This is a genomic window from Kribbella sp. NPDC023972 (assembly GCF_040639075.1).
Lineage (GTDB): Bacteria > Actinomycetota > Actinomycetes > Propionibacteriales > Kribbellaceae > Kribbella.
The window spans coordinates 391148-506490 of the sequence record NZ_JBEZZH010000005.1; the positions used below are offsets into that span (position 1 = coordinate 391148).

The 115343-nt window shown below is 68.7% G+C and carries 101 protein-coding genes (2 of these 101 running past the window's edge); 37 read left to right on the forward strand and 64 right to left on the reverse strand.

From position 1 onward, the window contains the following. Positions 1–313 carry the beginning of a type II CAAX endopeptidase family protein gene (locus tag AB0F43_RS22505; protein WP_360479947.1) on the reverse strand. It extends 485 nt beyond the left edge of the window, so the window shows 313 of its 798 coding nt (coding positions 1–313); its start codon is at positions 311–313; its stop codon lies beyond the left edge, outside the window. Then, positions 310–1314, reverse strand: a complete 1005-nt coding sequence (locus tag AB0F43_RS22510) for a LacI family DNA-binding transcriptional regulator (RefSeq protein WP_360479950.1) — start codon at positions 1312–1314, stop codon at positions 310–312. The genes AB0F43_RS22505 and AB0F43_RS22510 overlap by 4 nt, the downstream gene beginning before the upstream one ends. 239 nt (positions 1315–1553) lie before the next feature. Between AB0F43_RS22510 and AB0F43_RS22515 the strand changes: the two genes are divergently transcribed. The 3 genes from AB0F43_RS22515 to AB0F43_RS22525 all read left to right on the forward strand — a co-directional run bounded on the left by AB0F43_RS22515 (position 1554) and on the right by AB0F43_RS22525 (position 7573). Beyond that, positions 1554–4733 (forward strand): alginate lyase family protein, encoded by a 3180-nt coding sequence (locus AB0F43_RS22515; RefSeq protein ID WP_360479953.1) that lies wholly within the window; start codon positions 1554–1556, stop codon positions 4731–4733. A 16-nt stretch (positions 4734–4749) separates the two neighbouring features. After that, entirely contained in the window at positions 4750–6276 is a 1527-nt protein-coding gene (locus tag AB0F43_RS22520; protein WP_360479956.1) for a glycosyl hydrolase family 28 protein, read from the forward strand. 82 nt (positions 6277–6358) lie between these two features. After that, positions 6359–7573, forward strand: a complete 1215-nt coding sequence (locus AB0F43_RS22525; protein ID WP_360479959.1) for an alginate lyase family protein — start codon at positions 6359–6361, stop codon at positions 7571–7573. Here the strand turns inward: AB0F43_RS22525 and AB0F43_RS22530 are convergent. Further along, positions 7557–8144: a TetR/AcrR family transcriptional regulator gene (locus tag AB0F43_RS22530; RefSeq protein ID WP_360479962.1), complete on the reverse strand. Its 588-nt coding sequence runs from the start codon at positions 8142–8144 to the stop codon at positions 7557–7559. The two genes, AB0F43_RS22525 and AB0F43_RS22530, sit on opposite strands and share 17 nt — an antisense overlap. Before the next feature lie 47 nt (positions 8145–8191). Between AB0F43_RS22530 and AB0F43_RS22535 the strand changes: the two genes are divergently transcribed. Next, positions 8192–10612 (forward strand): glycoside hydrolase family 3 C-terminal domain-containing protein, encoded by a 2421-nt coding sequence (locus AB0F43_RS22535; RefSeq protein ID WP_360479965.1) that lies wholly within the window; start codon positions 8192–8194, stop codon positions 10610–10612. A 91-nt stretch (positions 10613–10703) separates the two neighbouring features. Here the strand turns inward: AB0F43_RS22535 and AB0F43_RS22540 are convergent, their stop codons facing one another. Next, entirely contained in the window at positions 10704–11672 is a 969-nt protein-coding gene (locus tag AB0F43_RS22540) for a helix-turn-helix domain-containing protein (RefSeq protein WP_360479968.1), read from the reverse strand. Between the two features lie 140 nt (positions 11673–11812). Between AB0F43_RS22540 and AB0F43_RS22545 the strand changes: the two genes are divergently transcribed. The 3 genes from AB0F43_RS22545 to AB0F43_RS22555 are packed head-to-tail and all read left to right on the forward strand — an operon-like array spanning position 11813 to position 14467. Continuing rightward, the gene (locus AB0F43_RS22545; protein WP_360479971.1) at positions 11813–13045 is read left to right on the forward strand and encodes a hypothetical protein; all 1233 of its coding nucleotides are present in this window, start codon (positions 11813–11815) and stop codon (positions 13043–13045) included. Next, on the forward strand, positions 12999–13814 hold the full coding sequence (locus AB0F43_RS22550) for an ABC transporter ATP-binding protein (RefSeq protein WP_360479974.1): 816 nt from the start codon (positions 12999–13001) through the stop codon (positions 13812–13814). Before AB0F43_RS22545 ends, AB0F43_RS22550 begins: the two co-directional genes overlap by 47 nt. Then, positions 13811–14467, forward strand: a complete 657-nt coding sequence (locus AB0F43_RS22555) for a hypothetical protein (protein WP_360479977.1) — start codon at positions 13811–13813, stop codon at positions 14465–14467. Before AB0F43_RS22550 ends, AB0F43_RS22555 begins: the two co-directional genes overlap by 4 nt. Here the strand turns inward: AB0F43_RS22555 and AB0F43_RS22560 are convergent, their stop codons facing one another. Genes AB0F43_RS22560 through AB0F43_RS22570 form a run of 3 tightly spaced genes read right to left on the reverse strand, consistent with a single transcriptional unit; the run spans position 14468 to position 17685 of the window. Continuing rightward, the gene (locus AB0F43_RS22560) at positions 14468–15358 is read right to left on the reverse strand and encodes a carbohydrate ABC transporter permease (protein WP_360479980.1); all 891 of its coding nucleotides are present in this window, start codon (positions 15356–15358) and stop codon (positions 14468–14470) included. A 1-nt stretch (position 15359) separates the two neighbouring features. Then, entirely contained in the window at positions 15360–16328 is a 969-nt protein-coding gene (locus tag AB0F43_RS22565) for a sugar ABC transporter permease (protein ID WP_360479983.1), read from the reverse strand. A gap of 1 nt (position 16329) precedes the next feature. Continuing rightward, entirely contained in the window at positions 16330–17685 is a 1356-nt protein-coding gene (locus AB0F43_RS22570) for an extracellular solute-binding protein (RefSeq protein ID WP_360479986.1), read from the reverse strand. A 298-nt stretch (positions 17686–17983) separates the two neighbouring features. On the opposite strand from AB0F43_RS22570, the gene AB0F43_RS22575 reads away from it, so the two are divergent. The 4 genes from AB0F43_RS22575 to AB0F43_RS22590 all read left to right on the forward strand — a co-directional run bounded on the left by AB0F43_RS22575 (position 17984) and on the right by AB0F43_RS22590 (position 25268). Then, positions 17984–20377 carry a glycoside hydrolase family 3 N-terminal domain-containing protein gene (locus AB0F43_RS22575; RefSeq protein WP_360479989.1) on the forward strand — a complete coding sequence of 798 codons (2394 nt, stop codon included), beginning with the start codon at positions 17984–17986 and terminating at the stop codon, positions 20375–20377. Positions 20378–20381: 4 nt separating this feature from the next. Next, the gene (locus AB0F43_RS22580) at positions 20382–21428 is read left to right on the forward strand and encodes a LacI family DNA-binding transcriptional regulator (protein WP_360479992.1); all 1047 of its coding nucleotides are present in this window, start codon (positions 20382–20384) and stop codon (positions 21426–21428) included. Positions 21429–21539: 111 nt separating this feature from the next. Continuing rightward, entirely contained in the window at positions 21540–23936 is a 2397-nt protein-coding gene (locus AB0F43_RS22585) for a transglycosylase domain-containing protein (protein WP_360479995.1), read from the forward strand. 87 nt (positions 23937–24023) lie between these two features. Beyond that, complete coding sequence (locus AB0F43_RS22590) at positions 24024–25268, forward strand: aminotransferase class I/II-fold pyridoxal phosphate-dependent enzyme (protein WP_360479998.1); 1245 nt, start codon at positions 24024–24026, stop codon at positions 25266–25268. Between the two features lie 114 nt (positions 25269–25382). Here the strand turns inward: AB0F43_RS22590 and AB0F43_RS22595 are convergent, their stop codons facing one another. Continuing rightward, positions 25383–25895, reverse strand: a complete 513-nt coding sequence (locus AB0F43_RS22595) for a PaaI family thioesterase (RefSeq protein ID WP_360480001.1) — start codon at positions 25893–25895, stop codon at positions 25383–25385. Between the two features lie 64 nt (positions 25896–25959). Between AB0F43_RS22595 and AB0F43_RS22600 the strand changes: the two genes are divergently transcribed. Then, positions 25960–26454 (forward strand): helix-turn-helix domain-containing protein, encoded by a 495-nt coding sequence (locus AB0F43_RS22600; RefSeq protein WP_360480004.1) that lies wholly within the window; start codon positions 25960–25962, stop codon positions 26452–26454. Positions 26455–26547: 93 nt separating this feature from the next. Continuing rightward, on the forward strand, positions 26548–27189 hold the full coding sequence (locus AB0F43_RS22605) for an excalibur calcium-binding domain-containing protein (protein ID WP_360480007.1): 642 nt from the start codon (positions 26548–26550) through the stop codon (positions 27187–27189). 58 nt (positions 27190–27247) lie between these two features. Here AB0F43_RS22605 and AB0F43_RS22610 read toward each other — a convergent pair whose 3' ends face one another. Both AB0F43_RS22610 and AB0F43_RS22615 read right to left on the reverse strand, forming a co-directional pair. Further along, on the reverse strand, positions 27248–28192 hold the full coding sequence (locus AB0F43_RS22610) for a hypothetical protein (RefSeq protein ID WP_360480010.1): 945 nt from the start codon (positions 28190–28192) through the stop codon (positions 27248–27250). Between the two features lie 245 nt (positions 28193–28437). Beyond that, a complete protein-coding gene (locus AB0F43_RS22615; protein ID WP_360480013.1) occupies positions 28438–29796 on the reverse strand; it encodes an NAD-dependent succinate-semialdehyde dehydrogenase in 1359 nt (452 codons plus the stop codon). Between the two features lie 149 nt (positions 29797–29945). Here AB0F43_RS22615 and AB0F43_RS22620 point away from each other — a divergent pair, with 149 nt between their 5' ends. Then, positions 29946–32048 carry a M6 family metalloprotease domain-containing protein gene (locus AB0F43_RS22620; protein ID WP_360480016.1) on the forward strand — a complete coding sequence of 701 codons (2103 nt, stop codon included), beginning with the start codon at positions 29946–29948 and terminating at the stop codon, positions 32046–32048. Here AB0F43_RS22620 and AB0F43_RS22625 read toward each other — a convergent pair. From AB0F43_RS22625 to AB0F43_RS22645, 5 genes are all read right to left on the reverse strand, one after another. Further along, complete coding sequence (locus tag AB0F43_RS22625) at positions 32038–32658, reverse strand: histone deacetylase (RefSeq protein WP_360480019.1); 621 nt, start codon at positions 32656–32658, stop codon at positions 32038–32040. The genes AB0F43_RS22620 and AB0F43_RS22625 overlap by 11 nt on opposite strands. 8 nt (positions 32659–32666) lie before the next feature. Beyond that, positions 32667–34259: a peptide ligase PGM1-related protein gene (locus AB0F43_RS22630; protein ID WP_360480022.1), complete on the reverse strand. Its 1593-nt coding sequence runs from the start codon at positions 34257–34259 to the stop codon at positions 32667–32669. Positions 34260–34359: 100 nt separating this feature from the next. After that, positions 34360–35478 carry a response regulator gene (locus AB0F43_RS22635; protein WP_360480025.1) on the reverse strand — a complete coding sequence of 373 codons (1119 nt, stop codon included), beginning with the start codon at positions 35476–35478 and terminating at the stop codon, positions 34360–34362. 115 nt (positions 35479–35593) lie between these two features. Continuing rightward, on the reverse strand, positions 35594–35977 hold the full coding sequence (locus tag AB0F43_RS22640) for a response regulator (RefSeq protein ID WP_360480028.1): 384 nt from the start codon (positions 35975–35977) through the stop codon (positions 35594–35596). After that, entirely contained in the window at positions 35974–38211 is a 2238-nt protein-coding gene (locus AB0F43_RS22645; protein ID WP_360480031.1) for a GAF domain-containing protein, read from the reverse strand. Before AB0F43_RS22645 ends, AB0F43_RS22640 begins: the two co-directional genes overlap by 4 nt. A gap of 238 nt (positions 38212–38449) precedes the next feature. On the opposite strand from AB0F43_RS22645, the gene AB0F43_RS22650 reads away from it, so the two are divergent. Next, positions 38450–40486: a phosphocholine-specific phospholipase C gene (locus AB0F43_RS22650; RefSeq protein WP_360480034.1), complete on the forward strand. Its 2037-nt coding sequence runs from the start codon at positions 38450–38452 to the stop codon at positions 40484–40486. 13 nt (positions 40487–40499) lie between these two features. Here AB0F43_RS22650 and AB0F43_RS22655 read toward each other — a convergent pair whose 3' ends face one another. From AB0F43_RS22655 to AB0F43_RS22665, 3 genes are read right to left on the reverse strand one after another with little or no spacing between them, the layout of a single operon-like run. Next, positions 40500–41387: an ABC transporter ATP-binding protein gene (locus AB0F43_RS22655; protein ID WP_360480037.1), complete on the reverse strand. Its 888-nt coding sequence runs from the start codon at positions 41385–41387 to the stop codon at positions 40500–40502. Further along, entirely contained in the window at positions 41384–42196 is an 813-nt protein-coding gene (locus AB0F43_RS22660) for an ABC transporter ATP-binding protein (RefSeq protein ID WP_360480040.1), read from the reverse strand. Before AB0F43_RS22660 ends, AB0F43_RS22655 begins: the two co-directional genes overlap by 4 nt. Then, positions 42189–43067: an ABC transporter permease gene (locus AB0F43_RS22665; RefSeq protein WP_360480043.1), complete on the reverse strand. Its 879-nt coding sequence runs from the start codon at positions 43065–43067 to the stop codon at positions 42189–42191. The genes AB0F43_RS22660 and AB0F43_RS22665 overlap by 8 nt, the downstream gene beginning before the upstream one ends. Before the next feature lie 102 nt (positions 43068–43169). Here AB0F43_RS22665 and AB0F43_RS22670 point away from each other — a divergent pair, with 102 nt between their 5' ends. Continuing rightward, a complete protein-coding gene (locus AB0F43_RS22670; RefSeq protein WP_360480046.1) occupies positions 43170–44366 on the forward strand; it encodes a transposase in 1197 nt (398 codons plus the stop codon). A gap of 37 nt (positions 44367–44403) precedes the next feature. Here AB0F43_RS22670 and AB0F43_RS22675 read toward each other — a convergent pair whose 3' ends face one another. Next, complete coding sequence (locus AB0F43_RS22675) at positions 44404–45498, reverse strand: ABC transporter permease (RefSeq protein ID WP_360480049.1); 1095 nt, start codon at positions 45496–45498, stop codon at positions 44404–44406. After that, complete coding sequence (locus tag AB0F43_RS22680) at positions 45495–47351, reverse strand: ABC transporter substrate-binding protein (protein WP_360480052.1); 1857 nt, start codon at positions 47349–47351, stop codon at positions 45495–45497. The genes AB0F43_RS22675 and AB0F43_RS22680 overlap by 4 nt, the downstream gene beginning before the upstream one ends. 291 nt (positions 47352–47642) lie before the next feature. On the opposite strand from AB0F43_RS22680, the gene AB0F43_RS22685 reads away from it, so the two are divergent. Further along, the gene (locus tag AB0F43_RS22685; protein ID WP_360480055.1) at positions 47643–48458 is read left to right on the forward strand and encodes a methyltransferase domain-containing protein; all 816 of its coding nucleotides are present in this window, start codon (positions 47643–47645) and stop codon (positions 48456–48458) included. Positions 48459–48587: 129 nt separating this feature from the next. After that, positions 48588–50384 (forward strand): BTAD domain-containing putative transcriptional regulator, encoded by a 1797-nt coding sequence (locus AB0F43_RS22690; RefSeq protein WP_360480058.1) that lies wholly within the window; start codon positions 48588–48590, stop codon positions 50382–50384. On the opposite strand, the gene AB0F43_RS22695 is transcribed toward AB0F43_RS22690, so the two are convergent. After that, entirely contained in the window at positions 50375–53335 is a 2961-nt protein-coding gene (locus AB0F43_RS22695; protein WP_360480061.1) for a hypothetical protein, read from the reverse strand. The two genes, AB0F43_RS22690 and AB0F43_RS22695, sit on opposite strands and share 10 nt — an antisense overlap. Positions 53336–53412: 77 nt before the next feature. Continuing rightward, positions 53413–53874: a DUF4383 domain-containing protein gene (locus tag AB0F43_RS22700; RefSeq protein WP_360480064.1), complete on the reverse strand. Its 462-nt coding sequence runs from the start codon at positions 53872–53874 to the stop codon at positions 53413–53415. A 248-nt stretch (positions 53875–54122) separates the two neighbouring features. Between AB0F43_RS22700 and AB0F43_RS22705 the strand changes: the two genes are divergently transcribed. Continuing rightward, positions 54123–54917, forward strand: a complete 795-nt coding sequence (locus tag AB0F43_RS22705; protein WP_360480067.1) for an SGNH/GDSL hydrolase family protein — start codon at positions 54123–54125, stop codon at positions 54915–54917. 9 nt (positions 54918–54926) lie between these two features. After that, on the forward strand, positions 54927–55505 hold the full coding sequence (locus AB0F43_RS22710) for a GNAT family N-acetyltransferase (RefSeq protein ID WP_360480070.1): 579 nt from the start codon (positions 54927–54929) through the stop codon (positions 55503–55505). Between the two features lie 45 nt (positions 55506–55550). Here AB0F43_RS22710 and AB0F43_RS22715 read toward each other — a convergent pair whose 3' ends face one another. The 4 genes from AB0F43_RS22715 to AB0F43_RS22730 form a co-directional block, all read right to left on the reverse strand. Beyond that, on the reverse strand, positions 55551–57455 hold the full coding sequence (locus tag AB0F43_RS22715) for a rhamnogalacturonan lyase (RefSeq protein ID WP_360480073.1): 1905 nt from the start codon (positions 57453–57455) through the stop codon (positions 55551–55553). Between the two features lie 196 nt (positions 57456–57651). Beyond that, a complete protein-coding gene (locus tag AB0F43_RS22720) occupies positions 57652–58452 on the reverse strand; it encodes a GNAT family N-acetyltransferase (protein ID WP_360480076.1) in 801 nt (266 codons plus the stop codon). 42 nt (positions 58453–58494) lie between these two features. Further along, on the reverse strand, positions 58495–58704 hold the full coding sequence (locus AB0F43_RS22725; protein WP_360480079.1) for a hypothetical protein: 210 nt from the start codon (positions 58702–58704) through the stop codon (positions 58495–58497). Between the two features lie 188 nt (positions 58705–58892). After that, positions 58893–59387 carry a MarR family transcriptional regulator gene (locus tag AB0F43_RS22730; protein ID WP_360480082.1) on the reverse strand — a complete coding sequence of 165 codons (495 nt, stop codon included), beginning with the start codon at positions 59385–59387 and terminating at the stop codon, positions 58893–58895. A 94-nt stretch (positions 59388–59481) separates the two neighbouring features. Between AB0F43_RS22730 and AB0F43_RS22735 the strand changes: the two genes are divergently transcribed. Continuing rightward, on the forward strand, positions 59482–60282 hold the full coding sequence (locus AB0F43_RS22735; protein ID WP_360480085.1) for a hypothetical protein: 801 nt from the start codon (positions 59482–59484) through the stop codon (positions 60280–60282). Between the two features lie 6 nt (positions 60283–60288). On the opposite strand, the gene AB0F43_RS22740 is transcribed toward AB0F43_RS22735, so the two are convergent. The 8 genes from AB0F43_RS22740 to AB0F43_RS22775 all read right to left on the reverse strand — a co-directional run bounded on the left by AB0F43_RS22740 (position 60289) and on the right by AB0F43_RS22775 (position 69402). After that, complete coding sequence (locus AB0F43_RS22740; RefSeq protein WP_360480088.1) at positions 60289–61011, reverse strand: DUF2071 domain-containing protein; 723 nt, start codon at positions 61009–61011, stop codon at positions 60289–60291. Positions 61012–61104: 93 nt separating this feature from the next. Next, positions 61105–62106 (reverse strand): sugar phosphate isomerase/epimerase family protein, encoded by a 1002-nt coding sequence (locus tag AB0F43_RS22745; RefSeq protein ID WP_360480091.1) that lies wholly within the window; start codon positions 62104–62106, stop codon positions 61105–61107. Between the two features lie 73 nt (positions 62107–62179). Beyond that, a complete protein-coding gene (xylA, locus tag AB0F43_RS22750) occupies positions 62180–63340 on the reverse strand; it encodes a xylose isomerase (protein ID WP_360480094.1) in 1161 nt (386 codons plus the stop codon). Beyond that, entirely contained in the window at positions 63337–64500 is a 1164-nt protein-coding gene (locus tag AB0F43_RS22755) for a Gfo/Idh/MocA family oxidoreductase (protein WP_360480096.1), read from the reverse strand. The genes xylA and AB0F43_RS22755 overlap by 4 nt, the downstream gene beginning before the upstream one ends. Positions 64501–64510: 10 nt before the next feature. Beyond that, complete coding sequence (locus tag AB0F43_RS22760; protein WP_360480099.1) at positions 64511–65554, reverse strand: substrate-binding domain-containing protein; 1044 nt, start codon at positions 65552–65554, stop codon at positions 64511–64513. Positions 65555–65567: 13 nt separating this feature from the next. Beyond that, a complete protein-coding gene (locus AB0F43_RS22765; protein ID WP_360480102.1) occupies positions 65568–66632 on the reverse strand; it encodes an ABC transporter permease in 1065 nt (354 codons plus the stop codon). Continuing rightward, positions 66629–68134 carry a sugar ABC transporter ATP-binding protein gene (locus AB0F43_RS22770; protein WP_360480105.1) on the reverse strand — a complete coding sequence of 502 codons (1506 nt, stop codon included), beginning with the start codon at positions 68132–68134 and terminating at the stop codon, positions 66629–66631. The genes AB0F43_RS22765 and AB0F43_RS22770 overlap by 4 nt, the downstream gene beginning before the upstream one ends. After that, positions 68131–69402 carry an ROK family transcriptional regulator gene (locus tag AB0F43_RS22775; RefSeq protein WP_360480108.1) on the reverse strand — a complete coding sequence of 424 codons (1272 nt, stop codon included), beginning with the start codon at positions 69400–69402 and terminating at the stop codon, positions 68131–68133. The genes AB0F43_RS22770 and AB0F43_RS22775 overlap by 4 nt, the downstream gene beginning before the upstream one ends. 290 nt (positions 69403–69692) lie before the next feature. Here AB0F43_RS22775 and AB0F43_RS22780 point away from each other — a divergent pair, with 290 nt between their 5' ends. Next, positions 69693–69896 carry a hypothetical protein gene (locus AB0F43_RS22780; RefSeq protein WP_360480111.1) on the forward strand — a complete coding sequence of 68 codons (204 nt, stop codon included), beginning with the start codon at positions 69693–69695 and terminating at the stop codon, positions 69894–69896. Here the strand turns inward: AB0F43_RS22780 and AB0F43_RS22785 are convergent. Both AB0F43_RS22785 and AB0F43_RS22790 read right to left on the reverse strand, forming a co-directional pair. Continuing rightward, on the reverse strand, positions 69893–70573 hold the full coding sequence (locus AB0F43_RS22785; protein WP_360480114.1) for a hypothetical protein: 681 nt from the start codon (positions 70571–70573) through the stop codon (positions 69893–69895). The genes AB0F43_RS22780 and AB0F43_RS22785 overlap by 4 nt on opposite strands. Positions 70574–70816: 243 nt before the next feature. Then, a complete protein-coding gene (locus AB0F43_RS22790) occupies positions 70817–71626 on the reverse strand; it encodes a dienelactone hydrolase family protein (protein ID WP_360480116.1) in 810 nt (269 codons plus the stop codon). Positions 71627–71775: 149 nt separating this feature from the next. Between AB0F43_RS22790 and AB0F43_RS22795 the strand changes: the two genes are divergently transcribed. After that, positions 71776–74625 (forward strand): S8 family serine peptidase, encoded by a 2850-nt coding sequence (locus tag AB0F43_RS22795; RefSeq protein WP_360480119.1) that lies wholly within the window; start codon positions 71776–71778, stop codon positions 74623–74625. A gap of 51 nt (positions 74626–74676) precedes the next feature. Here AB0F43_RS22795 and AB0F43_RS22800 read toward each other — a convergent pair whose 3' ends face one another. Further along, positions 74677–76041 carry an amidohydrolase gene (locus AB0F43_RS22800; protein ID WP_360480122.1) on the reverse strand — a complete coding sequence of 455 codons (1365 nt, stop codon included), beginning with the start codon at positions 76039–76041 and terminating at the stop codon, positions 74677–74679. A gap of 113 nt (positions 76042–76154) precedes the next feature. Between AB0F43_RS22800 and AB0F43_RS22805 the strand changes: the two genes are divergently transcribed. Then, positions 76155–76799, forward strand: a complete 645-nt coding sequence (locus AB0F43_RS22805) for an alpha-ketoglutarate-dependent dioxygenase AlkB (RefSeq protein WP_360480125.1) — start codon at positions 76155–76157, stop codon at positions 76797–76799. A 112-nt stretch (positions 76800–76911) separates the two neighbouring features. Here AB0F43_RS22805 and AB0F43_RS22810 read toward each other — a convergent pair whose 3' ends face one another. Next, the gene (locus AB0F43_RS22810) at positions 76912–77364 is read right to left on the reverse strand and encodes a hypothetical protein (protein ID WP_360480128.1); all 453 of its coding nucleotides are present in this window, start codon (positions 77362–77364) and stop codon (positions 76912–76914) included. A gap of 155 nt (positions 77365–77519) precedes the next feature. Between AB0F43_RS22810 and AB0F43_RS22815 the strand changes: the two genes are divergently transcribed. The 3 genes from AB0F43_RS22815 (at position 77520) to AB0F43_RS22825 (ending at position 80677) form a co-directional block, all read left to right on the forward strand. Then, positions 77520–78821 carry an MFS transporter gene (locus tag AB0F43_RS22815; RefSeq protein WP_360480131.1) on the forward strand — a complete coding sequence of 434 codons (1302 nt, stop codon included), beginning with the start codon at positions 77520–77522 and terminating at the stop codon, positions 78819–78821. Continuing rightward, entirely contained in the window at positions 78821–79459 is a 639-nt protein-coding gene (locus tag AB0F43_RS22820; protein ID WP_360480134.1) for a pyridoxamine 5'-phosphate oxidase family protein, read from the forward strand. The genes AB0F43_RS22815 and AB0F43_RS22820 overlap by 1 nt, the downstream gene beginning before the upstream one ends. Before the next feature lie 78 nt (positions 79460–79537). Beyond that, positions 79538–80677, forward strand: coding sequence for a sensor histidine kinase (locus tag AB0F43_RS22825; protein ID WP_360480137.1), 1140 nt, complete (start codon positions 79538–79540; stop codon positions 80675–80677). A 14-nt stretch (positions 80678–80691) separates the two neighbouring features. Here the strand turns inward: AB0F43_RS22825 and AB0F43_RS22830 are convergent, their stop codons facing one another. Next, positions 80692–81906 (reverse strand): alpha-hydroxy acid oxidase, encoded by a 1215-nt coding sequence (locus AB0F43_RS22830; RefSeq protein WP_360480140.1) that lies wholly within the window; start codon positions 81904–81906, stop codon positions 80692–80694. Positions 81907–82126: 220 nt separating this feature from the next. Between AB0F43_RS22830 and AB0F43_RS22835 the strand changes: the two genes are divergently transcribed. Then, entirely contained in the window at positions 82127–82888 is a 762-nt protein-coding gene (locus AB0F43_RS22835) for an FCD domain-containing protein (protein ID WP_360480143.1), read from the forward strand. Here AB0F43_RS22835 and AB0F43_RS22840 read toward each other — a convergent pair. Then, positions 82811–83131 carry a DUF6069 family protein gene (locus AB0F43_RS22840; protein ID WP_360480146.1) on the reverse strand — a complete coding sequence of 107 codons (321 nt, stop codon included), beginning with the start codon at positions 83129–83131 and terminating at the stop codon, positions 82811–82813. The two genes, AB0F43_RS22835 and AB0F43_RS22840, sit on opposite strands and share 78 nt — an antisense overlap. On the opposite strand from AB0F43_RS22840, the gene AB0F43_RS22845 reads away from it, so the two are divergent. The 4 genes from AB0F43_RS22845 to AB0F43_RS22860 all read left to right on the forward strand — a co-directional run bounded on the left by AB0F43_RS22845 (position 83013) and on the right by AB0F43_RS22860 (position 86003). Continuing rightward, entirely contained in the window at positions 83013–83270 is a 258-nt protein-coding gene (locus tag AB0F43_RS22845; RefSeq protein WP_360480149.1) for a LuxR C-terminal-related transcriptional regulator, read from the forward strand. The genes AB0F43_RS22840 and AB0F43_RS22845 overlap by 119 nt on opposite strands. A 21-nt stretch (positions 83271–83291) precedes the next feature. Further along, positions 83292–83957: a response regulator transcription factor gene (locus AB0F43_RS22850; RefSeq protein WP_360480152.1), complete on the forward strand. Its 666-nt coding sequence runs from the start codon at positions 83292–83294 to the stop codon at positions 83955–83957. Between the two features lie 293 nt (positions 83958–84250). Continuing rightward, positions 84251–85168, forward strand: coding sequence for an ABC transporter ATP-binding protein (locus tag AB0F43_RS22855; RefSeq protein ID WP_360480155.1), 918 nt, complete (start codon positions 84251–84253; stop codon positions 85166–85168). Next, entirely contained in the window at positions 85158–86003 is an 846-nt protein-coding gene (locus tag AB0F43_RS22860) for an ABC transporter permease subunit (protein WP_360480158.1), read from the forward strand. The genes AB0F43_RS22855 and AB0F43_RS22860 overlap by 11 nt, the downstream gene beginning before the upstream one ends. Here AB0F43_RS22860 and AB0F43_RS22865 read toward each other — a convergent pair. The 4 genes from AB0F43_RS22865 to AB0F43_RS22880 are packed head-to-tail and all read right to left on the reverse strand — an operon-like array spanning position 85996 to position 91320. After that, positions 85996–87264, reverse strand: coding sequence for a glycoside hydrolase family 125 protein (locus AB0F43_RS22865; RefSeq protein WP_360480161.1), 1269 nt, complete (start codon positions 87262–87264; stop codon positions 85996–85998). The two genes, AB0F43_RS22860 and AB0F43_RS22865, sit on opposite strands and share 8 nt — an antisense overlap. A gap of 7 nt (positions 87265–87271) precedes the next feature. Further along, positions 87272–88528 carry an ROK family transcriptional regulator gene (locus AB0F43_RS22870; protein ID WP_360480164.1) on the reverse strand — a complete coding sequence of 419 codons (1257 nt, stop codon included), beginning with the start codon at positions 88526–88528 and terminating at the stop codon, positions 87272–87274. A 14-nt stretch (positions 88529–88542) separates the two neighbouring features. Further along, positions 88543–90078: a hypothetical protein gene (locus tag AB0F43_RS22875; RefSeq protein WP_360480167.1), complete on the reverse strand. Its 1536-nt coding sequence runs from the start codon at positions 90076–90078 to the stop codon at positions 88543–88545. A gap of 39 nt (positions 90079–90117) precedes the next feature. Further along, positions 90118–91320: a cysteine desulfurase-like protein gene (locus AB0F43_RS22880; RefSeq protein ID WP_360480170.1), complete on the reverse strand. Its 1203-nt coding sequence runs from the start codon at positions 91318–91320 to the stop codon at positions 90118–90120. 128 nt (positions 91321–91448) lie between these two features. Between AB0F43_RS22880 and AB0F43_RS22885 the strand changes: the two genes are divergently transcribed. After that, the gene (locus AB0F43_RS22885) at positions 91449–92399 is read left to right on the forward strand and encodes a DMT family transporter (RefSeq protein WP_360480173.1); all 951 of its coding nucleotides are present in this window, start codon (positions 91449–91451) and stop codon (positions 92397–92399) included. 56 nt (positions 92400–92455) lie between these two features. On the opposite strand, the gene AB0F43_RS22890 is transcribed toward AB0F43_RS22885, so the two are convergent. From AB0F43_RS22890 to def, 4 genes are read right to left on the reverse strand one after another with little or no spacing between them, the layout of a single operon-like run. After that, positions 92456–93445, reverse strand: coding sequence for a DMT family transporter (locus tag AB0F43_RS22890; protein WP_360480176.1), 990 nt, complete (start codon positions 93443–93445; stop codon positions 92456–92458). A 48-nt stretch (positions 93446–93493) separates the two neighbouring features. Then, the gene (locus AB0F43_RS22895) at positions 93494–94897 is read right to left on the reverse strand and encodes a transcription antitermination factor NusB (RefSeq protein ID WP_360480179.1); all 1404 of its coding nucleotides are present in this window, start codon (positions 94895–94897) and stop codon (positions 93494–93496) included. Beyond that, positions 94894–95823 (reverse strand): methionyl-tRNA formyltransferase, encoded by a 930-nt coding sequence (gene fmt, locus AB0F43_RS22900; RefSeq protein ID WP_360480182.1) that lies wholly within the window; start codon positions 95821–95823, stop codon positions 94894–94896. Before fmt ends, AB0F43_RS22895 begins: the two co-directional genes overlap by 4 nt. Then, positions 95820–96368 (reverse strand): peptide deformylase, encoded by a 549-nt coding sequence (def, locus tag AB0F43_RS22905; protein WP_360480184.1) that lies wholly within the window; start codon positions 96366–96368, stop codon positions 95820–95822. Before def ends, fmt begins: the two co-directional genes overlap by 4 nt. 159 nt (positions 96369–96527) lie before the next feature. Between def and AB0F43_RS22910 the strand changes: the two genes are divergently transcribed. Together AB0F43_RS22910 and AB0F43_RS22915 are read left to right on the forward strand one after the other, a co-directional pair. Further along, entirely contained in the window at positions 96528–97694 is a 1167-nt protein-coding gene (locus AB0F43_RS22910) for a C39 family peptidase (protein WP_360480187.1), read from the forward strand. A gap of 4 nt (positions 97695–97698) precedes the next feature. Continuing rightward, on the forward strand, positions 97699–98835 hold the full coding sequence (locus tag AB0F43_RS22915; protein ID WP_360480190.1) for a hypothetical protein: 1137 nt from the start codon (positions 97699–97701) through the stop codon (positions 98833–98835). Here AB0F43_RS22915 and AB0F43_RS22920 read toward each other — a convergent pair. Beyond that, the gene (locus tag AB0F43_RS22920) at positions 98828–99448 is read right to left on the reverse strand and encodes an HAD family phosphatase (RefSeq protein ID WP_360480192.1); all 621 of its coding nucleotides are present in this window, start codon (positions 99446–99448) and stop codon (positions 98828–98830) included. The genes AB0F43_RS22915 and AB0F43_RS22920 overlap by 8 nt on opposite strands. Before the next feature lie 58 nt (positions 99449–99506). After that, the gene (locus tag AB0F43_RS22925; protein ID WP_360480195.1) at positions 99507–100718 is read right to left on the reverse strand and encodes an MFS transporter; all 1212 of its coding nucleotides are present in this window, start codon (positions 100716–100718) and stop codon (positions 99507–99509) included. A 73-nt stretch (positions 100719–100791) separates the two neighbouring features. Between AB0F43_RS22925 and AB0F43_RS22930 the strand changes: the two genes are divergently transcribed. Next, a complete protein-coding gene (locus AB0F43_RS22930; RefSeq protein WP_360480197.1) occupies positions 100792–101784 on the forward strand; it encodes a DUF5937 family protein in 993 nt (330 codons plus the stop codon). A gap of 56 nt (positions 101785–101840) precedes the next feature. On the opposite strand, the gene AB0F43_RS22935 is transcribed toward AB0F43_RS22930, so the two are convergent. The 10 genes from AB0F43_RS22935 to AB0F43_RS22980 form a co-directional block, all read right to left on the reverse strand. Further along, complete coding sequence (locus AB0F43_RS22935) at positions 101841–103865, reverse strand: primosomal protein N' (protein WP_360480200.1); 2025 nt, start codon at positions 103863–103865, stop codon at positions 101841–101843. A gap of 83 nt (positions 103866–103948) precedes the next feature. Continuing rightward, positions 103949–105142: a methionine adenosyltransferase gene (gene metK, locus AB0F43_RS22940; protein ID WP_360480203.1), complete on the reverse strand. Its 1194-nt coding sequence runs from the start codon at positions 105140–105142 to the stop codon at positions 103949–103951. Between the two features lie 197 nt (positions 105143–105339). After that, positions 105340–106455, reverse strand: a complete 1116-nt coding sequence (locus AB0F43_RS22945; protein WP_360480206.1) for a winged helix DNA-binding domain-containing protein — start codon at positions 106453–106455, stop codon at positions 105340–105342. Between the two features lie 155 nt (positions 106456–106610). After that, the gene (gene coaBC / locus AB0F43_RS22950; RefSeq protein WP_360480209.1) at positions 106611–107945 is read right to left on the reverse strand and encodes a bifunctional phosphopantothenoylcysteine decarboxylase/phosphopantothenate--cysteine ligase CoaBC; all 1335 of its coding nucleotides are present in this window, start codon (positions 107943–107945) and stop codon (positions 106611–106613) included. 36 nt (positions 107946–107981) lie between these two features. Then, positions 107982–108284: a DNA-directed RNA polymerase subunit omega gene (gene rpoZ / locus AB0F43_RS22955; protein WP_132320044.1), complete on the reverse strand. Its 303-nt coding sequence runs from the start codon at positions 108282–108284 to the stop codon at positions 107982–107984. Between the two features lie 28 nt (positions 108285–108312). After that, on the reverse strand, positions 108313–108885 hold the full coding sequence (gene gmk, locus AB0F43_RS22960) for a guanylate kinase (protein ID WP_360480499.1): 573 nt from the start codon (positions 108883–108885) through the stop codon (positions 108313–108315). Between the two features lie 74 nt (positions 108886–108959). Continuing rightward, positions 108960–109274, reverse strand: a complete 315-nt coding sequence (gene mihF, locus AB0F43_RS22965) for an integration host factor, actinobacterial type (RefSeq protein ID WP_132320042.1) — start codon at positions 109272–109274, stop codon at positions 108960–108962. 114 nt (positions 109275–109388) lie between these two features. Continuing rightward, positions 109389–109763: a hypothetical protein gene (locus AB0F43_RS22970; protein ID WP_360480212.1), complete on the reverse strand. Its 375-nt coding sequence runs from the start codon at positions 109761–109763 to the stop codon at positions 109389–109391. Between the two features lie 197 nt (positions 109764–109960). After that, the gene (locus AB0F43_RS22975; RefSeq protein ID WP_360480215.1) at positions 109961–110329 is read right to left on the reverse strand and encodes a hypothetical protein; all 369 of its coding nucleotides are present in this window, start codon (positions 110327–110329) and stop codon (positions 109961–109963) included. A gap of 8 nt (positions 110330–110337) precedes the next feature. After that, complete coding sequence (locus tag AB0F43_RS22980; RefSeq protein ID WP_360480217.1) at positions 110338–111270, reverse strand: EamA family transporter; 933 nt, start codon at positions 111268–111270, stop codon at positions 110338–110340. A 284-nt stretch (positions 111271–111554) separates the two neighbouring features. Here AB0F43_RS22980 and AB0F43_RS22985 point away from each other — a divergent pair, with 284 nt between their 5' ends. Next, a complete protein-coding gene (locus AB0F43_RS22985; protein ID WP_360480220.1) occupies positions 111555–112409 on the forward strand; it encodes a LysR family transcriptional regulator in 855 nt (284 codons plus the stop codon). A gap of 32 nt (positions 112410–112441) precedes the next feature. On the opposite strand, the gene AB0F43_RS22990 is transcribed toward AB0F43_RS22985, so the two are convergent. Beyond that, positions 112442–113464, reverse strand: coding sequence for a DUF4037 domain-containing protein (locus AB0F43_RS22990; protein WP_360480223.1), 1023 nt, complete (start codon positions 113462–113464; stop codon positions 112442–112444). A 20-nt stretch (positions 113465–113484) separates the two neighbouring features. Continuing rightward, entirely contained in the window at positions 113485–114321 is an 837-nt protein-coding gene (gene pyrF / locus AB0F43_RS22995; RefSeq protein ID WP_360480226.1) for an orotidine-5'-phosphate decarboxylase, read from the reverse strand. Next, positions 114318–115343, reverse strand: a complete 1026-nt coding sequence (locus AB0F43_RS23000) for a quinone-dependent dihydroorotate dehydrogenase (RefSeq protein WP_360480229.1) — start codon at positions 115341–115343, stop codon at positions 114318–114320. The genes pyrF and AB0F43_RS23000 overlap by 4 nt, the downstream gene beginning before the upstream one ends. Further along, positions 115340–115343: the end of a carbamoyl-phosphate synthase large subunit gene (gene carB, locus AB0F43_RS23005; RefSeq protein WP_360480231.1), read on the reverse strand. The gene runs 3302 nt beyond the window's last position; only the last 4 of its 3306 coding nucleotides appear in the window; its start codon lies off the right edge, out of view; it ends in the stop codon at positions 115340–115342. The genes AB0F43_RS23000 and carB overlap by 4 nt, the downstream gene beginning before the upstream one ends.

Genomic DNA, 115343 nt, shown 5'->3' on the forward strand with positions numbered 1-115343 from the left:
TGCGCATGGTCTCGCCACCGCGGGCCAGGAAGTGTGCGACCAGCGCCACCGGCACGAGCGCGGTCACCACCGCGAAGATCTGCCAAGTCAAGTCCAGCCACGGGCGGCCGGGTGCACGGGACCCGACGATGACCGCGGTCTGGCTGCTGATCGGCTTCGCCGAGGTGAGCACGCCGGTGAACGAGATGATCGCCGACACCGCGGACGCCCCGAGCGACAACGCCAGAACCAGCCAGACTTCCTTCGTCAGCACCCGCCGGTCGGCCACCGGAGCCGCCATCGGTTCGGCGGCCTCATCCGCGGATCTCGTCATGCCCCTACTATCCCGCGCCCGCCAACCCGGTACGACGTACTGGCCCGGACCACCAGGTGCGGCGACAGGGAGACCGTCTCCCGCGACGGCCCGAGCAGGGTGCCGATCGCCTCCTCGGCCAGCCGGTCGATCGGGAAGGCGACCGTGGTGAGTGCGGGCTGAGCCTCGGCGGCCGGGATGATGTCGTCGATCCCGATCACCGAGAGGTCGTCGGGAACCCGCCGGCCCAGCGCGGCCGCCGCCTGCAGGACGCCGAGCGCCAGCAGGTCGTGGGTCGCGATGACCGCTGTCACCTCGGGGTGATCCGTCAGGACCCGCGCCGCCGCCTCGAAACCGCCGTGCTGGGACTTCGCCTGGGTCGGTCCGATCCGGGCCGGGCGGATGGCGATCGAGCCTTCGGCCAGCGCGCGCTGAGCACCGCCGAGCCGCACCTCGTGCGCGGGGAACTCACCGATCACCGCGATCTCCCGATGACCGAGGTCCCGCAGGTGTGCACCGGCCAGGTAGCCGGCGTGGCCGTGGTCGAAGGTCACCACCGGGCTGGCGTCCGGGATCGCGGTCTCGGATCCGCACAGCACGAACGGAAGACCCAACTGCCGGACCAGGTCCAGGTGGCGGCTGACGTTACCGTCGTCGAACAGGATGAGCCCGTCGATGTAGCGCCGTTTGAGGGTGACGAGCTGCCGGGCCGCCCGATCGGGATCGCCATCCGTGGTGCACAGGGCGATGCCGTAGCCGTCGGTCTCCAGGCCACGCTCCAGGCGGGTGATCAGCTCGGTGTAGAACGGGTTCGCCAGCGTCGGCACGACCAGGCCGATCATCATCGTCCGCCCGGTGGCCAGGCCGCGGGCGAGCAGGCTCGGGGTGTACCCGAGCTCGGCGATCGCCTGCTCGACCCGGGCCCGGGTGTCCGCCTTGACCACCGGGCGCTGGTTGATGACGTTCGAGACCGTCTGCTTGGTGACTCCGGCCCGGAGCGCGACGTCCTTGATCGTGACCACTGGCAGCAGCGCCCCTCGTCCGATAGGGAATGACCGGTCCAATGATCGGCCCAGGGACCGTCGAAGACCAGCATTCGATCGATCCAATCAGTCCGAAATTTTCGATCGGAGACGGTCCGTTGACCGGTCCAACTCCGCCCGGCAAGGTGATTGCCGCCAGCCCACCGCTTGCCGCCCCACCGCCCGCCGCCCCCACCGCCTGCCGCTACCCCGCCGCCTGCCGCCCCAGGGAGACATCCATGGTGAACCCGGTCCTGAACCGTCGTACCCTGCTCATCGCCACCGGCGGTTCGATCGTCGCGGCGCACCTCTCCCCCACCGCCTCCGCGGCCACCGCGTACTCAGCCGCCACCTTCGCTCACCCCGGTCTCCTCCACTCGGCAGCCGACCTGGAGCGCATGCGCACCGCGGTCGCCGCGCAACAGGCCCCGGTGTACAACGGCTTTCTCGCGCTCGCCGCACACGCCAGGTCGTCGTACAACTATGTGGTCCGCAACACCGGGCACATCACCTCGTGGGGCCGGGGTCCGGCGAACTTCATGGCCGAGGCGGTCAGCGACTCCTGCGCGGCGTACCAGAACGCGTTGATGTGGTGCGTCACCGGCGACGTCCGGCACGCCGACAAGGCGCGCGACATCCTGAACGCCTGGTCCGGGAGCCTGGAAGTGATCACCGGCGCCGACGGACAGCTCGGGTCCGGCCTGCAGGGCTTCAAGTTCGCCAACGCGGCCGAACTGCTCCTCCACAGCGGGTACGACGGCTGGACAGCGGCTGACGTGGAACGCTGCCGGGAGTCGTTCCGCACGGTCTGGTACCGCTCGTTCGCCGGCACCGCGTTGTTTGCCAACGGCAACTGGGACGTCGCCGCCCTGCAGGCGATCATCGCGATCGCGGTGTTCTGCGACGACCGGGTGATGTTCGAGGACGCCGTCCGGTACGCCGTCGCCGGCGCGGGCAACGGCCGGATCGAGCACATCGTGGTCGAGGCGAGCGGTCAAGGTCAGGAGAGCGGACGCAGCCAGGCCTATGCGCAACTCGCTCTCGGACTACTCGCCAACACCGCGGCGGTCGCGTGGAACCAGGGCGTCGACCTGTTCGGCCACAGCGACAACCGGATCCTGAAGGGCTTCGAGTACACCGCCCGCTACAACCTCGGCGACGACACCGTGCCCTTCGTCCAGGATCTCGACCGCACCGGAAAGTATCTCAAGACGTCCATTGCCGTCGGCAACCGCGGCCAGTTCCAGCCGATCTACGAGCTTGCCTACGCCCACTACGTCGGCCGCCGCGGCCTGCAGGCGCCGTACCTGGAACAGGTCGTTCGCAGTCGCGTCGAAGGCACCAACGACGACCACCCAGGATTCGGGACCCTGACGCACTCCGGTGCGACGCCGTCCGCCCCGGTCACACCAGGCGTCCCGTCCGGCCTGACCGTCCACGGCGACGTACTGAACTGGGCGCGATCCGTCGACGCGACGACCTACACCGTCCGGCGAGACTCGGCAGTGATCGCGACCGGCATCACGACGACAACCTACACAGACAGTACGCCGAAGCAGTCGGGCCGCACGTACCAGTACACGGTCCAGGCCACCAACGCCGTCGGCACCAGCGCGGAGTCCTTGCCGATCGCGACCCAGAGATTGCCCTGGGCAAGTAAAGACATCGGGGCGATCCGGGAAGGACGGACCGACTTCGACGGCCAGACGCTGGTCGTCGAGGCCGCCGGCAGCGATATCAGCGACAGTTTCCGTTTCGTCTACGTGCCGCTGTTCGGCGACGGCACGGTCACCGCCCGCGTGGTCCACCCGGTGAGTTCGCAGTACGCGACCCTCGGCGTGATGATGCGCCAGACCCTGAACCCAGACTCCGCCCACGCGTCCATGCTGATCAAGGGCCTCCCCCTGCACACTTGGAGCGGAGTGTGGACGGTCCGACCGACTACCGGCGGACCGACGACCGGAACGGGCAGCACGCTCGTACCGCCGACGCAGCAACAAGCGATCACCGTCAACGCCGGCTTCCCGATCTCCAACCTCGGCACGCTCCCCACGTCCGCGACCCCACTCCCCGCGCCGTACGTCGAAGCCGCCAGCGACGGCTACCGGCTACGTCGCCCGTACTGGGTCCGCATCGTCCGCAACGGCAACAGGTTCACCGGCTCGATCTCCCCTGACGGCAAGACCTGGACCGAGGTCGGCTCGTCCAAGCTCGAGTTCGGCCGGCAACTGTACGTCGGTATCGCCGTCTGCGGCTGCCTCGGCGACAGCGAGACGACCACAGCCGCCTTCGACAACTTCACCGCCTCGAGACCAGCCGCACCTGTTGGACCCTTGACGGCGAAGAGTACGACGAGCGCGATCGAGCTCGCCTGGACCGACCTCGACGTGTCCGCCAACTACACGGTCCGGCGCAGTTCAGGTGGACCGTTCCAAACCATCGCCACGAATGTCTCCGGCTTCGGTGTCGAGACCCGCTACCGCGACGCGACCGGCACACCGGGTACGACGTACCGCTATGTGGTGGCCAAGACGAACGGCCCCGGCTCGAACGTGGCCGAGGCGACGATGCCTACCCCGCCGGCTCCGGAGATCACCAGCGCCTCCGCTGCCTACGCGAACGTCGGCACCAGCTTCCAGTACCGCATCGCCGCCACCAACGACCCCGCGACGTACCACGCCACCGGCCTTCCCCGCGGCCTCGCCGTCGACCCACGCACCGGCGTCATCTCCGGAAAGCCTTCAGAGCAAGGGCTTTTCACCATCGAGATCAAAGCCCGCAACGCCACCGCGTCAGCCACCGCACCGGTCGCGTTGACGGTCACCGCGCCGCCACCCGAGCCGTGGGCCTACCGAGACATCGGCGACTACGTGCTCGACGAGCGTCAGCTCGCCACCTACAGCGCGGTCGCCATCCGCACTCCCGGTATCACCAGCTTCGACGGCGGACGTTTCACCGTCCGCGGCGCCGGCGTCGACCTGAACGTGATCAACCAGGGCATGACAGCGCAGTACGCGTCCCAGTTGGTCACCGGCGACCGAACGATCACCGCTCGCGTCGTGAGCGGTGACCCCGGCGGCCGGATCGGCCTGCTCATGACCAAGTCCCTGTCACCGTTCGACCAGTCGGCCGGCGTCATCCAGACCGGCGACAAGATGCAGTTCGTACGACGACTTCGCGTGGCGACCGGCCTGGTCACCACCGAGACGACAGGCACCGCCGTCTGGCTCCGCCTGCACCGCACCGGCGACACGTTCCTCGCCGAGACCTCCACGGACGGCACGACCTGGGTCCCCCTCGGCCAGCCCGTCGCGATCCCGGCCTTCGGCGATGCGCCGTACCACGCCGGACTCGCGGTCGTGTCCCGCAACCCGTTCGTCCTCAACACCACCGTCTTCGACCGCGTGTCGATCACCTGACCAAGGAGCCGCCCTTATGAGCATGTCAGTCACCCGCCGCACGACCCTGAAGGCGGCCGGCGCCGCCCTCGTGGGAGCCGCCTCCGGCGTCCTCGGCGCCGGTCGGGCCGCTGCCGGGGAGCAGACCGCCGTCGGGAACACCGTCATCACCTACCCGATCCCGTCCGGTGTGCCGACCAACGCCGCCTTCACCGTGAAGGTCCGCCCGGTCGGCGGCACATGGGAAACGCTTGGCGTCTACCTGGCCAAACTGGCGCTGATCGACCCCCTGACCGGCCGCAACACGGCCCAGAACTCCTCGATGGCCGCCTTCGACTTCTCCGGCACCGTCGAGGTCGAGGTCACCTACACCAAGGGGGGCTTCGACAAGGCCCGCATCCGCCCCGACTCCTACGGCATCACGCCCGAGGTGCTGGGCAGCACCCTGCGCTTCACCCTCGACCGCCCCCGCGGCCTCGTCATCCAGCTCGACGACAAGATCTTCGACTGCCTGCACCTGTTCGCCAACCCCATCGAGACCGAGCGGCCCGACGAGAACGACCCGAAGGTCATCTACTTCGGCCCCGGCGTCCACACCCACGCCGACCGCACGCTGAAGGTCGCCAGCGGCCAGACCGTCTACCTCGCCGGCGGCGCCGTCCTCACCTCGAACGTCGTCTTCGAGGGGGTGGAGAACGCCCGGCTGATCGGCCGCGGCATGATCTACAACGCCACGGGCGGCGCGATCTACGTCCACGACTCCCAGAACGTCCAGGTCGAGGGCATCACGGTGCTCAACCCCCGGTACAACACCATCACGGTCGCCGAGTCGGAGAACGTCAAGATCAAGAGCCTGCGCTCCTTCAGCCACCTGGGCTGGGGCGACGGCATCGACATCTTCTGCTCCGAGAACGTCACCATCGACGGCGTCTTCATGCGCAACTCCGACGACTGCATCGCCATCTACACCCACCGCTGGGACTACTACGGCGACACCCGGAACATCACCGTCAAGAACTCCACCCTCTGGGCCGATGTCGCCCACCCGATCAATATCGGCACGCACGGCAACCCCGACCCGAACGCCCCCGAGGTACTGGAGAACCTTCGCTTCGAGAACATCGACATCCTCGACCACCGTGAGCCGCAGCTCCTCTACCACGGCTGCATCGCCATCAATCCCGGCGACGGCAACCTCGTGCGGGACGTGAAGGTCGACGGCATGCGCGTGGAGGACATCCGTTGGGGCCAGCTCATCCACATGCGGGTCACCTTCAACCCCAAGTGGAACACCGCGCCCGGCCGGGGCATCGAGTCCGTCTACATCAAGGACCTCTCCTACACCGGTACCCACGCCGACATGTCGATGATGCTCGGTCTCGACGCTGAACACCTCATCAAGGACGTCACCTTCGAGAACCTCGTCGTCAACGGCCGCGTCATCCGCGACAGCGGCGGCAAGCCCGCCTGGTATCTGGCCTCCGACGGCGTGCCGATGTTCGTCAACGACCACGTCCGCAACCTGCGCTTCCTCACCACGGCGGAGGCAGCAGCAGCCCGATAACCGCGCCCACGCGCACCACGACGGCGAGTCTCATCCTGACTGTTTCCTAGCCCACCGCTCCACCGCCCCGAAGGAGAAGGACATGAAGGAGATCGATCGACGAACGCTGCTCAAAGCCGCCGGAGGTGTGGCCGCCGCCGGAGTCGCGGCCACCGCCGGCGTCACCGCCCTCGGTCCATCCGCGGACGCCGCGCCGGCCACCTTCACCCACCCCGGTGCACTGCACAGCTGGGGTGACCTGAACCGGGCCAAGGCCCGGGTTGCCGAAGGCACCAATCCCTGGCTGGCCGGGTACAACAAGCTGATCGCCAACGGTCACGCCCAGTCGACCTGGCGACCCAACCCGCAGGCCACGATCATCCGCGGCGGCGACGGCCAGAACTACGGCATCCTGTACAACGACATCCACGCTGCCTATCAGAACGCCCTGCGCTGGTGGATCTCCGGCTCCGCCGCGCACGGCGACTGCGCCCGCAACATCCTCAACGCCTGGTCCGCCACGCTGACCACGGTGACCGGTAACGCAGACCGGTTCCTGGCGGCCGGCATCTACGGTTACCAGTTCGCCAACGTCGCCGAGCTGATGCGGGGCTACCCGGGCTTCGACCTGGCGCGGTTCAAGACGATGATGCTCAATGTCTTCTACCCGCTGAACAACGACTTCCTCCGCAACCACAACGGCGCCTGCATCACGAACTACTGGGCCAACTGGGATCTGTGCAACATGAACTCGATCCTTGCCATCGGCATCCTGTGCGACGACGCCGCGAAGTACGACCAGGCCGTGAACTACTTCAAGAACGGCGCGGGCAACGGCTCGATCCGGCACGCCATCCCCTTCGTGTACGACGACCAGGGCCTGGCGCAGTGGCAGGAGTCCGGGCGCGACCAGGGCCATACCGTCATGGGCATCGGGCAGATGGGCGCCTTCTGCGAGATGGCCTGGAACCAGGGCGAGGATCTCTACGGTTACGACAACAACCGCTTCCTGAAGGCAGCGCAGTACGTCGCGAAGTACAACCTCGGTCAGGACGTACCGTTCACCAAGTACACGTGGGGCACAAGCACAAACTGTGCGTACCGCGAGCACACGGTGATCTCCAGCGCGGGCCGCGGGCACATCAGGCCGGTGTGGGACATCCTGCACTTCCACTACACGCGGCGTAAGTACTTGTCCGTGCCCTACATCTCCCAGATGGCCGCGCAGGTCCGGCCGGAGGGAGGAGGCGGCGACTACGGCTCGACCAGCGGCGGCTTCGACCAGACCGGCTTCGGCACCGTCATGTACGCGAAGTAGGTCGCAGCAACGCCAGCAGGTGATCCATCACCTCGGCCGGCTCGGTGTCGAGGCGGAACTGCGACTGGACCTGTAGCCCGTCGGACAAGGCGATCAGCAGGGTGGCGATCTTCTCCGGATCCGCTGCCGTGCTGATCGTCCCGTCCGCCTGCCGCGCCCGGACGGCGTCAGCCAGGGACTCTCGCAGGCGCTGGTAACGATCCACGAAGAAGTCGTGGGCGCCGTGCTGCGGATCACCGGCTTCTGCGGAGAAGGTCGAGTACAGCTGGACCAGGCCTGGTACGTCACTGTTGTGCCGGACGATCGCGACCAGCTTGCCGACCACATCGTCCTCGCGCTCGTCCAGACGGGCGGTGTCGGCCTCGTCGCGAGCCCGCAGGACCGCTTCGAAGAGCTTTTCCTTCGAGCCGAAGTAGTGCAGCAGACCTGCCTCGCTCAGACCGACGGCGGCGGCGAGCTCACGCGTCGATGTCTTGCGGTAGCCGTGCCGCGCGATCACCTCCAGCGCGGCGCGCAGGATCTCCTCGCGCTTGGCGACCCCTTTGGCGTACGGGCCTCTGGTCGTTGCCATACTTCAAAACCTAGCACCACTCGGTTTTCGCGCGTACAGTGACACGCATGAGCCCGACACCTGTTGACTTCACCGACCTGCTCGGCCGGCTCACGCTCGAGGAGAAGGTCCTGATCCTCACCGGCCAGGACTTCTGGTCCACCCACCCGCTCCCCACGGTCGGGCTGCGGTCGATGGTGCTGTCCGACGGCCCGAGCGGTGTCCGCGGCCCGGTCTGGGACGAGCGTGACCCGTCGCTCAACCTCCCGTCGGCGACCGCGCTCTCGTCGTCCTGGGATCTCGAGATCGCCCATCGGTACGGCGTGGTGTCCGCACTCGAGGCGCGTCGCAAGGGGGTGGACGTCGTACTCGGGCCGACCATCAACCTGCACCGGTCGCCGCTCGGTGGGCGGCACTTCGAGGCGTTCAGCGAAGATCCCGTACTGACCGCCGAGCTCGCCGCCGCCTACGTGGCCGGCGTGCAGGAGCTCGGTGTCGGTGCGACCCCGAAGCACTACGTCGCCAACGACTTCGAGTCCGAGCGCTTCACCGCCGATGTCGTGGTGAGTGATCGCGCGTTGCGCGAGGTGTACCTGCTGGCGTTCGAGAAGGCGGTCACCGAGTCGAAGGCCTGGCTGGTGATGAGTGCGTACAACTCGATCAACGGTGCGACCGCGTCGGAGAACGAACTGCTCGAGACCCCGCTGAACAGTGAGTGGGGTTTCGACGGCGTCGCGGTCAGCGACTGGACCGCCGTACGCAGCCTGGAGAGTGCCAAGCACTCGCAGGATCTGGCCATGCCGGGACCCGGCGGCGCGTGGGGTGAGGCACTGGTCGAGGCGGTGCGCGCCGGGGAGATCAAGGAGGACGCGATCGACCGCAAGGTGCTGCGGCTGCTCAGGCTCGGCGCTCGGGTCGGCGCGCTCGAAGGGTTCGAGAAGCCGGCCGAGGTTCCGCAGGTCGACGGCGTCGCGTTCGCCCGGACCGCGGCGGCCGAGGGCTCGGTCCTGCTGCGCAACGAGGGCGAGCTCCCGTGGCAGGCTTCGGCCTTGTCGAGGGTCGCGGTGATCGGGCACAACGCCCGGGACGCGCGGACACAGGGCGGCGGCAGTGCGACCGTCATCCCGACGTCCGTGGTCTCGCCGCTCGACGGACTGCGCGCGGCGCTCCCCGATGCCGAGGTGACGTACTCGATCGGTGCGGTCGTGCAGGACGGCATCGCGGAGCTGCCGCTGGCCACGATGACGAATCCGCAGACCGGGGAGCCGGGCGCCCGGGTGCGCTTCCTCGGCGCCGACGGCGCCGAGCTGTTCGCCGAGGACCGGTTCTCCAGTGCGCTGGTGTATCTCGGCGGGAACGCGCCGATCGAGAACACCGCGGTCTTCGAGTTCCGGACGACGTACACGCCGGCGGAGCCGGGCTCGATCCTGCTCGGGTTCGCGTCGGTCGGCCGCGGCCGGATCTTTGCCGACGGCAAGCTTCTGCGCGAGGAGGTCGCGGTCCCGGTCGGCACCGATCTGGGTGCCGCGTTACTGTCACCGCCGTCCGTCTCCGCCCCGCTCGACGTGATCGCGGGCCAGCCGATCGACGTACGCGTGGAGCTCGAGCTGCCGACGCGGGAAGGCGGTCTCGGCAACGCCTTCAGCATCACCGTCGGTGTCGAGCCGGACCCTTCGGACCCGCAGGCGCTGATCGACGAGGCCGTCGCGGCGGCGCGCGCGGCGGAGGTCGCGGTCGTCGTGGTCGGCACGAACGCCAAGGTCGAGTCCGAAGGCCACGACCGCAGCACGCTGGCACTCCCCGGCCGGCAGGACGACCTGGTCCGTGCCGTCGTCGCGGCGAACCCGCGCACGGTCGTGGTCGTCAACGCAGGCTCGCCCGTCCTGCTGCCCTGGCGCGGCGAGGTTGCCGCACTCCTGGTCACCTACTTCGGTGGCCAGGAGTACGGCAACGCTTTGGCCGACGTACTGCTCGGCGTCGTCGAGCCCGGTGGCCGCCTCCCCACCACGTGGCCGCACGAGGAGTCCGACGTACCGGTCATCGATGTGACCCCACGCGACGGTGTGCTCCGGTACGACGAAGGCATCCACATCGGCTACCGCGCCTGGCTCCGGGCCGGCACCGAGCCCGCCTACGCCCTTGGCCACGGCCTCGGCTACACGACCTGGTCCCTGTCCGACCTCCGCGCCATCGACCCGTCGTCCGTCGCCCTCACCGTGCACAACTCAGGCGACCGAGCCGGCAAGCACGTCATCCAGGTGTACGCCGAACGCCCCGAAACCACCGTGGACCGCCCGGCCCGCTGGCTGGCCGGTTTCGCCGTCGTCCGCCTGGAAGCAGGCCAGCGCCGCGAGATCACCGTCCAGCTCCACAACCACACCTTCGACCACTGGGCCAACGGCTGGACCACCGAACCCGGCACCTTCAACCTCCACGCCGGCTCCTCAGTCACCGACCTCCCCCTCGCAACCGAAATCCAGTTGCCCTAGTCAACGATCAAGATGACGTGGCGATCGTCGGGTACGCCCACCGGGATACCTCGCGCCGCGCCGCCTCTGCCGGGCCGGCTGCGGCTCTGGCTTAAGGTCTCCGGCGGTTCGGTAGCGGGCGTCGTATGACGCGGCGGCCGGTGTCGGATTGCCAGTAGAGGACCGAGCGGCCGGAGCGGCGGCGTTCGAGCAGGCCGGCGTCGGTCAGGACGCGGAGGTGGTCCGACACCGTGGCCAGGGACAGGCCGGTCGCGGCGACCAGCACCGTGGTGCTGACCGGTTCGGCGGCCTCGACCAGGATCCGGGCTCGGTTGCGACCGAGCAGCTGGACCAAGGGCTCGGCCGGAGTTTCGGTGCCGGCGAAGATCCCGGTGACGGGATAGGTGAGCGCGAACCGATCCGGCTTGCGCCAGGACACGTTGACCTTGTTCGTGTGGGCTGCGATGAACATCAGATCGCGTCCGCGGACATCCGTCGCCGGGTAGTCCCAGCGGTTGACCTGCAGACGTCCCTCGCCCAGCCACCGGACATCGGGACCGAGCCCCCGCAGTACGCCGGACCAGCCGTGCTCACTGAGCCGGGATGTCCGGGACACGATGTCGGCCTGGAGCAATCGCAGCCGCCGCGGCCAGTCGGGTTCGATCGTCTCCGTCCAGATCCAGGTGAGCAGCTCGGCCGCCTGCCCAGCCAGCCCGGTCGACTCGGTCAGGATGTCCGGCAGCGGTGTCCGTACGACGCTCAGGTCCGCGCGGATCTGGTCGTCGTCCAGGCTGGTCAGCAGCTCGAGTTCGTCGGACAACTCCTGGTCCGGCTCGAGCGGCGGGACAGTGAGGAAGTCGGCCACCCAGCTACGCCCGAACGCGTTGTCGACGATCGCCGCCCAGATCGGATTCTGCTGCAGCTGGTCCTGGAAGGCGGCGACGTGGGCGTCCTTCCAGGCGCGGTGCCAGGGCTCGGTGGGCGCCCGCAGGAGCTTCAGCGCGGACACCGTCTCGGTGAGCTGCGACGTGCCGAACCGGGCGTTCGCCAGGGTGTCGGCGTCGACGAGGAACTCGGACAACGTTTCGCCTCCACCCGAAACTGTAGGCGCTGAGGGGTTCTGCGTCGATGCTCGCTTGGCATGAAGGAGCGAAGCGAGTTCATCCTCAAGCACAGTGCATCTCGTGTCCCATCCGCGCCCGGAGCGAAGCGAGGACGTGGATGAGCACCTATCGGCAGATCTTCGCGAAGCGGGAGTTCCGCAGCCTGTGGATCGGCAGCGCGCTGGGTAACGCGTCGTCGACCATGACCAGCCTGACGCTGGCCCTGATGGTCGACGCCGCGACCGGGTCGGCGCTGCTGGCCGCCCTGGTGATGTTCGGGCCGTCGCTGGCACAGGTACTGGGTGCGTCGACGCTGATGTCGGCGGCCGACACCGCGCGGCCGCGTCGCGTCCTGACCATGCTCGCCGGATTGTCGGCAATCGCCGTCGGTGCTCAGGCCGCGCTGGATCTCAATGCGGGAACCCGTCTGCTGCTCGCCCTGCTCGTGGCCTACGGCCTGTCGATCGGCTCCGGCGTACGTTGGGGTCTGCTGAACGAGGTGGTCGACCAGGACCAGTTCGTGCTCGGCCGCTCGGCGATGAACCTGTCCGTCGGCGCCATGCAGATCGCCGGCTTCGGCACCGCCGGATTGTTGCTCCAGGCCCTCAGTCCGTCGACCGTTCTCTGGCTGGCGACCGGCTGCTCGGCGCTGGCCGTTCCGATCCTCCGCTTCGGACTGCGGGACCGCGACGCACGACGGGTCGCCCGGACGAGCTTCACCGAGACCTGGCGTGGCAACCGGCGCTTGCTCGGCCGGGCCAGCACCCGACCGTTGCTGCTGGCACTGACTCTTCCGAACGGCCTGATCGTCGGTTGCGAGGCGCTGTTCGTCCCGTACGCCGGTCCGGACGCCGGCTGGCTGCTGGCCGCGGGAGCCGCCGGCATGATGACCGGTGACCTCGTCGTCGGCCGCTTCCTCAGCCGCTCGGGGCGCCGCGTGGCCGGGCGCTGGCTGCGCATCCTGCTCGCCGTACCGTTCCTCGGCTTCGCCTTAGATCTCCCCATCGCCGTCCTGTCCGTTCTCGTGGCCGTCGGCAGCAGCGGTTACGCGGCATCCCTGTCCCAGCAGGAGGTTCTCGTCGACCTGACGCCTGCCGATCTGCGCGGTCAGGTCCTGGGCCTCGAGTCGGCGTTGCGGATGACGACGTTCGGGATCGTCGCGATCCTGGCCGGCGCACTCGCCGACCTGACCTCGCCTGCCCCGGCGATCACCGTGTTCGCCGCCGCGTCACTGCTCGTCTCCGTCGTCCTCACCCGACCGCTGTCCCGCGTGATGAACCCCCAGGCCCGGATAGGCTCAACGCATGGAGGTCGTGCGGCTGCGGAGAGTCTCGAAGAGGTACGGCCGTAGGCGTGAGATCTTGGCGGACGTCGACCTTCAGGTCGCAGCCGGTGAACTTCTTGCCCTGGTCGGCGCCAACGGCTCGGGGAAGTCGACCGTACTGAAACTCATGGTCGGGCTGTCGCGCCCGTCCTCGGGGACAGTACGACGGAATGCCCGGATCACGAGCTACGTGCCGGACGTCTTCACGTCGCACGATCGGCTGTCGGCGTCGGCGTACCTGCGGCACATGGGCCGGATCCGCGGGTTGAGCGACCGCGCGGCCAGGGACCGCTCCGACGAACTGCTGGACAGGCTGGCGTTGGCAGGTGGTGCGGACACGCCGATGCGCAAGCTGTCGAAGGGCAACGCGCAGAAGGTCGCGCTCGCCCAGGCCTTGCTCGAACCGCCAGAGTTGCTGGTGCTCGACGAACCGTGGTCCGGCCTGGACGCGGCCGCGCACGGGACCTTGCGCGAACTCCTCGCCGAAGCCGCCGCGGACGGTGCCGCAGTCGCCTTCACCGAGCACTCCGACCAGGTCGTCCGCTCGACAGCAACGCGGGTCTGCGAACTTCGTGACGGCAGACTGGTCACCTCGACCGGCAGTTCCCTCACCGAGATCTCTTTGACCGCGGGCCAACAGCTCGACTGGTCCGCATACCCAGACGTCCTTGAGGTACGACGACATGCCGACGGCGTCACGCTGACCCTGCCGACCGGTCGCCACGACGCCGCACTACTGACCGCGCTGAACCACGGCTGGTCGGTCACCACCGTTCGCCAGGTGAGGTCTGAGTGACCGCTCTGTATCGCTACCTGCTCACCAGTGTCCTGCTCTCCCAGCGCTACCTGCCACCGACGCTCATCTTCCTGGCCGCGATGGCCGTCGGCACCACCTCGGACTCAGGTCCGCTCCAGTCCTCCTACGCCTTCTGCGTCCTGGCCATGCTCGTCTGCACCACGTGGCTGACCGTCAGCATCGTCAACCACGAGGACCCGACCCAACGCACGATCACCTTGGTCATGATCGGCAGCTCTCTTCGCGTCCTCGCGATCACGGTCGCCGTCGTCCTGACCTGGTGCATGCCGCTCCTGGTGATCGGCCTCGTCTATCCGATCGTCACGGGCAAGCACGTCGTCACAGCCGGCGCCCTCACCATCGGCGGCATCGCCCAACTGGCCGCCGCCATGATCGGCATCGCCATCGGCTTGCTCTGCTCCCGCCTCGTCATCCCCCGGATCGGCATCGCGATGCTCACCGCCGCCGCTGCCATCCTCGCCGTACTCCTGCTTCGCTGGCTGTCTCCGGTCCGCGCACTGATGAGCCTGCTCTCCAACAACCATCGTCCAGCCGACAACGCCGTACCGCTGATGCTTCTGACGGCGCTGTCGGCGGCCATCCTCGCTGCTGCTGTGTTCGCGACTCGGGGGCTCGCGGACCGCAAGGGATGATCAGCGGCTGAAGCCGGCGGTGAGACCGCTGAGGAGTTGCCGGCGGCCGATGGCGTAGAGGAGGACGATGGGCAACGTGGTGAGCATGACGGAGGCGAGCACGGCAGGGATGTTCACGCTGTACTGACCTTGGAAGGTCCACAGCGCCAGCGGGAGGGTGCGCTTGTCCGGGCTCTGGGTCAGGATCAGCGGAAGCAGGAAGCCGTTCCACACGCCCAGGCCGTTGTAGATGCTGACCGTGACGAGAGCCGGCCGGGTCAGCGGCAGCGCGAGACCGCGCAGCATGTCCCACTCGCTCGCGCCGTCGACGCGCATCGACTCGAACAGTTCCTTCGGCACGTCGCGGATGAAGTTCGCCAGCACCAGCACCGACAAGGGGATCGCGAACGCGATCGACGGCAGGATGATCGCCAGCAGGCTGTCGTAGAGGCGCATCCGGATGATCAGCAGGTAGACCGGGATGATGGTGGCCTGCAGCGGGATCGCCAGCCCCATCAGGAACAACCCGTTGACCCCGGCGAGGAACTTGCCACCGGCACCGCGGACGATCGCGTACGCCGCCATGAACGCGATCGCGACCGCCGGGACGATGGTCCCGGCCGTGACGATCACGCTGTTGAGGAAGTACTGCGGGAAGTCGGACTCGATCACGAGCTTGTAGTTCGCCAGCGTCGGCGCGCTCGGCAGCGCGAACGGGTTCTGGCTGAAGTACGCCGTCTGGTCCTTGAAGCTGGTCACCACGATCCAGTACAGCGGGACCATCACGATCACCAGCCACAACCAGGCCGCCGCTCCGCCGAACCAGTTCAGCTGCAGCAGTTTGCGGGAGTTCAACCGTCCGCGAGAGGTACCGCGGCTCGCCGTACCGGCGCCGCTGGTCGCCACTGCCATGTCACGCACCTTCCTGCTGGCTGGCCGTCGTACTGCCGCCGAGTCTGCGCAGCAGCAGCGCGAGGGCGAGGCCGATCAGGACCAGCAGTACGGCGATCACACTCGCCGGGCCCATCAGGTTCGCCTGGAAGCCGCGCTTGTACATGTCGAGGGCGAGCACCCGGGTCGCGTCGCCGGGCCCACCCGCGGTGAGGACGAAGATCAGGTCGAAGAAGGTCAGCGAGCCGACCACCATCAGCGTCGACGACGTGATGATCGTGTACTTCAGTTGCGGCACGGTGATGCTGAAGAACTGCCGCACCCGGCCGGCCCCGTCGATCGACGCGGCCTCGTACATGGAGGTGGGGATCTGCCGGACGCCGCCTTGATAGATCAGCGAGTGGAACGGGATGAACTGCCAGGACACCACGAAGATGACCACGCCGAGGGCGAGGGTGCTGTTGCCGAGCCAGTCCTGGGTCAGGAACCCGATCTTCAGCCCCGCGCCGAGCCCGAAGTTCGGGTCGAGCAGCGCCTTGTAGGTGATCGCGATCGCGGCCGAGCTGAGCAGCAGCGGGACGAAGAACAGCACGGCCAGGAAGCCGCGGTACCGCTGCCGGCCGGCCAGGAACGTGCCGAGCAGCAGACTGAGCGGCGTCTGCACCGCCCAGGACAGGATCATGATCTCGAACGTGACCCAGATCGAGTGCGGCAACCCCGGGTCGCTCAGCACCGAGCGCCAGTTGGCGAAACCGGTCGGGTGGATGGCGCCGAGGCCGTCCCACTGGGTGAAGCTGAGGAACAGCACCCCGAACAGCGGCACAATTCCGAAGACGATGAAGATCGCCAGCGCCGGGATGGCCATCCAGGCAACCGGCCCGCTCCGGCCGGCGGCGTGCGGCGAACCTGGGCGCCGGCCACCCGGGTGTGGCAGGCCGGTGGGCGAGGCGGCCCAGCCGGTGGCGACTGGACCGCCGGACAGATCGGCCACGTCACTTACCGATCACAGCGTTCATGCTGTCGGCGAACTGCTGGGGTGAGATCGACAGCTGGAACAGCTTGGCGATGTTGTCGAGCAGGGTCTCGGCCTGGGTCGGGCTGAGCGCCTGGTCCCACGACTGGGCGAAGTTCTTCGCGTTCGCCGAGGTGTCGTAGACGAAGTTCAGCCACTCGGAGTCGTTCTTGTCCGTGACCGTGGAGAGCTTGTCCTTGGCGCTCTTCACCACCGGGATGTTGCCGGACTTGACCCAGGCCTCGACCGAGGCGTCGTCGAGGGTGTTGCCGGCGAGGAACTTCTTCGCGGTGTCCTTCTCGCCCTGGCTGGCCTTGGAGGAGATGGACAGGTACTGGCCCGGGTTGCCGACGGTGTCACTCGGGTCGCCCTTGCCGCCGTCGACCGGCGGGAAGTTCATGTAGCCGAGGTGGCCGCCGGTGACGAAGTCGCCGCCGGACGCCTTCATGTTGCCGTAGGTCCAGGCGCCGTGCAGCATCATCGCGGCCTTGCCGGTGAACAGCAGCGCCTGGTCGGCGTTGGAGTCGGCGGTGATCGAGGAGAAGCCCTTGATGAACCCGTTGGCCTTGATCAGCTTCTGCATCTCGTCGAGCGCCTTCAGCGCGGACGGGTCGGACCAGCTGTTCGGCTTGCCGTCGAAGATGTTCTGGAACACCTCGCTGCCGCCGATCCGGTCGAACAGGAACTCCAGCCACATCATGTTGGTCCAGCGCGACTGGCCGCCGAGGGAGAACGGTGCGATCCCGGCGCCGTTGAACTTCGGCACCAGGTCCATGATGTCGCCCCACGACTTCGGCGGCTCGGCCCCGATCTTCTCGAAAGCCCGCTTGTCGTAGAACAGCACGATCGGCGTCGTCGTCTCGACCGGCATCGCGTAGATCTTGCCGCCGACGGTCGCGGCACCGAAGGCGGACGGGAAGATCGACTCCTTCAGCTCCTTGTTCTCCTCGAACCACGGGGTCAGGTCCTCGACCTGGCCGGCGTCGACGTAACTCTTCAGGCCGCCGCCACCCCAGCCCCAGATCAGCGTCGGCCCCTGGCTGGCGCCGATGGCGGTCTTGATCTTCTGCTTGAACGCGTCGTTCTGGAACTCGGTGTACTTGATCTGGGTGCCTGAGTTCGCGTCGTTGAACCGCTTGACCTGAGCTTCCCGGATCGCCTGCTGCGGCTGACCGGTCAGGAACCAGTACGTCGCACCGCTGCCGGCCGCCGCACCACCGGTGGAGTTACCGGAGCTCTGTGGTCCTGAGGTACCGCAAGCAGCAAGGCCGGCCGCGAGCGCGCCGCCGCCGACCAGGCCGAGGAAGGAACGCCGAGATGTCGTGATGGGATCCACAGTGAGCTCCGTACTCCATGCCGCGGACCGTTCCACGGCGCGTGGGTTGCGGGGTGCCCCGACCAGACCGCGAGCACCTCGATGACGACTATGTTTCGTAACGTAGATTTCGGTCGTTTCGCTGTCAAGACTTGAACTACCGGTAGTTTGCGGTCACAGTGAGGTCACGGATTCCCTGCTGTCACAGGCGATCACAGACATCCCGAGCACCGTGACGAATGCGCCGATCACGATCCGAAACCTCGAAAACTTTTCGATACTTTGTCACGGCAAAGGCTTCAGGTTAAGGGAGAATCTCTTGTCCACCCCGACCTCCTCCTTCCCGTCGGACCGGCCTTGGTACGACACCGCGCTGCCACCAGACAAGCGCGCGGAGCTTGTGCTGCAGGCCATGACGCTGGAGGAGAAGATCGCGCAGCTCGGCAGCCGCTGGGCAGGCAACGACATGGCCGATCACGAGCTCCCCGAAGAGGAGACGATCAACGTCGCGCCGATGGAGGACGTGTTCGCGACCGGCGGTTCACTGTCGCTGGAGGAGGCGAGCCGCCATGGCCTCGGCCACCTCACCCGGGTCTGGGGCAGCGTGCCGCAGTCCGTCGAGCACGGCGTGGCAGAGGTGATCCGCCAGCACCACGTCGTACTCGAGGGATCCCGGCTCGGCGTCCCCGCGCTGGTGCATGAGGAGTGCCTGACCGGCTTCACGACGTACGGCGCCACCGTCTATCCGGCTTCGATCGCCTGGGGAGCGACGTTCGATCCGGAGCTGGTCGAGCGGATGGCCGCGGCGATCGGGCGCGACATGGCCGCGGTCGGTGTGCACCAAGGCTTGTCACCGGTGCTGGACGTCGTCCGTGACTATCGCTGGGGCCGGGTGGAGGAGACGATCGGTGAGGATCCGTACCTGGTCGCCATTCTCGGGTCGGCGTACGTGCGCGGTCTGCAGAGTGCCGGTGTGGTTGCGACGCTGAAGCATTTCGCCGGGTACTCGGCGTCGAGGGCCGGTCGCAACCACGGGCCGGTGTCGATGGGGCGTCGTGAGCTGCTCGATTTCATCCTGCCGACGTTCGAGACCGCGATCGCGACCGCCGACGCGGGCTCGGTGATGAGCTCGTACTCGGACATCGATGGTCTGCCGGCGAGTGCGGATCCTTGGCTGTTCACCGACGTACTGCGCGACGACTGGGGTTTCGGCGGAACGGTCGTGTCGGACTACTGGGCTGTGCCGTTCCTCGCGTCGATGCACAGGGTCGCCGTCGACAACGCGGACGCCGGTGCGGTCGCGCTGACGGCCGGGACCGATGTCGAACTGCCGGACACCATCGGGTTCGCGGGCCTGCTCGACAAGGTCAAGTCGGGCGAGGTCTCCGAGGAGCTGGTCGATCGCGCGGCCCGGCGGCTACTGCTGCAGAAGGTCAAGCTGGGCCTGCTCGATCCCGACTGGACGCCGGAAGGTTCGGTCCGCGCAGGCGGCGTCGACCTCGACTCGGACGAAAATCGCGCCATCGCGGGACAACTCGCCGAGCGGTCCGTCGTACTGCTCGACGCGGGCTCGGCCCTGCCGCTGAATCGCGAACTGCGCAAGATCGCGGTGGTCGGGCCAGGTGCGGACGACCCGCGCACGCTGATGGGATGCTACGCGTTCCCCAATCATGTGCTGCCGCGCTACCCCGACCGCGGTCTCGGAGTCGGGGTGCTCAGCCCGCTTGATGCCTTGCGCAACGAAATCGGCGGCGTGGAACTCGTGCATCAGAAGGGCTGTGAGGTCAACGGCGACGACAGGTCGGGTTTCGAGGCCGCAGTCGCGGCAGCGCGTGACGCCGAGCTGTGCATCGCGTACGTCGGGGATCGCTCCGGACTGTTCGGCCACGGCACGTCCGGCGAAGGCTGCGACGCCGAGGACCTCAGACTGCCCGGTGTACAAGACGAACTGCTTGCGCAGCTGCTCGACTCCGGTACGCCGGTCGTCGTGGTGGTCGTCTCGGGCCGGCCGTACGCGCTCGGCGACATCGCGGACCGGGTCGCCGGTCTGATCCAGGCGTTCATTCCCGGTCAGCAGGGTGCGGCCGCGATCGCCGGCGTACTGAGTGGTCGGATCGTGCCGAGCGGCAAGCTGCCGGTGCAGATCCCGCGGCACGTCGGTGGGCAGCCCGGTACGTACCTGCAGCCGGCGCTCGGCAGTGTGGAGAGTGCCGGGATCAGCGGGCTCGAGGCGCGGCCGTTGTTCCCGTTCGGGTACGGATCGTCGTACACCAGCTTCGAGATCGGCGAGCTGAGGCTGAGTGGTACAGAGATCGGGACCGACGGTGAGTTCACCGCGACCGTGCGGGTCCGCAACACCGGCGACCGGTCCGGCGACGAGGTGGTGCAGCTCTACCTGCACGATGTGGTGGCGCGGATCGCCCGGCCACTGAAGCAGCTCACCGGGTTTGCACGAGTGTCGCTGGGGCCGGGGGCGGCGACCGATGTCACCTTCCGTGTGCATGCGGACCGCATGGCGTACACAGGGCCCGATCTGCTGCGCATCGTCGAGCCGGGTGACGTCGAGGTGATGATCGGCACGTCGTCGCAGGACCTGCCGTGTCGTGCTTTTGTCCGGGTTACCGGGGATGTGAGGGTGGTGGGGCACGAGCGCACGCTGACGACCCCGGTCGACCTCACGCCGGTGAACCGCCAGGAAACAGGAGGAGGGTGATGAGATGCCGCGGTTGAAGGGTCGCGTCACCCTGGCCACCGTCGCCGACACGGCCGGAGTCTCGGTCGCCACGGTCTCCAAGGTGCTCAACGGGCGCAGCGACGTCTCACCCGCCACCCGGGCACGGGTGCAGGACATCCTCGAGAAGCACGGGTACGTCGGCCGCCGGCCCGAACCGGTCGAGCGCGACACCGTCGAGCTGTTCTACCAAGGCGTGGTGAACGCCTACTCGGTCGAGGTGATCCAGGGCGTCGTCGAGGCGGGGCAGCTGGCCGGCGTCGACGTCGTACTGAATGCGCACCCGAGGCATCCGCAGACCTCGAGCACCGGGCGGGCCGCGCGCTGGATCCGTGAGTTGATCGCCAACGGCCGGCGCGCCGCCATCGGCATCACCAGCGAGCTCGCCGACGCCGACCTCGCCGCGCTGTCCCGGGCCCGGCTGCCGCTGGTGGTCGTCGACCCGGCCAACATCCCGCAGCCTGACGTCACCAGCGTCGGCTCGACCAACTTCGCCGGCGGGATGGCGGCCACCCAGCACCTGCTGTCCCTCGGCCACCGCCGGATCGCGTACGTCGGCGGGCCGCCCACGTCGGGCTGCAACCAGGCCCGGATGAGCGGTTTCCGCAGCGCGATGGAAGCGGTCGGCGCACCGGTGCCACCGGAGTACATCTGGCTGCGGGACTTCCTGTACGACGACGGCCTGGCCGGCGGAGCCAGCCTGCTCGATCTGCCTGATCGTCCGACCGCGATCTTCGCCGGCAGCGACGAGGTCGCCCTCGGCATTCTGGAGGCGGCCCGCGCCCGCGGTCTCCGGGTCCCCGACGACCTCAGCGTGGTCGGCTTCGACGACACCGAGGTGGCCCGGCTGGCATCTCCCCCACTCACCACCGTCAAGCAGCCGCTGCGCGAAATGGGGGCCGTGGCGCTCCGCACGGCCCTCCAACTGGCGGCCGGCGAAAAGGTCGACTCCCACCACGTCGAGCTGGCAACCACCCTGATCATCCGCGCCTCCGCAGCCCCCAACCACTACCCCTCGATCGCAGCCTCCTAGACTCCTTCACGTGAGCATGTCGCCACACTGGGTGAGATGCTTGGGGCAGATAGGTTAAGTCCGTAACGAAAAGGTCCCGGAAAGCCCTGTCCTGACGTAATCTGCCGGACCATGCACAGAGGCGAGCCCGCCCGGCCCAACGTCGTTCAGTCGGCGCTGCTGTTCCTGTTGGTCAGTGGTCTCTGCGGCGCACTGGTCGCGGGCCTGGCACTTCCGTTCGCCGGCCTGGCCGGAGTCACCACCGAGAAGGCGCACGAGACCGTGCAGGACCTTCCGCAGGACCTGCAGACGGCGCCCCTCGCCCAGAAGAGCCAGATCCTCGCCGCCGACGGTTCGCTGATCGCCACGCTGTACCAGGAGAACCGGACGCCGGTCACGCTCAAGCAGATCAGCCCGGTGATGCTCCAGGCGATCGTCGCGATCGAGGACTACAGGTTCTTCGAGCACGGCGCACTGGACGCCAAGGGCACTTTGCGAGCACTGCTGCGCAACCAGACGCAGGGTTCGGTCCAGCAGGGCGGTTCGACCATCACCCAGCAGTACGTGAAGCTCAGCCTGGTCGCGAAGGCACGCACGCCGGAGGAGATCCAGGCGGCCACCGCGGAGACGTACGAGCGCAAGATCGCCGAGCTGCGCTACGCCATCGCGGTCGAGAGGCAGTTCTCCAAGAACGAGATCCTCAACCGCTACCTCAACCTGGCCTTCTTCGGCGATCGCTCGTACGGCGTCGAGGCCGCGGCCATGCACTACTTCGGCGTCCACGCCTCGAAGCTCAACCTGCCGCAGGCCGCGCTGCTGGCGGGCCTGGTGAAGAACCCGACCGGCTACAACCCGACCAACAACCCGAAGCGGGCCAAGGACCGCCGGGATGTCGTACTGCGCCGGATGCAGGAGCTGAACATCATCACGGCGAAGCAGGCCGAGGACGCGATCAAGACGCCGGTGCTCGACCCGGCCAAGATCCGCAACCTGCCGAACGGCTGCGCCAACTCGAAGTACCCGTTCTACTGCGACTACATCGTGGCCAAGCTGAAGGAGAACCCCGCCTTCGGCAAGTCCAAGGAGGACCGCGAGAACTACATCGAGACCGCCGGCCTGATCGTCCGCACGTCGCTCGACCCGAAGATCCAGAAGGCGGCCGAGGCCTCGATCCAGAAGCACTCCAAGCCCACCGACTCCGCGGTCGCCGCGATCAGCATCGTCCAGCCCGGCACCGGGCTGGTGAAGGCGATGGCGCAGAGCAGGCCGTACGGCACCAAGAAGAACCAGACGACGTACAACTACAACGTCGAGAAGTCCTACCCCGGTGGGTACGGCGGGTTCCAGAACGGCTCGACGATGAAGGCGTTCACGATCGCGGCCGCGATCCAGAAGGGCGTCCCGACGACGTACCGGATCAACTCGCCGCAGACGATCAACCTGAGCGGCAAGAAATTCAGCACCTGCACGGGTACGACGTCCGCCGACGACTACACCCCGAAGAACTCCACCAAGACGATCGCCGACCCGTCCATGGTCGACGCGGCCCGCGCCTCGACGAACACCTACTTCCTGCAGCTGTCCCAGCAGATCGGCCTCTGCCCGATCGCCACCGTCGCCGCCAAGCTCGGCATGTACGACGCCCAGACGATGCAGCCGCTGGAGCAGGTCGTCTCGTTCACCCTCGGATCCGCCGGTCTGATCACCCCGCTGATGCTCGCCAACGCCTACGCGACCTTCGCCGCCCGCGGGATGTACTGCAAGCCCCAGGTGATCACCGCGGTCACCACCAGCAAGGGCAAGGCGGTCGCAACACCAGGGCCGAGTTGCAAGCGCGCTCTGTCGCCGACGGTCGCCGACGGCGTCAACTACGTGCTGGAGAAGGTGATGGAGCCGGGTGGCACCGGCGGCAAGCTGAAGTTCGGCAAGAGCGACCTGGCCGGCAAGACCGGAACGATCAACGGCAACATCGCCGTCTGGTTCGCCGGCTACTCCAGCAAGCTCGCCGCCGCGTCGGTGGTGGCCGACGCCACCCCGAAGTACGAGGACCTGGCCAGACTGACCCTGAACGGCAAGAAGATCGGCGACGCGTCCGGTTCGGGTACGGCCGGTCCAGTCTGGAAGACCGCGATGGAACTGGCGCTGAAGGGTCTGCCGTCGAGCAGGTTCGTGGCGCCGGATGACAAGACGATCCGCGGCAACGTGAAGGATCTGCCGTACCTGAAGGGGATGCCGCCGGCCGAAGCGATCGCCAAGCTGGCGGAGCTCGGCTTCAAGGCCCAGGTCGCCCCCGAGCCGGTGGACTCGGACGCGCAGGCGGGCACCGTCGCCTACACCACCCCGCGACAGGAGGACGGCGCGCCGGCCGGCGCGACCGTCACGTTGTTCCTCTCCAACGGGAGCAAGGCGCAACCGCCCACACCGCCGCCGACACCTCCGGTCACCCCGCCGACGATCAAGCCGCCGCCCAACTTCCCGCCCTGCCCGCCCTGGGACCCGAAGTTCCCCAACTGCCGTCGCGGCCGCTGACCGGTCTGTGGATATCCGCGCGCGGGACGGTGGGGTGGGTCACTAGGCTGTGGCCAAGCATCATCGCCACTGCTGAAGGGAAATCCTGTGACCGTCGACGAGCTGCACCGCGCCCGCCAGGAGTACGACGACCTTGTCGCGCGAGGGCTGAAGCTCGACCTGACCCGGGGCAAGCCGTCGCCGCGTCAACTCGACCTCGCGAACGGGATGCTCGACCAGCCGGGTCACCCGGTGTCCGCCGACGGTGCCGACCTGCGCAACTACGGCGGTCTCGAAGGGCTGCCGGAGCTGCGGGCGATCTTCGCCGACGCACTGCAGGTCCCGGCCGGCCAGCTGCTGGCGGCAGGCAACTCCAGCCTCGAGCTCATGCACGACGCGATCGTGTTCGCGCTGCTGGGCGTCGTACCAGGTGCGGAGCGACGCTGGGTCGACGAGCCGGAGATCGCCTTCCTGTGCCCGGTGCCCGGGTACGACCGGCACTTCTCGGTGTGCGAGCGGTTCGGCATCACGATGGTCCCGGTGCCGATGACGCCGGACGGTCCGGACATGGACGTCGTCGAGCGGCTGGTCGCCGCGGATCCACGGGTCAAGGGCATCTGGTGCGTGCCGAAGTACAGCAACCCTGACGGCACGGTCTACTCGGACGAGACAGTCCGCCGGCTGGCGGCGATGGAGACCGCGGCGCCGGACTTCCGGATCTTCTGGGACAACGCGTACGCCGTGCACCACCTGACCGACACCGAGACGCAGATCGCCGACGTCCTGGCGCTGTGTGCGGAGCACGGTCATCCGGACCGGGCGTTCGTGTTCGGGTCCAGCTCGAAGATCACCTTCGCCGGCTGCGGGGTGGCGTTCTTCGGGTCCTCCCCCGCCAACGTCGCCTGGTGGCTGAGCCACACCTCGAAGCGCAGCATCGGCCCGGACAAGATCAACCAGCTCCGGCACGTCCGCTTCCTCCGCGACGCCGACGGGCTGCGGGCGCACATGCGCAAGCTGGCCGAGCTGATCCGGCCCAAGTTCGAGGCGGTCGACAAGATCCTCACCGCCGAGCTCGGCGGCACCGGCCTGGCGTCGTGGACCAGCCCGGCCGGCGGCTACTTCATCTCCCTGCAGGTCCCGGAGGGCTGCGCCCGCGCGGTCGTCGCCAAGGCGAAGGCCGCCGGTATCGCCCTCACCCCGGCCGGCGCCAGCCACCCGTACGGCGACGACCCGGAGGACCGCACGATCCGGATCGCCCCCACCTACCCCGAGCTCCCCGAGGTGGAGGCCGCCATCTCCGGACTGGCCACCTGCATCCGCCTGGTCGGCGCCGAGAAGGCGGCCGCCGGCTGAGCCATCCGCTCCGGTGTGACCGACGAGCTGCTTCCCTGCGGTGTATTTCAGGCGGTTCTGTGGTGGCTCCCCGGCGGTCCGGGCACCACGCGTTGTGCGGCTACCGGCTGAGGGTCACGGTGTCGGGACGTCGAAGAGGAGGCAGGCGGAAGTGGCGTGGGCCAGTAGCGTCCCGCGTTCGTCGTACAGGCTGGATTCGGCGGTGGCGGTGCGGCGGCCGCGGTTGATGATCGCGCCTTCGCAGCGGAGCAGCCCGGAGGCCACCGTGACCGGCTTGATGAACCTCGTCATCAGGTCGAGTGAGGTGTAACCGACGCCGGCCGGGAGCGTCGAATGCACGGTGCAGCCGGCGGCGGTGTCGAGCAGCGTGGCGATGATGCCGCCGTGCACGGTGCCGAGGGGGTTGTAGTGGAACTCCGCGGCCGGCATGAAGACCGTGACCTTGCCCTCCTCGACCTCGAACCCGGTCCCGCCGACGAGCTGCAGGATCGGCGGCGCCGGGATCTCGCCGTCCCGCATCGCCTGCAGCATCTCCAGTCCGGAGACCGCGCCGAGCGACGCCGCGGTCAGGGCCGGGTCGGACCAGGTGAAGGTGCGGCTGCGGGTCGCCTGCTGGGTCTCAGTCATGGACCGAGGCTCGCATCACCCCCTGGGTCTGTCAACGAGACCTAGCCCTCACTACGATGTCCCCATGAGGTATGACGCACTGGACTGGTCGGTGGAGAACTGCCCGATCGGACGGGCGATGGAGATTCTCGGCGAGCGGTGGACCGTGGTGGTGCTGCGCGAGGTGTTCAACGGCATCCGCCGGTTCGACGATTTGCGGATCCGCACCGCGATCCCCCGCCAGGTGCTGTCCAACCGGCTGGCCACACTCGTCGACCACGGCATCCTCCGCCGGGTGCCGTACCGCGAACCCGGCGCCCGGCAGCGCGACGAGTACCGGCTGACCGAGAAAGGCTTCGACCTCTACCCGTTGCTCATCGCGATCCGCGACTGGGGCGACAAGTACCTGGTCGGCCCGGAGGGTTCACCGCTCACCATCGCCCATCGCGACTGCGGCGCCGTCGTGCACACCGAGATCCGTTGCGAGGCCGGCCATACCGTTGTGTCACCGCGCGACGCCGTACCGCGACCTGGTCCGGGCGCTCGGCCGCGGCGTGCGACCGGACGGTCAAACGTATGAAATAAAGGGTTTCGGGGCCCCTGCCACACTTCGTGAGCAATCCTCGGTAGGCTGCTTCGCGCGACGGCGACCTCGCCTGGATCAGGAGGTTGAGTGAGGCAGTTCAATACGCCACCCGGCTGGCCCGACCCGCCGAACGCCAGGTGGCGACCGCCGAAGCGGTGGGGCCCGGCGGAGTCCTGGCCGCCCGCACCTGCCGGCTGGAGGTTCTGGGTCGACGAGAACGGTCGCCCGGTCCGCGGACCGATCGGCCGGTACGGCGGTCCGAGCGTCGTCAAACTCGGCGCGGGCGCGCCCGTCGTGCTCGCCCTACTCGGACTGGTGCTGTTCAACCCGTTCAGCGGCGACGATTCGGCACCCACCGCAGCTCCGTCGACCGCGGTCGAGTCGGCACCGGCGCCGGAGGGTACGCCGACCGCGCCCGAAACCGAGGCCGCCCAGACCAGCCCGACCACGACACCTACGGACGAATCCACGTGGGAGCCAACGCCAACTTCCCCGCCGAGCTCGAAGCCAACCGAGCCGGCATCATCCACGACGCAGCGGTCTTCGACCCCGAAGCCCACCAGCCAACCCACAAGCGCACCGACCACGACCACCGTGACGGTCGCGTACCAGAACTGCGCCGAGGTCCGCGCCGCCGGCAAGGCGCCCCTGCACCGCGGCGATCCGGGGTACTCCGAAGCACTCGACAAGAACGGCGACGGTACGGCCTGCGACCGCGGCAACTCCTGACCCGGCATCTCGCGGCGGACCGCACGGCAGCACGTGCGGTCCGCTGCGGCGTGACGGATCAACCAGCCTGGGCGGTGGTGTAGACGTTCTGGGCGTCGGTGCCGAAGTACGGGCCGAACATCCAGGTCGGGATGAAGTTGATCTTGTAGCTGTTCACAGAGTTGACGATGCCGGCGCCGGTCGCCTCGCTGAACCGCAGGAACCAGCCGCCGCCACTCGAGCCGCCGGTCATGTCACACGTCATCCCGATCCCGTCGGAGATGAACGCGTTGAAGGTCGAGCCACTGCAGTAGATCAGCTTCGAGCCGTCGTACGGCGCGGCGGCCGGGTAACCGAACGCGTACATGTTCTGGCCGCGTGCCTGGTTGAACGCGATGCCCTGGCCGCCGACCACGTCGGTGAGGCTCTGGCCGTTGAGCGGATTCACCACGGCGGCGCCGACGTCGTAGTTGATGTCCTCGCCGGCCACCCACTGCGGCGTCGCGTAGGTCTTCTTCGCGGTCCACGTCCCGTACGGCGTGCTGCCGTTGTTGTACGCGGGGACGAACACCCAGTTGGTGTGGAACGCACCGTCGAGCTTCACGCAGTGCCCGGCGGTGATCACAGTGCTCTCGTTCGTACTCGTCACCGCCGTGCCGCTACAGGACGCAGTACGGCCCTGGTAGGTGAAGAACACCCGGCCTTCGGTGCTGACGATCTTGCCGCCGCCGGTCCACTGACCGCCGCCGTTCGGGAAGGCGGTCGGTGCGACCGTGGTCGGCTTCCCGGCGGCGACCGTACCGGCCAACCGCTGCTTCGGCTTGAGCAGTCGGTCGATCGGCACGGCGGACCGCATCCGCTCGGTTGTCCAGAAGTCGGTGACCTTGGCCTGCTCGGCCTGGGTCATGGCGGCCTCGTGGACGGTTGAAGGGTTCGCCGCGGTCGCCGTACCGGTCAGCGGTACGACGAGGCCGACGGCGCAGGTGGTTGCCAATAGGGCGGAACGAAGGCGGAAACGCTTCATCTGCAGCCACTCTTTCCCGGCCGGTGGGCGTGCCGGCCGTCCTCACGGAACAGATCTGGCCGGGCCGGTTCCTCACTGTCACCGGCCCGTCACGTCAGGTGCGCAACGATAAGCGCACAACGCCCCGCTTCAAAAGCCCTCGGATCAGAGAACCGCCCGTCGCGCCGCGCGCGACGGGCGGGTTGGAGGTGAGGTGCCGCTCCAGGCTGGTCGCCGGTCCCGGCGCCGCCCTGCGCTCCGGCGTCTCAGAGCCGGATCGACTTCTTGTTCATGAACTCCTCGATGCCGGCCGGGCCGAGTTCGCGGCCGATGCCGGAGCGTTTGATCCCGCCGAAGGGCAGGTCCGCCTGGGAGCCGCCGGCCCGGTTGAGGTAGACCATGCCGGCGTCGATCCGTTCGGCGACGCGGCGGAGGCGCTCGGGGTCGGTCCCCCACACGCTGGCACCGAGGCCGAACGGGGTGTCGTTGGCCAGCCGGACCGCGTCGTCCTCGGTCTCGGCCCGGAACACGATCACCACCGGACCGAAGATCTCCTCGTAGTACGCGTCCATCCCGGGCGTGACGTCGGTGAGTACGGTCGCGTCCAGGTAGGCACCGGGCTCGATCCGGTGGCCGCCGGTCCGCAGCGTCGCGCCCTGCTCGACCGCCTTGGCGATCTGGCCCGCAACCTCGTCGGCCGCCGCGATCGACGCGAGTGGTGGCAGCCGGGTCTGCGGATCGGCCGGATCGCCGGGGACGTAGTACTCCGCGACCCGCTTGGTCAGGCGGTCGACGTACTCGTCATAGATGTCGGCGAGCACGATCATCCGCTTCGGCGCGTTGCACGACTGGCCGCAGTTCCGCATCCGCGCGGTCGCGGTGGCGTTGACCGTCTCGTCCATGTCGTCGGTGTCGAGGATGATCAGCGGATCCGAGCCACCGAGTTCGAGCACGGTCTTCTTCAGGTGCCGCCCGGCCTCGGCGGCGACCGACACACCGGCCTGTTCGCTCCCGGTCAGCGAGACGCCCTGGATCCGTGGGTCGGCCAGGATCGCGGGGACCTGCCGGCTGGACGCGAACGTGTTCACGTAGACGTCGTCCGGTATGCCGGCATCGCGCAGCACAGCCTCGATCGCACGGGCCGAGCGTGGGCAGATCGACGCGTGCTTGAGCAGGATGGTGTTGCCGAGCACCAGGTTCGGCGCGACGAAGCGGGCTACCTGGTAGCACGGGAAGTTCCACGGCATGATCCCGAGCAGCGCGCCGATCGGGCTCTTGGTGATGACCGCCTTGCCACCTTTGATGTCCAGCGGTTCGTCGGCCAGCAACGCCGGCCCGTTCTCGGCGTAGTACCGGAAGATGTCGACCACGATGCCGATCTCGCCGCGGCCCTCGTTGATCCGCTTGCCCATCTCCAGCGTCATGATCGCGGCCAGCTCGTCGGCCCGCTCCTCGAACAACTCCGCAGCCCGCGCCACAATCCCGGCCCGCTCCTCCACCGACCGGCTTCGCCATCCCGGATACCCCGAGTGCACCCGCCCGATCGCCTCCCGCACCTCCTCGTCCGTCGAGTTGGCCACCTCCTCGACCAACTCCCCGTTCGCAGGGTTCGTCACGACATACATGCGGCCTCCATCCACCAACGACGCAAACGCCCAGGCTAACGGCTTCATTCCATACTGTATACAGTCATCTCAGCAGTTTGGTCGGCCATGTCGCGAGGCATGCTGATGTCAGCCGTTGTCCCGCCCCTTCGTCGATCGGATGCCCGCCCGTGTCTGAGCAACGGAAGTTTCGTGTTGTCCTGCGGCTGGTCGCCGTACTGGCTGCTGTTTCGGTGCCGGGTCTGGCAATCGCCGCGCCGGATGCCGCGCCTCCCCCGGATCCCGCGAATGCCTGGCAGTACCCGCACTGGCCGCAGAAGCAGCCCTGGCAAGAGTCGGGTGAGCAGCAGCGGATCGCATCGACGACCGGCGACGGGTTGCCCGGGCCGATCGATCCGCAGAACTGGGAGAACCCGGACCACATGACCTGGAGCGACTACCGCAAGCCGCCCGGGACGAACTGGGCCGATCCGAGCGTCAAGGGGTCCACCCGGACCTTCAAGGGCGCGCTCGTCCTGGTCGACTACCCGAACCAGGATTTCGTCGTGACCAAGCCGAAGGGCTCGACACCATTCGGCAACCCGAGCGCCGAGGCGAACGGCGTACCGCGGGAGCAGGTCGCCCAGTTCTACCAGGACTTCCTCAACACCCCCGGCACGCTGAACCGCGGTCACACCATCCACGAGTACTGGATGGAGGACTCCGGCGGCCGGTACGGCGTCGAGCTGACCGCGTTCGGCCCGTACCGGATGCCCGGCAAGTCGCACGAGTACGCGATGGAGTTCCAGGGCGGCACCGCCTGTCCGGCCGGGGACACCTGCACCAAGAACATCCGGACCGACGCCCGCGCCGCCTGGGTCGCGGCCGCCGGCCCGGAGGTGCCGGCCGGTTTCGACTTCGTCTTCTACCTGAGCGCCGGGCAGGACGAGTCGTCCACCTGGCAGGAGTTCGGGATGATGAAGTTCCCGGCCAAGGAGGACGTGACCGAGGCGTTCGGGCCACCGGACCCGAACCTGCCGAACTGGTCGAACACCCGGTACGTCGAATGGACCTCCTGGGCCGCCGGCGCGTCGATCTGGCCGAACGCGGGCGGCGGTTCGTCGACCCAGGCCGAGAGCTCCGGCATGGGCGTCTACGCCCACGAGCTGAGCCACATCCTCGGTATCGGCGACAACTACAACAACCCGTACGGCGTACCACCGCGGCGCGCGTACACCGGGATCTGGGAGATGCTCAGCCGCGGCAGCTTCAACGGACCGGGTGGACCACACAGCCGGTGGATGATCCCGGCGACCGGCGGTGGGTCGATGGGCGCCCAGCACATGCTGCGGAACAAGATCAAGCTCCAGATGGTCGACGAGCAGAACGTCCTGCGGCTGTCCCGGGACGCGTTGAAGTCCTCGGGCGTGGTGATCGCCGACGTCACCGCCCGGGCCGTGCAGCCGGGACCGAAGGGTCTGGCCGGCGTCAACATCGAGCTCGGCACCGCCGGTGATCTCGCCCCCGCGTGCGACGTCGCGAAGGACCCGATGTGCGACGGCCGCGGGTACCAGAACTACACGATCGAGGTCGTCGACCGGATGGGCACCGACTCGTTCACACCCGACTCCGGCGTCCTGCTGGCGAAGACGAAGAACGAGGACCGGGCGCCGTTCGAGTGGGTCATCGACGCGAACCCGCAGGACATCAACATGACCGACTACGTGCTGCCTGACGGTACCAAGATCCCGATCACGATCGGCGACTACCGCCAGCTGTCGGACGCGCTGTTCCACGCCGGCACGAACTCGGGCAGCGAGTACGAGTACACCGACGCCGCCAACCGCCTGCACTTCTACATCACCAACGTACGGCGGGACCGCCACGGCGTGCTGTCCTACACGGTCGCCATCCGATCCCTCGACGGCGCGGGACCGCAGCAGCGCGGTGTCCGGGTCACCCCGGCAGCCGCGGTGAAGGGCCAGAACGGCGTACTGACCTGCAACTTCCCCCTCACCAACACCGGCAACGCAGGCACCGGAAGGCAACACCCCGAGGACGTCACGTCATACCTCAAGGGCGATGTCTACCGCCTCACCGCCAAGATCGACGGCCAGGGCTGGTCGATGTCCCTCCCCAACGCTCTGACCACCGCCAACGCCGGTGAACAGGTCGCAGTCCCCGTCCATGCAAAGGCCGGCACAAGCCCGCTCGCCAAGATCACCCTGACCGCAGTGTCAGAAAGCGACCCCACCAAGAAATCCACCGCCACCTGCAACGCAATCAGGCAGTAAGTTCAGCCAGCTCGTCAAACGTCCAGACACCGCTGACGCCGGGCGCGGAAAGCAGGTACTCCGCGACCCGGCGAGCGGTCCAGCCGTGTGCCTCGGACAGTCCGGCGGCGATCCAGCGGAGGTACGGAAGTGTGGGCGCCTTCGGCTCGAGATCTGCGGCCGTGCCGTGGGTGACGGTGAACATGGGTACGCCGTCCTGCTCGCCCAACCGGGCCACCGTCTCGTAGTGGCCTTCGCCCATCGCGTGGACGGTGTCGACACCGGGCAGCAGGCCAGCCAGGTCGCGAGCGAATTCGCCGCCGGGTTCGCGGCGCATCTCCTGAGCGGCGACATCACCGAACTGATCCGGCGTCACCAGATAGGCCCGCGCAGCCACCCGTCCCGGCATCTCGGGGTCGTAGAACGCCGACCCTCCACCCCACGTCCTCGACTCCCCCGCGAACACCAGCCCACCCGGCACCTCGACGGCGGCGATCCGATCAGGATCACGCCGATCGCGGCAGCCCGGGTAGACCCGCGCCCCGCCGGCAGGGCGGCCGCCGGCCAGGTAGCACCGAAAGCGGCCGAGCGCGAGATTGGACCCGTAGGCGACGTACCAGACTTGCTGCATCAATCCCCTCAGACTGGAAGCGGATGTTCCGCGAAGGCCTGCTCTGCCTCCGCCAGCACGATGCGGGAAGCATCACGGTACCGCCGATCCGCCTCCGCCGCGGTGTCGCCCACCGCCGTGAGCCCAAGCCGGCCGACCTCGGTCAGGCAGCTGATCATGTGGAACACCACCCCGACCTGCCGGGACTGGTCGAAGTGCAACCCGTGCCGCGCCACGATGTCGAACAGGTCCGCCGGCATCAATCCCTTGAGCAGATCCGACTCGAGGTGATCGGTCGCCACCAGGTGCTTTTCGTGGCCACCGGGGGTCAGGAACAGCGCGGTCCCCGGGTCGTAGCGCCCGTCGGTCAGGAACTGCAACGTCAGGAACGGATGCGTCGTGCCGCCCTTGCGCAGATTCAGTTCGATCGCGTACGGCGTCCAGCCGCCGTCGGCCCGGCGGACCACGACGAAGTCGACCGCGAACCGCCCGAGTGCACCTCTGCGCGCGAGCTCCCGCCCGATCGTCGCGGCATGCTCGGTGATCAGTCGCGCGTATCCCGGCGCAGCCGGGAACACACACCCCAGGTAGCTCTGACCACTCGCTCCGCCGAGCAGCTGGTCGTGTGTCGACAGCAACTCGACCTCGCCACCGGGCACGACCCGGAGCTGGACGCTCGGGCTGCGCAGGTCGTCGCCGGCGATCCGCTCCTCCACGATCCCGCCGTTCTCGGCGAACTTGGCGAGGTAGACCTCGAAGGGCGTCGACGGGGACTCCAACTCCATCTCGCGTAGCCGCTTCAGCACCTCGTCCCGCTCCCCCTCCGTACCGGGCGCCGGTAGCCCCGTCAGCCGGACCACGGCGTTGCCCTCGCCGGAGACACCCTCATTGAGCTTCACGATCGCGCTGTCCATGGCCGGCCGTTCGGCGCGCATCGTCAGCAGCGCGCCGGCCAAGTCGTCAAGGCTGCGCAGGTTCTCCGCGCCCAGCGGATGCGGTACGCCGACCTCCGCGAACAGCCGCCGGCACCCGGACTTCGAGCCCAGTGGCGCCAGCCGCGGATCGGCGCCGTACATCGGGATGCCGAGACTGATCGCGACGTCGCGTTCCAGCTCGGTCGTGTTGTAGGGCACCAGGTGCGAGCGCATCGGGTTCGGGATCAGCGCGCCGATCCGGCGGAGCAGCCGCGGCCGGGCCAGCAGCTTCTCGCTGAGCGCGACCGGCGAGGCGTCGTTGACCGCGATCAGCGACAGCCGGGCGCGGGCGTGGCTCGGGATCACGCCGGGCAGCAAGGCCAGGTAGTACTCGACGATCTCGGGTGCGATCGGCATCGAGGTCACGTAGACCATCCGCAACCGCGGTTCCCGCAGCAGGATCAGCAGGAACAGGAAGCGCTCCTCGTAGGCCTGCATCATGGTCCCGGTCCCCGCGGCCTGGGTCTTGTCGAGCGTGATCGAGGGTACGACGACGACGGACTCGTCGTCGTAGTTCATCCGCATCGCCTCCCAGACGCCGGCCATCCGCTCCTGTAGCTGGTCGAATCGGAGATAGCGCTCGTCTTCGGTGAGCGCGGACAACCCGCGCGCCGCCTCGCCGGGCGGAGTCCACAGGTCGCCGGTCATGGTGCCTCCCGGCCTGGACTGAGGAGCGGCGTGACGAGGGAAGGGCGGGAGGCAAGGGCCCCAAGACCCGTCGGCGCCGAAGGCGAGGCAATGTGTACCGTCATGACGCGATCCTGGAGTTGTCGAGACCGCGGATGCTGAAGGCGTGCACGGTCCGGCTGAACCCACGAACCTCCCGGTGCCCCACGTCCTCGCCGATGACCACGTCGCCGGCGGCGCTGTAGACGCGTTCGGTCGCCAAGATCTGCCAGGGTTCGGCGTCGGCGCACAATCTGGCCGCGAGGTTGGTCACGCTGCCGATCGCGGCGTAGTCGAGCCGTGTGTCGAAGCCGATCGTGCCCAGCGTCGCGTATCCCTGGGCGACCCCGATGCCGAGCGCGAGGTCGTGCCCGCGCCGGCTCCACGTCTCGGCCAGCCCACGCACCCGGGTCCGCATCGCCACACCCATCCGCAACGCGCGTAACGGGCCGTCCTCGCATCGGACCGGATCGTTGAAGAACACCATCAGTCCGTCACCCGCGAACCGTTCCAGGGTTCCCTCGAACCGGAAGATCAGGTCGCCGAGCGCCTGGTGGTACTCCTCCAGCACGCCCATCACCTCCTCCGGCTCGCTCGCCTCCGCGAAGGTGGTGAAGCCGCGCAGGTCGCAGAAGACCACGACGATCTCGCGCCGGTGACTGGCCAGGAACGACTCGTCACCGGAGTCGACGATCAGCTCGGCCAGTTGCGGGCTGAGGAACCGGCGCAACCGGCTCATCCGCTGCAGCTGCGACACCTGGCTCTCGACCCGCGACTCCAGTTCCCGGTTCCAGGCGGTCAGCTCGGCGGTCTGGCGTTTGATCGTGTCCTGGTACCGCTTGATCCTCGCCAGCGACGCCACCCGGGCGAGCAGTTCACTCTGGTTGACCGGCTTGGTCAGGAAGTCGTCCGCCCCGGCCTCGAGCGCCTTCACCTTCTGCTCGTCACCGCTGGCCGTGACCATCACGACCGGCAGGTACGCCGTGTCCACCTGATCGCGGATCCGGCGGCACACCTCGTACCCGTCGATGCCGGGCATCAGAATGTCCAGCAGGACGAGATCGATGTCCTCGGCACCGATCAGCTCCAGCGCCTGTTCCCCCGAGGAGGCCGTCAGGACGTCGTACCCGCGCGGAGCGAGGATCGCTTCCAGCAACCGGACGTTCGGCGGCTGGTCGTCGACCACCAGCACCCTGGTCATGGGGCCTCCCGGCCTGGACTGAGGAGTGTAGGGAGCGAAGCGACTGAAGCGACGAGGGAAGGACGGGAGTCAAAGCCCCATGACCCGCCGCGCCGGAGGCGTGGCATCAATACGGTCATGGGGCACCGCCGAGCCGGAGGAAGTCCCTGACCTGCTCGGGAAGCCGGCGGATGCTGATCGGCTTCTCGACGTACCCGGTGAATCCCGACGCGAACGCGCGCTCACGGTCATGATCCATCGCGAACGCCGTCACCGCCACCACCGGTACGTCGCGGGTCCGCTCGCTCGCCCGGATCCGGCGCAACGCCTCGGCGCCGTCGATACCGGGCAGTTGCAGATCCATCAGGATCAGGTCCGGTTCCTCCGACGCCGCCAGCCGGACCCCGTCCTCGCCCGAGGTCGCCTCGATCACCTCGTAGCCGGAGAATCGCAATACGTCGCGCACCAGCTTGAGATTCTTCGGATTGTCTTCCACGACCAGGATCCGCCCTGGGTTCATCTATGCTCCCCCTCGTCTGTAACGGCTCCCACCGCTCTCAGAGCGTGGAGCAAGGCGTCCCGGCTGACCGGCTTGACCAGATAGCCGGCGGCACCGAGAGCGGCGCCGCGCGCCCGTTCGTCGACGATCGAGACGATGACGACCGGGATGTCGCGCGTTGCCGGTTCGGCCTTCAGCGCCTGGAGGACCGCCCACCCGTCGATCCCCGGCAACCTGATGTCCAGCAGTACGGCGACTGGCCGGACCCGGCGTACGGCGTCAAGCCCGGACTGGCCGTCACCGGCCACCGTGACCCGCAACGCCGCTCCGGACAGGTACGCCGTCATCAGGTCGACCGACGGCCGGTCGTCCTCGATGACGACCACGTCACCGACCCGCCGGCTCGCGTCCGGCCGACCCTCGTTCTCCCTGCTGCGCAAGGAGAATCCGAACGTGCTGCCGGCCCCGACCTCGCTCTCCAACCACATCCGGCCGCCGAGCAGCTCGACGATCCGGCGCGACAGCGTCAGCCCCAGCCCGGTGCCCTCCTCCTGCGACGGACCTCGGCCGCCCTGCTGGAACGACTCGAAGATCCGCTCGCGATCCTCCGCCGGGACGCCGCGACCGGTGTCGGTGACGGCGATGTGGATGTCGCCACCGGACCGGGTCGCACGGACCACCACCGAGCCGCCGTCGTCGGTGAACTTGACCGCGTTCGTCATGAGGTTGAGCACGACCTGCTTGAGCCGCAGCTCGTCGGCGTACACCTGGTCGATGTCCGGGTCGATCTCGACCCGGACATCGATGCTGTGCGCGGTGGCCCGTTCGCGCAGCATCGACGCGGTGTTCTCCAGCACCCGGCGCAGCGGGAAGGTCGAGTACTCCAGCTCCATCCGGCCGGCCTCGACCTTGGACAGGTCGAGGATCTCGTTCAGCAGTTCGAGCAGGTGCCTGCCCGAGCCGTGGATGTCGCGAAGGTACTCCTCCTGCCGTTCGTTGAGCTCCCCGAACATGCGCTCCAGCAGCACTTCGGAGAATCCGAGAACGGCGTTCAGCGGCGTACGCAACTCGTGCGACATGCTGGCCAGGAACTCGGACTTGTGCCGGCTCGCGACCTCGAGCTCCGCACTGCGCTGTTTGAGCTCCCGGAACAGCCGTGCGTTCAGCAGCGCGAGCGTCGACTGATCGGCGAACATCTCCAGCAGCGTCAGCGCCTCGGCTGAAAACTCGCCCGGCCGCTTGCGGCGCACGACCAGCGAGCCGAGGATCTGCCCCGCGCGCAGCAGCGGTACGGCGACCAGCGAGCGCCAGCCGGCCTCGTACAGCACGGCCAGGTGTGGATCCAGCTCGGCCGTACCGAGATCCGGCACCGCCAGCGGCCGGCCGAGCTTGGCCGCGCGGCCGACCAACGTCTCGTCGAGGTGGATGCGGGTCGTCCGCAGCCGTTCGATCACGCCCGGATCGGTTTGGTAGACGCTCCGCACCAGGAAGCACTGCTCGTCCTGGTCGTACTCCATGATCGAACCACCGTCCGTCGCCGAGATCCGGACGGCGTGCTTGGCGATGGTCGACAGCACCTCGGTCACGTCGAGGCTGGAGTTGACCGCCTCACCGACCTCGCGCAGCGCCTCCAGTTCATTGACCCGGCGGGCCAGCTCGGCGCCGCGCGCCTCGAGCTGCTGAACCAGCTTCACGCTGTTGACGGCCATCGCCGCCTGCCCCGCGAAGGCGGTCAGGAGGTTCTGCTCCCGCTGGTCGAACGGACTGACGTCGTTGCGCCAGACGCCCAGCACCCCGACCACCTCGTCGTCGATCAGCATCGGCGCGCCCATCGTGGTCCGGAAGCCCCCTACCCGCTGCAGGTCCTGGCGGTTGTAGTCCGGATCGGCCAAGACGTCGGCGATCTGCTGGGTGGTGTGATCCAGGCCGGCCCGGCCGATCAACGTCCCACGATCCATCGGGATCGGGCGCTCGGTGATGTAGCGGATCGACTCCTCCGACATCCCGACGGCTTTGAGGAGCCGGTAGTACCCGTTCCCGAACACGTACAGCTGAGCTGCCTGCGACCGGCACAGCCGGCGCGCGCTCTCGACGATCGTGGTGAGCACCCGGTCCGGGTCGCCGGCCGAGCGGCCGACCGCGGAGAGTACTTCGTTGGCCGCGGAGAACTGGTCGGACAAGGCCGCGAGCTGACCTTGGATCCGCTGGTGGTCCACGTCCGATCCGGCGGCCCCAGCGAGCGCCCGCCCGTCCATCGCAGCCTCCCCACCCCGGGTCCCCCAGGCCGCGCCATCAAGTCTCCCCCCGTTCGTGGCAAGGAGCAATCACCATCGGTGATCGAACCACCGTTTGAACGCTCGGAACAGTGTGAAACGTGCCTGGAACAGACAGCAGAGTTCATCTTCCATCGGTTAATCGTTCAGGCTAGGGTGCCTGCGATGCAGTGCTGGTGTTCCAGACTCCACCCGCCCCACCGCCCACCAGGAGACGCGCATGCCAGACATCAACCGTCGGAGGTTCCTAGAGCTCGCCGGGGCCACGGCCGCGTTCAGTGCGATGGCGAACAGCATCGAGCAGGCGGCCGCGGTCCCGGCGCATCGCCGGCACGGCAGTATCGAGGATGTCGAGCACATCGTCGTGCTGATGCAGGAGAACCGTTCGTTCGACCACTACTTCGGCACGCTCAAGGGTGTCCGCGGGTTCGGCGATCCCCGGCCGGTGACGTTGCCAAGCGGTCAGCCGATCTGGCACCAGACGAGCAGCACCGGCCAGGAGACGCTGCCGTTCCACCCGGAGGCCGACGACCTCGGCCTGCAGTTCCTGCAGGGCCTGCCGCACAGTTGGCCGGACGGACAGCAGGCCATCAACAAAGGCAAGTACAACCAGTGGATCGCGGCCAAGTCCGCGGTCACGATGGCGTACCTGACCCGCGAGGACATCCCGTTCCACTTCGCGCTCGCGGACAAGTTCACCATCTGCGACGCCTACCACTGCTCGTTCATCGGCGCGACCGACCCGAACCGCTACTACCTGTGGACCGGGTACACCGGCAACGACGGCACCGGCGGCGGCCCGGTGCTGGGGAACGACGAGCTCGGCTACGGCTGGACGACGTACCCGGAACGGCTCGAGCAGGCCGGTGTCTCGTGGAGGATCTACCAGGACATCGGCGACGGCCTCGACGCGGCCGGCCACTGGGGCTGGATCGAGGACGCGTACCGCGGCAACTACGGCGACAACTCGCTGCTGTACTTCAACACCTACCGCAACGCCCAGCCGGGCGACGCGCTGTACGAGAAAGCCCGCACCGGCACCAACGCGAAGACCGGTGAGAACCTGTTCGGCCGGCTGGCCGCGGACGTCAAGGCCGGCCGCCTTCCCCAGATCTCCTGGATCGCCGCCCCCGAGGCGTTCAGCGAGCACTCGAACTGGCCGACCAACTACGGCGCCTGGTACATCTCCCAGGTCCTCGATGCGCTCACCGCCAACCCCGAGGTCTGGAGCAAGACCGCGCTGTTCGTCACGTACGACGAGAACGACGGCTTCTTCGATCACATCGTCCCGCCGTACCCGCCGGCGTCCGCCGCGCAGGGGTTGTCGACAATCGACACGACGCTGGACTACTACCCTGGCAGCAGCAAGTACGTCGCCGGGCCGTACGGACTCGGGCCGCGGGTGCCGATGTTCGTGGTGTCGCCCTGGAGCACCGGTGGTTACAGCTGCTCGGAAGTGTTCGACCACACCTCGATCATCCGGTTCATGGAGCGCCGGTTCGGTGTGCACGAGCCGAACATCTCGCCGTGGCGGCGGGCGATCTGCGGTGACCTCACCTCCGCCTTCGACTTCGGTACGTCGAACACCCGGCCGGCGGACCTGCCCGACACCTCGGCGTACGAGCCCCCGGACAACGACCGGCACCCGGACTACCGGCCGACGCCGCCCGCGGTCGGCAGTGTCCCGGCCCAGGAGCGCGGCCGTCGCCGTACCAGGCCGTTGCCCTACGCATCGGTCATCGACGGATCAGTTGCCGGTGGCAAGTACACGCTGACGTTCAGCTCCGGCCCCGAGGCCGGCGCCCAGTTCCTGATCACGTCCGCGAACCGGACCGACGGTCCGTGGACGTACACCACCGAGGCCGGCAAGAGCATCGCGGACAGCTGGAACACCGTGTACTCCAACGGCGTCTACGATCTGACCGTGCACGGCCCGAACGGCTTTCTGCGTGCCTTCAAGGGCAAGCCCGCCACCACCCTCGAGGTCACCGCCCGCGACAACCCCCACACCGGCGACCTCGACCTCACCTTCACCACGACCACCGCCGTCCGCATCACCATCACCAACGCGTACGGCGGAAGCCCCAAGACCTTCACCCTTCGCCCAGGCAAGACCACTCACACCGTGACCACCACCAGCCGCTGGTACGACGTCCACGTCGCCACCGACTCGGACCCGACGTACCTCCGCCGCTTCGCCGGCCACGTCGAAACCGGCGCCTCAGGCCTCAGCGACCCCGCGATCCGGACGGTCTGACCGAAGGTTGCCTTCAGATGATCGGGGTTTCCGGGGCGCTGGCGGCGGGGGCTTCGGTCTTCTCCTCCTCGTCGAGTTCGTCGACCTTGATGCGGGTGGTCCAGCGGTTGTCGGGGTCGGGTTGGGGGATGGAGTCGAGCAGGAGTTTCGTGTACGGGTGCGACGGCTCGTGCATGACGGTCGACACCGGGCCGCGTTCGACGATGGAGCCCTTGGTGATGACCATAACCTCGCCGCCCAGGTAGTAGACGGTGGACAGGTCGTGGGTGATGAAGAGCGTGGTCATGCCGTGTTCGCGCTGGAAGTCGAGCAGGATGTCCAGGAAGTGCTTGCGCACCTGGGCGTCCAGCATCGACACCGGCTCGTCCGCGATGATGAACGACGGCCGCAGCATGTGTACCCGGGCCAGCATGATGCGTTGCCGCTGGCCGCCGGACAACTGGTGCGGGTAGCGGCCGAGCACGTTCTCGGGCTCCAGCCGGACGGCGCGCAGTGACTCCTCGATCAATTTCAAGCCGGCGGACCGGGTCGACGCCAGCCCGAACTTCTTCACCGCCTTCCACAGCGCCCGATCCACGCGGTAGAAGGGATTGAAGATCGCGTAAGGATCCTGGAACACCGGCTGGACGTCGCGCCGGTACGCGTCGTACTCGGCCCTGCTCAGCTTGAAGATGTCCTTGCCGCCGTACAGCACGGACCCGGCGGTCGGCTTCTGCAGGCCGAGCACGTTACGGGCGATCGTGCTCTTCCCGCTGCCGCTCTGCCCGACCAGGCTGACCACCTGCGGCGGTTCGGCCGCGAGCGTGAAGCTCACGTCGTCGACCGCGGTGATGTAGCCGCCGGCCACCCCACGGGCATGGAATCGTTGCTGCACGCCACGAAGTTCGAGCTCGGACTTCATGAGGCCCTCCGTCCCAGTCGCGGAATCGACTCGATCAGCTGGCGGGTGTAGGGGTCCTGCGGGTCCTTGAACACCTGCCGTACGTCGCCGACCTCCACCAGCCGGCCTTCGTACATGACCGCGACCCGGTCGGCCAACTGGGCGTGTACACCCATGTCGTGCGAGATCACCATCAGCGTCACACCGAAGTCGGTGCGCAGGTCGGCCAGGGACTGCAGGATCACGCGCTGGATCGTCACGTCCAGCGCCGTGGTCGGCTCGTCGGCGATCACCAGGTCCGGTTCGAGGGCGACGGCGATCGCCATCAGCACCCGCTGCTTCATCCCGCCCGACAGCTCGTGCGGATACATCCGCGCGACCCGCGGCTCCAACCCGACCTGGCCGAGCAGCCTGGGGATCAACTCCCCCAGCGAGGCCTTGCGCGCCGGCGCGTGTTCCAGGATCACGTCCTTGAACTGGTCCTGCACCCGCATCACCGGGTTGAGCGAGCTCATCGATCCCTGCGGCAGGTACGACAACGCCGACCACCGCAGGACCCGAAGCTGCTCGCCGTTCACCTTCAGCAGATCCACCGGTGAACGCTTGGCCGGATGGAACATCGCCGAGCCGGCCGTCACCCTGCCCGGCGGTTTCAGCAATCGCAGCAACGCGACCGCCAGCGTGCTCTTTCCACTGCCCGACTCCCCCGCGATTCCGAGGATCTCGCCTCGGCGGACGGCGAGATCCAGGTCGCGCACCGCCTTCACGTCACCGCGGTTGGTGGAGTAGGTGACCTCCAGTCCCTTCACTTCCAGCACCGAGTCATTCACCGGCCACTCCCCTCAGCCGCGGGTTGTAGACCTCTTCCAGCCCGATATTGATCATGTTCAGCGCCGCGAACAGCAACGTCAGCAGCACGATCGGAACCACGAACATCGGCCACGCGCCCAGGGTCAGCGCCCCGGTGTTGATCGCGTTGAAGATGATCTGGCCGAGGTCGATCACGCCACCCGGCCCGAGCCCGATCACCTCCAGGCCGACCAGCCCGAAGATCGCCCCCAGCGCCGACGACGCGAACCCGACCCCGATGAACGGCAGCAGGTTCGGCAGCAGCTCGGTGGTGATGATCTCGAGGTCACGCGCCTTGCTCACCCGGGCCAGGTCGACGTACGGGCGCGACCGCAGGCTCAGCACCTGCGCCCGGATCGTCTTCGCCGCGAACGGCCAGGAGAAGATCGAGATCATCACCCCGACCTGGAACAGGCTGACGTTCTTCGCGTACGCCGACAACGCGATCAGCAACGGGAACGTCGGAATGACCAGCAGCACCCCGGTGAACGTCGACAGCACCCCGTCGATCCATCCACCCTTGTACCCGGCCACGAACGCCACGATCACCCCGACCACAGTCGAGATCACCCCGGCAATAGCGCCGATCTGCAACGACACCGACAGCGCCTTCACCACCATCGCGAACACGTCCCGGCCGAACTGATCGGTGCCCAGCAGATGTCCGGGCCCCGGCACGAGCCACTTCTCGTACGCCGCCACCTCGATCGGGTCCTGGTCGCCACCGATGGCCTTCGTGATCAGTGGGCTGAACAGCGCCAGCAGAACCATCAGTCCGAGGATGACCAGTCCGGCCGCGAGCCGGCGGCTGTTCCGGACGGTTCGCAGTATTGCGGTAATTGCTCTGCTCATCGGATTCGTCGCGGGGAAGCCTCGGCCTTCAGGGCCGGGGCACCACGACTGCCTCCCTTCGGAGATCGGGAACTGTCGGTCCCGGCTGATTGGATCAGCGGCATGTCGCGATACCGGATGTACCCGACCGCCGCACAGCAGACTGCGTTGCTGGAGCAGTGCAGGTATGCCCGATACGTGTGGAACCTGGCGCTTGAGCAGTGGTCGATGTGGACCCGCGACAACGCCGCGGCACCAGGCTTTGCTGCGCAATGCCGGCAGTTGACCGAGGCCCGGGCCGAGTTCGACTGGCTGCGGGCAGGGTCGCAGACCGTCCAACAGCAAGCGCTGCGAGACTTCGACCAAGCCGTCAAGAACTTCTACGCCGGGACCCACCGACGACCGACGTGGCGCAGAGCCGGCCTGCACGAAGGATTTCGGATCGTCGGCCCGCAAGCGGGTCGCGTGGTCAAGCTGAACCGCAACCGGGGATGGGTGCGGGTGCCCAAGGTCGGATGGGTACGTTTCCGGCTGTCCCGTACCGTTCCCGACGCGAAGTCGTACCGCATCACCCGCGACCGCGCGGGCCGCTGGCACCTTGCGTTCGCCGTCATCCCACCACCGATCCCCGCATCTGGCACAGGTGAGGTCGTCGGCGTCGACCGCGGCATCGCAGTCTCGGCCGCCCTGTCCACCGGCGAACTCCTGTCGTGCCCAGGACTGTCGGACCGTGAACAGGAACGGCTGAAGCACCTGCGACGCCGCCTGGCCCGGTGCCGTCGCGGCTCCAACCGGCGACGCCGGGTGCAGGCCGCGATCGCCAAGCTGCACGCCCGTTCCGGCGACCGACGCAAGGACTGGGTCGAGAAAACCAGCACCGCCCTCGCCCGCCGCTTCGATGTCATCCGGGTCGAGGACCTGCGGATCACGCAGATGACCGGGCGACCCAAGCCCAAGCCCGATCCCGAACGGCCAGGCGTGTATTTGCCGAACCGTCGCCGCGCCAAGGCCGGACTGAACCGGGGCATCCTCGCCAACGGCTGGGGCCTGCTGGTCCGGCGCCTGGAGCACAAGGCCGCGGGCCGGGTCGAGAAAGTGAATCCCGCGTTCACGTCGCAGACCTGCAGCGTCTGTGGGCATCGCGCATGGGGAAACCGCGAGAGCCAAGCGGTCTTCCGGTGTGTGGCCTGCGGGCACCTGGCGAACGCGGACGTGAACGCGGCAGCGAACATCGCGGCCGGACGGGCCGTCAGCGCACGCCGAGAGACGCCCGTACGGGTCTCGCCGAAGCGTGAACCTCAACACGCTACCTCCGCGTAGTGGTTGGAATCCCCGTCTCTTCAGGACGGGGAGGACGTCAATTCCAGTACTTGACCCGCGGGTCAAGCAGTGGCAGTAGGAGATCCAGGGGCAGGACGGCGGTCAGCACCGAGAAGATCGCTATGTCGGTAACGCCGAGGATGGTGTTGAAGTCGAGCTGCTGGATCGCCGTGACCAGCGTGGTGCCGAGACCCGGGTAGTTGAACAGCTGCTCGACCAGCACATTGCCGTTGAAGATGAAGCCGAGCGAGATGCCGAACGCGGTGATCTGCGGCAGGTAGCAGTTCCGCAATGCGTACCGGGTCAGGATCCGCCGGCCCTTCAGGCCCTTCGCCTCGGCGTACACCAGGTAGTCCTCGCCGAGTACCGGGACCATCAGCATCCGGGTGGACAGGATCCAGCTGAACGTGCCGATCAGCACGATCGACAGGCCCGGCAGCAACCCGTGCTTCAGCACACTGCCGATGAACTGCGGCGTGATCCCCGGATTGATGGAGGAGTCGTACGCCGATCTCGCCGGCAGCATGCCCATCGAGTAGGCGAAGATGTACACCAGGATCAGCGCGACGAAGAAGTACGGCACGTGAGACAGCGCGATCGACAGGTTGGTCGCGATCGCGGATCCGAGCTTGCCGCGCCGCCAGCCGGCGATCGCACCGATGACGACGCCGAGGACCCAGGCCAGCACGGCGGAGATCCCGAGCAGACCGATTGTCCAGGGCAACGATCTCAGGATCACGTCCTGAGCCGGCGTCGGGTAGTTGATCAGCGACGGGCCCAGATCGCCGTGCAGGATCAGTTTCTCCATGTACTTCAGGTACTGGGAGAACAGGTTCCCGGTGAGGCCGAACTCCTGCTGATAGCGGGCGATGATCTCGGCGCTCGCCTGCTGGTTGTAGATGTAGTTCTGCTGCAGTGTCTGGATCAGCGTCTGGATCGGGTCACCAGGAATCAGCCGGAAGAAGAAGAACGCGATGGTGAGCGCGCCCCACAGCTCGACCAGGTACAGCCCGAACCGGCGGATCGCGTATGCCGCCAGCGGATGCCGTGACAGCCAGGCCCGCACCCCCGAGGAAGGTGCCGAGTCCTGGCTCTTGTCGACAGCTGCCACCGGCGGGGCTTCCGCCGTCACGCCGGTCCCTTCTGCCCGGTGGGCTTGATCTTGCCGAGCACGAAGGTGAAGTGCGGCCACCAGTTCAGCGGCACCTCGTAGAGGTCGTCGTCGGTCGGCCAGCCGGTCCAGAAGGTGGTGTTGAAGAACTGCGGGTAGCCGGTCTGGATCACCGGCAGCATCGGCAGCTCCTGGAAGTAGATCTCCAGCGCCTGGTCGAGCAGCGGTTTCGCCTCCTCGCTGTTCGGGTCCATTCCGGCCAGCTGGTGGGAGACCTCGTCGAACTTCGGGTTCCGGAACCGCATCTTGTTCTTACCGGCGGCGTTCTTGCCGACCGGTTGCGCCTTGCTGCTCTCCCAGTCGGTGTACAGCTGCTCGGGGTCGATGGCGAACCCGGCCCAGCTCGAGTCGATGTCGTACTCGCCGCGCTGGAACTTCTCGTCGTGCACGCTGCCGGACAGGCTGCGCAGCGTGGCCGGCACCCCGACCTTCGCGAGGTCGGTCTTCAGCACGTTGGCGATCGCGTACTCGTCCTTGTCGACCTGCGCGGGCGTGATGATCTCGAGGACGATCTCCTTGCCCTTGTAGGTGCGCTTGCCGGACGCGTTCTTCGGTGCGATCTCGTCCAGCAGCTCGCTGGCCTTGTCCAGGTTGTACTCGAACTTGTACTTGTTCGCCAGTTCGTCGTTCTTCCACTTGTCGTTGGTTGGGTAGTCGGCCCACGGGTAGCTCGCGGGCGGTACCTCGACCTGCCACACCGACTTGCCGATCTTCTCCCGGTCCAGGCAGTAGTTGATCGCCCAGCGCATCTTCGGCTCCGCCATCACACCCCGGGCCGGGTCGCAGTTCAGCCACAGCACCCGCGGGTTCGGGTCGTGGAACTGCGTGGTCTGCAGGTTCGGGTAGCCGGTGTTGCTCAGCTGCTTGGCGTGCTGGGCGTCGATCGAGCCGACGTCGAACTCGGCTCGCTCGAACGCCAGCGCGGCCTGGTCGGCCTGCTTCGACATGCTCTGGAAGATCACGTACTGCGGCTTGACGTCGAGCTTGCCCCTGTTCCAGTAGTTCGGGTCCTTCTCCCAGACGAACATCTTCTGGTTGCGGATCGCCTGCTTCAGCTTGTACGGCCCGGACCGGACCGGCGGGTTGTCCTTGTACTTGGTCGGGTCCTGCGACTTCCACACGTGCTCGGGCATGACGTTGATCGGCGCGCCGGAGATCGCCGCGATGAAGTTGTAGTGGAGCCGCGGCGTCGGCTTGAGCAGTTTGACCACCGCGGTGTGGTCGTCCGTCACCTCGACGTCCTTCACGAACTCCTTCAGCTCGCCGCCGCCGCCGAACAGGTCGGGCCGGTCCTTCAGCAGCATGACGGTGAACTTGAAGTCGTTCGCGCCCAGCGGCTGACCGTCGCTCCAGTGCGCGTTCGGATCGAACTTCATGGTCAGCTCGGTGTGGCTGTCGTTGTACTTGTACTCCGTCGCCAGCCACGGCGTCAGCTTGCCGGTGGCGAAGCTGAGGAAGAACAACGGCTCGGTGGCGAGCTCGACGCCCGCGCCCCCGGGTGAGCCGTTCGGGATCATCCCGTTGAAGCTGTCGAAGACCGTGTACTCGACCTGGCCGACGATCACCGACTGATCCCGCGGGACCGGGATGTTGGCCTTGCCGATCTGGACTGACTTGGTCGCGGCGGGCTGGTTGTTGGCGGGCTTGTCGGAGTAGGAGCCGCCGTTGCCGGAGCAGGCGGCAAGCAGGCCGGTCAGCGCGGCGGCCGCGCCGCCTCCGACCAGGCTCCGCCGGCTCAGCTGATAGCGGACCACGTCATCGACGTCTTCGAACTGCGGGCGCGGCCCTTCATTCGTGTCTGATACGGCGCTCATGACGAACGTCACCTCCGATTTCCTTGCGCGGACAGGGCGGTCACCGACCGAGAGGTGTCACGGACTATAAGTAGCGATGACAACGTTGGCAAGAGTTCATTGCCACGTTGAAACAATCACGCCGAACCCCCAGGTCAGTCGATATACCAACCTCTGACAACGTTGCTTCGCTCTGCCTAATGAGCCGCGGGCGGAGACGTCCGGAGTTCGTCACACGCCGCGTCACACGGCGGGCGTCTTCCATCGAGTACGACGGACCGCACCGGGCGGTCGCGGGAAACAGGGGGAGACATGACGAACACGGCCGTGGATTTCGAGGCGATCAAGGACAAGCAGCGGGCCGCCTGGCAAACGGGCGACTACCCGCGGGTGGGCAACACCCTGCAGATCATCGCCGAACTCCTGGTCGAGGCCGCCGACGTACGGGCCGGGCAACGGGTCCTGGATGTCGCCTGTGGTCAGGGCAATGCGGCGATGGCGGCCGCACGCCGCTTCGCCGAGGCGACCGGCGTCGACTACGCTCCGAACCTGCTGGAGCAGGGCCGCGAGCGCGCCGCCGCCGAACACCTGCCGGTGACCTTCACCGAGGGCGATGCCGAGAACCTGCCGGTTCCGGACACGTCGTTCGACCTGGTCTGCAGCACGGTCGGCGTGATGTTCGCGCCGAACCACCAGCAGGCCGCCGACGAACTGGTCCGGGTGACGGCGACGGGCGGCAAGATCGCGCTGGCGAGCTGGACCCCGACCGGCATGGTCGGGCAGCTGTTCAAGACGGTGTCGAAGTGGGCACCACCGCCGGCCGGGGTCCGCCCGCCGACGCTGTGGGGCACGGAGGATCACCTCTTCGAGCTGTTCGGTGACCGGGTCGAGTGGGTCGCGCTGAACCGGCGCGAGTACGTGTTCCGCTACCACTCGCCGGAGCACTTCTCGGACTGGTTCCGGGACTTCTACGGACCGATCACCCGGCTGGCCGGGACCCTGGACGGCGAAGACCTGCACCAGTTCGCCCGCGAGCTCGCCGACGTACCGCGTCCGTTCGACTACGCCGACGACGGTACGGTCGCCGCCCGCGCGGAATACCTGGAAGCGGTGGGAATCCGCCGCTGAGGGGTCACACTGATCCTGGGGGCATTTGACTGGTTGACCCATCGAATGCGGGGTTTGCCACCGTGATTCCGGGTGGCAAACCCCCAAGCTGGTGGGTCAGCCAGCCAAATGGGATCGGGGGGAAGGGGGATGGCGATGGTGACGATCCGGCTTCTGGGTGCGCCGGTGATCGAGTACGGCGGGGCGCCCGGTCGTCAGCCGCGGGGGCGGAAGGCCTGGGCGCTGCTCGGCTACCTGGTGCTGGCCGAGCGGCCGCCCAGCCGGCGCCGGCTCGCCGAGCTGTTCTTCGCCGACGCCGAGGATCCGCTCGGCGCCCTGCGCTGGACCTTGGCCGAGCTCCGGCGCGCGATCGGCGGACCGGAACTGCTCAGCGGGGATCCGGTGGTGACGGCGCTCGACGGTACGACGATCGTCGACGTGCTGGCGCTGACCGAGCCGTCGGCGGAACCGGAGTCACTGCTCACGGTCGGCGGCGATCTCCTGGAGGGCGTGGAGCTGGAGTCCTGTCCGGAGTTCGAGTCGTGGTTGCTGGTGGAGCGTCGCCGGGTCGCCGGTGCGATCGAGGCGCGGCTTCGGCAGAACGCCATCGCGTTGCTCGCGGCCGGACAGTCCAACGCGGCAATTCCCTTTGCCGCAAAGGCGGTTGAGATCAATCCGTATGAGCAGGGCAACCATGAACTGCTGATCCGGAGCCTCGCCGCGTCGAGCGATCGGGTCGGCGCGCTGCGGCAGATCGCGATCTGCGAGGACCTGTTCCGCCGCGAGCTCGGCATCGGGGTGTCCGGCTCGCTGCGGGACGCCGCTGAGGTCCGTCCGCGGCCGGGTCCGCCGCTGACTGGCCGGGCGGCCGCGGTCAGTCAGCTTCAGGCCGGGCGCGCGGCGATCGTGGCTGGTGCGGTCGACGCCGGTTTGCAATGTCTGCGCCAGGCCGCGGCGCTCGCGGTCCAGTGCCACGACAAGACGTTGGAAGCAAGGGCACTCGCGGCCCTCGGTGGTGCCCTCGTGCACGCGATCCGCGGTCACGACGAGGAGGGCGCGATCATCCTGCACGAGGCCGTCCTGGTCGCCGAGCAAGCCGGTGAACGGCCGACTTCGGTGCTGGCGCTGCGCGAGCTCGGATTCATCGAGGTCCAGGCCGGCCGGCGCAAGACCGCGGACGAGTGGCTGTCCAAGGCCCAGGCGCTCGCCGAGACCGACGCGGAGTCCGCCGCCATCCTCGGTGTACGCGGGATGAACTCGTCCGACCGGGCCGACTATCCGGCCGCCTTCGACCAGCTGGGTGAATCGGCCGAACTCGCCGCCCGCTGCGGCGATCCCCGGCAGCAGGCGTGGTCACTCTCCCTGGTCGGCCGGGCGCATCTGCTGCGATCGGAATACAGCCAGGCGGCCACGGTCCTGGCCGAGACGCTCGAGCTCGTACGGCAGGAACGCTGGATCGCCTTCCTGCCGTGGCCGCAAGCCCTTGCTGCCGAGCTCGATCTGTACGCCGGCAAGCTGGACACCTCGGCGGAGGGCTTCGAGCAGGCCTGGGCGCTGGGCTGCCAGCTGAACGACCCGTGCTGGGAAGGTATGGCGGGCCGCGGCCTCGCGTTGCTGCACGCCGGCCGGGGCGACTATCCGGGCGCGACCGAGTGGCTCGATCTCGCGCTGACCCGGGCGAGCCGTGAACCCGATCGGTATCAGTGGGTCCACGCGCACGTCCTCGACACCGCGACGGGGACCGCGCTCGACCGATCCGACGGTGAGCGTGCCCAGGGTTTGGCGAGCAGCCTTGCCTCGCTTGCGGCTCGCTGTGACCTGCGGGAGCTGCAGGTGCACGCCCAGCTGCACCTCGGCCGGCTCGGCGACCAACGGGCCACCGCTGCCGCTCGATCGCTCAGCGCCGACATCGACAATCCCGCCCTGCGCGCGCTGGCTCAGTCGTAGGCGGCGTCCACCAGGAGTTCGGAGCTGCGGCCGGGCTCGCTGAGCACCGCGCGGATCACATGCCGCTGGTCCCACCGGCCACTCGCCCAGGCCAGCGCCTTGGCCAAACCGTCGAAGGTCGCCGCATGCGGAGCGCCGTCATCGTCCACCCACCACGACACCTCGGCCCCGTCGACCGTCAGCTCCTCGTGCTCCCACCACATCGCCGGGACCTCGGGGACCAACTCACGCACGATCGCCGGTACGTCGGCCTCCGTACCGTCACCGTCGACCTTGCCCTCGGCAACTTCCTGTGCCATCGGTACGTCGAACAGGTCGCTCAGCCCGTCCGCCGCCGCACCGGAGGCGACGACGAAACCGCCCAGATCCTCACGCTGTAACCACATCGGGCCATCCACGACCACCGCACGGCTCGCCCCGGTGACGCGGGTCAGACCGTCGTCCGCGAGGACCCGGACCTGCTCCGGCGCAGCACCCGGGAACACGGGCAGCGTGCCGAGCTGGCTCCAGAGTCGCAGGATCGCGCTCTCGTCGACCTCGCGATCCGGATCCGCGAGCCGTTCCAGCAGCAGACTGATGCCGTCGGCATCGAGATCGCCGACCTCGCGGACCAGCCCGACCGCCGTACGCACCTCGGGATCGAGCCCCGCCGTCCACTCCGGGGCCTCGTCAAGGAAGCTCGCCAGCACCGGGTCGGCGTCCGGATCGGCCCGTCCTGCCAGGGGTTCGCCGTCCTCGAGCAGCACGCGTTCGCGGATCCACCAGGCCGAGTACGACGGGACACCGAGCGCGCGGTCATCGGGACCGACGACGCGTACCTGAGTGACCAGGGCACGGCGCAGATCCGGCGACGAGCCGAACAGTTCGAGGACCCGCGGCCAGGCATCGTCGGTGATCCAGTCCAGGTCCCGGATCGCGCTCAGCTCCCCGACCGTCGCGCCGTACCGGGAGCCGTCCGGTGCCACGTCGTACGCCCAGTCCTCGATCCCGTCGAGGTCGTTGAGCGCTTCGGGCAACTCGTCGAGCGCGACGTCCGAGGCCGTCACCACACCGAGGGTCGCGAGTACGCCGACCGCCTCCAGCGCGGGCAATCCGTAGCGGTCGAGCAGTGCCTGGTCCACCGGCGCGACCTCGTCGCGGTCGAGCACGGACTCGGCCTCGGACCCCGGAATGACGAGCGCGTTCGCCGGGACGAGATCGCCGTCGGCGTCCCTGAGCGCGAGGTCGGCAAGCCACCACAGGCCGTCCGCCTGGGACGGGTCGGCGGCGACCAGACTCAGGACGGCGTGAGCGATGGCGTCCGGATCGTCGGCTTCCAGCGAGTGCTCGACAGCCGTGCGTACGGCGCTGTCCTCCAGCAACGTGCGCGGCGTCGCCGGCAGTGCGCCGAGGCGTTCGAGCGCTGGGTCGACAGCCTCGGGGTGGACGACGCGGACGCCGTACTCGCCGAACTCCTTGAGGACGTCGACGGGCAGATCGGAGCCTGGGAGAAGGAGGCCGCGGACACCGCGGACAAGGCGGCCGTCGGCGAGCGGGACGGGCAGGGTGCCGAGGGATTCGCGCAAAAGCGCGTCCGTCACCATGCCGGCCAGCGAGGCGTAGAGACCGCGCCACCACTGCGGCGATTCGTTGGCGCCGAGCTGGTCGACAACCTCAGCCAGCTCCAGCCGACGTACCTGGAGGGCATCGAGGGCGGTCCGGAACTGAAGACTGGACCGAACCAGCCCAGGCACGAGCGGTGCCAGCGTTGTGGTGAAGGCTTCATCGGCCCCTTCCACGACCACCGCATCCCGAGGCCGGATCAGCGCCCCGTCCGCCACCGCTCTGAGGATCGCCGTGTCCGGCAGGACGGCGGTGATCTCATCCCGGACCGCCCGATCCAACGCGCCCGCCGCCAGGCCGGTCGGCACCAGCCGCAGTACGTCGTCCCCGTCTTCAGCCCTCAGCCTGAGCAGCTCGGCGTACGCGGCCGCGGCTTCCCGCACCAGCCGATCCGTCAACGGGCCCTGGGCCACATGACGCCGCGTGGGATCCAAGGGAAAAGTTGCCAACAGCAACGCATGCAGACTGAGCGCCTCGTCGGTCGGCGTCGGCGCGTGCACGACTCCTGGCAGCTCGACGGCCTCATCCCGCGGCAGGGCCCACAGGACCGACCACTGGGGCCGGGTGCGTTCCTCGGTGGGACGGTCGGCCAGCAACTGCTCTCGTTCGTGGTCGTCGAAGACGCCGGCTACGCGATGCACGTGCCAGCGAGACTCGGCATCCTCGATCACGCGGTGGCCGTCGGCCGTCGCGATCTCGATGCGTTCGAGACCGGGGAGGGCGAGGAGAAGCGCGTCGCCGGCTTCGTCGAGAAGGCGACGTACCAGCGCGGCCGCGGCCTCGTCTCGGAGGGGCAGGATGACTGCCGTGTCATAACCCTCCGGCGGCTCACCGTGCGCCTCGAACGGCAGTCGCAGTACGGGGACCTGGCCGTCGCGCCGTCGTACCTCGGTCTCCAGCCCGGCCGACCCGAGGTCCGCGATCGCGGCCGCGGTGTCCGCCTTCGAGAAGCGCACACCGCCGCTCCGCGAGAGGATCACCGGCTCGTCCGTGACCGCGAGTACGGCGGCGAAACCGACGCCGAACCGCCCGACTGTCGCCTCGTCCCGCTTGGCCGAGGCGCGCAGTGTCGCCAGTGACTCGACCCCCTCGGCGGACAACGGCGTACCCGTGTTCGCAACGACCAGTGTGGTGCCGCGGAATTCGTACAACACCCGTCCTGGCGTGCCTCCGCGCGCAGCCGCATCCGCCGCGTTCTGCGCCAGCTCGGCGACGACCCGGTCGGCATACCCACCGAGCGCGAGGTCCTCCTCGGCGTTCGCATCCTCCCGGAACCGCACCGGGGCCGCCGCCCAGCCGGCCAGCACCCGCTCCCGAATCCCAGCTGTCCCGAACACGTCGTCACTCACGCGCCGAAGTATGCCCGGTCAGCGGCCCGGTACGGTTCCCGGTTCCAGGCTCAGTGGTTCCTGACCCCGGTTCGGGCTCAGTCGTTCCGGACCGCGGCCCCCTTCGTCCCCGCCCGGCCGAGGAGCAGACCGAGGGCGATCATGCCGACGGCCAGCACCACATGCAGCCAGTTGTCCGCGGGGTTCACCGGCACGAAGTTCGCCGAGCTGTCATGCTCGATCACCAGACCGTAGATGAACAGCACGGCGTACACGACGCCGCCACCGATCAGGAATGCCCTGGCCCCCTGGAAGCTGCGCGCCATCACCAGCCCGACGACACCGAACAGCAGGTGCACGATGTTGTGCAGGATCGACACCTCGAAGATGCCCAGCAGCAGGGCGTCCGACTCGAACCCACTGAAGGTCATCGTGTCGTAGCTTGTGGTGACACCCGGAATGAACCCCAAGACGCCGACCAGCAGAAAGACCGCGGCGACCGCCGTCGCAGCCTTCTGAATCGTCGTCGCCGTCATCCGACCGGCATGTACGTCTGCCATCTCGACCCCTCCCTCTGGCCGTTGCGGTCCACCGGCCGACCCGGCGGACTCTGCCCGCCAGGTACCCCGGGGGGATCCCTCGAACCGGTCGGTTCGGGAGGATCAGGCAACGATTTCGACACGGCCCGGTGCCGAGGTTGCGGCCGACGCGGACGTGGCTGGGGCCGTCGCTTCGTTTGCAGGGTTGCCGAGTCAGTCGTTTGCAGGGTTGCCGAGTCAGGGTGGCAGGGCGCGGCTATCGTGGTCCGGTGATCGAACCCGGCAGTCGGTACGTCGCCCTCGGCAGCTCGTTCGCCGCGGGCCCAGGAATCAGCCCGATCGCGCACAAGGCGGCGGGACGATCAGGCAACAACTATCCGCACCTGGTTGCCGCCGACCTGAAGCTCGACCTCGTCGACGTCACCTACTGCGGCGCGACCACCGCGAACCTCGTCGACACCCCGCAGGACGCGGCACCACCCCAGGTCGAGGCTGTCGGGCCCGACACCACGCTCGTCACGATCACTGCCGGAGGCAACGATCTCGAGTTCGTCGGGACGTTCCTCCGCGGCAGCATGCTGAACACGCTGGCCAAGCCCGCGACCCTCCTCGGCCGCCGGGTCGCGAACCGGATCCGGGCAAGAGTCAGCTACCTCAAGGACGACGCCGCCTACCAGGCCGTCACGGATTCGCTCGTCACCGTCGTCGAGCGGGTGCGGGAGCGGGCCCCATCGGCGCGCATCCTGCTGGTCGACTACCTGGCCCTGGTCGGACCGAGTACCCGGCCGCGTCTCGACGTACCACTGAATGAAGAGCAACTGCCCAGCGTGGCTCTGATGGCCGATGGGCTCGCCGCAGCCTTCGCCAAGGCGGCCGCCACCGCTGGCGCCGAGCTGATCGCGTCCTCGGCCGCGAGCCAGGACCATGCGATCGGCTCGTCCGAGCCCTGGACGACCGGGTTCAGCCTGCGCCCCGGCTTCCTCGGCGGGTTCGTGCCCTACCATCCGAACGCGGCCGGCATGCGAGCCGTTGCGGACCTGATCGTGCGGACGCTGAAAACGTAGGCTCGGACCATGAAGGTGCGGCAGGCTTCGGATGCGGACGTCGACGCGGCGGTGCGCACACTGACCCGGGCGTTCGAGGACTACCCGATGACGCGGATGGGCCTCGACCCGGACAACTACCTTGATCGGCTGACGGAGTACCAGCGACTCTTCCTGACCGGGATCGGCCTGCGGCACGGCCGCGTCTGGGTCACCGACGACGCCAGTGCCGTCGCGGTCTGGACCACGCCGGCCACTCCCCCGGACGCCTTCGCAGCCCACGCCGACGCGTTCGCGAAGCTGGCGGGCACACGCGCGGCGCTGGCCGCCGAGTGCGAGCAGGCGATGGGCATCTTCCGACCCCGCGAGCCGGTGTGGTTCCTCGCCGTGGTCGGCGTCGATCCGGACCGCCAGTGCCAGGGCCTCGGCCGGGCCGTCATCACCCCCGGCTTGGCTGCCGCCGACGCCGAGCACTCCCCCGCCTTCCTGGAAACCCAGGACCCAGCCAACCTCGCCTTCTACGAATCCCTCGGCTTCACCGTCGTCGCCGAACTCGAACTCCCCCACCGCGGGCCGATCCACTACGCCATGTATCGCCCGGCATCCTGAGCCCGGAGGGCGCCTTCGCGATGACGAAGGCGCCCTCCGGCCTGATCAGGGATTGAGGAAGCTGGCGTGGGGTGGCTGGTTGTAGCCGGTGTTCTGCCAGGCGACCGCGACCCGGTACATGCGGTCCTGCATCAGGGAGACGTGCGAAACGCTCGTCGAGTCGGTCGTCGAGTAGATCCGCAACGCGGTGTCGTTCGACGTCGGCCAGATGACCTCTTCCCGCCAGTCGCCCAGAATGTCGGCCTGCAACGCCGGCGTGGCCTTGGTTCCGTTGTTGGCACGTACGCCGCTTGCCGTGAGCAACCGTGTGTCGCCGCCGGTGCCGTACTTGTCGATGTGGGTGCCGTCCAGCAGTTCGCGCTGCCGGTCGCCGTCCCACCAGATCACGAAGTTCGTCGACCCGGGTTTGCGGCTGGCGACCTGTGCGCCGTTCGTCGCCGATCTCAGCCCGGCGACGGCCGACGACCACACCTCGGCACCGGCATGACCGGACCAGATGTCGTCGCCCACCGCACGGCCGTTGTCGCAACCACACGACGCGGCACGCCACAACGTTTGGCCGGTCCGCGCGTCGGCCACCCAGTCGGCCGGTTTGGACCCATCCTCGGACGGCTTGTAGACCTCGAGCCCAGCGCGACTCGGCACCAGATCGCCTACGTGGTAGGCATCCCCGTGGCCGAGTCCGTTGACCCACAGGCCGTAGCCGTTGTCGTCGATCGCCATCGCGCCGTACATGATCTCGTCGCGACCGTCACTGTCGACGTCGGCGATCGACAGCTGGTGGTTGCCCTGCCCGGTCCACGCCGACCCGTTGCTCGAGCTGCTGCTGTCGAACGTCCAGCGCCGCGTCAGCGTCCGGTTCGAGTAGTCCCACGCCGAGATGACCGACCGCGTGTAGTAGCCGCGGGCCTCGATGATGCTCGGCCGCGTTCCCGAGACGTACGCCGTACCGGCGAGGAAGCGGTCGACCCGGTTGCCGTACGAATCGCCCCACGACGACACGGTGCCGCGCGGCGGGACGTAGTTGGCGGTCGCGAGCACCTCACCGTCGGCGCCGCTGAAGACGGTCAGGTACTCCGGGCCGGTGAGGATGTAGCCGGAGGAGTTCCGATGGTCGGCGTTCGCGTTGCCGATCACCTGGCCGGTGCCGGAGCGGGAGCCGTCGGCGGTCTTCACCACCACCTCGGCGCGACTGTCGCCGTCGTAGTCGAAGACCTGGAACTGCGTGTAGTGCGCACCAGCGCGGATGTTGCGGCCGAGGTCGATCCGCCACTTGCGGGTGCCGTTGAGCTCGTACGCGTCGAGGTAGACGTTGCCGGTGTAGCCGGCCTGCGAGTTGTCCTTCGCGTTCGTCGGGTCCCACTTGAGGACGATCTCGTACGCGCCATCGGCGTCGAGGTCGGCGACGGACGCATCGTTGGCGGTGTAGGTGTAGGCGACGCCGTCAGGGGTCGTGCCGCCGGCCGGTTTCTGGATCGGTACGTCCTGACTGGCGGCCAGGGTCGACACCTCGCCGTCGGCGGTCGCCGGTGTCCGGGCTTCGGTGCCGCCGATGAGCGGGCGGATGCTGTAGCGGGCGTTGGGCGGGGCGCCCTCGTCCAGGTAGTTGGTGACCTTGGTGGTCGCGATCCGGGTGGAGTCGCGGTAGACGGCGTACTCGAGGTTCGCCGGGTCGTTGTGCAGCAACCGCCAGGACAGGAAGTTGCCGTTCGTGGTTCGCAGGCTGACCAGACCGCGGCCGAGGTTGGCCGTGTCGGTGGGGACGAGACTGTTGAGGGCCTTGATCGATACAGCAGCGGGCTGGGCCGAGGCGTTCGACGTGGCCGCGAGCGTAGCCGGAGCGTTCAGCTCGGCTGCGGGCTTGGCTTCGGCGTGGGCCGCCGTGAGACCGGCGGTCAGTGTGGTGATCGCGACGGCGGTCGCGAAGAGTGGCTTCAGACGACGTTTCATGGTGGCAGACCGTCCAGCGTCGGGCGCGGGAGCGCGATGGGTGGGGCGGGCCCATTGATCCGCGGACTCCCGTCCCGGCCAGCTGGTCACACGAAACGGGAGCTAACGCCTTCCTGTGCACGGGAAAGCGTTTCCCGTAATGTAGGGGTCGCGCCTGTACGTGTCAATAGCGCTACAACCGGTAGTCCGATGCCGGTCACTTCGGGGTGTGCACCCACGGGGTGGTCGTGGTGACGGGCACGAAACCGAGGCGCTGGAGGATCGGCGAACTGTCGTCGGAAGCGTCGACCTGGAGGTACTTGTAGCCGAGTTCCTCAGCCCTGGCGGCACGGATGGCGACCAGCGCCTTGTAGATGCCCTTGCCTCGCCATTCGGCGAGGGTCGAACCGCCCCACAGACCGGTGAAGTCGGTGCCCTGCTTGTAGACCGCCCACGCCGCCGACACGACCTGACCGGCTGCCTCGGCAATGTAGATGTCGGTCAACCCCGTAGCCTGGTGTCGGACCAGCTCGTCGGCCAGCCAGGACCAGTCGTCGTTCCAGACGATCGATTCCATCGCGGCGATCCGCTCGAAGTCGACCGTCTCGCCGGTACGCCGGATCGCGACGCCGTCGACGGATTCGCGCCCGCGCAGCCGCTCGACGATGTCCGCGCTCTCGGCGACCAGCACGGTCTCCTGTTCCTCGGGTTCGAAGCCGGCCGCCCGGAGCCGGTCGGGCAGATCCGCCGGCTGGTCGTGTCCGCGCAGCTTCCACTCGACCGCCTGCCCCTTGGCGGCGAAGAAGTCCCGCTGGCGCGCGATCAACGCGTCCACCTCGGCGCCGTCGAGCCCTTCCAGCGAGCGGTAACTCACGAACCCGCGATTCGGATACTCAACCCGAATCACCGGCCCATCCATACTCGTCGGCACCCCCGCGCCTTCACTCCCGCCCCGCAGCTGTTCGTCGTACGCCGCCAGCAAAGCGGCGGCCTGTGCATTCTTCGAAGATCCCGTCACACGTGGACTCTGGCACGAGGTACGGCGATCCCGCGCCTCATTTCACCGAGTCGTAGCCTTCGTCACTCCGCGCCACGCACTCCGCCACCAGCCGTAGGAATCCTCGGGCCGGTGCTCAGCCTGCCCGCGACGACTCCGACGACCGGCACGTGCCCGGATCGTGCGGCGCGGGTCGTCGCTCAGGTATTGGTGGCGCTCGTTCTTCTCGTTGGCGAAGTGACTGAGCGAGACCATCAGGTTCAGCGGTTCCATCCGTCCGTCCTCCAGTTCATCAGCACCCGAGGTGGTGCCTATACCTGGACGTCGGATCAGCTCGCGGCATCTTGACATCGGTCGGCGCGATCACTCCCCGCGACCGCGGTCGGCGAGCGCTGTCGGCGACGCTGCTGTCGGGGACGCTGCTGTCGAGCGTGCCGTGCGGACCGGTCCGACCCGTCGGATCAACCGGACTTCTCCGTAGCGAGGACGAGGCGGCGGAGGAGGGCTTCCAGGCGAATCCGGTCACTCGAGGAGAGCTCCTCTACGAGCTCCTGCTCGACGCGCTGGATCTGGTCGATGCCTTCCTCCCAGACCTTGTGCCCGGCCGGCGTGAGGGTCGCGACCACCTTGCGGCGATCGTCGCGGTCATGGGTCCGCTCGACGTACCCACGCTTCTCGAGCGCGTCCAGCCGGTTGGTGAGCGCAGCCGCCGACATGCCGAGCTGCTTGGCCAGCTCCCCCGGCGTCGCGCGGTACGGCGTTCCGCCCCGGCGCAGCATGTGCAGCGTCTTGAACTCCCACCACTGCAACCCGTACTCCGCCAGGACCGCGTCCCGGTGCCGGTCCAGGTACTTCGTCAGCACCTGCAGCCGCACCGTGATCCCCTCGACCCGCCGATCCAAGTCCGGCAACTCGTTGGCCCAGAGGTCGACATGCTCATCCACCGAATCCTTCACCCGTCTAACTTTTCACCGACTGAAGCTTAGTTGTCAAATATTTCGACGTCGAAATACTCTGCGGGCATCATCAACTCCCCCGTGAGGACATCCGATGGCCCAGCTCGCCGTACCCGCACTCATCACCGCCGCCACTCTGCTAATGCGCGCGGCCCGATGGACCGCAGCGACCGACCTCCTCCGCGCCGCGACCGCCGACGACCCAGCCGATCGCCGCGCCCTCGCCCTGGCCCTCGCCGAAGTCGCCGTAGACCAGGACTTCGCCCAGCAGACAGACCAGGCCGGACCCGAACTCACCGCCGCCGCGGAGGCACTGGAAAACTTGCCTGACGCAACCAGCAGCTGGGACCTGGCCATGCTCCACCTGCGCAAGGACTACTCGAAAGCGCTGTTCCGCCCGGACACGACAGCGTCCGGCGCTGAAGCACGCGACCAGACGAAAGCAGTTGCACTGACCGGACGCGCGTTGCACCTGCGCGACGAGGCACCTGACGACGCGCGCCGGGGCTTGGCGTCGTTCTATGCCGGCGTCATCGCCGATAACCTCGCCGCTGACCAGACGGCGGCCTTCACCCACTTCACCACAGCTTTGGAGCTCGGTGAGCGATCTGGCGACGATCTCCTCGCCTCCCTGGCCCTCCGCCACCTCGGCGACCACGCCCACACCGAAGGTGACCTCGAGCTCGCCCGCGAGCAGTGGGAACGCTCGACCGAACTCCGCCAGAAGGTAGGCCATCTCCTGGGGGCACTGGCCCAACAAGCCCTCCTCGCCGTCCTACTACGCGACGAAGGCAACACCGCCGGCGCACGTGCGCTGGCGACCGAGGTCCACCGATGGTCGCACCAGGTCGGCCTCGAGTTCATCACCAAACAGACCGCCGAGCTCATGCGCTGACAGGTCCTAGATGCGGTCGGGCAAGGCGAACTCGGCCGGGACGCCGGCGCTGTAGGCGATGTGGTCGGGTGGCCGGGTCAGGTCGGTGAGGCCCACTGAGGCCAGGAGGCCGCGGTCCTCGAAGGTCAGCAGGTCGGCGGTGTGGAGGGGCCAGGCTGGGTGGTAGTTGGGGAGGTACCAGGTCCGGCCGGCTCGATGGATGTGCAGACCCCAGCGGGCGGTGAGGAACTCTTCGAGTGGTCCTGGTTCGAGCGGTTGACCTACGCGCACAGTGACAGTCGCGGAGGCTTGGACGCCTGGCCAGCGGATGGTTGACGTGTAAAGGTGCTGGTTGCCGTCAGCAACATGTGTCATGCGGGCCCAGCGGTACGGGAGGCCGAAGACGGCTCGGGCGGCCGCGACGACGGGCAGCCGGTCGGCGTCCAGGCTCAGGAAGACGACGCCACGCCGGCCTGAGGTGTCGACGGAGTACAGGCGGACGTTGGTTTCCAGGAACGCGCCCCAGTACGGGACCGCCGGCCCGTAGGGCAAGCCGGTGTCGACCATCCGGAACGCGACGAGGCCGACGTACGTGCGTCCCTCGAAGGTGTCCGGGCTGGTGCCGGCTGGGAAGAAGTGCGCGACCACGGCGGGATCCACGGCCCAGTGCAGGAACGTCAGCTCCCGCCACTCCTGGCGCAGGATCCGCGGCCGCCGCAGCCGCGGTGCCGCCGGCCAGCTGGCATCCATACCACTGAGCCTAGCCGTCAGCCCGCGCGACTTCAGCGCCCTGGAGGTCCCCGGCCTCGTGGTCGGAGACCTCCAGGAGTCCTTCAGATCGGTTCAGGACGAGAAGGCGGCGTCGAAGGAGGCGGTTGGGGGGTCGAAGGCGAGGGAGCGGACGAACTGGAGGGCTTCGGCGGCGCCGACGAGGCGGTCCATGCCGGCGTCCTCCCATTCCACCGAGATCGGGCCGTCGTACCCGATCGTGTTCAGCATCCGGAAGCAGGCCTCCCACGGTACGTCGCCGTGGCCGGTGGACACGAAGTCCCAGCCGCGCCGGGGGTCGCCCCAGGCCAGGTGCGAACCCATCCGGCCGTTGCGGCCGTTGCCGACCTGACGCTTCGCGTCCTTGCAGTCGACGTGGTAGATCCGGTCCTTGAAGTCCCAGAGGAAGCCGACCGGGTCGAGGTCCTGCCAGACGAAGTGCGACGGGTCCCAGTTGAGCCCGAAGGCCTCCCGGTGCCCGATCGCCTCCAGCGCCGCGGTCGTCGACCAGTAGTCGTAAGCGATCTCGGACGGGTGCACCTCGTGCGCGAACCGGACGCCGACCTCGTCGAACACGTCGAGGATCGGGTTCCAGCGGTCCGCGAAGTCCCGGTAGCCGGCCTCGACCATGGCCGGTGGCACCGGCGGGAACATCGCGACGGTCTTCCAGATCGACGAACCGGTGAAGCCGACGACCACGTCGACGCCGAGCGCACGGGCGGCGCGGGCAGTCGTCTTCATCTCCTCGGCGGCGCGCTGCCGGACACCTTCCGGGTCACCGTCGCCCCAGATGTGCGCGGGCAGGATCGCCTGGTGACGCTGGTCGATCGGGTCGTCGCAGACGGCCTGACCGAGCAGGTGGTTCGAGATCGTCCACAGCTTGAGGTTGTGCTTTTCCAGGATGTCCAGCCGGTCGCGCACGTACGCGTCGTCCTCGGCGGCCCTGCGGACGTCGAGATGGTCACCCCAGCAGGCGATCTCCAGGCCGTCGTACCCCCAATCCGAGGCCAGTCGGGCCACCTCCTCGAACGGCAGGTCGGCCCACTGGCCGGTGAACAGGGTGATCGGTCGAGCCATGACGCATGTGCTCCTTTCGTCTAAGAACACGCCGGTACGGCGCCCGGGCGGGGGCGCCGAACCGGCACAGTGATTACCGGACGCCGAGCAGGTGCTCCATCGCCAGCTGGTCCAGCCTCTCGAACCCGAGACCGCGCTCGGCCAGCGCGTCCGGGTCGTACTTCTCGTTGCGGAGGTCGTCGAGCGTCTCGCCGTCGCCCAGCGTGGGCTCGGACAGCTCGGCGACGCGGGCGGCGGCCAGCGCCTCCTGCACCTCCGGGTCGGCCCGGAACGCGGCCACCTTGTCGCGCAGGATCAGGTAGTTGCGCATCGACGCGCGGGCGGTCTCCCACACGCCTTCCTCGTCCTCGGTCCGCGGCGGCTTGTAGTCGAAGTGGACGTAACCGTCGTACCCGGGCCGGCCCTCGGACCCCTGCAGTACGTCGACTGTCCAGAACGCGCCGCGCAGGTTGCCGGCCCCGAAGCGCAGGTCCTGGTCGAATCGCGGACCGTGCTGCCCGTTGAGGTCGATGTGGTACAGCTTCCCGTGCCACAGCGCCTGCGCGATGCCGTGCGCGTAGTTCAGCCCGGCCATCTCCTCGTGCCCGACCTCCGGGTTGATCCCGACCAGCTCGGGGTCCTCGAGGTCGTTGATGAAGGCAATGGCATGGCCGATCGACGGGAGCAGGATGTCACCGCGCGGCTCGTTCGGCTTCGGCTCGAGAGCGAACCTGATGTTGTAGCCCTGCTCACGGACGTACGCCGTGAGCAGGTCCATCGACTCCTTGTACCGGTCGAGCGCGGCCCGGACGTCCTTCGAGCCGCCCGACTCCGCACCTTCACGACCACCCCAGAGCACGTACGTCGACGCACCCAGCTCGGCCGCGAGGTCGAGGTTGCGCAGCAGCTTCGACAGCGCGTACCGCCGTACGGAGCGATCGTTTGCGGTCAGGCCGCCGTCCTTGAAGACCGGGTGGGCGAACAGGTTCGTGGTCGCCATCTCCACCACGATGCCGGTGTCGGCCAGCGCCTTGGTGAACCGCTCGAGCACCTGCTGCCGGGTGTTGTCGTCGGGCACCAGATCGTCGTCGTGGAACGAGATCGCGGAGGCGCCCAGCTCCGCCAGCTTCTCAACCGCGTGGATCGGGTCCATCGGCGGCCGGACCGCCGTACCGAAGACGTCGACACCTTGCCAGCCGATCGTCCACAGACCGAAGGAGAACTTGTCGTCCTTGGTCGGGGTGTACGCATTCATTCGGGAATCTCCTGCCATTGACGTGAAGTCGAGCTGGCCTCGATCGCGGCCAGCACTCGCTGGACGCGCAGCCCGTCGGCGAACGACGGGGTCGGATCGGCGCCTTCGGCGATCGCGGTGACCAGGTCGACGGCTTGATGGGTGAACCCGTGCTCGTAGCCGAGCAGGTGGCCGGGCGGCCACCAGGCTGCGACGTACGGGTGGGCGGACTCGGTGGCGAGGATCCGGCGGAAGCCGGCCGTCTTCGCGTCCTCGGTCGCGTCGTAGAAGTGCAGCAGGTTCATGTCCTCGAAGTCGAACGCCAGACTGCCCAGGCTGCCGTTGATCTCGATCCGGATCGCGTTCTTCCGGCCGGTCGCGAACCGGGTCGCCTCGAAGACGCCCAGCGCGCCGGAACCGAACCTGGCCAGGAACACGGCCGCGTCGTCGACCGTCACCGGTCCGCGTTCGGTTCCCGCCGTACCGGCCAGACCGGAGTGCTCGGCGGCGACCGGGCGCTCCTTCACGAACGTCTCCAGCTGACCGCTCACCTCCGCGATGTTGTCGCCGGTGATGTACTGCGTCAGGTCGATGATGTGGGCGCCGATGTCGCCGAGGGCGCCCGATCCGGCCTTCTCCTTGTCCAGCCGCCAGGACAGCGGCGCCTCCGGGTCGGCGATCCAGTCCTGCAGGTACTGCGCCCGGACGTGCCGGATGGTGCCGAGCTTGCCCTCGGCAACGAGCTGGCGCGCCAGCCCGATCGCCGGCACCCGGCGGTAGGTGAACCCGACCATCGACCTGATCCCCTTGGCCGCCGCCGCCTCGGCGGCCGCGGTCATCGCCTCGGCCTCCTTGACCGTGTTGGCCAGCGGCTTCTCGCACAGCACGTGCTTACCGGCCTCGAGGGCGGCGATGGCGATCTCGGCGTGGCTGTCCCCCGGCGTGCAGATGTCGATCAGCTGGATGTCGTCGCGGCCGAGCAGCTTGCGCCAGTCGGTCTCGGTCTCGTTCCAGCCGAGCTTGGTCGCCGCGGCCGCGACCGCTTCGGGGTTGCGGCCGCAGAGCACGCTCATCTCCGGGTTCAGCGGCAGGTCGAAGAAGCGCGGCGCGCTCCGCCAGGCCTGCGAATGGGCCGCGCCCATGAACGCGTAGCCGATCAGGCCGATGCCCAGGTTCGTCATTTCTCTCCTCTTAGCTCTCGAAGGCGGTGGGCAGGTACTGGTCCACGTTGTCCTTGGTCACCACCGGTGCGTACAGCTGGATGGTGCGCGGCACCTCGACCTCCACCAGGTCGCCGAGGGCCTTCTTCTGCACCAGCAGCCGGGCCAGCCGGACGCCGTCCGCGCCCTGCGTGGACGGGTAGATGACGGTTGCCCGCAGCAAATTGGCGCCGGACTTGATGTCGCGCATCACGTTCGCCGAGCCGGCCCCGCCGACCACGAAGAACTCCTTGCGGCCGGAGTTCTTGATCGCCGCCATCACGCCGACGCCCTGGTCGTCGTCGTGGTTCCAGATCGCGTCGAGCTTCGGCGCCGCCTGCAACAGGTTGGCGGCGGCCTTCTCACCGGACTCGACGGTGAACTCGGCGGCGACCCGGTTGCTCACCTTCAGGCCGCAGTCGGCCAGTGCCTCCTTGAAGCCCTGGCTGCGGGCCTGGGTCAGCGGCAGCGAGTCGATCCCGGCGATCTCGGCGATCACCGCGTCCTTCTTGCCCTTCAGCTCCTGGCAGATGTAGGTGCCGGCGGAGATGCCCATCCCCTTGTTGTCACCGAGGATGGTGGTCCGGGCCGCGAACGTGCTGTCGAACTCGCGGTCCACGTTCACCACGGTGATGCCGGCCTCCATCGCCTTGATCGCCACCGGCGTGAGCGCCGCGCCGTCGAACGGCAGCAGCACGATCGCGTCCACCTTCTGGTTGATGAAGGTCTCCACCTGGCTGATCTGCAGGTTCACATCGTTGGTACCCTCGGCAACGATCAGCTCGATGTCGGAGTACTTCTTCGCCTCCGCCTGGGTGGCCTTGGTGATGGCGCCCATCCAGCCGTGGTCGGCGGCCGGCGCGGAGAACCCGATCCGGACCTTCTGCCCCGGCTCGTCGTTCTTCCCGGCCGCGACGCCGGAGTTCGCGGGCGGGTTGTCGTTCTTCTCGGCCTCCGGGGTGTTGCTGGTGCAGGCCGCCAGCGCGACCACGCTCAAGCCGGCGACGATCAGGGTTCGGACGGAACGTGCGGACATCATTGTCCTCCTTCTACGGGCGGGTGGTGCGGGCGGCGGAGACACGATCGCCTCCGGCCAGCCGCTGCTGGAGAAGAACGGCGATCACGATGATCAGGCCCTTGGCCACCGACTGGGCGGAGATGCTCAGGTTGTTCAGGGTGAAGACGTTGTTCAGGGTGGTGAAGATCAGTACGCCGAACACCGTGCCGACGATCGTTCCGCGGCCACCGGACAGCAGCGTGCCGCCGATCACCACGGCCGCGATCGCGTCCAGCTCGTACAACTGACCGTGGGTCGAACTGCCGGTCGTCGTCCGGGCCATCAGCATCACGGCGGCGATCCCGCAGCACAGTCCGGCCAGGACATAGAGCGCGACGGTGTGCCGCTGCACCTTGATCCCGGCGAGCCGGGCGGCTTCGGCGTTACCGCCGACGGCGAAGGTACGGCGGCCGAACGTGGTCCGGTTCAGCACCACCCAGCCGGCCGCGGCGACCAGCACGAAGATCCAGACCAGCACCGGTACGCCGATCAGCGACCCGCCGAAGAAGTCGACGAAGCCGTTCACCGAGATGATCTGCGTCCTGCGGTCGGAGATGATCTCGGCCAGGCCACGCGCGGCGGCCAGCATCGCCAGCGTCGCGATGAACGGCACGACCTTGCCGTAGGCAACGAGCAGTCCGTTGACCAGACCACAGGCCGCTCCGACCACGAGCGCCGTACTGACCATGAAGATCCAGTGGGCGTCGGTCGCCAGCTGCTGGGTCGCCAGCGTGGTGGCCCAGACCGAGGCTAGGGCGACCATTGCGCCGACGGACAGGTCGATACCGCCGCCGGTGATCACGAACGTCATGCCGATGCTGACCACGCCGATGACAGCGGCCAGCCGCAGGATGGTCAGCAGGTTGGCGCCCGTCGCGAAGGTGTCGCCGGCGGTGACGATGCCGACGAGGCAGAGCAGGACCAACGCCACCACCAGGCCGACGTTGCGTCCCATGCCGGTTCTCAGCGGGTTGCCGGACCGCGGCACCGCGGGCGGTGTGACGGTCGCTTGCGACGATGCGGTCTGCTCAGGGGGTCGGGCAACGTCCTCTCTCATGACACGGCACTTCCTTCCATCACCAGGTCGAGGACCTGGTGCTCGTCGATGTCTTGCGCGGGTCCGCTGTGCACGGCCCGTCCCTCCCGCAGTACGACGACCCGGTCGGCGAGACCGAGAACTTCCTCGACCTCGCTGGAGACCAGCACGATCGCGACCCCGTTGGCGGCCAGCTTGTGAATCAGCGCGTAGATCTCGGACCGCGCGCCGACGTCGACACCCCGCGTCGGTTCGTCGAGGAGCAGGACGCGGCAGTCCCGCAACAGCCACCGGGCCAGCACGACCTTCTGCTGGTTGCCGCCGGACAGGTTGCGGACCGGATGGTCCACGCCGGCCGGGCGGACATCCAGCGCCCTGGACAGTTCAGCGGCCGCTTCCCGCTCGGCCCGGCCGTTCAGGAATCCCCCGCTGGCGAACCGCTGCATGGTCGACACCGTGATGTTCTTGTAGACGGCCTCGTCCAGCAGCAGCGCCTGGCTCTTCCGCTCCTCCGGCGCCAGCCCGACGCCCGCCTTCACGGCGGCCTGCACCCGGCCCGGTCGCAGCGTCACGCCGTCGACCCGTACCGATCCGGCCGCTGCCCGGCGAGCGCCGTACACGGTCTCCAGTACTTCGGAACGGCCCGAGCCGACCAGTCCGGCCAGACCGAGGATCTCGCCGGCCCGGACGGTGAAGCCGATCCCGGCGAACTCGCCCGGCCGGGTCAGCCTGTCCACCTCGAGCACGACCGGCGCGGTACTGAGGATCTCCCGGCGGGGCGGGAAGACGTACTCGATCGAGCGGCCGGTCATCAACCGGATGAGTTCCTTGGTGGGCGTCTCGCGTGCGTCGAGACCGGTCGCGACGGTGGCGCCGTCCTTCAGCACGGTGACGCGGTCGCCGATCTGGCGGATCTCCTCGAGCCGGTGCGAGATGTAGACCACGGCGACACCGCGCGCGGTGAGGTCGCGGATGACCCGGAACAGGTTGGCGACCTCTTCGGGGTCGAGCACCGCGGACGGTTCGTCCATCACGATCAGGCGGGCGTCCCGGGACAGCGCGCGGGCCATGCTGACCACCTGCTGTCCCGCGGCCGGAAGCGAGCCGACCGTGCGGTGGACAGGGATCTCGCCGTGACCCAGACCGCGGAGGATCTCGCGGGCCCGGGCGGTCGCCTCGTGCCTGCGGCTGAAGCCGAACCGGGCCGGCTCGTGACCGAGAAAGATGTTCTCGGCAACGGTCAGCTCCGGGACCAGGTCGAGCTCCTGGTAGATCGCGGCGATGCCCCGCTGGATCGCGGCGGTCGGGGTGTTGAGCTGCACCTGCTCGCCGTTGATGTGGATCGTGCCGGCATCGGGCTGGTGGGCGCCGGTCAGCACCCGGATGAGCGTGGACTTGCCCGCGCCGTTCTGGCCGAGCAGGCAGTGCACCTCACCGGTGCGGACATCCAGGTCCACGCCGTCGAGGGCCCGGACCCCGGGGAACTCCTTGACGATGCCGGTCATCGTGAGCAGGTCCCTCATTGCGCCACCCCCGCTTCGGCCCGGCCGATCGTCGTCGGGTCGACGAAGACCTGGTCGAGCGAGATCTGCGCACCGCCGCGCACCGCCGCGGTGAAACCGAGCTCCGAGCGCACCACGCGGCAGCCGCCGCCGTCCGGGGCGATCACGCGCTCGCGGATCGCCGTCTCCAGTGGTTCCTCCAGCCACGGCCCGAGGACGGCGAAGTAGCCGCCGAGCACGAGCACGTCCGGGTTCAGGATGTTCACCAGGATCGCTCCCCCAATCCCCAGCCAGGTTCCGACCTCGTCCAGCGCGGTCAGCGTCCGCTCGTCACCGGCCTCCGCGCGCGCGGTGATCTCGGCCAGCCGCCGATCGACGTCCAGCGACGGATCGCGGACCGGATCGTCAGAGTCCGTTGCCTTGTGCAACAGTGCGGTCAAGCCGACGACCGTCTCCCAGCAGCCGGTCCGCCCGCAGCCGCAGGCCCGGCCGGCCGGCGCCACCGGCATGTGCCCGACCTCGCCGCTGTACCCGTGCCCGCCGCGGAGCAGATGCCCGTTCGACACCACCCCACCGCCGACACCGACCGCCCCGGTCAGCAGGACGATGTCCTGGACCGCCTCGGACTTCCGCAGCTCCGAGTACGCCGCCAGCGCCGCGAGGTTCGCCTCGTTGTCCACATGCAGCGGGTACGACGGCTCGCCCAGCCGCTCGCGCATCTCGCGGACGACCGGGATCTCGCCCCAGCCCAGGTTCGGCGCCAGCTTGAGCTCACCGGCGTCGACCTGAACCAGACCCGGTACGGCGAGGGTCACACCGGCGACCTGGCCACCTCGAGCGTCGACCGCCGCGACGGCTTCGCGCATCACCTCGGCCAGGCGGTCGAGCGTCGTACCCGGGTCGAGGTGGGCGACGTCCAGCGGGACACGTCGTTCGCTGACGGTGTCGCCGGACAGGTCGAGGGCGGTGACGGCGAGGTAGTCGACGTTGATCTCGGCACCCACGCCGCAGACTCCGGTGCCGTCGAGCTCGACGAGCTGGCCGGGGCGCCCGAGTGCGCGGGTGGAGTCGGCCGGGCCTTCGCGGAGCAGGCCTCGCTCGACGAGCTCGGCGACCAGGCTGCTCACGGTTGCCTTGTTGAGGCCGGTGTCGGCGGCGATCCGCGCCCGGGAGCGTGGGCCGAGGTCGCGGACGTGGCGCAGGACGACGGAGAGGTTGTTACGGCGGAGCGAGACGTGGTCGGCGGCAACGACCCGGTTTCCCCGGCGGCGGCCGTCCGTCAGCGTCATACGAAACCCCACCCCACCAGTCGTCGTGAGCCCGTTGACAGACTTTGTCTGTTGAACCAACAAACTAAGTACGGCGCTGAAGCGGCGTCAAGATGTTGCGACGGTGTATTTGCCAACCCACCCCGACAGCCCCGACCAGGTGTCGCCGACCGTACTGGGCAAACGCTCTCTCTGACCAGAGCCTGCGTTGGTTCCGGAACTTGCGTACTGGCCGTTCAACTCTTGCGCGACCTATGAAGCGTTTGTACTCTCGCCGCACCTCTCCTGCCCGCCCCCATCAGGAGCTTCAGATGACCCTTTCCCGGCGCGCTTTCCTCGCCGCCACCGCCGCGACCACCCTGGGCGGCACGCAGCTCGCCTCCGCCACCAGCCCGCCAGGGGATGTGGTCGGCAAGGTGGTGCGACACGGCCGGCCCGGCTACCTGGACGTGTACCACGCGTTCCAAGGCCAGGCACCACTGAGCTCGGTGCGGCCTACACCTCCGACGCTCTAGAACAACTCGAGGCTGTCGGACGCCAGGGTGATGACCGCGTCGTCGAGGTAGAGACGGCAGGCGATCGCGTGGCCGGCGCAGGTGAGCAGGGCCGGGCCGGCCGCGTCGACGACGCGGTAGGCGACCGGGTGCTCACAGCGCTCGACAGCGCCCTCGTTCGTGCGGTGGCAGCCGAGCACGTGGCAGGTGACGGTCTCGCCGACGTTCATCAAGGTGAGGCCGTGCTCGGGGCAGACGCCCCAGCCGACACCGCACGGCTGACCTTCGTTCGCGGCCAGTCGAATCAGGCTGCCCGCGGTCGCCTCCAGCTCACCGGCGATGGACCGAAAGGTGCTGGCGGCCTGGTCGAGGTCACGGCGGAAACGCCGCAACTGAGGGGTTTCCGGCATACCGCGGGTGGCCGCCTGCAGGTTCTCCGACAGTGCCATCGCGGCGACAGCGATCTCGTCGACCCGGACGGGTGTGTTGAACTCGCCCAACGTGGTGCCGTTCGTCCGGCCGTTGGTGCGCGGCGTCCACTCCTCCGCGGGCTGAGCGGTTTCGTCCGGCTCGGCGGTCTCGCCCGCCGCGAGGTCGTCCATCTGAGACTCCGGTTGCGGAGCGTGACCATTGGTCCCGTTCGCCGCCGCGGTCCCGTTCACCGGGAGCCGGCTCTCCTGCGCTGTCCGCCCGTTCATACAGCCTCACTCGTCTGGTGCCTGGCCATCGCCATGCCCGCCCCCTGATGTGCCTCCGGTGGCCGATCGTGCCATGTCTCCGGTGCCCACGACCAGAGGAAATCACTCCGCGTCACGCACCGCTCCCCCTCCCTTGCACAACGCAACGATCCGCACCGGACTCCGGGCAGCTTCCCCACTCTACGTCGGCATAACCACACGCTGAGCATTCCTCAACGCTGCTGTAACATTTCGCACTGAGGGTCACCGCCGGGTAGCAGTCAGGTGCTGCCGGAGGAACTCGACGGTCCGGGCGCGGGCCTGCACGGCCGAGTTCGGCGGGTTCTCCCGCAGCTCGCGGGTGAGCACCGAGTGAGCCGTCCTGCCGTAGCCGTCAGGATTACCCGGACCGCTGTCGAGCTCGATCACCTCGAACGCGTCGCCGAGCTGTTCGCGCAGCGTGGTGAACCGTTCGGCCGGTGACATCCGGTCACGGCTGAACCGCAGCCCCAGCAGGCACAGACCGCCCGTCCGCGTCCGCTCCTTCACCACCTCGAGCTCCTGCCGGGACACGCCTGCGTCGCGGCGCAGCCCCGGGGTCACCGCGAACGGCGTGGACGGCTGGCTCAGCACCGGCGCCAGCACCGCATCCTCCACCGCGGTGGCCAGCGCGAAGCCGCCGGTGAAGCACATCCCGATCACCCCGACGCCGCGTCCCGGCGTCCGCGCGGCGAGGTCGGCGGCGACGGCCCGCAGGTACTTCGTGATCGGCCGCTCGGCGTCGGCCGCGAACGCGCGAAACTCCTTCGCGACACACATCCGCGCGATCACCCCCAGCGCGTAACCGGTCGTCTCGCGGCGTCCCGGCGTACCGAACGGAGAAGGAATGACGACGGTGAACCCCTCCCCGACGAGATGATCACCGAGACCGAGCACCTCCGGCGTCAGCCCGGGAATCTCGGGAATGAGCATGCCCCCCGGCCCTTCGCCCTTCTCGAAGCAGTCATAGGTCAGCCCCGCCCCCGTGAACGGCGCTCGCCGCCAACCGCTCAGATCGGAACTCGGTGCCGCCATCCACGCCTCCTCGACAATGAGGCGCAAGCTTAGAGCGCACGGACGGCGGCAAGCTTGCAGCTTTTGACATCGGGCTGGACGCGGATACCGGACCAGTCCTCTGGCATACTCCGCTCGACTATCACTTTCAGACCCTTGGGGGGGTCCCCTTGTCTGTCCGCCCTGCTCAACTGCTGCGCCTGGGCATTCCCGCGGCCATGGTTGCGGCGACGCTGGTGGCGGTGACCGGTTCCTCCGGTACCGCCGACGTGTCGACGCAACATCGTCCGTTCCAGGCGAAATTCCATCCCGACCGCACCACCGGACCCGCGTACGACGCGAAGTCCGTGATCGTGCAGTTCAAGCCGAAGGCAACGACCTCGGCCCGAAAAGCCGCGTTGTCCAAGGCCAAGGCCAAGCCAGACGTGTCTGTCACCTCGGACGTCGTCACCATCACCGGTGACGTGCCGGCTCCAGAACTCCTGAAGAAGGTCAAGGCCGAGCCGGCGGTCGAGCTTGCCTCCCTCAACTATCTCCGGCGGAAGTCCGCCACGCCGAACGACTGGCTCTACACCAACTACCAGAAGTACCTGCCGACCGTCCGGGTCAACGCGGCCTGGGATCTGTCCAAGTCCGCCGGCGCCCAGGTGATCGGCGTACTGGACACCGGCGTCGACGCCGGTCACCCGGACCTGGCCGGCCACCTGCTGCCCGGCTACAACACCTTCAACACCGCGCTGCCGCCCAACGACGGCGACGGCCACGGTACGGCGGTGACCGGCATCATCGCGGCCGGCACCGGCAACTCCATCGGCGTCGCCGGGGTGGCCTGGAACGCGAAGGTCCGGCCGGTGAAGGTGCTCGACGACACCGGCAGCGGCAGCGACGCCACTGTCATCAACGGCATCAACTGGGCGGTCAAGAACGGCGTCCGGGTGATCAACATGTCGCTCGGCGGCGAAGGCGACAACCCGATCCTGCACACCGCGATCAAGAACGCGGTCGCGAAGGGCGTCGTCCTGGTCGCCGCGGCCGGCAACACCGGCATCTCCGATCCGCACTACCCAGCCGCCTACCCGGAGGTCCTCTCGGTCGGCGCCACCAACTGGTACGGCGCGCTGACCGACTTCAGCACCTACGGTGACCCGGTCGACATCGCAGCCCCCGGCTTTGACATCACAAGCACGGCACCGCGGGCGCAGACCCCGAGCGGCTATGAGCCGTACTGGACCGGCCTGTCGGGTACGTCGTTCTCGTCCCCGATCGTCGCAGGTGTCGCGGCGCTGGTGCGGAACAAGTGGCCGTCGTTCACCCCGGCGCAGGTCATGGCCCGGCTGAAGGCGACCGCCCGGGACGCGGGTCCGCGGGGTAACGACCCGTACTACGGCGCGGGCATCCTGGACGCGTACTACGCCCTGGGCGGCAAGTGGACCACCGACTTCCCGGTGGCCGGTGCCGACGGCAACGACCAGCCGACCCGGGCGCGGGCGCTCACGACCCCGGTCAGCTCGACATTCGGTGTCGAGGGGGACGTCGACTGGTACGTGGTGACCTCGGCCGCGGCCCGCAACCTCAAGGTGTCGCTCACGGGCTCGGAGTTCGACCTCGACCTCCCGGTGAACATCGGTCCGCGCGTCGAGGTGTACAACTTCGACCTGGAGCGGCTGGCGACCGCGGTGAACCCGTTCCCGGCGAACCCGACCGTGCCCGCACCGCTGACCGCGACCGCGAACGTCAGCGTGGCCGCGGGCTCGACGTACATCGCCGTCCGCAACGACAACGGGTCGCGGGACACTCGCCCGTACACGCTGAGCGTCACCGAGGGAGGTTCGGGCGGCACGAGTCCTGGGACCGCGTACCCCGTGCGTGACGTCGAGCCAGCCGACATGTCGGCGGTTCAGCCCGTGACCACCAAGCCGGTGGTGACGTTCGCGCGTCCGGTGCTCGCGACCAGCGTCACGCCGAGCACGGTGCGGCTGGTGAACGGCAAGACCGGTTCCACCGTGGGCGCCACCGTCCAGTACGACGAGGCGACCAAGAAGGCCGAGATCACGCCGACCGCTCCGCTGCTCGACAACGCGCCGTACCGGATCGTCGTCAGTGGGGTCCAGGAGGCCGGTGGCACGCCACTCGCAGCGTTCAGCAGTGTCTTCTCGACGATCGACCAGGTGCCGGCGGCGCCGGTGTTCGACGCGAACGGCGCGTACCTGGCCGCGAACCTGGCGTGGAAGCTCTCGCCGATGTCGGATCTCGACCAGGTGATCGTGCGCCGCAACGCCGGGAACGCGGTGCCGACGCTGACCACCGGCACCCTCGTCTACGCGGGTACGGCGTCAGCGTTCAAGAACACCGGGCTCGCGCAGAACACGACGTACACCTACGCCGCCTGGGTGAAGGATCGCAGCGGCAAGGTCAGCCCGGCGGCGGTGTCGCGACTGTGGGGGGTGAAGACAGGCATCGCGCTGTCGACGACGCTGCTCAAGTACGGCGGCTCGGTCACGATCAAGGGCAGCACGCTGCCCGCCAACGGACCGCTCGCCGGGCTGCCGGTCAACCTGTACGTGCGGCCCAAGAACGTGTCCACGTTCAAGCTGCTCGCGGCGCTGAAGACGTCGTCGACCGGGAACATGTCGTTCGTGCACAAGCCGGCGGTGTCGTCGGTGTACATGCTGACGTTCCCGGGCAACGCCGACATGATGGGGACCCGGACGCCTGACGTCACCGTGCAGGTGACGCCGACGATCTCGGCCACGCTGTCGCCGACGGCGATCAGGCTCGGCGGGACGACAAAGTTCAGTGGGTACGTCGCTCCGGCGCACTCGGGCAAGTACGTGTACCTGCAGCAGTACGGCAACAAGACCTGGAAGTCGATCGCCTGGGTCAAGCTGAGCACTTCGGGTGCATACGCGTTCGGGATCAAGCCGGCGGTACGCGGTCAGATCGCCTACCGGGTCTGGTTCCCCGGCGATGCCGACCACACGCAGGTGTTCACTCCGAACAAGATCCTCACCATCAGCTGAATCAGTGGTTGAACAGTCCGCCCCGGCCGGTTGGCCGGGGCGGACTGCGTTTCATGGCGCGTAGTGCTGGACGGCTCCGCCCTTGGAGAGGTCGACCAGGGTGTGGGCGAGGTCCTTGGCGTCGGCGAGGACTTCCTCGAGGTTCATCCTGGTGAGTCGGCGATCGCGCACGACGACCTCGCCGGCGACCAGCACGGTCACCACGTCGGACGAGCGGACGGAGTACACGAGAGCTGCTCTGGGGTCGTGCACGGGCTGGCAATGCGGGCCGGACAGGTCGATCAGGGCGATGTCGGCTTGGCGGCCTGGCTCGAGTGCGCCGCTCTGGTCGGCGAGGCCGGCCGCTGCGGCGCCTCCCCTGGTGGCCAGGCGGAGGGTGTCGGACACGTTCATCCACTCGGCGTCCTGCTCGCGTTGCTTCTGGGTCAGCGCGACCAGGCGCAGCGATTCCCAGACGTCGAGCGTGTTGTGGACGGCAGCCCCGTCAGTGCCGACGCCGACTCTCACCCCGATGGACTGCAGGCCTTTGATGGGCGTCACCGTGCCCATGGCGAGCTTGAGGTAGACCTTCGGGCAACTGGCGACGGTCGTGCGGTCGGCGAACTGCTCGAGGATGGGCAGGTCGGCTTCACGGATGCCGCATCCGTGGGCGATGAGGGCTCCGGCGTCCAGCACGCCGGTCCGCTCCAGCACCTGCATCGGTGTCACGCCGAGCCGGTCGACGGACGACTGCGTCTGGTCGTCGGTCTCCGCGGCGTGGAGGTGGAGGCGGAACCCTTCGGCTCGTGCGATGTCCGCCGTACGACGTAAGTCCTCGTCGCTGACCGTGTACGTCGCATGCGGGCCCAGGCTGGCCGTGATGCGCGGGCCTCGGGTGCGGAGGCCGCGGGCTGTGGTGATGGCGGCTTCGATGACCTCCGGGCCAGCCGACGAGAAGAAGGTGGGGGCGAGGTCGGCGCGGATCCCGGCTTCGAGCGCGGCTTCGGCGATCTGGTCGGCGTGGAAGTAGTGGTCGACGTACGTGGTCACGCCGGCGAGCAGCATCTCCGCACAGGCGAGACGTCCGCCGACGCGGACGCGCTCGGGCGTCAGGTTCACCTCCATCGGCCAGATCCGCTGGTTGAACCAGTCCTCGATCGACAGGTCCTCGGCCGCTCCCCGCATCATCACCATCGGACTGTGCGTATGCGAGTTGACCAGCCCCGGCACCGCGATCAGCCCGGTCCCCTCGACCACCTCCGTCGGATCGGCACCCCGGGCGGCTTCGGCCCTCGCGGACTCCGGGCCCGTGCCGGTGGGGACGATCGCGGTGATCTGACCGTCGTGGATGTGGATGTCCTGGGACTCGTCGACGCCGCAGTCGCCGGACTCGGGGACGATCAGTACGGAGACGTTGCGGATCAGCAGACGAGGCATCCATCCTCCAGCCGGTAGGTCGACGTACCGCAGTCTCCCCCATCCGCCGGTTCGTCCGGCCTCAGGCGGGAATTCAGGGGAACACCTGTTCGAATCTCGGGTATGGTGGATGTATGGCTGCTGATCTTCAGGGCTCGTTACTGGACGCGTTCGAGGATCCCGCGCTGGGTTCGCTGGACGGGATCCAGCGGACGGACCTCGGCCTGGGCGCGTGGATCGACGTACTGCCGCGGTGGCTGACCGGGGCGGATCAGGTGTACGAGCGGTTGGCGCGAGACGTGCCGTGGCAGGCGGAGCGACGGCAGATGTACGACCGGGTCGTCGACGTACCGCGGCTGCTCTGCTTCTACGGGGAGAATGAGGAACTGCCGCTGCCGATCCTCGACGAGGCACGCGACCGGCTCACCGCCCACTATGCGGAGGAGCTGGGCGAGCCGTTCCGTACGGCCGGCTTGTGCTTCTACCGCGACGGCCGGGACAGCGTCGCCTGGCACGGCGACCGGATCGGGCGCGGCAACCACGAGGACACGATGGTCGCCATCCTCTCCGTCGGCGAACCCCGCGTTCTGGCACTCCGTCCGCGCCCAGGCGCCGCGACCGGCCCAGTCGGCTCAACCGTCCGCTACCCCCTGGGCCACGGCGACCTCATCGTCATGGGCGGCTCCTGCCAGCGCACCTGGGAACACGCCATCCCCAAAGCCACCGGCCACAAAGGCCCCCGCATCAGCATCCAGTACCGCCCCCACAACGTTCGCTGACCGGCTTCCCAGCGGCGGACGTTCCCCGTGGGGTCGCGCGCGGTGGCGGCTTCGGTGACGCCCGCAGCACGTTCCGAGCCGACGGATGAGTTCTGGTTTTTGGCGGCGGACGTCAAGCGGCGGCATGGAGTCGCACCTCCGGTTGGTAGATGTGGTGGGCTGAGGCGACGTAGAAGCCGAGGAGGCGGACTCCGGCGACGCGGCAGAGGTGGGTGGCGGCTTCGGCCCACTCGGCGTCGAGCTCGGGCCAGAAGTCGGGCCCTGGACGTCCCAGAGCGAGCAGCAGCCCAGTGCCAGGGGCGGTGCGGACAGCCGGAATGATCGCGCCGAAGGCGGTGGAGCACAGGTCACTCGGCCGGAGGCTCGTCGTTGCGGCGCGAAACTCCGACGGCAGGTCGATCGCGACGGTGGCGATGTAGTGGTCGTCGGCGTCGCAGAGGACGACGGTGAAGGTGCCGCGCTGCCGATCGCCGAGGCTGACGAGCAGGTCGACGACATTCGCCGTCAGGACGGGGTCGGAGAGTGGGTGGTCGGGCCAGGTCTGCGGGAGGTCTTGGAAGCTCATACCTACAAGGTGCCGTCGTTCCCACCCTTGATTTGACTTATCCACAGACCAATATCAGCCAAGGAATTGGCCCATCAGATCTGCGGTGAAATGGATCTGCATGGTGGGCCGCGGCGCTCCTAGGCTCGAGTCATACCGAGCCGAGGGAGACCGAGATGAGCATCACGAGCGGCCGCGTCCGCAGCGGGCAGGCAAACCACAGCGGTGGTGGCCACGCACGGTTCCTGCCGCCTGCCGGGGTAGCTCGGGACCTCGCGATGGCGCAGCTGGCGAACTCGGTCGGGGACGGCGCGTTCATTGTCACGTCGGCGTTGTTCTTCACGCGGATCGTCGGCCTGTCGACGGCCGAGGTCGGGCTCGGCTTGACGGTCGCCTGGCTGATCGGGTTTCTCGCCGGTGTTCCACTGGGCAACCTCGCCGATCGGAAGGGCGCCCGCGGCATCGCCATCCTCCTGGCTCTGACCACCGCCGCGTCGGTCGCCGCGTTCCTGGTCGTCCGGAGCTTCCCGCTCTTTCTGGTCGCCGCGATCGTGTACGCAAGCAGTCAGACCGGCCTGACCGCCGCACGGCAGGCACTGCTGGCCGGTCTGGTCGAGCCTGCTGAGCGCACTCGCATTCGCGCCTTCCTGCAGTCCACAGTCAACGCAGGACTGGCAGTCGGCGCAGCACTCGGCGGTATCGCCCTCCACTACGACACGGCACCGGCGTACCTCACAGTCTTCGCGCTCGACGCCGTCAGCTTCCTGATCGCAGCCCGGCTCATCCACCGCGTCCCGGCCGTAGCCGTCAGCGTCCGGATCAAGGGCGAGCCGCGCCTCGCCGTACTGCGTGATCGTCCGTACGCCGTACTCGCGCTGCTGAACGCGATCATGCTGCTCTTCATGCCCCTGCTCAGCCTGGTCGTACCGCTGTGGATCGTCACCCGCACCGACGCGCCCGACTGGGTCGTGGCCTCACTCCTGATCGTCAACACGCTCGGAGTGACCCTCTTCCAAGTACGGACAGCGCGAACCGTGAAGGACCTCCGCACGGCCACCCGCTCCATCCGGTACGCCGGAGTCGCCATGCTGGCCGCATGCGCGGTGTTCGCCGTCTCCGCCGCGAATCTCAACGCCACGACGGCAGCCGTCGTACTGATCAGCGGTGCGGCCCTCCTGACCCTCGGCGAGATGAAGCTGGCATCGGGAGCGTGGGAGATCAGCTTCGGCCTCGCCCCCGCCGACAAGCAGGGGCAGTACCAGGGCTTCTTCGGCACCGGCCCGGCCATCGCCCGCATGGCCGGGCCGGCGCTGCTCACAACCGTCGTCCTCGGGTGGGGTCCGATCGGCTGGATCGCAGTGGGTGCACTGTTCCTGGGGACCAGTTGCGCAACTGGTCCCGCCGTACGATGGGCTGCGCGGACGAGGGCTGTCAACGAGGACGCCCAGCCGTCGCTGGTAGAGGAGAACGCCGCCTGATGGAGATCCCCGGACTGGTAGAGGTCACGACGTACGACGAGCTGCGCGAGATCGTGCCGGCGCCGCTGGCATCCACCGCCGGCAAGGCCCGCAAGGAGTTGCACGAGCTGGACCGGCAGTGGCTGGCCGCGTCGCCGTTCTGCCTGATCGCCACCTCGGCGGCGGACGGCACCTGCGACGTCTCCCCCAAGGGCGACCCGGCCGGGTTCACCAAGGTCATCGGCGACAGCACGATCGCCATCCCGGAGCGGGCCGGCAACCGGCGGGTCGACGGGTTCGGCAACATCCTCACCAACCCGCACGTCGGGCTGATCTACTTCATCCCCGGGCGTGGCGAAACGCTGCGGATCAACGGGCGGGCCCGGATCCTGAAGGAGGCGCCGTTCTTCGACGAGATGATCGTCCGCGGCAACCGCCCGCAACTGGCGCTGCTGGTGGAGATCGAGGAGATCTTCCACCACTGCTCGAAGTCGTTCCTGCGCTCGCAGCTGTGGAAGCCCGAGACCTGGAACCCGGAGGCGATGCCGAGCCGGGCGAGGATCGCGAAGGCGCTGGACCGCCAGGACGAGGACCTGGCCGAGCTCGAGGCCTACTACGGCAAGGCCTACGAGGAGGGGATCTACCAGGTCAAGTACTGAGTACCACGGACGGAGCAGGCCGGAATACTCCGTGGCGACGATGACATCGCACCGGCTAGCCCTCTACGGTTCCGTAGTGTGACCACGACCGAGCCGATCGCGCCGCCGCCCTGGGGAGCCCGGGCCAAGCGCATCGCGCTGCCCGCGGTGATCAGTGCGGTCACGCTGGCGGGTTCGTTCGGTGCCGCCGACAGCCAGACGGACCGCCGGGAGGCCGACTGGCTCATGGTGGTGCTGATCCTGATCGGGTCGGTGTCGCTGTACTGGCGCCGGACCCGTCCGGTTCCGGTGCTGTGGGCAACGGTCTGTTCGACGCTGGCCTACATGCTGATGCAGTACCCGTACGGCCCGGTGATCTTCTCGTTCGTGATCGCCGCCTTCACGGTGATCCGTTGCGGCCATCGACTGGCCGGCTGGGCCGGCATCGTCGCCCTGTACGTCGGCCATGTCGGCGGCCGGCTGATCCTCGGCATCAACGAGGACGGCATCTACCAGATCCTCCTGGTCGGCACGATCTTCGTCGTCCTCGGGTTCACCGCCGAGCTCTTCCGCGCCCAGCGGGACCGGGCCATGGCGGCGGCCCGGACCCGCCAGGAGGCCGAGCTGCGCAAGGCCGGCGAGGAACGGCTGCGGATCGCGCAGGAGCTGCACGACGTGGTGGCCCACCACATCTCGCTGATCAACGTGCAGGCGTCGACCGCGCTGCACCTGGTCGATCGGCAGCCGGAGCAGGCCGGTCCCGCGCTCGCCGCGATCAAGGAAGCGAGCAAAGAAGCGCTGGTGGAGCTGCGGTCGATCGTCGGCATCCTGCGGCAGTCGGACGAGTCCGCGCCGCGGCAGCCGGTCGCCGGCCTCGAAGGGCTCGAGCAGCTGGTCAGCCGGACGTCCCGCGCCGGCCTGGAGGTGCACACGATCGTCCACGGCGACCCGCACCCGTTACCGACCAGGCTCGACCGCGCCGCCTTCCGCATCATCCAGGAGTCGCTCACCAACATCGTCCGGCACGCCAAGGCGAACGCCGCGACCGTGCGCATCCAGTACGGCGAGGACGCGCTCGTCATCCAGGTCGACGACGACGGTCAGTCCCTTACCGGTCCGCCCAAGGAGGGCAACGGCATCATCGGCATGCGCGAGCGAGCCACCGCCCTCGGCGGCACCCTGACCGCCACCCGCACCCCCACCGGCAGCCTGCGCATCACCGCCCACCTGCCGCTGTAGTCGCCAGACACGGCCTAAGCCGGCAAGCGGACGTGGGAGGGGTTGAGGTCGGCTACCCGGGAGACGCCGAGGAGGGCCATGGTGCGGCGGACTTCCTTGGTGAGGATCTCGGCGGCTCTCGCGACGCCACGCTCACCGCCGGCCATCAGGCCGTAGAGGTAGGCGCGGCCGACCAGGCAGGCGTCGGCGCCCAACGCGATGGCGGCGACGATGTCGGCGCCGGACATGATGCCGGTGTCGAGGTAGATCTCGGCGTCGGTGCCGATCGCCTTGCGAACCTCGGGCAGGATGCGCAGCGGTGTGGGCGCGCGGTCCAGCTGCCGGCCGCCGTGGTTGGACAGGACGATCGCGTCGGCGCCCGCGTCGACCACCCGGCGCGCGTCGTCGACCGTCTGGATGCCCTTGACGATCAGCGGGCCGGACCAGATCGACCGTAGCCAGTTGAGGTCGTCGATCGTCATCGTCGGGTCGAACAGCGTGTCGAGCAGGTCGGCGACCGTACCGTCCCAGCTGGAGAGCGACGCGAACGTCAACGGCCGCGTAGTGAGCAGGTTGGCCCACCACGCCGGGTGCAGCGACGCGTCCAGGACGGTCTTCGCGGTCAGCGACGGCGGGATGGTGAAGCCGTTGCGTACGTCGCGCAGCCGCGCACCGGCCACCGGTACGTCGACGGTCAGCATCAGCGCCTCGTACCCGGCCGCGGCCGACCGCTTCACCAGATCCTCGCCCGCGTCGCGGTCCTTCCACACGTACAGCTGGAACCACTTGCGTGCGTCCGGCGCGGCCGCGGCGACGTCCTCGATCGACGTCGTACCCATGGTGGACAGCGCGTACGGGATGCCGATCTGCTCGGCGACCTTGACCACCGCGCTCTCGCCCTCGTGGTTCATCATCCGGGTGAAGCCGGTCGGCGCGAACGCGAACGGCAGCTCCGAGCGGCCACCGAGGATCGACGTGCCGAGGTCGAGGTCGGACACGTCGCGCAGGATCGACGGCTGCAGCTCCAGCTCGGCGAACAGCCGGCGGGCCCGGCGCAGGCTGATCTCCGCCTCGGCCGCGCCGTCGGTGTAGTCGAACACCGAGCGCGGCGTCCGGCGCTTCGCGATCGCCCGCAGGTCGGGAATGGTGAGCGCCTTCTCGAGCCGGCGGTCGGTCGGGTTCACCGTGATCGGCTTCGGCCGCAGCAACGGCTTGAGCTCGGACCATTTGGGCAGCTGTCGATCGGTCATCGGTACTCCGAAGGGCCGGCAAGGGCGGACGTGGTCGTGTGGTCGGACCACAGCATAGCCTGTGGTCCGACCACACAGGTAGAGTCGTCCACATGCACCCCCTCCCCATCCCCCTCACCCCCACAGGGCAGGTGGATTCGGGGAGGTTTTCTGGCCAATTCGGGGGCAGTTCCCTCCCCGGACTCCTGAGGAATTCTTCCCGAAGCGGGTTGGAGCGGGCGTGAAGAATTATGAGCTGGTGCTGCACCGGGTCGAGGCCGAGCTGGCGTCGGGACGACTGCGGATCGGCGAGCGGCTGCCCGGGGAGCGGGTGCTGGCGGAGCAGCTGGGGATCAGCCGGCCGTCGGTCCGCGAAGCGGTCCGGGTGCTGGAGGCGATGGGGGTGGTCCGGACAGCCACCGGGTCCGGTCCGGAGGCCGGTGCGGTGATCGTCGCGGAGCCGGTGTCGCCGCTGACCGCCGTCCTGCGGTTGCACTTGGCAACTAATCACCTGCCGATGGCTGATGTCGTCCAGACCCGCATCCTGCTGGAGTCCTGGGCCGCCCGGGAGGCGGCGGGGCGGCAGATGGACGCCGGTGAGCTCAAGCTGGCCGAGGACTTGCTGGATCGGATGGAGGACGGCGGGCTGTCGCCCGAGGAGTTCCATCTGCTCGACGCGGAGTTCCACGTGGCGTTGTCCGGACTGGCCGGGAACGTGCTGATCGCGGCGGTGATGGCATCGTTGCGATCGGCGATTCACGGGTACGTGCTGGCCGCCGTACCCAATCTGCCCGACTGGGAGGCGACCGCGGTCGGGTTGCGCGCCGAGCACCGCGCCATCCTGAAGGCGATCCGGGGCGGTGAACCCGACGCGGCCGCCGACCAGGTCACCGCCCACATCCAGAACTTCTACGAAGCGGCCGCCCTAGCACCGTTCGGCGGCGGACAACGCGGTACGGCGCAAGCCGAGGATGACCGTGGCGCCGACGACCAGGTGGAGTGAGGCGAGGCCGAGCTTGGCGCCAACGCCGATGCCGCTGCTGAGAGGGCTGCCGAGCGAGGTGGTGCAGGCGATCACCGCGAGGACGGTCCAGACCTTGCGTGCATTGAGCGTACGGCGTTCCAGGATGGCCAGCAGGCCCCAGCCGGCAAAGGCCATCGCGGACGCACACACGGTCGCGCGGCAGGCGCTCACCCGCCTGTCACCGCGGGAGTACGACGTGATGCTCGCGGTCGCCCAGGGCAAGGCGAACGCCCAGATCGCCGCCGAGCTCTACATGAGCGTGGCGACGGTGAAAGCGCACATCTCCCACATCCTCACCAAACTCGAGCTCGGCAACCGCACTCAGATAGCCCTGCTGGCCCATGACGCGGGGTTGGCCTGACAGATGCTTTAGCGTGGGCGCATGATTCGGGTGCTGCTGGCGGATGACCAGGCGCTGGTGCGGGCCGGGTTCCGGTCGTTGCTGAACGCCGAGGACGACATCACGGTGATCGGCGAGGTGTCGGACGGTGCCGAGGCGGTCACGGTGGCGCGGGCGGAGAAGCCCGACGTGGTGCTGATGGACATCCGGATGCCCGGTACCGACGGCCTGGAGGCGACCCGGCAGATCGGCGCCGACGAGACGCTGAACGACGTCCACGTCGTCATCCTGACGACGTTCGACCTGGACGAGTACGTGTTCGAGGCGCTCCGGGTCGGGGCCAGCGGGTTCCTGGTCAAGGACACCGAGCCGGTCGAGCTGCTGCAGGCCGTGCGGGTGGTGGCACGCGGTGACGCGCTGCTGTCCCCCGGTGTGACCCGGCGGCTGGTGGCGGAGTTCGCTTCGCGGAGCCGGCAGCCGCGTGCCAGCAAGGAGCTCGATGTCCTCACCGACCGGGAGAAGGAGATCGTCGCCCTGGTCGGCGAAGGCCTGTCGAACGACGAGATCGCCGAGCGGCTGGTGCTCAGCCCGGCCACCGCGAAGACCCACGTCAGCCGCGCGATGATCAAACTCGGCGTCCGCGACCGCGCCCAGCTCGTCGTGGTCGCCTACCAGACCGGCCTCGTCCGCCCCGGCTGGCTGGGTTGAGCTTTTCACGCCGCGTCCGCCACTGAAGCCACCGTGCAGGCGCCAGTGAAGCCACCGTGCGGAGAGCCATCGAGTGTGAGCACCGTGCGCCCGGCAAGCGCATACCTGCTACCAACTCCCCACACTCGATGCTGCGGGCGCCAGTGAAGGCAGCGTGCAGGGGCCAGTGTGCAGGCAGCGGGGGAAGTTGGCGGGGAAGGTCGTGAGGGGTGGGGTGTACTCCTCATGCGGTAGTTCCGGTCACTCCCCCTGGCCGACGCGAGAACCAGCCGGTGACCGGCAGTCTCGGCGGTATGAACACGACAGGTGCTCCGCTGGTCGAGGTGACCGGGCTGACGAAACGCTACGGCGACACCCTCGCGGTTGACGGTGTCGATCTGACTGTCCTCCCCGGGGAGGTGTATGGGTTCCTCGGACCGAACGGTGCCGGGAAGACGACGACGCTCCGGATCCTCACCGGGCTGATCGCGCCGACGAGCGGCGAGGTCCGCGTGCTCGGCGGTGCGCCCGGGCAGCCCGCCGTACTGGGCCGGACCGGGTCGATGATCGAGTCGCCGGCGTTCTACCCGTACCTGTCCGGTCTGGACAACCTGCGACTGCTGGCCGAGTACGCCGAGGTGCCGCGCCGGAGGATCGACGAGGTGCTGGAGCTGGTCGACCTGACCGATCGGGCCCGGGACCGCTTCTCGACGTACTCCCTGGGGATGAAGCAGCGGCTCGGGGTCGCCGCGGCGCTGCTGAAGGATCCCGAGCTGGTCATCCTGGACGAGCCGACGAACGGGCTCGACCCGGCCGGCATGCGCGACATGCGCCGGCTGATCCGCGAGCTCGGCTCCGGCGGCCGGACCGTACTGCTGTCCAGCCATCTGCTCGGCGAGGTGCAGCAGATCTGTGACCGGGTCGGGATCATCAACTCCGGCCGGATGGTTGCCGAGCACAACGTCGAGGACCTGCGCGGTGAGCGGGAACTGGTGGTCCGGGCCGCCCCGCGGGACCAGGCGCAGACCATCCTGACCGACTTCCTCGGCGCCGGCACGGTGCACCAGTACGACGAGACGCTGCGGGTGAAGGTGGAGCCGGCCAAGGCGGCCGAGGTCAACCGGGTCCTGGTCGAGGCCGGGATCGCGGTGTCGGAGCTGCACAGCACGGAACGGGCTCTCGAGGACGTGTTCTTCGAGCTCACCAGCGAGGAGAAGTCCGATGTTGGGTAGCTACCGCGCGGAGGTGCTGAAGCTCCGCAAGCGTTCGGCGGTCTGGGTGCTGTTCGGCGCCGGACTCGTGCTCAGCCTCATCTTCGGCTATCTACTGCCCTACCTGGGCTACGTGACCGGCGACGAGAACCCGCAGACCGACGGCGTACCGCGGAGCGAGATCCTGCGCGGGATGCTGCCGGAACGGGTGCTGGACAACACCATCGGCGGCTACCCGATCTTCGCCGGCGCGCTGGCGCTCGTGCTGGGTGCGATCGTGGTCGGCGGCGAGTACACCTGGGGCACGCTCAAGACGATCCTCACCCAGCGGCCGGGTCGCGGCGCCGTACTCGCCGCGCAGTTCCTCGCGCTGGCGACCATGGTCGCGGTCTGGGTGCTGGGGATCTTCGTCGCCTGCGCACTGTGCAGCATCGGGATCGCGGCCGTCGAGAACGGTTCGACGGACTGGCCCGGCGTGACGGCGGTGCTGGAAGGGCTCGCCGGTGGCTGGCTGGTGCTGGTGATGTGGTGCCTGGCCGGGGCGGTCCTGGCCGTTGCCTTCCGCAACGTCGCACTGCCGATCGGGCTCGGCGTCGTCTGGATCCTCGGGATCGAGACGCTGCTGGCCGGGGTGGTCAGCAGCCTGCTGCCCGATCTCGAGTTCCTGTCCGACGCGCTCCCCGGCGCGAATGCCGGCTCGCTGGTCTTCAACGTGACCGGGATGGCGGCCGCCGACGCGCCGCCCGGGGTTCGCGACGCGGTCGGCGGCGGGCGTGCCCTGCTGACGTTGCTGGCCTACTGCGCGATGTTCGCCGTACTGGCCGGCTGGACGACCCGCCGCCGGGACGTCACTTGATTCCGGCGTGTACCAGGGCGAGCTCACAGAACATCGCGTTCGCCCACGAGAACCACTCCCGGGTGAACCGCGACGGATCGTCGACGTCGAATCCCTCGTGCATCTGGCCGGTACCGCCCGTGGTGTCCCGCAGGAGCTCCAGCAGCCGTTGGCGCTCGTCGGCCGACGTACTCGACAATCCCTGCACAGCAAGGGCGATCGGCCACACGTAGTTCGGCGGGGTGTGCGGGCTCCCGATGCCGGCGGCGTGCGTACCGCTGTAGTAGTACGGGTTCTCCGGACTCAACAGCAGCCGGCGAGTGGCGAGGTACGTCGGGTCGTCGGCGGCGGCGTACCCGGTCAGCGGGATCGACAACAGACTTGGCATGTTGGCGTCATCGAGCAGCAGCGACCCGCCCATGCCGTCGACCTCGTAGGCGTACACCCGGCCGTGGACAGGGTGCTCGACCGTCCCGTACTGAGCGATGCCGTCGTCGATGTCGGCCCGGAGCTCCTTCGCCCGCGTGGCCAACCCGGAGTCGTGCAGTGCTTCGGTCGCGATCGCCTCCAGATACCCGAGCACGACCGACGCGAACATGTTGCCGGGCACGTTGAACCCGAGCTCGGTCGCGTCGTCACTCGGCCGGAACGCACTCCAGGACATCCCGGTCGGCCGGGTCAGCCGACCGCGTCCCTCCCGCACGAGCGTGTCCGACGGCCGGTCATCACGTCGCTGGAACCGGTACGGCGACCTGTTCTCGTGATCCTGCTCGACGGTCCACAGCTCGATGATCGCCTCCGCCGCGGCCTTGAACCGCTCGTCGATCACGTCGGCCCGGCCGGTGATCCGCCACAGCCGGTAGGCCAGCTCGAGCGGGAAGCAGAGCGAGTCGATCTCGTACTTGCGCTCCCACACCCACGGCGACATCTCGGTCTCGTCGGTGACGTGACCGGCGCCGTTCGGCTCCCGGTTGAACGCGTTCGCGTACGGGTCGAGTACGACGTACTCGAGCTGGCGATGCAGGACACCGATCAGCACGTCCTGCAGCGCCGGGTCCTCGCGACACAGCAGCAGGTACGGCCGGAGCTGGGCGGCCGAGTCGCGCAACCACATCGCCGGGATGTCCCCGGTCAGCACGAATGTCGTCCCGTCCGGCAGCCGCTCGGCGACCGCCGGCAGGTTCTCCGCCATCGATCGCCGGAACATCTCCGCGATCACCTTGTCACCGGTCGCCCGGCGAACCGCCACGGTGGCGCGGTCGAGCACCTCGGGATCGATCATCAACACATCACCTTTCACCACTCACGAGTTCGCCTTCCGGCAACAGCACCGACGGATTCGGCGAGAAGGTCTGGTCGAGAACCAGGCTGGCCGCTCCGATCGCGCCGACGTCCACGCCGAGCGCCGTACCGGAGACGTCGAACGGATGGACCGAGCGGACCAGGAAGCGTTCCTTTAGCGCGGCCTCGACGGTTTCACCGAAGAACGGCGCGAGCTGCTCCCAGTGCGGGCCGCCGAACACGACTCGGTCGAGATCGAGCAGGTTCGCGATGTCTTCGACCACCTTCGCGACCCGCTCGGCGAGTGCGGCAACGATCTCCCGTGCCACGCCAGGACCTGCTTGTGCCACTTCGCACAACGTGGCGAACGCCGCGTCCACGGCCTGCCGGTCGTCGAGATCGATGCCCTGGGCAAGTACGCCGGCCTGGACCGCTTGCTGCACCAGGAATCGCGGCTGGCTCGTCTCACCGGCGCAGCCGCGTCGGCCGCAGTAGCAGACCGGGCCGTCGGGGTCGACGATCACATGACCGATCTCGCCGGCGTTGCTCGACGATCCACGCACGACCTCGTCGCCGACCACCAGCCCGGCGCCGATCCCGGTGCCCAGGTAGAAGAACACGAAGTTGGCGTGCCGCTCCGATCCACTCACCCATTTCTCGGCGGCGGCCGCGGCGGTCACGTCCTTGTCGAGCAGCACCGGCAGCCCGGTCCGCGCCTGCAGCTCGTCGCGCAGTGGCACCAGGTGCCAGGCCGACAGGTTCGGCGGATCCACGACGACACCACGCTCGACGTCGATCGGACCAGGGGCCGCGATCCCGGCCCCGATCACGCGCTCGCGCGGCGCCCCGGCCTGGCTGATCACGTCCTCGATCGTTGCCGCGATCCGGTCGATCAGCACGTCGGGATCATCGGCGTGCGGTGTGCCGACGCTGCGACGGGCGACCACTTCGCCGGTCAGGTCGAGCACCACGACGGTCACGACGGCCGGGTCCAAGTGCACACCGACGGCGTACTGGCCGGACGGCTCGAGCTCGAGCAGGGTCCGCGGCTTCCCGAGACCTGCGCTCTTCTGCCGACCCGCCTCGCGGACCAGGCCGGCGTCCAGCAACCGGCGGATGATGTTGGAGATCGCCTGCCCGGACAGGCCGGTCGCCTCGGCCAGCTCGACCCGGCTGAGTTGTTCGGTACGACGAATCGCGTCCAGCACCACGGCGTCGTTGAAACCGCCGACGCGATCCAGATTGGTCCCCCGGCGTACAGCCACTAGTCCCCCAGACGTCACGGTGAAACCGGATCAGCGCCCCACGGGCGCGACCAGTCGTAGTGGATCGTCTCGGCGCCGGATCGCCACGAGTTCGGCGTGGTGTTCACCAGCCAGTCGGCCGGCTCGAGCCCGGGCCCGTCCCCACCACTGAGGGCCAACCGTATACCTTCGCTCAGCGCCCGGTCCGACTGCTCTGTCCGCGCGACCGGATCGACCGACACGAACAGCGCCGTACCTGATCGGGCGACCAGGTCGAGGAACCGCTGGTTCAGCTCCCACGGCGTCTGCGGGGTGCACGGGACGCAGTCGGCATCGACTGTGAAGAAGCGATGGTGCTGCGGCAACCGGAACGCGAGCGTGTTCACGCCCATCCTCCGGGTCCGCTCCCAGTCCCGCCCGGACGTGTCGTCCCCGGTCCGCTGTACGTCGACCAGCCCGGCCGCGAGGTGGCCGACGGTGTTGCACCCGATCAGCACGACACCTTCAGCGGCCAGGCGGATCTCGCGGTAGAACGCGAGGACGATCTCGGCCGACGTACGGGTCTGATCGTGGAACTGCCGACCCTCGTCGGTCAGCCCGGACACCATCGACGGTCCCCAGCGGCCGAACATGTCGTACGTGCTGAAGTCGTGCTTCACCAGCTCGAAACCCCAGTCCTTGAACCGCTGCAGGTCGGTGCGGACAAGGTCGAGGACTTCCGGGTACGACGGATCCAGTGCGCGGGCGGGCTCGCGAACCCGCAGCGGACGGAACCACAGACCGGGCCGGGCACCGAGCTGTTTGATCGCCGACGCGGTGCCGGCCATGTCGTCGAAGACTTCGGGGGTGCCGGCGTCCCACGGTCCACCGGAGGCGATACCACCCGGGTACCAGCCGTCGTCCACGACGCTGAACGGTTTGACCGGATGACCGTCGGCGAGCTCGACGACCGTCATCGCGTCCTTGAGAACCGCCTTCTCGTCAAAGTTCTCGCCGTACGCGTAGTACCAGTTGTTCGCCCCGACTACCGGCACGGGCTCAGGTCGCGCCGGTAGCCGGGAGCTCATGGTGGCGACCGCTGCATGCAGGGTCAGCCAGGGCGTGCCTGCGTCCTCGAACCGGCGGACGGTCGCGGCAGTCAGCGTCCGGCCGTTCAGCTGGGTTGGGCCGCCGCCGTTGCGAAGGTCGAGCCACAGCGTGAAGCCGTCGGCGTCGACCGTCCACGAGCAGAAAGCGTTCGGCTGGACGTCCACGCCTGCGCCGGTGCTACGGCCAGTCCTCGGGTCGTGGCTGAGGAAGTACCACGGCAGCAGTCGCTCGGGTTGCTGGTGTCGCCACTGAAGATCGCCGTACGAACGTTCCCACGCGTCGCCGACGATGAGGGCCTCGGCGGGCAGCGGTTCGGACCAGCGGATCGCGACGCGGGAGAGGGTCCGCGCACTGACCTCGACGGTGCCGTCGGACCAGGTCACCGCGATACCCGCCGCCGACCAGGTCGGGCCGCTGCGCACGGCCGTGGTCAGGGGGTCCGAGGGTTCAGCCTGGACGAAGACCGCGCTCGGTTCGTTCACCTGACTCCCTTGCGGACGGAATTTCCCCAGAGACTTTAGTTAGTCGGTCGAGACAGCGTCAAGGCTTGTCACAGCGGCGATCAGACGGTCGACATCGGACTGGTCCGTGTACGGCGCGAGGCCGGCGCGGATGGCTCCGGCGGCGCCGAGCCCTAGGTGCCGGGCAGGCTCGTAGGCGTAGAACGATCCGGCCGGCGCGTTGACGTTGGCCGCCGCGAGGCGCTCCGCCACGGCCGCTGGTGTCCACCCGTCGACGGTGAACAGCAGAGTCGGCGTACGACGTGCCGCGTGACCGTAGAGCTTCACACCTGGGATGGCCGCCAGCCGGGCTTCCAGATCGTCGCGGAGGTTGTCCTCGTACTCCTCGACGAGCCGCAGCGAGCTCTGTAGTCGCTCGCGCCGGGTCGTTCCGGTGCCACCGAGACCGGCCAGGAAGTCGACGGCTGCCGTGGTGCCGGCGAGCAGCTCATACGGCAGTGTGCCGAGCTCGAAGCGTTCCGGTACGACGTCCGTCGATGGCGCGAGCTTGTCCGGATGGAGCGTCTCGAGCAGCTCCGGCGAAGCAGTCAGAGCACCGAGATGCGGGCCGAAGAACTTGTACGGCGAGCAGACGTAGAAGTCGGCGTACGTCGCGTCGACCGGGGCGTGCGCGGTCAGGTGGACGCCGTCGACGTACAGGAGCGCTCCGGCCTGGTGGACGAGGTCGGCGATCCGCTCGGTGTCGGGACGGGTGCCGAGCAGGTTGGACGCGGCGGTGACCGCGACCAGGCGGGTCCGGTCAGTGAGCAGCGGTGCGATGTCGTCCAGCTCCGAGGTTTCGGCGTCGAAGCCGAGCCAGCGGACAGTGGCACCGACGGCCTCGGCGGCCTGCACCCACGGGCGGACGTTCGCGTCGTGGTCGAGCCGGGTGACGATGATCTCGTCACCGGGGCCCAAGGTCTTGGCGAGGGTCCGGGAGAAGTCATACGTCAGCTGGGTCATGCTGCGGCCGAACACGATGCCGCGCGGGTCCGTACCGAGCAGGTCAGCGATAGCCTCCCGGGCGGCGACGACGGTCTCGTCGGCTCGGCGCTCGGCAGCCGTCAGTGTGCCGCGGTTGGCCATCGCCGAGGTCATGGTGGTGGCGACCGCTTCGGCGACCACCCGCGGCGTCTGCGAACCGCCGGGGCCGTCGAAATGAGCGGCCCCTTCGTCGAGGGCGGGGAACTGTTTCCGGACAGCAGCAACATCGAAGACACCCATGACGGTCATCCTCTCCCGACACCACCGTGACGGCCAGCGGTTGTCCATTCCTCACCAGCGCTGCCCGATGCCGGGTAAATATGCACGAGTTGTCGGCGATGTAGTGCAGGATGTCAGGAGTGAGCACCGTGACGACTACTGACCGGGTCCCGCTGCAGGCCTGGCTTCCGACCATGCTGGCCCTGGCGGCCATCTGGGGTTGCAGCTTCCTGTTCATCTCCGTCGGCGTCCGGGAGGTGCATCCGCTCTACCTGGCGCTCGGGCGGGTGATCGCCGGGTCGCTGGTGCTGCTGATGATCCTGGCGGTGAAGCGCGAGTCGCTTCCCCGCGAGCCGCGCATGTGGGTGCACTCGTTCGTGGTCGGCGCGGTCGGGTCGGCGATCCCGTGGACACTGTTCGGGTACGGCGAGCAGCGGATCCCGTCCCTGCTGGCGGGGATCTGGAACGGCATCACCCCGCTCGTGGTGCTGCCGATCGCGGTGCTGATCTTCCGCACCGAGACCTTCTCGCTGCAGCGGGTGCTCGGGTTGACCGTCGGCTTCGGCGGCATGCTCGTGGTACTCGGCGCCTGGAACGTGCAGGGCGGCGCGGACCTGACCGGTCAGGCGCTGTGCATGCTGGCGGCCGTCTGCTACGGCCTCGCGGTGCCGTACCAGAAGCGGTTCATCGCCGGCACGACTCTGTCCGGTACGGCGCTGTCCGCCAGCTTGCTGCTCTGCGCCGCCGTCCAGCTCGCCGTGGTCGCGCCGATCGTCACGCGGGAGGCGCCGCCGGTGCCGTGGTCGCTGTCGATCGAGGTGGTCGGCAGCGTGCTCGCGCTGGGCGCGCTCGGTAGCGGGCTCGCGTTCGTGCTCAGCCTGCGCAACATCCGGCTGATCGGGGCGAGCCGGTCGTCGATGGTGACCTACCTGATGCCGATCTTCTCGATCCTGGTCGGCGTGATCGTGCTGCACGAGCACCTCACCTGGTACCAGCCGGTCGGCGCCCTGATCGTCTTGCTCGGTGTCGCGGTGTCGCAGGGCCTGCTGCGGAGCATCCGGCGGAAGCCAACCCTCGCCGCGGAGGCGTCCGCGGCGTAAGGCCGGGACGGCCGCGAAGGCGGCAGCAGCGTACGGCGGGGACGGACGCGGAGGCGTCAGCGGCGTAGGTTCGGGACGGCCGCGACCACGACGGCGACCAAGGCCAGCACGGTCCCGGCGACGACCGGGAAGGTGACGGCCTTGTCGGCGGCCGGGACGAACAGGTCGATGCACAGGCTGGCGATCAGCTGTCCGGCGAGCGTCCCCAGCCCGAGCACGAACACGCCGACCACCCGGACCACCGCCGCAGCGGCGCTGATGAAGATGACTCCGCACGCACCACCGAGGTACAGCCAGGGCTCACTCGGCAGGTGTTGCGGCGCGCCGCGCACCGTGACGTCGACGAGGAAGACGACCAGCAACGCAATGAAGCCGACGAGGAAGTTGACCACGCCGGCCGCGACAGCGCCGAACGCGTCCTGTGAGGCGGTGCGTGCGACACGCCCGTTGATGGCCTGCTGGACCGCCGAGCCGACACCGGCCAGTGCGGGCAGCACCGCGAGCAGCAGGCCGTCCGGGTGAGTCAGCTGCGATGACACCGCGAGTACGACGGCTGCCAACGCCATGACCGCGCCGAGGACCCGAAGCGTGGTGTACGGCTGCGGACCAGCCGGACCGAAGCCGAGGCGATCGACGACCAGACTGCTCACCGCCTGACCGGCTACGCCGGCCACGGTGAAGACGGCCACACCGATCACGGAGACGGTGATCGACTGGGTCGCGACCAGGAACGCACCCGCGACTCCCCCGATGCACTGCCACCAGCGCAGACCGCCGTGACCGCGCATCGGCGTACGGACCGCGCGCCAGACGTTGCCGAGTGAACGGCGGATCCGCGGGACCAGCGCCGTACCGATGAGCAGGATCAGCAGGCCGGAACCGAACGAGATCAGTGCGGCCGCGACGCCGTCGGCGAGGACGTGGCCGAGCTCGCCGTTGATCCTGGACTGGATCGCGACCAGCATCCCGATGCCGAAGGCGGCGCTGAGCCCGACGATCTGGTGCTGCTGAGCCGAACGGGCAGGACGAGTGGCGGTCGTTGTCACCCGCCTATCATGACCGTTCCACCCCTTGCACCTGACAGCAGGTCCACACTACGACCGCCGGATCAGGGCCAGGTACATCGCGTCGGTGCCGTGCAGGTGGGGCCACAGTTGCACGTCGGGACCTTCGCCGAGGTCAGGTACGTCGGGGAACAGACCGCGGGCGTCCTCGACGTGTGCGTCGTCCCGGCGGCCGAGTACGGCGTCCACCACCGCCCGGGTCTCGTCGGGGTGTGGAGAACAGGTGACGTACGCCACCACGCCACCCGGCCGGACCGAGGTGATCGCCGAGTCGAGCAGATCCTCCTGGAGTGGCCGCAGGTCGATCACGTCGTCCGGCGTACGACGCCAGCGAGCCTCCGGCCGCCGCCGAAGCGCCCCGAGCCCGCTGCACGGAACGTCCGCAAGCACCCGGTCGAACGACCCGGCCGGCCAGGTCGGCTTCGTCCCGTCGCCAATCAGGACCTTGTGGTCGCCCGGGATCGCGCGGACGTTGGCGCGAACGAGCTCGGCGCGATGCTTGAGCGGCTCGACGGCGGTCAGTTGCCCGTCGCGTTGGTTGACGAGAGTGGCGAGCAGAGCAGACTTCCCGCCAGGCCCCGCGCAGAGGTCGAGCCACTTGGTGTCCTCGCCGTCGAGTGGGGCGGTCGCCAGCGCGATCGCGACCAACTGCGAGCCCTCGTCCTGCACACCAGCCCGCCCGGTCGCCACCGCCTGGATCCGTCCCGGATCACCACCGCCCTGCAGGACCGCCGCGTACGGCGACCACCGCGCGCGTGTGGCGCCGGCTTCGATCAACTCATCCACGTCCGCCAGCCCCGGCCGAGCGATCAACGTCACCCGCGGCGGCTCGTTATCGGCGTCAAGCAACCGCTCGAGCCCACGGTCGGGGTCGGCGCTACCCGGCTTCTCCCCTAGTGCTTGCGCGAAGGCCTCTATCACCCAGCGGGGATGGGCTTTGGCGACCGCGAGATGGCCGAGGCGGTCCTCCTCGACGGGAGGTGCGACGGCTGCGATCCATTGGGGAAAGGTGCGTTGGCTGATCTTGCGGAGCACGGCGTTCACCAGACCGCTGCGCTTCTGGCCGATCTCCGCGCGGGTGAGGGTGACCATCTCGTTGACGGCGGCGTAGGAGTCGACTCGCATTCGCAGCAGCTGGTGCGTGCCCAGGCGAAGCAGGTCGAGCAGCTCTGGGTCGAGGTCGGCCAGCGGGCGGGACACGCTGCGGCTGAGGAAGGCGTCGTACGTGCCCTGCCAGCGCAGGGTGCCGTGCACGAGCTCGGTGCAGAACGCGGCGTCCCGGCCGCCGAGGCGTTGCTCGCGGAGCGCCTTGTTGAGCGCGAGGTTCGCGTACCCGCCCTCGGCGGTGACCTGGCGGATGACCTGGTACGCGACCCGGCGTACCCGGTCCGGCCGTCGCTGCGGCGCCCGATTGCGGGGCGTCCGGTCGTTCACGCCTCCGGCCCTAAGCGGTCCTGATCCGTCAGCCGCACACCGCGGGCCCAGTCGGCCGCGGCCATCGGCTTCTTGCCCTGCGGCTGAACCGTCACCAGCTCGACCGCCTTGCTCCCGGTCCCGGCCTTCACGCTCGACTTGGTCGCGCGCAGCTCACCGGGCTTCAGCTCCTCGTCCGTGAGCCGTACGGCGAGGACCTTCAGCCGCTCGCCGCGGAACGTCGTCCACGCCCCCGGCGCCGGGTTGCACCCCCGAACCAGCCGATCCACCCGCTGTGCCGGCGCACTCAGATCCAGCTCGGCGTCCTCGACCGTGATCTTCGGCGCCAGCGTGACCCCGTCGGCCGGCTGCTCCCGCGCCTCCAGGACGCCGGCCTCGATCCCGTCCAGGGTGTCGACCAGCAACTTCGCACCCGACTCCGCCAGCCGGGCGAGCAGATCGCCGGACGTGTCCTCGGGTCCGATCGGCTCGGTCAGTACGCCGTACACCGGGCCGGCGTCGAGCGCCTTCACGATCCGGAACGTGCTGGCCCCGGTCACGTCGTCACCGGCGATGATCGCGTGCTGCACCGGCGCGGCGCCGCGCCAGGCCGGCAGCACCGAGAAGTGCAGGTTGATCCAGCCGTGCTCCGGGATGTCCAACGCTGCCTGGGGCAACAATCCGCCGTACGCGACGACCGGGCAGCAGTCCGGTGCGATCTCGGTCAGCCGGGCCAGGAAATCCGGGTCGCTCGGCTTGACCGGCTTGAGGATCTCGACACCGAGCTCCTCGGCGAGCTGGGCGACCGGTGACGCGACCAGCTTTCGGCCGCGGCCGGCCGGTGCGTCCGGACGGGTGACGACGGCAACCACTTCGTGGCGGCTGGCAACGATCGCCCTCAGCGCGGCGACGGCCGGTTCCGGCGTACCGGCGAAGACCACCCTCACAGTCCGAATCCATTCATCGAGTGCGGGGACACCTTCACCTGCGGTACGCCGCCCAGACCGGACCAGTCCGCCTCGCGGATCGCCTTCATCGCCTGCTTCCGGGTCTCGGTGTCGAGCCGGTCGATGAACAGGACGCCGTCCAGGTGGTCGGTCTCGTGCTGGATGCACCGGGCCAGCAGGTCCGAGCCCTCGATCACCACCGGGTCGCCGTACATGTTGAAGCCGCGGGCGATGACCGACTGGGCGCGGCGGCAGTCGAAGGTGAGGCCGGGGATGGACAGACAGCCTTCCGGGCCGAACTGCTCGTCCGCGGACAGCGTCAGCTCCGGGTTGACCAGGTGCCCGAGCTCGCCCTCGATGTGCCAGGTGAAGACGCGCAGACCGACACCGATCTGCGGCGCGGCCAGGCCCGAGCCGGGGGCGGCCTGCATGGTGTCGGTGAGGTCCTGGACCAGGCGGCGCAGCTCGGCGTCGAAGTCGACGACCGGCTCCGCCTTGGTGGTCAGGACGGGATCGCCGAACAGGCGGATGGGTGTGACCGACAACAGACTCTCCAGCGTTCCACGGACCGGGACCCGGCAAGTCTAGTTGGCCTCCGGCGGGGACTACGGCGGGGAGGGGGCCTCCACATCGTTGCCATAAGCACGTACTGTGGTCTCAGGCGTACCTACAGTCACAACATCACACGCCCAACGGGAGACCCAATGCCCACAGCAGCACGGGGGGCAACACTGATCCTCTTGGGGGTCCTGCTAGCCCAGGCACCCCTCACCGCCTTCGCCGAACCGCGCGAGCCTCGGTCGGCCGCGAGCCCTGAACCGGCCGGCCAGCTCCCGACCGCCAACACCTGGAGTGAGCTGGCGAAGCAGGTCACCGAGACCTCACCCGGCGACGGCGAACTGCGGTCCGCAGACACTTCCACGCAGGCGTCGTCGGTCATGCGGTGCTTCAAGCTCGAGGAGGAGAACTACTGTCTCGGTCTCGGGTTCGTGGATCAACTGCCGAGCGGAGCGCAGATCCAGGAGATGATGAGCCCGCCGAGCCTGCGCGCCGACGGGGAGGCCGGTGTCGAGCAGGACCTCCCCACGGGAGATCTCACCCCGCAGGCCTTCGTCGCCGAGCGTACGTCGATGCCGAAGAGTGCCCGCGTGAACGCTGAGTTGGACGAGATGCAAGCCGCTTGGGACGGCCGCGACAAAGCCCGCGCTCTCCGGTTGCTGGATGCCTCCTCCGAGCCGGCCGCTACATTCCCGTCCCCTACTAGGAGTGCGCCCAGTCAGGGAACGCCGACGCCGGTGCCCGGTCAAGCGCCGGCGAAGCTCCCGGCGTCGTCGTACATCATGAAGGGGTTCCAGACCTCGCAGGAGAAGGGGTACTGGTGTGGGCCGGCGACGTTCCAGTCGATCGACTGGGCCGACGACAAGCAGAAGGACACCCAGGCGTCCTGGGCCAAGGACCTCGGCACCACGACCGCCGGTACGGCGATCTCCGCGATGGTCCAGCAGACCAACCGCAAGACGAACTGGGATCGCGCCGCCGGCACCTACATCATCCAGAACGTCGGTCACTGGAACGCACAGAAGTTCTTCACCGTGCACCAGAACCACCTCGGTGACGGTCAGCCGGCGCCGATCATCGAGCACACCCAACTGCTGAAGCGCTATTTCCCGTACCTGGCGTTCAACCACAGCGGCCACTTCCAGGTCGGCCGCGGGTACAACCGGGCGAAGGGCACGATCGCGATCTTCGAGGTGTTCAACGAGCGCCGGTTCAACAGTCGCGGCAACGTCACCGACGGCCCGAAGAACATCCCGGCGACCGCCCTGTTCAACGCGACCCTGGCCAACTCCTTCCAGAACATCGGCCTCTGACCTGATGCGCCGTGCACCCCTGGCGGCCTTCGCCGTCCTGCTGCTCGTCGCCGGCTGCTCATCCTCCCCCGAGAGCACGAGCAGCCCGTCCAGCAAGCCGACCAGCCCGAGTACGACGACGACCAGCACACCGACACCGACACAGCCAACCTCGGCGGACACAACGCCGCCGCGGTGGACGAAGGTGCTCCGCCAACCCGTGAACGGCCTGCACCTCGTCACCCAGCAGCGGAAGTACGTCGTGACCCGCGGCAGCGACGAGGCGGGTACGACGACCATCACCGACCGGACCAGCAAGAAGGTCGTCGTCAAGCACGTGCCGGCCGCCGGCTTCGTCGCGCAGTCGCCGGTGGTGATCGACGATCAGTGGGCCTTGATCGAGGACATCCGGTCGGACGGCCCCGACCCGGAAATCAAGGTGTTCCGGTACGACCTGACCACCGGCCGCCCGACCAGCCTCGGCCGCCTCCCCAAAGTCTCCGAACCAGAGATCGGCGCGTACGGCGGCACCTTCGCCTACAGCTCCACGGACACCAAGAACCGTTCCTGCCTGATCCTGGCCGACCTCGCGACCCTCACCTCGCGACCCGTCACCTGCGTGGCGAATCCCGGGTACATCGCTGACCCGGTGATCTCGGCCGACACGGTGACGTTCAGCGAGATCACCGCACCGGAGACCAGTCGCCGCTGTAAGCGCATCCTGGTCGCCTCCCTGTCCAGCGGCAAGGCCCGTCCGGTGCCGGCTGCAACCAACTGCCTGCAGTGGAGCGGTGCGTCGCTGAGCGGTGCGACGGTGTGGTCCGAGGTGGCGGCGTCGGACCCGGATCAGTACGAGAGCAAGGCGTACGTCCGGGACTCGGCCGACTCCCCCGCCCGGCCGCTCGGGGTGATCGTCACCGACACGATCGTTGCCTGCGGCAACTGGATCTTCTGGGAGACGAGAACTGTCGGCGACGGCAGCGAGGCATACCAGATCAACCGCTGGCGCCCGGGTATGCGGCAGCCGCAGCGCATCTACTCCGGCAAGCCCGGCACGGCACTGACTCCGCTGACCTGCCAGGACGACACCGTCTATGTCGAGGCGGCCCAGCTCGCGACCACCCCGGCGTACACCGAAACTTTCTCCGCCCCCGCTACGTGAGCGCCAGCCCGCGGGCGCGCAGGTGGCCGCGGAGCGTCGCGGCGTCGGTGAACAGCTCGGCGTCGATGCCGACCGCGCGGGCGCCGTCGACGTTGTGCTGCACGTCGTCGGTGTAGAACGTGCGCGCCGCGTCCAGGCCGAACCGCTCCAGCAGGATCCGGTAGATCTTCTCGTCCGGCTTCACCGCCTGCTCGACGCCGGACACGACCTCACCGTCGAACCCGGTCAGGATCGGGAACGTCTCCTTCGCGATCTCCCACTTCTCCGCCGAGAAGTTCGTCAGCGCGTACGTCGGAACACCCAGCTCGCGGATCTCGCCGACCAGCGCGACGGTGTCCTCGAAGAGTCCCTTGACCATCTTCAGCCAGCCGGTGTCGTACGCCTCGATCCACTCGGCGTGCTGGGGGTGCAGCGCGGTCAGCTCGGCGATCGCCTCGGCCCACGGCCGGCCCGCGTCCTGCTGATGGTTCCACTCCCGCGTGGTCACCTCGGTCAGGAACCGGGTCCGCTCCTGCTCGTCCGGGATCAGGTCGGCGTACAGATAGTCGGGGTTCCAGTCCAGCAGCACCCCGCCGATGTCGAACACCACCACGTCGATCGTCCGCTGCGTCATGCCCGCAACCCTATGCGAAGGGCGCAGCGGCCACGGTGGCCGGTCGCGACCGCTCATCTCATGCGGTCGCCGCGTTCGCGGCGGCTCGCGCGTGCAGAGCCGGTGCCAGCGCGAACTGCCCGATGAAGAGCAGCACACCCAGCAGTGCACAGCCGAGCCAGGTGATGGTCGGGCCGAAGTACTCGAGGGCGTTCGTCCCGGCGAGCGGCCCGATCACTGTGCCGATGCCGAAGGCCATCCCAGACATCCCCATGTAGCCGCCGCGCAGGTCGACCGGAGCGAGGTCGGCGAACACCGCACCGATCACGGCCGCGAACCCGATCTCGCCGATCGTCCAGACGACCACGGACAGCCCGTAACCCCACCAGTCGTGCACGACCGCACCGACGCCGAACCCGAGACCGACGACCAGCATCGACGCGGCGAGCAGCTTCGGCCGGTCGAACTTCGCCAGCCGCTTGCCGAGGAACGGCTGGACCAGCACGATCACCACCCCGTTGAGCGCGATCACCAGCCCGTACGTCGAGGACGGCAGGCCGTCGTCCGCCATCGCCAGCGGCAGCGTCGAGTAGCCCTGGAAGTAGATGGTGGCGTAGCCGATCTGGAGCAGGATCATCAGCAGGAACACGGTGTCCCGGAGTGCCACCGGCAGCAGTGGCCGGCGCAAGCTGCCGTCGTCCAGCGCCGGGCGGCTCTCCGGGACCATCGCCCAGATCACCAGGCCGGCGATCACCGACGTACCGGCGTTCAGCCAGAAGAGCAGGCCGTAGCCGATCGACGCCAGCACACCCGCGCTCACGGTCGAGACGGAGAAGCCGAGGTTGATCGCCCAGAAGAGCAGGCCGTACGCGCGAACTCGCTCGCCGGGCTGGAGCAGATCGGCCACCGTCGCCTGGACGGCCGGCCGGAACAGGTCACCGAGCAGGCCGACCACGAACGCCGCCACCCAGATCATCACCATCGACCGGGCCGACCCCAGCAGGATGAGCGCGGCGGCGGTGCCGAAGAAGCACATCAGCATGGTGAACCGGCGACCGATACGGTCGGCCAGCCAGCCGCCGACGAGCTGCGACGCCACCGACCCGGCACCGACCGCGGCCGCGACGGCACCCGCCGTACCGGCGGAGATCTGCCGGTCCTGGGTCAGGTAGAGGACGAGGAAAGGCTGGACGAAGCTGCCGAGCCGGTTGACCAGCTGGCAGACCCAGAGCGCCCAGAACGCCCGCGGCAGGGCGGGCGCGGGCGTCTCGACAGCGGCGATTGCACTCATGGGGACAACTCTCGGGGCCTGGCCCCAGCACTGTCGACGATTAGGCACAGGACTAATCAGTTAGGGTGGGCCGGTGATCACGATCAGGTTGAACGCCGGCGACGTGGGCCGGATCCGGTTCGCGGTGTCGCCGGTGTGGGAGGCCGTCACCAGTGTGCGGGCCCTGAGCAACAACACCGCACGGAGCGTGCACGGGCCGTGGTTGCAGAAGGTCCAGCCGATCATCGACGGCCCGGACCTGACGTTGCTCAAGGCACTCGTTCCGCCGATCGGGTACATCCCGGACTTCATCACGCCGGCGCCGCCGCGCCGGACCACGAGCTTCGAGTCGGGCCTGGCCGCGATCGCCGCAACCCCGCACGATCTCGTCGTCGAGGAGATCGGCAAGTTGCACCATGACACCCCGCACCCGCTGCTGCCGGACCTGATCGCCCACCCGGCCAAGGCGCTGGACCTGATCACCTCCTCGCTGGAGAGCTACTGGCGACGCGCGATCGAGCCGGACTGGCGGCGGATGCGTGCGCTGCTGCAGGACGACCTGACGTTCCGGCTCGACGAGCTGGCCAGCGGCGGGATCGAGCGGCTGTTCCGCAACCTGCATCCGTCGGTGCGGTTCAGCAGCAGCCGGATCGAGATCGATCGGCCGTACGCCTGTGACGGTGAGCCGATGGCCGGGCAGGGCGTGCTGCTGGTGCCGTGCGTGTTCGGCTGGCCGGCCGGCCTGGCGGTGACCGCCGCGCCGCACGTGCCGACGGTCACCTACCCGCCGCGTGGTCTCGGCCGGTTGTGGGAGGACCGCCAGGACACCACCGACTCACCGCTCGCGGACTTGGTCGGCCGGACTCGGGCGGCGATCGTGAGCCACCTTGACCTGCCGATGTCCACGACACACCTGGCCAACCAGCTCGGCGTGTCGGCACCGACGCTGAGCGTGCACTTGAGCATCCTGCGCAGCGCGGGCGTGGTCGACTCGCGCCGCGACGGCCGCGCGGTGCTCTACTACCGCACCTCGCTCGGCAACCAGCTCCTCAGCGCCGCCGACACTCCCCTGGCCTCGACGGCCTAGCCGACGGAGCTCGGTGCGGGTCCAGGCGGCCCCGCCGAGCCCCTGGCATCCACCACCTAGCCGAAGCTCGGCGGGTCGACCTGAACCCGCACCGAGCCCGGGTTCTTCTTGGCGCTGCGGGCGGATTGAGCTTCCTTCAGAGCGCGGGCCAGCGCCGAACCGGCTGCTCGTGGCGTGCGCACGACAGCTCGCACGGTCTCGTCGTCAACGTCGACCGGGCCGAGGACCTCCAACGCAGCGGTTGCCGGGAGCAACTGACGGAGGCGGGCGATCAGGTCGGTGACGGCCTCGGACGGACCGGTGAGCTCGGCCAGCTTGGCCGCGGGCGCCAAGCGGGCGGCCCGGCGTTCCTCGACCTCCCGGGAGGCGAAGCCTTCAGGGCTCCAGCGGACAACCGCCTGCAGCGGGAAGGCAGATGGTTCGCCGACGAGAATCACGGCGCCCGTCGGGCGGACGAGCGTCGCCGCGTTGAACCATCGGCGGACGGCCTCCTCCGGCGCCCGCAGGTCGGGCCGGGCGAGCATCAGCCAGGTGTCAAGCAGCAGCGCAGCGCTGTATCCGCCTTCGGCGACCGGCTCGGCTCCCGGTGTGCTCACGATCAACGCCGGCTTGTCCGGTACGACGTCCAGCACGTTGTCGCCCCCCGACGTACGCACGACCAGTCCGGGAAACGCGCGCCCCAGCTCCTCCGCCGTACGACGAGCGCCGACGACGGCAGCGCGCATCCGGGTGTCACCGCACTCCGGGCACCGATGGTCAGCGGCCGGCCGGCCGCACACGCTGCAACTCGCCGGCCCGGACCCCTCGGTCCGACGCAACGTCCCACCGCAGGTCGAGCACCGTGACGGCGCCCGGCAGGTCTGACACACCAGGCTCGGCAGATACCCCGCCCGCGGCACCTGCACCAGCACGGGCCCGGACCGCAAACCCTCCCGGGCGATCTCGAAAGCGCGATGCGGCAACCGGGCCGCCCGGGCCGCCGGATCACGCGCGAGATCGGTGTCCGACTCCCCCGCGATGTGCACCGCGGGAGCGGCCGCCCGGATCACCGTGCGATCCGCGATCAGCTCGTTCGCGAACCCGGACTCCAGCAACGCCGCCGCCTCCACCGAGCGGGCATACCCGCCGAGCAACGCGGCACACTGCTGCCGATACGCCCGCAGCAGAAGGACTTCCCGGGCATGCGGGTACGGCGCACGCGGCTCGGCGTACGAGTCGTCGCCGTCGTCCCACAACGCGACCAGACCGAGATCCGCCACCGGGGCGAACGCGGCCGCGCGCGTCCCGATCACCACCCGCGCACACCCCCGCAAGGCGGCGAGGAACGCGCGATACCGAGCCGTCGGCCCGAGATCGGCCGACAACGTGACGAACCCGGAGTCGCCGAGCACCGCCGTACACGCCACCGCGAGCCGCTCGAGGTCACGAGCATCCGGCGCGAGCAGCAACGCACCACGCCCCGACGCCGCACACACCGCCGCCGCCTGCGCGAACGCCAGCGCCCAATCGGCTCCTGGTACGGCGGTCCAGATCGCGCGCGGCGACTCCGAGCGAGCCACCGCGTCGAGGAACCCCGTCGGGTACGGCGACCACTCGGATCGCGAGGTGGACAGCGGTGGACGCGCGGGCTGGTCACAGCGCCTCGGCTCCCCCTCGACCTTCGCATGCCGGGGTGGGACTGCCAGCCGGGTCACATCCGCGAAGACCCCGGCGTACCGGTCGGCGACGGAGCGGCAGAGGTCGGCGATCTCCGGAGTCAGCACCTGCTCGGGCGAGACGACCTTGCGGATCCGGGACAGCTTGCCCTCGTGGTCGGACGACTCGAGTCGCTCCAGCACGAACCCGTCCAGGTCCTTGCCGGCGAAGCGGACCTTCACCCGGACGCCCGGCTGCGCGGCCGCGGCCAGATCCTCGGGCACGAGGTAGTCGAACGGGCGGTCCAGGTGTGGCAACGAGACGTCGACCGCGATCCGGGCCACCGGCAACGACGAGGTGATCCCGGCCGGCTCCTTCGTCCGGGACCTGCGAACGGTGTCCCGCAGCAGCGTCAGCTGCTCAGGCGAGTCCCCGGTCGATGTCACTGGGAAACTCTAGTCCGCCCGGGCGACAGTGCGTGCGAAGGCCGCGACCCGGCTGTGGACAACCGGGTCGCAGGCCGTTCGTCCTACTTGTTGACCGCGGCCTTCAGCTCCTCGACCCGGTCGGTGCGCTCCCAGGTGAAGTCCTCGCCGGTGCGGCCGAAGTGGCCGTTCCGCGCGGTCTGGGCGTAGATCGGGCGGAGCAGGTCCAGGTCCCGGATGATCGCGGCCGGGCGCAGGTCGAACACTTCGCGGACCGCGTCGCTGATCTTGTCCACCGGCACCTTCTCGGTGCCGAACGTGTCGACGTAGAAGCCGACCGGAGCGGCCTTGCCGATCGCGTACGCGACCTGGCACTCGACCCGGTCCGCCAGCCCGGCGGCGACGATGTTCTTCGCCACCCAGCGCATCGCGTACGCCGCCGACCGGTCCACCTTCGACGGGTCCTTGCCGGAGAACGCACCACCACCGTGCCGGGCCATCCCGCCGTACGTGTCGATGATGATCTTCCGGCCGGTCAGGCCGGCGTCGCCCATCGGGCCGCCGATCTCGAACCGCCCGGTGGGGTTCACCAGCAGCTTGTAGCCGGCCGAGTCGATGTCGAACTGCTCGAGCACCGGGTCGACCACGTGCTTCTTGATGTCCGGGGTCAGCATCGAGTCCAGGCTGATGTCGGCCGCGTGCTGGCTGGACACCACCACGGTGTCGATCCGGACCGCCTTGTCACCGTCGTACTCGACCGTGACCTGGGTCTTGCCGTCCGGGCGCAGGTAGGCCATCGTGCCGTCCTTGCGGACCTCGGACAGCCGCGCGGACAGCCGGTGCGCGATGGTGATCGGCAGCGGCATCAGCTCGGGCGTCTCGTTCGACGCGTAGCCGAACATCAGGCCCTGGTCGCCCGCCCCCTGCAGGTCCAGTGCGTCGTGGGACGCGTCCGCGCGCGTCTCGTACGCCGTGTCGACCCCCTGGGCGATGTCCGCCGACTGACTTCCGATCGCCACGGTGACCCCACAGGACGCGCCGTCGAACCCCTTCAGCGACGAGTCGTACCCGATCTCGAGGATGCGCGCTCGGACGATCCCGGGGATGTCGACGTACGCCGTCGTGGTGACCTCACCCGCGACGACGACCAACCCGGTGGTGACCAGGGTCTCGACCGCGACGCGGCTCTTCGGGTCCTCGGCCAGCAGGGCGTCGAGAATGGAGTCGCTGATCTGGTCAGCGATCTTGTCCGGGTGACCCTCGGTCACCGACTCGGACGTGAAAAGGCGGCTCGCCACAATTCTCCCTCGGATTCCTCTTGTGCCGCGCGGCTGTGGCTACGAACCGCAGCTACTTCCACACGATCCCCCCGTGCACCGGCGGATAGCGATGCATCTGGGAAGTATGCCAGCAGTTTCCTCCGGAGTCCCGGTGACGCTCCGAATTCATCCATCATTCGAGACGCGTGATCATATGCTGGATGGAGGAGTCGGTTTCAGGCGTGCGGACCGACGGCCACCTCGCCCAGGGTGAGTGTCGGCGTGCAATCAAGGATCGCAGCCAACCGGTCCACCTCGGCGTCCAGCTGGCGCAGCCGGGTGCGGTTGAGGGAGGTGAGCGCCTCGACCGTGACGTGCAGCTTGCGGCCGGACTTCTTCTGGTGCCAGACACCGGCGACGATGCCGTCGACCAGCAGGAGCGGGTAGTTGCCGGCCTGACCGCGAGCCAGCGCCCGGGTGAACGCCTTGCCGGGAAAAAGTAGTTCCCGCGGGAAGCTGCCGACACCGTAGGCGTCGAAGTACGGCAGCAGCCTCACACCGCGCACCGGGTCGTCCGGGAAGTCGTCATCACCCGGCGCGTGCCAGACCTGTTGGCCTTCGAGCTCCACGTGCGGGAGGTCGGCGAAGTACGGCTTGACGAAGGTCGGAGTGGTGTTGAGCCACCGGGCGAACTGCTGCGGTGTCGCCGGGCCGTAGGAGTACAGGTAGTTGTACAGGAGCTCGGTGAACGCCTTCTCGCCGGGCAGCGGCTCGAACGGCTTGAAGCGATGCGGGTTCGAGTACGTCGTCTTGCGGCCGCGATTCGGTCCGTAGCAGAGGAGGCCCGCATTGGCAGCGGCCGGGATCACCTGCCGCCAGCGCGGCCAGTTGCCCTGGAAGGCCTCGATGACCGGATCACCCGCCCAGGCGCCGGTACGACGTACGACCTCGTCCGTCAGCTCGTCGACGGTCAGGTCGTCGTGGGCGAGCGCGTCGCCGATGGCCGCGATCACGTCAGCGGTCTGTTCCGGAGTCATCCGCATGCGCTCGGGCCGCGGCGGACCGGGCGGCAGCGCCGACAGTGCACCGGTCCACATCGGCAGGTCGTCCAGAGGCAAAAGATGGACCGTGCCACGGGGCCCGAGTGTCTTCACCACGCCGTCCGCCTGCTGGACCAGCTCCCGGGTCGCCCCGCCGACCCGCAGCGCCACCGACACCTCCCCCGCCGACAACACCTGCGCATGCGCCCCACACATAGCCCGTACGGCGTCCGCCGCGGAACCCGCTGGATCACCTGCCAAGTGATGCCGCCGCATCCGCCGCCCCACCACCGCCCGCCACGAAATCTTCATACCCCGACGCTAAAGCCAGAACCGGTCAGTTCCTGTCCGCTTCCGCCCCATTTCGCTGGCTAACCAGTCAGGTGGTGGGTTCTGCACCCTGAATCGCGGTGGCAAACCCACCATTTGGCTGGTGAGCCAGGCAAATGGGACGGGGCGGGCGGGGGTTAGGGCCAGTGGGTGGCGACGAGGTTCCAGATGACGCCGGCTAGGGCGTCCTTGGAGCCGGAGGGGACGGGGAGGGCGGAGCCTTCGCGGTCGAGGATGACGGCTTCGTTGGTGTCGCTGCCGAAGACCTTGCCGCCGGAGACGTCGTTCACCACCAGCAGGTCGCAGCCCTTGCGCTCCAGCTTGGCCCGGCCGAGCTCGAGCACACTGTGCTCCGCGTCGCCGGTCTCGGCCGCGAAACCGACGATCACCTGGCCGGGACGGCGGCGGTCGTGCGAGATCGTCTGCAGGATGTCCGGGTTCTGCACCAGGCTGACCGCCGGGACCGAGCCGTCGGCGGTCTTCTTGATCTTGTGCTCCGCCACGTCGGCCGGCCGGAAGTCGGCCGGCGCCGCCGCCATCACGATCGCGTCCGCGTCACCGGCGCGTCCGGTGATCTCGTCGTACAGGTCGCGCGTCGAGGTGACCGGGACGACCTGGACGCCGGCCGGGTCGGGCAGCTCGGAGTTGGCGGCGACCAGGGTGACCTTGGCGCCGCGAGCGGCGGCGATCCGGGCCAGCGCGTACCCCTGCTTGCCGGACGAGGAGTTGCCGAGGTAGCGGACCGGGTCGAGGTGCTCGCGGGTGCCGCCGGCGCTGATCAGGACCTGCTTGCCGGTCAGGTCGGCCACCGCCTGCCCGGCGGCCCGGGCGGCCTCGTCGGCGAGCATCAGCTGGCTGATCGCGAAGATCTCGGACGGCTCGGGCAGCCGGCCGCGACCGGTGTCGGCGCCGGTGAGGCGGCCGACCGCGGGGTCGAGCACGGTGATGCCGCGGGACCGGAGGGTGGCGACGTTCGCCTGCGTGGCCGGGTGCTCCCACATCTCGGTGTGCATCGCGGCCGCGAACAGGATCGGGCAGCGGGCCGTCAGCAACGTGTTGGTGAGCAGGTCGTCGGCCAGGCCGTGCGCGGCCTTGGCGATCAGGTTGGCCGTGGCCGGGGCGACCACCACCAGCTCGGCCGCCTTGCCGATCCGGACGTGCGGAACCTCGTGCACGTCGTCGAACGGATCCGCCGTCACCGGCTGACCGGACAGCGCCGCCCAGGTCGCCGCGCCGACGAACTCCAGCGCGGCGGCGGTCGGCACCACCCGGACCCGGTGCCCGGACTCGGTCAGCCGCCGGAGCAGATCACAGACCTTGTACGCCGCGATGCCGCCGCCGACGCCGAGCACGACGTTCGGCCGCCGCGCCGGAGCCGGCGTACCCCCGGCGTCGGTCTCGGTCTCGGCGGGAACGACCGAAGCCCCCGGGCCGTGATCGGCTCCGGGGGTCTGATCACCGGTTGCGGACATCAACAGACCCCGTTCCCGGTCGTCATCGGGCGTCGGTTACGCGGACTTCTCCGCGGCGGCGGCTTCCGCCTCGGCCTCGGGGTCGATGTCGGTGCAGGTCAGCACGCCCTCGTTGATCTCGCGCATCGCGATCGACAGCGGCTTCTCCTGGACGTGGGTCTCGACCAGCGGACCGACGTACTCGAGCAGGCCCTCGCCGAGCTGGGAGTAGTAGGCGTTGATCTGCCGCGCCCGCTTGGCCGAGTACAGCACGAGCTTGTACTTGGAGTCGGTGTGGGTGAGCAGGTCGTCGATCGGCGGGGAGGTGATGCCGATGGCGACGGGCTGGTTGCCAGACAAGTTCAGCTCTTTCCAGGAATGGAAGGGGTTATCGAATCAACTTTACCAACTGATCGGCAGCCTCCCGAACCGAGGCGTTCACGATCGTCACGTCGAACTCCTTCTCGGCGGCCAGCTCCAGCGTCGCCGTCTCCAGCCGGCGCTCCCGTTCCTCGGCCGTTTCCGTGCCTCGGCCGACCAGCCGGCGGACCAGCTCGTCCCAGCTCGGCGGCGCGAGGAAGACGAACTGGGCGTCCGGCATCGTCTCGCGGACCTGGCGGGCGCCCTGCAGGTCGATCTCCAGCAGGGCCGGCCGGCCCTCGGCGAGCTTGTCCAGCACCGGCTGCTTCGGCGTACCGTACCGGGCCGCCTTGTGCACCACGGCCCACTCGAGCAGCTCGCCGTCGGCGATCATCCGGTCGAACTCCTGGTCCGACACGAACAGGTAGTGCACGCCGTGCACCTCACCCGGCCGCGGCTTGCGGGTCGTGGCCGACACGGAGATCCAGATCTCCGGGAACCGCTCCCGGATCTCCGCCGCCACCGTCCCCTTGCCGACCGCGGTCGGCCCCGCCAGCACGGTCAGCCGGGCCGTGCGGGGCGCGCTCTGCCGCGGAGCCATGGTCGCGTCGTCCGTCCTGTGCGTGGTCATCTTCACACCAGTGTCCAACGAGCCGGCCAGGGTTTCGATCTGGCTCACTCGGCGAATTCGCGTTCGAGAGCGGCGATCTGGTTCGAGCCGAGGCCGCGCACCCGCCGCGTCTCCGAGATCCCCGCGCGTTCCATGATCTGCTGGGCGCGGACCTTGCCCACACCCGGGATGCACTGCAGCAGCGCGCTGACCCGCATCTTGCCGATCACGTCGTTGGTCTGCCCCTCGTGGAGCACCTCCGTCGGAGACGCTCCCGAGTGCCGGATCCGGTTCTTGATCTCGGCTCGTTCACGCCGCGCCGCCGCGGCCTTGTCCAGAGCCGCCGCTCGCTGCTCCGGGGTCAAAGAAGGAAGTGGCACCGTTTCACCTGTCCCGTTGTGTGGCTTCGCAAGGGAACCTAACACGGCTTCGGGCAGGTCACTGTGCAGAAGCCGGGATCGACCCGCGACGCGGCGGAATCGAGCGTTCCAGTCTCAGTTCAGCTGCGGGACGTCGACCTTGCAGGAGTCCTTCGCGTGCGTGCTGATCGTCTTGTACGCCGTCATCACGCCGCCGGTCTCCTTGCTCAGCCGAGCCAGCTCGACACGGTCCGTGCCCGCCGCCTTGGCCTTCTCGGCGAACGCGACCACGACACCCCAGTCGTCCTTCACCTCGGCCGGCGCGGAGCCCTGCAGCTTCTTCGCGTCCTCGAGGATCTTGGTGTAGTCGGCCGGGTTCTGCGGGTCCACGTTGACCGCGTTGGCGGCGTACCCGGCCAGGTCGACGCAGTACGCCTGCTCCTCGGTGCAGGCGGTCAGGCTGGCGGTGCCGGCGATCAGCGTCGCGGCCACGGCGAGTGTGCGCTTCAAAGCTCTCATCCTCGGGGGTCGGGAGGTCGGTCCTCGGGGGTGCTGACCCCGACGCTACAGCCAGTCACCAACCCATCCGAAACGAATCCTTTCCGGCCGCTCCCCCGCGGCCGGAGCCAGCCCGCTGGCGGCTTGTTGCGGGGCTGACGCGTTGCAGCACGTCAGCCGTCACACAAGCCGCCACCGGGCGTCGGCGGTCAGTTCTTGATCTCGACCTTGCAGGTGTCCTTGGCCTGCTTGGCGATCGCGTCGGACGCGTTCTTGATCTTCTCGCCGTCGTTCTTGAACAGCTCCTGCAGCTTCGCCGTGTCGCCCTTCGCCTCACTCGCCTTGTCGGCGTAGTCCAGGACGATCTTCCAGTCGTCCTTCAGGTCGTCCGGCGCCGACTTCGACAGCTTCTCCGCCTCGCCGCGCATCTTGTCCACCGCCGCGGTGTCCTTGATGTCGAGGTTCTTGACCGCCTCGGCATAGTTCTGCAGTTCGCCGCAGTAGTCGCCGCCCGAGCACGCCGTCAACACACCGACGCTCATTGTCACTACTGCCGCGAGGGCCGCAACCTTACGCATTGAGATCCTTACTCTTCCGCGGGAAGACCGTCGCTCCCCGTCGCACCGCAACCCTTCCGAATCCCGGGGTCACCAGGGCGGAGGGCACGCCGTGAAGAACATCGCATCCCTGGACTGGAACCGTGCCGTGATGTCCCGCGTCGCCCGGCCGACAAGGCGACCGCATTGGCGCTCACGATCACCCCGATGGCCAGCCAGTCGAGCGAGCCGAGGTACTGGTCGAGCACCACGATCCCGACCAGGGCGGCGAGAACCGGGTTGACGCTCATGAAGACACCGAAGAACTGAGCCGGCACCCGGCGCAGCGTGAGCAGGTCGGCCAGGAACGGTACGGCGGACGACAGCACGCCGGCCGCGACGGCGTACGCGAGCGTCGCGAGGGTCGGCCGGTGGTGCCAGAGCGCGACGATGCCGATCGGGACGTAGGCCAGCCCGGACACCGCGGCTGCCGCTGCCACACCCTGTACGCCGGGCAGTTCACGGCCGATGCGGCGGCTGAGCAGGATGTAGCAGGCCCAGCAGAGTGCTGCCAGCAGGCCGAAGCCGATGCCGAAGTAGTCCGTGGTCGCTTGTGGCCGGGTCAGCAGCACGACGGCGGGTGCGACGGCCAGAGCACAGAGCAGGTCGATCAACCGCCGGGACCCCAGCAGCCCGACGGCCAACGGCCCGAGGAACTCCAACGTCACCGCGAGACCGAGGCCGACGCGGTCGATCGCCGTGTACAACGACAGATTCATCACCGCGAACACCGCGGCCAGCCCCAGCACCAACCGCCAGTGCTTGCCCGTGATCGCACGCCACTGCGGCCGCCCCACCGCGACCAGCACCACGCCCGCCACCCACTGCCGGATAGCCACGACCCCCGCCGGCCCCAGCACCGGAAGCGCCAGCGCGCCCATCGACGCACCCACCTGGGTGGACAGCCCACTTCCCAGCATCATCAACACCCCCACTAGCCGCCCGCCACTGGACGACCCGGGCACCGGCGGGGTCGCACCGCGCGACGAACTCGGCACCGGCGGGGACCCATCACCCGACGAACCCGGCACCGGCAGGCCCGGGCCACCCGACGAACCCGGCGGAGGGGCCGGGATGTTGGAGTCGGCTGCGCCGTGGGATGTGGTCGGGCGGGTGGTGGTCGGGTTGGGCGGGGTCATGGGTTGAGAGTGCGCGGGTGGCGGGTATTCGCAAAATGCATCTGGGGGTGGATCTATACGGTGGGGTTATGGATGTGGAGCTTAGGCAGCTGCGGTGTCTGGTCGGGATCGTGGAGGCGGGGACGTTTACGGATGCCGCGATCGAGTTGGGCGTTTCGCAGGCGGCGGTGTCGCGGAATCTGCTGAGTCTGGAGCGGGTGCTTGGAGTGCGGTTGCTGCATCGGACCAGTCGGACGATCACGCCGCCGACGGCGGGCGTGCAGGTGCTGGCGCGGGCTCGGCAGGTGCTGGCCGAGGTGGACGAGTTGGTGCGCGAGGCAACGACCGGACACACGCGGTTGCGAGTGGGGCACGCGTGGTCGGCGGTGGGTCGGCATACGGCGGAGTTCCAGCGGCGGTGGGCGGCTGAGCATCCGGACGTCGAGCTGCAACTCGTCCGGACGAACACAGCGACCGGTGGACTGGCCGAAGGTCTGTGCGACCTCGCGATCGTACGGACCCAGGTCGACGAGAGACGATTCGCCCACGCGACGGTCGCGCAGGAACGCAGGTACTGCGCTCTGGCCGCCGACGACCCGTTGGCGACGAAGCGCACCCTCACCCTCGACCAGCTCCGCCACCGCACGCTCGCGATCGACCGCCGTACCGGCAGTACGACGGTCGACCTCTGGCCGGAAGATGCCCGGCCGGAGTTCGAGTACACCCACGACGTCGACGACTGGCTGGCGGCGATCGCGGCCGGCCGGTACGTCGGCCTGACCCCGCAGTCGACCGTCACGCAGTACCGCCGCGACGGTGTCGTCTACCGCCCGGTCCGGGACGCGCCACCCGTCGACGTCCACCTCATCTGGCACCGCGAGGACCCACACCCGGCGACCCAGGCCGCCGTCGCCCTGATCACCAGCCTCTACCAGGCGCCCTGATTACCAGGCGCCCCGCTTACCAGGCGCCCCGCTTACCAGGTGCCCGAGTCGAAGAGCGCGACCAGTCGCCGGCGGTCGCACGCGGCCCAGAGCACGTCCCTGATCCGGTCGATCCCGCCGACCGGCCAGCGCTCGGCGATCCGCCGTACCTCCGGATCCTTGATCTCGGCCAGCAGCGCACCCGGGAAGTCGCCCCAGACCACCGTGAACGGCCGACCCCACAGCTGCTCCACGCCGGTCGTCACCGGTGCCGTGATCCGCAGCCGGTTGTGCACACCGGCCACACCGGCGTACGCCGCCATCAACGCCTCCTCGCGTTCCTGCCACGACTCGGTCCGGAGAACATTGCCGAACAGAGGCGACAACTCCTCAGCGCAGGCCAGCCGGGAGAAGGCTGTCCCGAACCACTTCGAGTACGGCGCGTACTGCCGCTCCATCAGGAAGCACAGCTGCATCAGGTCGTGCACGAGTTGCGCCCCGATCAGCGCCGACCCGAGCTCGTCCCCCACGAACCCGGCGCGGCCGGCCAGATTGACCTCTGGATGGACCCGCCACCACGCCGCGATCTGCAGGTAGAGCCACACGTCGCGCGGGTAGTACCCGAGCCGGTCGCGGACCTTCTGCAACCCCACCTCGTCGTGGAAGACCGCGCCCGCGGTGAGCATCCGCAGGTTCTGCTCCGGGAACGTGAACCAGTCCCGCGGCTTGATCTCACTCTCGACGTCGAAGTCCAGCTGCTCCAGGAAGTACCCGCGGACCGTATGCACCCCGAACTCGGTCGGCCGATCCGCGAACTGCGTGGGCACCTCCCGGCGCAGCAGCTCGTCGAGCGATGCGCCATGCCGGACCCGATCCTCCTTGCGCAGGAACAGCTCGACACGGGGCTCCGAGTTGTGGTCCCCCGACATCTCGTCGTCGAAGCCCAGCACCTCCGAGCCCCGGCCGAGCAGCGCCGCGCTGTACGGCAGGTCCGGGTACGACGACGCCAGCACCGGCCGGACCGCCTCGGTATAGAACCGCCGGCTCAGCTCCAGCCCGGAGACGAAGGCACTCATACCGAGAACGGTAACGGCGGTCAGTATCCCAGGACGGTCCGGTAAGCCTCGTTCGCCCGATCGGCCGCATCCTGAAGGGCGGCAGCCGACGGCCCGGCGCCGAGGATCTCCCGCGAGCTCGCCGGTACGACGTTCCGCACCGCCGCGCCGAAGACCTTGGCCAGCCCCTCGGCCGTACCGCCCTGGGCTCCCAGACCGGGGGCCAGCAGCGGGCCGCGGATGTCGAGATCCTCCTCCGTGGAAGCGATGGTCGCACCCACCACGGCACCGAAGGAGCCGAGATCGTCCGCATCGGCGTTCAACGCGCGCAGACCGTCCAGCACCGCACCCGCGACGGTCGGGCCGTCGACAGTGCGCGCCGACTGGAACTGCGGGCCTTCCGGGTTCGACGTCAGCGCGAGCACGAACAGCCCCGCGCCGGCAGCACGCGCCTCGTCGATGGCGGGCTGCAGCGACCCGAATCCGAGGTACGGGCTGACCGTCAGCGCATCACACGCCAGCGGCCCCTTCTCCGCCAGGTACGCCGACGCGTAGCCAGCCATGGTCGACCCGATGTCACCGCGCTTGGCGTCGATGATCACCAGCGCACCCGCCTCGCGCAGCCGGATCGTCGCTTGCTCGAGGACGGCGATGCCCGCAGAGCCGAAGCGCTCGAAGAACGCCGACTGCGGTTTGAACACCGCGACCCGATCGGCCAGCGCGTCCACCACGCCGTACGTGAACGACGCCAGCCCCTCCGGGGTGTCCGGCAGACCCCAGGAGTCCAGCAGATGGGCGTGCGGGTCGATCCCCACACACAGCGGGCCACGTGCGTCCATCGCGGACCGCAGCCGGACCCCGAACGGTTGGTTGCTCATGGCAAGCTCCTGTTGATTCGGCGGACCAGGCCGGGTCCGCGGTAGATCAGCCCGGTGTAGAGCTGGACCAGGCTGGCGCCGGCGTCGACGAGGCGTACGGCGTCGGTGGGATCGAGGATCCCGCCGACCCCGATGATGGGCAGTGCTCCCCCGGTTTGCGCGTGGATGTGGGCGACCGTCTTGGCCGCCGTCTCGGTCAGCGGCCGCCCGGACAGCCCGCCGGTCTCGGCCGCCAGCGGATGCGACTCGACCCCTGGCCGGCCGATGGTCGTGTTGGTGGCGATGATCCCCGCGACACCGATATCGGTGCACACCTGCAGCAACTCGTCGATCGCCGACGAGGTCAGGTCCGGGGCGATCTTCACCAGGATCGGCTTGCCCGCCAGGCCGCCCGCACTCAGATCAGCTGCCTCGGCGTGCAGTGCGGTCAACAGCTCACGCAGATGCCCGGCATCCTGCAAGGCCCGCAGCCCCGGCGTGTTCGGCGAACTCACGTTGACGGCGAAGTAGTCGCCGTACCGGTACAGCCGGCGCAGCGAGGTCACATAGTCCTCGACGGCATCCTCCAGCGGAGTCACCTTGGACTTCCCGATCGAGATCCCCAGCGGGTACCCGAGCGGTCCGTACGCCGCCAGCCGCTCGGCCAGCGCCTCCGAGCCGAGGTTGTTGAACCCCATCCGGTTGATCACGGCCTCGTGCTCGACCAACCGGAAGAGCCTCGGCCGCGGGTTGCCCGGCTGCGGGTGCGCCGTCACCGTGCCGACCTCGACGAACCCGAACCCGAGCGCGGGCCAGGCCCGCAACGCGATCCCGTTCTTGTCCATCCCCGCGGCCAGCCCGACCGGGCCCGGGAAACGGACGCCGAAGACCGTCCGCTCCGAGCCCGCCGGCAACCGGGACAGCCCGGGGACACGGCTCAGCAGGCGCAGGCCCTGCAACGTCCGCTCGTGCGCGACCTCCGCGTCCCCCTTGCCCAGCCGGAACAGCACTGGCCGGACAACCCGCCTGTACGTCGAAGTCAC

Excerpts from the sequence above, each read along its gene's own strand:
- AB0F43_RS22780 (WP_360480111.1), top strand. The coding sequence starts at position 69,693 with ATGACCCTTTCCCGGCGCGCTTTCCTCGCCGCCACCGCCGCGACCACC.
- AB0F43_RS22740 (WP_360480088.1), bottom strand. The coding sequence starts at position 61,011 with ATGGATGCCAGCTGGCCGGCGGCACCGCGGCTGCGGCGGCCGCGGATC.
- AB0F43_RS22805 (WP_360480125.1), top strand. The coding sequence starts at position 76,155 with ATGGCTGCTGATCTTCAGGGCTCGTTACTGGACGCGTTCGAGGATCCC.
- AB0F43_RS22715 (WP_360480073.1), bottom strand. The coding sequence starts at position 57,455 with ATGAAACGTCGTCTGAAGCCACTCTTCGCGACCGCCGTCGCGATCACC.
- AB0F43_RS22645 (WP_360480031.1), bottom strand. The coding sequence starts at position 38,211 with ATGGACGGGCGGGCGCTCGCTGGGGCCGCCGGATCGGACGTGGACCAC.
- AB0F43_RS22920 (WP_360480192.1), bottom strand. The coding sequence starts at position 99,448 with ATGACGCAGCGGACGATCGACGTGGTGGTGTTCGACATCGGCGGGGTG.
- AB0F43_RS22985 (WP_360480220.1), top strand. The coding sequence starts at position 111,555 with ATGGATGTGGAGCTTAGGCAGCTGCGGTGTCTGGTCGGGATCGTGGAG.
- AB0F43_RS22655 (WP_360480037.1), bottom strand. The coding sequence starts at position 41,387 with ATGAAGTCCGAGCTCGAACTTCGTGGCGTGCAGCAACGATTCCATGCC.
- AB0F43_RS22830 (WP_360480140.1), bottom strand. The coding sequence starts at position 81,906 with ATGACCGATCGACAGCTGCCCAAATGGTCCGAGCTCAAGCCGTTGCTG.
- AB0F43_RS22690 (WP_360480058.1), top strand. The coding sequence starts at position 48,588 with ATGGCGATGGTGACGATCCGGCTTCTGGGTGCGCCGGTGATCGAGTAC.
- AB0F43_RS22800 (WP_360480122.1), bottom strand. The coding sequence starts at position 76,041 with ATGCCTCGTCTGCTGATCCGCAACGTCTCCGTACTGATCGTCCCCGAG.
- AB0F43_RS22550 (WP_360479974.1), top strand. The coding sequence starts at position 12,999 with ATGGAGGTCGTGCGGCTGCGGAGAGTCTCGAAGAGGTACGGCCGTAGG.
- AB0F43_RS22865 (WP_360480161.1), bottom strand. The coding sequence starts at position 87,264 with ATGATCGATCCCGAGGTGCTCGACCGCGCCACCGTGGCGGTTCGCCGG.
- AB0F43_RS22770 (WP_360480105.1), bottom strand. The coding sequence starts at position 68,134 with ATGAGGGACCTGCTCACGATGACCGGCATCGTCAAGGAGTTCCCCGGG.
- AB0F43_RS22810 (WP_360480128.1), bottom strand. The coding sequence starts at position 77,364 with ATGAGCTTCCAAGACCTCCCGCAGACCTGGCCCGACCACCCACTCTCC.
- AB0F43_RS22635 (WP_360480025.1), bottom strand. The coding sequence starts at position 35,478 with ATGACCAGGGTGCTGGTGGTCGACGACCAGCCGCCGAACGTCCGGTTG.
- AB0F43_RS22615 (WP_360480013.1), bottom strand. The coding sequence starts at position 29,796 with ATGTATGTCGTGACGAACCCTGCGAACGGGGAGTTGGTCGAGGAGGTG.
- AB0F43_RS22640 (WP_360480028.1), bottom strand. The coding sequence starts at position 35,977 with ATGAACCCAGGGCGGATCCTGGTCGTGGAAGACAATCCGAAGAATCTC.
- AB0F43_RS22910 (WP_360480187.1), top strand. The coding sequence starts at position 96,528 with ATGCCCACAGCAGCACGGGGGGCAACACTGATCCTCTTGGGGGTCCTG.
- AB0F43_RS22815 (WP_360480131.1), top strand. The coding sequence starts at position 77,520 with ATGAGCATCACGAGCGGCCGCGTCCGCAGCGGGCAGGCAAACCACAGC.
- AB0F43_RS22760 (WP_360480099.1), bottom strand. The coding sequence starts at position 65,554 with ATGTCCGCACGTTCCGTCCGAACCCTGATCGTCGCCGGCTTGAGCGTG.
- AB0F43_RS22580 (WP_360479992.1), top strand. The coding sequence starts at position 20,382 with ATGCCGCGGTTGAAGGGTCGCGTCACCCTGGCCACCGTCGCCGACACG.
- AB0F43_RS22925 (WP_360480195.1), bottom strand. The coding sequence starts at position 100,718 with ATGAGTGCAATCGCCGCTGTCGAGACGCCCGCGCCCGCCCTGCCGCGG.
- AB0F43_RS22595 (WP_360480001.1), bottom strand. The coding sequence starts at position 25,895 with ATGACTGAGACCCAGCAGGCGACCCGCAGCCGCACCTTCACCTGGTCC.
- AB0F43_RS22515 (WP_360479953.1), top strand. The coding sequence starts at position 1,554 with ATGGTGAACCCGGTCCTGAACCGTCGTACCCTGCTCATCGCCACCGGC.
- AB0F43_RS22880 (WP_360480170.1), bottom strand. The coding sequence starts at position 91,320 with ATGGGTGTCTTCGATGTTGCTGCTGTCCGGAAACAGTTCCCCGCCCTC.
- AB0F43_RS22735 (WP_360480085.1), top strand. The coding sequence starts at position 59,482 with ATGGCCCAGCTCGCCGTACCCGCACTCATCACCGCCGCCACTCTGCTA.
- xylA (WP_360480094.1), bottom strand. The coding sequence starts at position 63,340 with ATGAATGCGTACACCCCGACCAAGGACGACAAGTTCTCCTTCGGTCTG.
- AB0F43_RS22520 (WP_360479956.1), top strand. The coding sequence starts at position 4,750 with ATGAGCATGTCAGTCACCCGCCGCACGACCCTGAAGGCGGCCGGCGCC.
- AB0F43_RS22530 (WP_360479962.1), bottom strand. The coding sequence starts at position 8,144 with ATGGCAACGACCAGAGGCCCGTACGCCAAAGGGGTCGCCAAGCGCGAG.
- AB0F43_RS22685 (WP_360480055.1), top strand. The coding sequence starts at position 47,643 with ATGACGAACACGGCCGTGGATTTCGAGGCGATCAAGGACAAGCAGCGG.
- AB0F43_RS22945 (WP_360480206.1), bottom strand. The coding sequence starts at position 106,455 with ATGAAGATTTCGTGGCGGGCGGTGGTGGGGCGGCGGATGCGGCGGCAT.
- AB0F43_RS22855 (WP_360480155.1), top strand. The coding sequence starts at position 84,251 with ATGAACACGACAGGTGCTCCGCTGGTCGAGGTGACCGGGCTGACGAAA.
- AB0F43_RS22845 (WP_360480149.1), top strand. The coding sequence starts at position 83,013 with ATGGCCAGCAGGCCCCAGCCGGCAAAGGCCATCGCGGACGCACACACG.
- AB0F43_RS22650 (WP_360480034.1), top strand. The coding sequence starts at position 38,450 with ATGCCAGACATCAACCGTCGGAGGTTCCTAGAGCTCGCCGGGGCCACG.
- AB0F43_RS22625 (WP_360480019.1), bottom strand. The coding sequence starts at position 32,658 with ATGCAGCAAGTCTGGTACGTCGCCTACGGGTCCAATCTCGCGCTCGGC.
- AB0F43_RS22755 (WP_360480096.1), bottom strand. The coding sequence starts at position 64,500 with ATGACGAACCTGGGCATCGGCCTGATCGGCTACGCGTTCATGGGCGCG.
- AB0F43_RS22610 (WP_360480010.1), bottom strand. The coding sequence starts at position 28,192 with ATGAAGCGTTTCCGCCTTCGTTCCGCCCTATTGGCAACCACCTGCGCC.
- AB0F43_RS22630 (WP_360480022.1), bottom strand. The coding sequence starts at position 34,259 with ATGACCGGCGACCTGTGGACTCCGCCCGGCGAGGCGGCGCGCGGGTTG.
- AB0F43_RS22585 (WP_360479995.1), top strand. The coding sequence starts at position 21,540 with ATGCACAGAGGCGAGCCCGCCCGGCCCAACGTCGTTCAGTCGGCGCTG.
- AB0F43_RS22765 (WP_360480102.1), bottom strand. The coding sequence starts at position 66,632 with ATGAGAGAGGACGTTGCCCGACCCCCTGAGCAGACCGCATCGTCGCAA.
- AB0F43_RS22665 (WP_360480043.1), bottom strand. The coding sequence starts at position 43,067 with ATGAGCAGAGCAATTACCGCAATACTGCGAACCGTCCGGAACAGCCGC.
- gmk (WP_360480499.1), bottom strand. The coding sequence starts at position 108,885 with ATGGCTCCGCGGCAGAGCGCGCCCCGCACGGCCCGGCTGACCGTGCTG.
- AB0F43_RS22860 (WP_360480158.1), top strand. The coding sequence starts at position 85,158 with ATGTTGGGTAGCTACCGCGCGGAGGTGCTGAAGCTCCGCAAGCGTTCG.
- AB0F43_RS22710 (WP_360480070.1), top strand. The coding sequence starts at position 54,927 with ATGAAGGTGCGGCAGGCTTCGGATGCGGACGTCGACGCGGCGGTGCGC.
- AB0F43_RS22535 (WP_360479965.1), top strand. The coding sequence starts at position 8,192 with ATGAGCCCGACACCTGTTGACTTCACCGACCTGCTCGGCCGGCTCACG.
- AB0F43_RS22680 (WP_360480052.1), bottom strand. The coding sequence starts at position 47,351 with ATGAGCGCCGTATCAGACACGAATGAAGGGCCGCGCCCGCAGTTCGAA.
- AB0F43_RS22525 (WP_360479959.1), top strand. The coding sequence starts at position 6,359 with ATGAAGGAGATCGATCGACGAACGCTGCTCAAAGCCGCCGGAGGTGTG.
- AB0F43_RS22545 (WP_360479971.1), top strand. The coding sequence starts at position 11,813 with ATGAGCACCTATCGGCAGATCTTCGCGAAGCGGGAGTTCCGCAGCCTG.
- AB0F43_RS22975 (WP_360480215.1), bottom strand. The coding sequence starts at position 110,329 with ATGCGTAAGGTTGCGGCCCTCGCGGCAGTAGTGACAATGAGCGTCGGT.
- AB0F43_RS22745 (WP_360480091.1), bottom strand. The coding sequence starts at position 62,106 with ATGGCTCGACCGATCACCCTGTTCACCGGCCAGTGGGCCGACCTGCCG.
- AB0F43_RS22850 (WP_360480152.1), top strand. The coding sequence starts at position 83,292 with ATGATTCGGGTGCTGCTGGCGGATGACCAGGCGCTGGTGCGGGCCGGG.
- AB0F43_RS22775 (WP_360480108.1), bottom strand. The coding sequence starts at position 69,402 with ATGACGCTGACGGACGGCCGCCGCCGGGGAAACCGGGTCGTTGCCGCC.
- AB0F43_RS22600 (WP_360480004.1), top strand. The coding sequence starts at position 25,960 with ATGAGGTATGACGCACTGGACTGGTCGGTGGAGAACTGCCCGATCGGA.
- AB0F43_RS22990 (WP_360480223.1), bottom strand. The coding sequence starts at position 113,464 with ATGAGTGCCTTCGTCTCCGGGCTGGAGCTGAGCCGGCGGTTCTATACC.
- AB0F43_RS22785 (WP_360480114.1), bottom strand. The coding sequence starts at position 70,573 with ATGAACGGGCGGACAGCGCAGGAGAGCCGGCTCCCGGTGAACGGGACC.
- AB0F43_RS22980 (WP_360480217.1), bottom strand. The coding sequence starts at position 111,270 with ATGATGCTGGGAAGTGGGCTGTCCACCCAGGTGGGTGCGTCGATGGGC.
- AB0F43_RS22820 (WP_360480134.1), top strand. The coding sequence starts at position 78,821 with ATGGAGATCCCCGGACTGGTAGAGGTCACGACGTACGACGAGCTGCGC.
- AB0F43_RS22790 (WP_360480116.1), bottom strand. The coding sequence starts at position 71,626 with ATGGCGGCACCGAGTTCCGATCTGAGCGGTTGGCGGCGAGCGCCGTTC.
- AB0F43_RS22700 (WP_360480064.1), bottom strand. The coding sequence starts at position 53,874 with ATGGCAGACGTACATGCCGGTCGGATGACGGCGACGACGATTCAGAAG.
- coaBC (WP_360480209.1), bottom strand. The coding sequence starts at position 107,945 with ATGTCCGCAACCGGTGATCAGACCCCCGGAGCCGATCACGGCCCGGGG.
- AB0F43_RS22670 (WP_360480046.1), top strand. The coding sequence starts at position 43,170 with ATGTCGCGATACCGGATGTACCCGACCGCCGCACAGCAGACTGCGTTG.
- AB0F43_RS22725 (WP_360480079.1), bottom strand. The coding sequence starts at position 58,704 with ATGGAACCGCTGAACCTGATGGTCTCGCTCAGTCACTTCGCCAACGAG.
- AB0F43_RS22560 (WP_360479980.1), bottom strand. The coding sequence starts at position 15,358 with ATGGCAGTGGCGACCAGCGGCGCCGGTACGGCGAGCCGCGGTACCTCT.
- AB0F43_RS22915 (WP_360480190.1), top strand. The coding sequence starts at position 97,699 with ATGCGCCGTGCACCCCTGGCGGCCTTCGCCGTCCTGCTGCTCGTCGCC.
- pyrF (WP_360480226.1), bottom strand. The coding sequence starts at position 114,321 with ATGAGCAACCAACCGTTCGGGGTCCGGCTGCGGTCCGCGATGGACGCA.